The organism is Curtobacterium sp. VKM Ac-2884 (assembly GCF_015350945.1).
GTDB lineage: Bacteria > Actinomycetota > Actinomycetes > Actinomycetales > Microbacteriaceae > Curtobacterium.
In genome coordinates, this window is record NZ_JADKSA010000005.1 from 1 (window position 1) to 114219 (window position 114219).

General features: G+C 71.5%; 108 protein-coding genes, 1 tRNA gene and 1 pseudogene (1 of these 110 only partly in view). 65 read left to right on the top strand and 45 right to left on the bottom strand.

Going from position 1 to position 114219, the window contains the following annotated elements:
* Window positions 1–72 precede the first annotated feature (72 nt).
* Both ITJ60_RS13845 and ITJ60_RS13850 read right to left on the bottom strand, forming a co-directional pair.
* On the bottom strand, window positions 73–675 hold the full coding sequence (locus tag ITJ60_RS13845; protein ID WP_194648339.1) for a DUF1992 domain-containing protein: 603 nt from the start codon (window positions 673–675) through the stop codon (window positions 73–75).
* Between the two features lie 13 nt (window positions 676–688).
* Window positions 689–2518 (bottom strand): glycoside hydrolase family 15 protein, encoded by a 1830-nt coding sequence (locus ITJ60_RS13850; RefSeq protein ID WP_194648340.1) that lies wholly within the window; start codon window positions 2516–2518, stop codon window positions 689–691.
* A 550-nt stretch (window positions 2519–3068) separates the two neighbouring features.
* On the opposite strand from ITJ60_RS13850, the gene ITJ60_RS13855 reads away from it, so the two are divergent.
* The 5 genes and pseudogenes from ITJ60_RS13855 to ITJ60_RS13875 all read left to right on the top strand — a co-directional run bounded on the left by ITJ60_RS13855 (window position 3069) and on the right by ITJ60_RS13875 (window position 7897).
* On the top strand, window positions 3069–4235 hold the full coding sequence (locus tag ITJ60_RS13855; RefSeq protein ID WP_194648341.1) for an RtcB family protein: 1167 nt from the start codon (window positions 3069–3071) through the stop codon (window positions 4233–4235).
* Between the two features lie 52 nt (window positions 4236–4287).
* Window positions 4288–4855, top strand: a pseudogene (locus ITJ60_RS18955) (DUF6226 family protein).
* A gap of 120 nt (window positions 4856–4975) precedes the next feature.
* Complete coding sequence (locus ITJ60_RS13865) at window positions 4976–5809, top strand: DUF1206 domain-containing protein (RefSeq protein WP_123672176.1); 834 nt, start codon at window positions 4976–4978, stop codon at window positions 5807–5809.
* Between the two features lie 61 nt (window positions 5810–5870).
* Window positions 5871–6746 (top strand): SMP-30/gluconolactonase/LRE family protein, encoded by an 876-nt coding sequence (locus ITJ60_RS13870; RefSeq protein WP_194648343.1) that lies wholly within the window; start codon window positions 5871–5873, stop codon window positions 6744–6746.
* Between the two features lie 71 nt (window positions 6747–6817).
* Window positions 6818–7897, top strand: coding sequence for an alpha/beta fold hydrolase (locus tag ITJ60_RS13875; protein ID WP_173169969.1), 1080 nt, complete (start codon window positions 6818–6820; stop codon window positions 7895–7897).
* A gap of 99 nt (window positions 7898–7996) precedes the next feature.
* Here the strand turns inward: ITJ60_RS13875 and ITJ60_RS13880 are convergent, their stop codons facing one another.
* The 5 genes from ITJ60_RS13880 to ITJ60_RS13900 all read right to left on the bottom strand — a co-directional run bounded on the left by ITJ60_RS13880 (window position 7997) and on the right by ITJ60_RS13900 (window position 11862).
* Window positions 7997–9190, bottom strand: a complete 1194-nt coding sequence (locus tag ITJ60_RS13880) for an NAD(P)/FAD-dependent oxidoreductase (protein WP_194648344.1) — start codon at window positions 9188–9190, stop codon at window positions 7997–7999.
* A 14-nt stretch (window positions 9191–9204) separates the two neighbouring features.
* Entirely contained in the window at window positions 9205–10005 is an 801-nt protein-coding gene (locus ITJ60_RS13885; RefSeq protein WP_123672171.1) for an SDR family NAD(P)-dependent oxidoreductase, read from the bottom strand.
* Window positions 10006–10013: 8 nt separating this feature from the next.
* Window positions 10014–10520, bottom strand: coding sequence for a Dps family protein (locus ITJ60_RS13890; RefSeq protein ID WP_123293434.1), 507 nt, complete (start codon window positions 10518–10520; stop codon window positions 10014–10016).
* 119 nt (window positions 10521–10639) lie between these two features.
* Window positions 10640–11152, bottom strand: a complete 513-nt coding sequence (locus tag ITJ60_RS13895) for a MarR family winged helix-turn-helix transcriptional regulator (RefSeq protein ID WP_123339939.1) — start codon at window positions 11150–11152, stop codon at window positions 10640–10642.
* 152 nt (window positions 11153–11304) lie between these two features.
* Window positions 11305–11862 (bottom strand): NADPH-dependent FMN reductase, encoded by a 558-nt coding sequence (locus ITJ60_RS13900; RefSeq protein ID WP_111086916.1) that lies wholly within the window; start codon window positions 11860–11862, stop codon window positions 11305–11307.
* 106 nt (window positions 11863–11968) lie between these two features.
* On the opposite strand from ITJ60_RS13900, the gene ITJ60_RS13905 reads away from it, so the two are divergent.
* The 6 genes from ITJ60_RS13905 (at window position 11969) to ITJ60_RS13930 (ending at window position 18151) form a co-directional block, all read left to right on the top strand.
* Window positions 11969–13612, top strand: a complete 1644-nt coding sequence (locus ITJ60_RS13905; RefSeq protein ID WP_323749180.1) for a glycoside hydrolase family 13 protein — start codon at window positions 11969–11971, stop codon at window positions 13610–13612.
* Between the two features lie 124 nt (window positions 13613–13736).
* A complete protein-coding gene (locus tag ITJ60_RS13910; RefSeq protein ID WP_194648346.1) occupies window positions 13737–15695 on the top strand; it encodes a lectin-like domain-containing protein in 1959 nt (652 codons plus the stop codon).
* Between the two features lie 144 nt (window positions 15696–15839).
* A complete protein-coding gene (locus ITJ60_RS13915; RefSeq protein WP_123293438.1) occupies window positions 15840–16499 on the top strand; it encodes a DUF308 domain-containing protein in 660 nt (219 codons plus the stop codon).
* Window positions 16496–16759, top strand: a complete 264-nt coding sequence (locus tag ITJ60_RS13920) for a hypothetical protein (RefSeq protein WP_111086912.1) — start codon at window positions 16496–16498, stop codon at window positions 16757–16759. The genes ITJ60_RS13915 and ITJ60_RS13920 overlap by 4 nt, the downstream gene beginning before the upstream one ends.
* Before the next feature lie 122 nt (window positions 16760–16881).
* Complete coding sequence (locus ITJ60_RS13925; protein ID WP_323749181.1) at window positions 16882–17415, top strand: sigma-70 family RNA polymerase sigma factor; 534 nt, start codon at window positions 16882–16884, stop codon at window positions 17413–17415.
* Entirely contained in the window at window positions 17405–18151 is a 747-nt protein-coding gene (locus ITJ60_RS13930) for a hypothetical protein (RefSeq protein WP_194648348.1), read from the top strand. Before ITJ60_RS13925 ends, ITJ60_RS13930 begins: the two co-directional genes overlap by 11 nt.
* A gap of 72 nt (window positions 18152–18223) precedes the next feature.
* Here ITJ60_RS13930 and ITJ60_RS13935 read toward each other — a convergent pair whose 3' ends face one another.
* Complete coding sequence (locus tag ITJ60_RS13935) at window positions 18224–19135, bottom strand: LysR family transcriptional regulator (protein WP_194648349.1); 912 nt, start codon at window positions 19133–19135, stop codon at window positions 18224–18226.
* A gap of 48 nt (window positions 19136–19183) precedes the next feature.
* Between ITJ60_RS13935 and ITJ60_RS13940 the strand changes: the two genes are divergently transcribed.
* Both ITJ60_RS13940 and ITJ60_RS13945 read left to right on the top strand, forming a co-directional pair.
* Window positions 19184–20467, top strand: a complete 1284-nt coding sequence (locus ITJ60_RS13940; protein ID WP_194648350.1) for an MFS transporter — start codon at window positions 19184–19186, stop codon at window positions 20465–20467.
* Window positions 20468–20598: 131 nt separating this feature from the next.
* The gene (locus tag ITJ60_RS13945; RefSeq protein WP_194648351.1) at window positions 20599–21204 is read left to right on the top strand and encodes a hypothetical protein; all 606 of its coding nucleotides are present in this window, start codon (window positions 20599–20601) and stop codon (window positions 21202–21204) included.
* A 206-nt stretch (window positions 21205–21410) separates the two neighbouring features.
* Here ITJ60_RS13945 and ITJ60_RS13950 read toward each other — a convergent pair whose 3' ends face one another.
* Window positions 21411–22331 (bottom strand): cation diffusion facilitator family transporter, encoded by a 921-nt coding sequence (locus tag ITJ60_RS13950; protein ID WP_123339948.1) that lies wholly within the window; start codon window positions 22329–22331, stop codon window positions 21411–21413.
* Window positions 22332–22378: 47 nt separating this feature from the next.
* Between ITJ60_RS13950 and ITJ60_RS13955 the strand changes: the two genes are divergently transcribed.
* Window positions 22379–23044 carry a DUF4166 domain-containing protein gene (locus tag ITJ60_RS13955; RefSeq protein ID WP_194648352.1) on the top strand — a complete coding sequence of 222 codons (666 nt, stop codon included), beginning with the start codon at window positions 22379–22381 and terminating at the stop codon, window positions 23042–23044.
* Between the two features lies 1 nt (window position 23045).
* Window positions 23046–24023 (top strand): epimerase, encoded by a 978-nt coding sequence (locus tag ITJ60_RS13960; RefSeq protein WP_194648353.1) that lies wholly within the window; start codon window positions 23046–23048, stop codon window positions 24021–24023.
* Here ITJ60_RS13960 and ITJ60_RS13965 read toward each other — a convergent pair.
* Complete coding sequence (locus ITJ60_RS13965; protein ID WP_194648354.1) at window positions 23992–24963, bottom strand: EamA family transporter; 972 nt, start codon at window positions 24961–24963, stop codon at window positions 23992–23994. The two genes, ITJ60_RS13960 and ITJ60_RS13965, sit on opposite strands and share 32 nt — an antisense overlap.
* 71 nt (window positions 24964–25034) lie before the next feature.
* Here ITJ60_RS13965 and ITJ60_RS13970 point away from each other — a divergent pair, with 71 nt between their 5' ends.
* Window positions 25035–25949, top strand: coding sequence for a LysR family transcriptional regulator (locus ITJ60_RS13970; RefSeq protein WP_194648355.1), 915 nt, complete (start codon window positions 25035–25037; stop codon window positions 25947–25949).
* A gap of 140 nt (window positions 25950–26089) precedes the next feature.
* On the opposite strand, the gene ITJ60_RS13975 is transcribed toward ITJ60_RS13970, so the two are convergent.
* The 5 genes from ITJ60_RS13975 to ITJ60_RS13995 all read right to left on the bottom strand — a co-directional run bounded on the left by ITJ60_RS13975 (window position 26090) and on the right by ITJ60_RS13995 (window position 30625).
* Entirely contained in the window at window positions 26090–26917 is an 828-nt protein-coding gene (locus ITJ60_RS13975; RefSeq protein WP_323749182.1) for a L,D-transpeptidase, read from the bottom strand.
* A 101-nt stretch (window positions 26918–27018) separates the two neighbouring features.
* A complete protein-coding gene (locus ITJ60_RS13980) occupies window positions 27019–28137 on the bottom strand; it encodes a hypothetical protein (protein ID WP_194648356.1) in 1119 nt (372 codons plus the stop codon).
* 147 nt (window positions 28138–28284) lie between these two features.
* The gene (gene purB / locus ITJ60_RS13985) at window positions 28285–29670 is read right to left on the bottom strand and encodes an adenylosuccinate lyase (RefSeq protein ID WP_194648357.1); all 1386 of its coding nucleotides are present in this window, start codon (window positions 29668–29670) and stop codon (window positions 28285–28287) included.
* The gene (locus ITJ60_RS13990; RefSeq protein ID WP_194648358.1) at window positions 29667–30179 is read right to left on the bottom strand and encodes a low molecular weight protein-tyrosine-phosphatase; all 513 of its coding nucleotides are present in this window, start codon (window positions 30177–30179) and stop codon (window positions 29667–29669) included. The genes purB and ITJ60_RS13990 overlap by 4 nt, the downstream gene beginning before the upstream one ends.
* A gap of 47 nt (window positions 30180–30226) precedes the next feature.
* Window positions 30227–30625 carry a phage holin family protein gene (locus ITJ60_RS13995; protein WP_111087052.1) on the bottom strand — a complete coding sequence of 133 codons (399 nt, stop codon included), beginning with the start codon at window positions 30623–30625 and terminating at the stop codon, window positions 30227–30229.
* A 50-nt stretch (window positions 30626–30675) separates the two neighbouring features.
* Here ITJ60_RS13995 and ITJ60_RS14000 point away from each other — a divergent pair, with 50 nt between their 5' ends.
* The 6 genes from ITJ60_RS14000 to ITJ60_RS14025 all read left to right on the top strand — a co-directional run bounded on the left by ITJ60_RS14000 (window position 30676) and on the right by ITJ60_RS14025 (window position 37222).
* The gene (locus ITJ60_RS14000; RefSeq protein ID WP_194648359.1) at window positions 30676–31755 is read left to right on the top strand and encodes a histidinol-phosphate transaminase; all 1080 of its coding nucleotides are present in this window, start codon (window positions 30676–30678) and stop codon (window positions 31753–31755) included.
* Window positions 31756–31778: 23 nt separating this feature from the next.
* Entirely contained in the window at window positions 31779–32915 is a 1137-nt protein-coding gene (locus tag ITJ60_RS14005) for a thiamine pyrophosphate-dependent dehydrogenase E1 component subunit alpha (RefSeq protein WP_111087051.1), read from the top strand.
* A gap of 86 nt (window positions 32916–33001) precedes the next feature.
* Window positions 33002–33961 carry an alpha-ketoacid dehydrogenase subunit beta gene (locus ITJ60_RS14010; RefSeq protein WP_228510446.1) on the top strand — a complete coding sequence of 320 codons (960 nt, stop codon included), beginning with the start codon at window positions 33002–33004 and terminating at the stop codon, window positions 33959–33961.
* 46 nt (window positions 33962–34007) lie between these two features.
* On the top strand, window positions 34008–35618 hold the full coding sequence (locus tag ITJ60_RS14015) for a dihydrolipoamide acetyltransferase family protein (RefSeq protein WP_194648360.1): 1611 nt from the start codon (window positions 34008–34010) through the stop codon (window positions 35616–35618).
* A 158-nt stretch (window positions 35619–35776) separates the two neighbouring features.
* A complete protein-coding gene (locus ITJ60_RS14020; RefSeq protein ID WP_194648361.1) occupies window positions 35777–36358 on the top strand; it encodes a GNAT family N-acetyltransferase in 582 nt (193 codons plus the stop codon).
* A 129-nt stretch (window positions 36359–36487) separates the two neighbouring features.
* On the top strand, window positions 36488–37222 hold the full coding sequence (locus ITJ60_RS14025) for a GntR family transcriptional regulator (RefSeq protein WP_123293453.1): 735 nt from the start codon (window positions 36488–36490) through the stop codon (window positions 37220–37222).
* A 97-nt stretch (window positions 37223–37319) separates the two neighbouring features.
* Here ITJ60_RS14025 and ITJ60_RS14030 read toward each other — a convergent pair whose 3' ends face one another.
* On the bottom strand, window positions 37320–37772 hold the full coding sequence (locus tag ITJ60_RS14030) for a PTS sugar transporter subunit IIA (RefSeq protein WP_194648362.1): 453 nt from the start codon (window positions 37770–37772) through the stop codon (window positions 37320–37322).
* Entirely contained in the window at window positions 37769–38005 is a 237-nt protein-coding gene (locus ITJ60_RS14035) for a PTS transporter subunit EIIB (RefSeq protein WP_071253138.1), read from the bottom strand. Before ITJ60_RS14035 ends, ITJ60_RS14030 begins: the two co-directional genes overlap by 4 nt.
* 178 nt (window positions 38006–38183) lie before the next feature.
* Between ITJ60_RS14035 and ITJ60_RS14040 the strand changes: the two genes are divergently transcribed.
* The 12 genes from ITJ60_RS14040 to ITJ60_RS14095 all read left to right on the top strand — a co-directional run bounded on the left by ITJ60_RS14040 (window position 38184) and on the right by ITJ60_RS14095 (window position 48478).
* Window positions 38184–39452 (top strand): PTS transporter subunit EIIC, encoded by a 1269-nt coding sequence (locus ITJ60_RS14040; RefSeq protein WP_133937539.1) that lies wholly within the window; start codon window positions 38184–38186, stop codon window positions 39450–39452.
* Window positions 39453–39597: 145 nt separating this feature from the next.
* The gene (locus ITJ60_RS14045; RefSeq protein ID WP_194648363.1) at window positions 39598–40509 is read left to right on the top strand and encodes a metal ABC transporter solute-binding protein, Zn/Mn family; all 912 of its coding nucleotides are present in this window, start codon (window positions 39598–39600) and stop codon (window positions 40507–40509) included.
* 47 nt (window positions 40510–40556) lie between these two features.
* Complete coding sequence (locus tag ITJ60_RS14050) at window positions 40557–41402, top strand: metal ABC transporter ATP-binding protein (protein WP_194648598.1); 846 nt, start codon at window positions 40557–40559, stop codon at window positions 41400–41402.
* Window positions 41402–42388: a metal ABC transporter permease gene (locus tag ITJ60_RS14055; RefSeq protein WP_194648364.1), complete on the top strand. Its 987-nt coding sequence runs from the start codon at window positions 41402–41404 to the stop codon at window positions 42386–42388. Before ITJ60_RS14050 ends, ITJ60_RS14055 begins: the two co-directional genes overlap by 1 nt.
* Window positions 42385–42828, top strand: a complete 444-nt coding sequence (locus tag ITJ60_RS14060; protein WP_194648365.1) for a Fur family transcriptional regulator — start codon at window positions 42385–42387, stop codon at window positions 42826–42828. The genes ITJ60_RS14055 and ITJ60_RS14060 overlap by 4 nt, the downstream gene beginning before the upstream one ends.
* Before the next feature lie 10 nt (window positions 42829–42838).
* Window positions 42839–43531: an alpha/beta fold hydrolase gene (locus ITJ60_RS14065; RefSeq protein WP_194648366.1), complete on the top strand. Its 693-nt coding sequence runs from the start codon at window positions 42839–42841 to the stop codon at window positions 43529–43531.
* 230 nt (window positions 43532–43761) lie between these two features.
* On the top strand, window positions 43762–43998 hold the full coding sequence (gene rpmB, locus ITJ60_RS14070; RefSeq protein ID WP_111085377.1) for a 50S ribosomal protein L28: 237 nt from the start codon (window positions 43762–43764) through the stop codon (window positions 43996–43998).
* Window positions 43998–44168, top strand: coding sequence for a 50S ribosomal protein L33 (rpmG, locus tag ITJ60_RS14075; RefSeq protein WP_017886456.1), 171 nt, complete (start codon window positions 43998–44000; stop codon window positions 44166–44168). The genes rpmB and rpmG overlap by 1 nt, the downstream gene beginning before the upstream one ends.
* Window positions 44169–44170: 2 nt before the next feature.
* On the top strand, window positions 44171–44476 hold the full coding sequence (rpsN, locus tag ITJ60_RS14080) for a 30S ribosomal protein S14 (RefSeq protein ID WP_111085378.1): 306 nt from the start codon (window positions 44171–44173) through the stop codon (window positions 44474–44476).
* 279 nt (window positions 44477–44755) lie between these two features.
* Entirely contained in the window at window positions 44756–45043 is a 288-nt protein-coding gene (locus ITJ60_RS14085) for an HU family DNA-binding protein (RefSeq protein ID WP_111085379.1), read from the top strand.
* 175 nt (window positions 45044–45218) lie between these two features.
* Complete coding sequence (locus tag ITJ60_RS14090) at window positions 45219–47156, top strand: cytochrome c oxidase assembly protein (protein WP_194648367.1); 1938 nt, start codon at window positions 45219–45221, stop codon at window positions 47154–47156.
* Complete coding sequence (locus ITJ60_RS14095) at window positions 47153–48478, top strand: ATP-dependent DNA helicase (protein ID WP_194648368.1); 1326 nt, start codon at window positions 47153–47155, stop codon at window positions 48476–48478. Before ITJ60_RS14090 ends, ITJ60_RS14095 begins: the two co-directional genes overlap by 4 nt.
* Before the next feature lie 76 nt (window positions 48479–48554).
* Here the strand turns inward: ITJ60_RS14095 and ITJ60_RS14100 are convergent, their stop codons facing one another.
* Window positions 48555–49004 carry a DUF4383 domain-containing protein gene (locus tag ITJ60_RS14100; RefSeq protein ID WP_165901145.1) on the bottom strand — a complete coding sequence of 150 codons (450 nt, stop codon included), beginning with the start codon at window positions 49002–49004 and terminating at the stop codon, window positions 48555–48557.
* Window positions 49005–49242: 238 nt separating this feature from the next.
* On the opposite strand from ITJ60_RS14100, the gene ITJ60_RS14105 reads away from it, so the two are divergent.
* Both ITJ60_RS14105 and ITJ60_RS14110 read left to right on the top strand, forming a co-directional pair.
* On the top strand, window positions 49243–50142 hold the full coding sequence (locus ITJ60_RS14105) for a phosphatase PAP2 family protein (RefSeq protein ID WP_194648369.1): 900 nt from the start codon (window positions 49243–49245) through the stop codon (window positions 50140–50142).
* 85 nt (window positions 50143–50227) lie between these two features.
* Entirely contained in the window at window positions 50228–51367 is a 1140-nt protein-coding gene (locus ITJ60_RS14110; protein ID WP_194648370.1) for a CE1758 family FMN-dependent luciferase-like monooxygenase, read from the top strand.
* Window positions 51368–51509: 142 nt separating this feature from the next.
* Here ITJ60_RS14110 and ITJ60_RS14115 read toward each other — a convergent pair whose 3' ends face one another.
* Window positions 51510–51878, bottom strand: a complete 369-nt coding sequence (locus ITJ60_RS14115) for a DMT family transporter (protein ID WP_194648371.1) — start codon at window positions 51876–51878, stop codon at window positions 51510–51512.
* Between the two features lies 1 nt (window position 51879).
* Window positions 51880–52194, bottom strand: coding sequence for a DMT family transporter (locus ITJ60_RS14120; RefSeq protein WP_123293830.1), 315 nt, complete (start codon window positions 52192–52194; stop codon window positions 51880–51882).
* A gap of 96 nt (window positions 52195–52290) precedes the next feature.
* Here ITJ60_RS14120 and ITJ60_RS14125 point away from each other — a divergent pair, with 96 nt between their 5' ends.
* From ITJ60_RS14125 to ITJ60_RS14140, 4 genes are all read left to right on the top strand, one after another.
* The gene (locus ITJ60_RS14125) at window positions 52291–52869 is read left to right on the top strand and encodes a TetR/AcrR family transcriptional regulator (protein ID WP_165901146.1); all 579 of its coding nucleotides are present in this window, start codon (window positions 52291–52293) and stop codon (window positions 52867–52869) included.
* A gap of 79 nt (window positions 52870–52948) precedes the next feature.
* On the top strand, window positions 52949–53968 hold the full coding sequence (locus tag ITJ60_RS14130) for a permease (RefSeq protein WP_194648372.1): 1020 nt from the start codon (window positions 52949–52951) through the stop codon (window positions 53966–53968).
* Complete coding sequence (locus ITJ60_RS14135; protein WP_194648373.1) at window positions 53955–54779, top strand: TIGR03943 family putative permease subunit; 825 nt, start codon at window positions 53955–53957, stop codon at window positions 54777–54779. The genes ITJ60_RS14130 and ITJ60_RS14135 overlap by 14 nt, the downstream gene beginning before the upstream one ends.
* Window positions 54769–56175 carry a hypothetical protein gene (locus ITJ60_RS14140; RefSeq protein WP_194648374.1) on the top strand — a complete coding sequence of 469 codons (1407 nt, stop codon included), beginning with the start codon at window positions 54769–54771 and terminating at the stop codon, window positions 56173–56175. Before ITJ60_RS14135 ends, ITJ60_RS14140 begins: the two co-directional genes overlap by 11 nt.
* A 77-nt stretch (window positions 56176–56252) precedes the next feature.
* On the opposite strand, the gene ITJ60_RS14145 is transcribed toward ITJ60_RS14140, so the two are convergent.
* Window positions 56253–57299 (bottom strand): NAD(P)-dependent alcohol dehydrogenase, encoded by a 1047-nt coding sequence (locus ITJ60_RS14145; RefSeq protein ID WP_111085390.1) that lies wholly within the window; start codon window positions 57297–57299, stop codon window positions 56253–56255.
* Between the two features lie 114 nt (window positions 57300–57413).
* Window positions 57414–58451: a glycerate kinase gene (locus ITJ60_RS14150; RefSeq protein WP_194648375.1), complete on the bottom strand. Its 1038-nt coding sequence runs from the start codon at window positions 58449–58451 to the stop codon at window positions 57414–57416.
* A gap of 118 nt (window positions 58452–58569) precedes the next feature.
* Between ITJ60_RS14150 and ITJ60_RS18960 the strand changes: the two genes are divergently transcribed.
* The 6 genes from ITJ60_RS18960 to ITJ60_RS14175 all read left to right on the top strand — a co-directional run bounded on the left by ITJ60_RS18960 (window position 58570) and on the right by ITJ60_RS14175 (window position 66867).
* On the top strand, window positions 58570–59697 hold the full coding sequence (locus tag ITJ60_RS18960; RefSeq protein WP_228510393.1) for a heme/hemin ABC transporter substrate-binding protein: 1128 nt from the start codon (window positions 58570–58572) through the stop codon (window positions 59695–59697).
* Window positions 59694–60797 (top strand): FecCD family ABC transporter permease, encoded by a 1104-nt coding sequence (locus tag ITJ60_RS14155; RefSeq protein ID WP_416371914.1) that lies wholly within the window; start codon window positions 59694–59696, stop codon window positions 60795–60797. The genes ITJ60_RS18960 and ITJ60_RS14155 overlap by 4 nt, the downstream gene beginning before the upstream one ends.
* On the top strand, window positions 60794–61597 hold the full coding sequence (locus ITJ60_RS14160) for a heme ABC transporter ATP-binding protein (RefSeq protein WP_194648376.1): 804 nt from the start codon (window positions 60794–60796) through the stop codon (window positions 61595–61597). The genes ITJ60_RS14155 and ITJ60_RS14160 overlap by 4 nt, the downstream gene beginning before the upstream one ends.
* Window positions 61594–62646, top strand: a complete 1053-nt coding sequence (locus ITJ60_RS14165) for a hypothetical protein (RefSeq protein ID WP_194648377.1) — start codon at window positions 61594–61596, stop codon at window positions 62644–62646. Before ITJ60_RS14160 ends, ITJ60_RS14165 begins: the two co-directional genes overlap by 4 nt.
* Window positions 62643–63218, top strand: coding sequence for a hypothetical protein (locus tag ITJ60_RS14170; RefSeq protein ID WP_148067701.1), 576 nt, complete (start codon window positions 62643–62645; stop codon window positions 63216–63218). The genes ITJ60_RS14165 and ITJ60_RS14170 overlap by 4 nt, the downstream gene beginning before the upstream one ends.
* Window positions 63219–63288: 70 nt before the next feature.
* Complete coding sequence (locus ITJ60_RS14175) at window positions 63289–66867, top strand: HtaA domain-containing protein (RefSeq protein WP_194648378.1); 3579 nt, start codon at window positions 63289–63291, stop codon at window positions 66865–66867.
* 18 nt (window positions 66868–66885) lie between these two features.
* On the opposite strand, the gene ITJ60_RS14180 is transcribed toward ITJ60_RS14175, so the two are convergent.
* The 10 genes from ITJ60_RS14180 to ITJ60_RS14225 all read right to left on the bottom strand — a co-directional run bounded on the left by ITJ60_RS14180 (window position 66886) and on the right by ITJ60_RS14225 (window position 77656).
* The gene (locus tag ITJ60_RS14180) at window positions 66886–68280 is read right to left on the bottom strand and encodes a M20/M25/M40 family metallo-hydrolase (protein ID WP_323749183.1); all 1395 of its coding nucleotides are present in this window, start codon (window positions 68278–68280) and stop codon (window positions 66886–66888) included.
* Complete coding sequence (locus ITJ60_RS14185; RefSeq protein ID WP_194648379.1) at window positions 68277–69836, bottom strand: ABC transporter substrate-binding protein; 1560 nt, start codon at window positions 69834–69836, stop codon at window positions 68277–68279. The genes ITJ60_RS14180 and ITJ60_RS14185 overlap by 4 nt, the downstream gene beginning before the upstream one ends.
* The gene (locus tag ITJ60_RS14190) at window positions 69833–70969 is read right to left on the bottom strand and encodes an FAD-dependent oxidoreductase (protein WP_228510394.1); all 1137 of its coding nucleotides are present in this window, start codon (window positions 70967–70969) and stop codon (window positions 69833–69835) included. The genes ITJ60_RS14185 and ITJ60_RS14190 overlap by 4 nt, the downstream gene beginning before the upstream one ends.
* Window positions 70966–72234, bottom strand: a complete 1269-nt coding sequence (locus tag ITJ60_RS14195) for an NAD(P)/FAD-dependent oxidoreductase (RefSeq protein ID WP_194648380.1) — start codon at window positions 72232–72234, stop codon at window positions 70966–70968. The genes ITJ60_RS14190 and ITJ60_RS14195 overlap by 4 nt, the downstream gene beginning before the upstream one ends.
* 101 nt (window positions 72235–72335) lie before the next feature.
* Window positions 72336–73304: a class A beta-lactamase gene (gene bla / locus ITJ60_RS14200; RefSeq protein WP_194648381.1), complete on the bottom strand. Its 969-nt coding sequence runs from the start codon at window positions 73302–73304 to the stop codon at window positions 72336–72338.
* A 26-nt stretch (window positions 73305–73330) separates the two neighbouring features.
* Window positions 73331–74341, bottom strand: coding sequence for an ornithine cyclodeaminase family protein (locus ITJ60_RS14205; protein WP_194648382.1), 1011 nt, complete (start codon window positions 74339–74341; stop codon window positions 73331–73333).
* Window positions 74338–75240, bottom strand: coding sequence for an ABC transporter substrate-binding protein (locus tag ITJ60_RS14210; RefSeq protein ID WP_123672130.1), 903 nt, complete (start codon window positions 75238–75240; stop codon window positions 74338–74340). The genes ITJ60_RS14205 and ITJ60_RS14210 overlap by 4 nt, the downstream gene beginning before the upstream one ends.
* 80 nt (window positions 75241–75320) lie before the next feature.
* Window positions 75321–76769 (bottom strand): MFS transporter, encoded by a 1449-nt coding sequence (locus ITJ60_RS14215; protein WP_228510396.1) that lies wholly within the window; start codon window positions 76767–76769, stop codon window positions 75321–75323.
* A gap of 181 nt (window positions 76770–76950) precedes the next feature.
* Window positions 76951–77568 carry a GntR family transcriptional regulator gene (locus ITJ60_RS19360; RefSeq protein WP_194648383.1) on the bottom strand — a complete coding sequence of 206 codons (618 nt, stop codon included), beginning with the start codon at window positions 77566–77568 and terminating at the stop codon, window positions 76951–76953.
* Between the two features lie 14 nt (window positions 77569–77582).
* Window positions 77583–77656: transfer RNA gene (locus ITJ60_RS14225), tRNA-Gly, on the bottom strand.
* Window positions 77657–77855: 199 nt separating this feature from the next.
* Between ITJ60_RS14225 and ITJ60_RS14230 the strand changes: the two genes are divergently transcribed.
* From ITJ60_RS14230 to ITJ60_RS19365, 3 genes are all read left to right on the top strand, one after another.
* On the top strand, window positions 77856–78953 hold the full coding sequence (locus tag ITJ60_RS14230) for a DUF6177 family protein (RefSeq protein ID WP_194648384.1): 1098 nt from the start codon (window positions 77856–77858) through the stop codon (window positions 78951–78953).
* On the top strand, window positions 78943–79290 hold the full coding sequence (locus ITJ60_RS14235) for a hypothetical protein (protein WP_111085404.1): 348 nt from the start codon (window positions 78943–78945) through the stop codon (window positions 79288–79290). Before ITJ60_RS14230 ends, ITJ60_RS14235 begins: the two co-directional genes overlap by 11 nt.
* A 221-nt stretch (window positions 79291–79511) precedes the next feature.
* A complete protein-coding gene (locus ITJ60_RS19365) occupies window positions 79512–82427 on the top strand; it encodes an Ig-like domain repeat protein (protein ID WP_194648385.1) in 2916 nt (971 codons plus the stop codon).
* Between the two features lie 73 nt (window positions 82428–82500).
* Here ITJ60_RS19365 and ITJ60_RS14245 read toward each other — a convergent pair whose 3' ends face one another.
* The 3 genes from ITJ60_RS14245 to ITJ60_RS14255 form a co-directional block, all read right to left on the bottom strand.
* Entirely contained in the window at window positions 82501–84561 is a 2061-nt protein-coding gene (locus ITJ60_RS14245) for a cytochrome c oxidase assembly protein (RefSeq protein WP_194648386.1), read from the bottom strand.
* A 107-nt stretch (window positions 84562–84668) separates the two neighbouring features.
* The gene (locus ITJ60_RS14250) at window positions 84669–85367 is read right to left on the bottom strand and encodes a DUF6882 domain-containing protein (RefSeq protein ID WP_194648387.1); all 699 of its coding nucleotides are present in this window, start codon (window positions 85365–85367) and stop codon (window positions 84669–84671) included.
* Between the two features lie 9 nt (window positions 85368–85376).
* Entirely contained in the window at window positions 85377–86471 is a 1095-nt protein-coding gene (locus ITJ60_RS14255; protein ID WP_194648388.1) for a GNAT family N-acetyltransferase, read from the bottom strand.
* 89 nt (window positions 86472–86560) lie between these two features.
* On the opposite strand from ITJ60_RS14255, the gene dcd reads away from it, so the two are divergent.
* The 3 genes from dcd (at window position 86561) to ITJ60_RS14270 (ending at window position 88130) form a co-directional block, all read left to right on the top strand.
* Window positions 86561–87148, top strand: a complete 588-nt coding sequence (gene dcd / locus ITJ60_RS14260) for a dCTP deaminase (RefSeq protein WP_194648389.1) — start codon at window positions 86561–86563, stop codon at window positions 87146–87148.
* A 122-nt stretch (window positions 87149–87270) separates the two neighbouring features.
* Window positions 87271–87786 (top strand): helix-turn-helix domain-containing protein, encoded by a 516-nt coding sequence (locus tag ITJ60_RS14265; protein WP_159570953.1) that lies wholly within the window; start codon window positions 87271–87273, stop codon window positions 87784–87786.
* Window positions 87787–87797: 11 nt separating this feature from the next.
* Window positions 87798–88130, top strand: a complete 333-nt coding sequence (locus tag ITJ60_RS14270; protein WP_194648390.1) for a DUF86 domain-containing protein — start codon at window positions 87798–87800, stop codon at window positions 88128–88130.
* A 163-nt stretch (window positions 88131–88293) separates the two neighbouring features.
* Here the strand turns inward: ITJ60_RS14270 and ITJ60_RS14275 are convergent, their stop codons facing one another.
* From ITJ60_RS14275 to idi, 6 genes are all read right to left on the bottom strand, one after another.
* Window positions 88294–89397, bottom strand: a complete 1104-nt coding sequence (locus ITJ60_RS14275; RefSeq protein WP_194648391.1) for a substrate-binding domain-containing protein — start codon at window positions 89395–89397, stop codon at window positions 88294–88296.
* A gap of 52 nt (window positions 89398–89449) precedes the next feature.
* Window positions 89450–90742 carry a multiple monosaccharide ABC transporter permease gene (mmsB, locus tag ITJ60_RS14280; RefSeq protein ID WP_131922147.1) on the bottom strand — a complete coding sequence of 431 codons (1293 nt, stop codon included), beginning with the start codon at window positions 90740–90742 and terminating at the stop codon, window positions 89450–89452.
* Complete coding sequence (mmsA, locus tag ITJ60_RS14285; protein WP_132099750.1) at window positions 90739–92262, bottom strand: multiple monosaccharide ABC transporter ATP-binding protein; 1524 nt, start codon at window positions 92260–92262, stop codon at window positions 90739–90741. Before mmsA ends, mmsB begins: the two co-directional genes overlap by 4 nt.
* Before the next feature lie 367 nt (window positions 92263–92629).
* Entirely contained in the window at window positions 92630–93649 is a 1020-nt protein-coding gene (locus tag ITJ60_RS14290; protein ID WP_194648392.1) for a LacI family DNA-binding transcriptional regulator, read from the bottom strand.
* 161 nt (window positions 93650–93810) lie between these two features.
* Window positions 93811–94875, bottom strand: a complete 1065-nt coding sequence (locus ITJ60_RS14295; RefSeq protein WP_194648393.1) for a magnesium and cobalt transport protein CorA — start codon at window positions 94873–94875, stop codon at window positions 93811–93813.
* A gap of 357 nt (window positions 94876–95232) precedes the next feature.
* Window positions 95233–95775, bottom strand: a complete 543-nt coding sequence (gene idi, locus ITJ60_RS14300) for an isopentenyl-diphosphate Delta-isomerase (RefSeq protein WP_194648394.1) — start codon at window positions 95773–95775, stop codon at window positions 95233–95235.
* A gap of 21 nt (window positions 95776–95796) precedes the next feature.
* Here idi and ITJ60_RS14305 point away from each other — a divergent pair, with 21 nt between their 5' ends.
* From ITJ60_RS14305 to ITJ60_RS14360, 12 genes are all read left to right on the top strand, one after another.
* A complete protein-coding gene (locus tag ITJ60_RS14305; RefSeq protein ID WP_131844739.1) occupies window positions 95797–96855 on the top strand; it encodes a polyprenyl synthetase family protein in 1059 nt (352 codons plus the stop codon).
* Window positions 96852–97790 carry a phytoene/squalene synthase family protein gene (locus ITJ60_RS14310; protein ID WP_323749184.1) on the top strand — a complete coding sequence of 313 codons (939 nt, stop codon included), beginning with the start codon at window positions 96852–96854 and terminating at the stop codon, window positions 97788–97790. Before ITJ60_RS14305 ends, ITJ60_RS14310 begins: the two co-directional genes overlap by 4 nt.
* On the top strand, window positions 97787–99427 hold the full coding sequence (gene crtI, locus ITJ60_RS14315; RefSeq protein ID WP_228510398.1) for a phytoene desaturase family protein: 1641 nt from the start codon (window positions 97787–97789) through the stop codon (window positions 99425–99427). Before ITJ60_RS14310 ends, crtI begins: the two co-directional genes overlap by 4 nt.
* Entirely contained in the window at window positions 99427–99759 is a 333-nt protein-coding gene (locus tag ITJ60_RS14320; RefSeq protein WP_194648395.1) for a lycopene cyclase domain-containing protein, read from the top strand. Before crtI ends, ITJ60_RS14320 begins: the two co-directional genes overlap by 1 nt.
* Window positions 99756–100172 (top strand): lycopene cyclase domain-containing protein, encoded by a 417-nt coding sequence (locus tag ITJ60_RS14325; protein WP_194648396.1) that lies wholly within the window; start codon window positions 99756–99758, stop codon window positions 100170–100172. Before ITJ60_RS14320 ends, ITJ60_RS14325 begins: the two co-directional genes overlap by 4 nt.
* Window positions 100169–101095 carry a prenyltransferase gene (locus tag ITJ60_RS14330; RefSeq protein ID WP_194648397.1) on the top strand — a complete coding sequence of 309 codons (927 nt, stop codon included), beginning with the start codon at window positions 100169–100171 and terminating at the stop codon, window positions 101093–101095. The genes ITJ60_RS14325 and ITJ60_RS14330 overlap by 4 nt, the downstream gene beginning before the upstream one ends.
* A gap of 282 nt (window positions 101096–101377) precedes the next feature.
* Window positions 101378–102421, top strand: a complete 1044-nt coding sequence (locus tag ITJ60_RS14335; protein WP_194648398.1) for a Gfo/Idh/MocA family protein — start codon at window positions 101378–101380, stop codon at window positions 102419–102421.
* A gap of 144 nt (window positions 102422–102565) precedes the next feature.
* On the top strand, window positions 102566–103081 hold the full coding sequence (locus ITJ60_RS14340) for a hypothetical protein (protein WP_123672087.1): 516 nt from the start codon (window positions 102566–102568) through the stop codon (window positions 103079–103081).
* A 4-nt stretch (window positions 103082–103085) separates the two neighbouring features.
* Complete coding sequence (locus ITJ60_RS14345) at window positions 103086–104117, top strand: YihY/virulence factor BrkB family protein (protein WP_194648399.1); 1032 nt, start codon at window positions 103086–103088, stop codon at window positions 104115–104117.
* Window positions 104118–104159: 42 nt separating this feature from the next.
* Window positions 104160–104651, top strand: a complete 492-nt coding sequence (locus tag ITJ60_RS14350) for a DedA family protein (RefSeq protein ID WP_123340009.1) — start codon at window positions 104160–104162, stop codon at window positions 104649–104651.
* A gap of 10 nt (window positions 104652–104661) precedes the next feature.
* Window positions 104662–105357 carry an SDR family oxidoreductase gene (locus tag ITJ60_RS14355; RefSeq protein WP_194648400.1) on the top strand — a complete coding sequence of 232 codons (696 nt, stop codon included), beginning with the start codon at window positions 104662–104664 and terminating at the stop codon, window positions 105355–105357.
* 121 nt (window positions 105358–105478) lie between these two features.
* On the top strand, window positions 105479–108871 hold the full coding sequence (locus ITJ60_RS14360; protein ID WP_194648401.1) for an SdrD B-like domain-containing protein: 3393 nt from the start codon (window positions 105479–105481) through the stop codon (window positions 108869–108871).
* 3 nt (window positions 108872–108874) lie between these two features.
* Here the strand turns inward: ITJ60_RS14360 and ITJ60_RS14365 are convergent, their stop codons facing one another.
* On the bottom strand, window positions 108875–110446 hold the full coding sequence (locus ITJ60_RS14365; RefSeq protein ID WP_194648402.1) for an ABC-F family ATP-binding cassette domain-containing protein: 1572 nt from the start codon (window positions 110444–110446) through the stop codon (window positions 108875–108877).
* A 271-nt stretch (window positions 110447–110717) separates the two neighbouring features.
* On the opposite strand from ITJ60_RS14365, the gene ITJ60_RS14370 reads away from it, so the two are divergent.
* Window positions 110718–111137: a DUF3151 domain-containing protein gene (locus ITJ60_RS14370; protein WP_194648403.1), complete on the top strand. Its 420-nt coding sequence runs from the start codon at window positions 110718–110720 to the stop codon at window positions 111135–111137.
* Window positions 111138–112416: 1279 nt separating this feature from the next.
* On the opposite strand, the gene ITJ60_RS14375 is transcribed toward ITJ60_RS14370, so the two are convergent.
* The 3 genes in view from ITJ60_RS14375 to ITJ60_RS14385 are tightly spaced (each overlapping or abutting the next) and all read right to left on the bottom strand, a layout consistent with a single transcriptional unit that may run on beyond the window.
* Window positions 112417–113658 (bottom strand): hypothetical protein, encoded by a 1242-nt coding sequence (locus ITJ60_RS14375; protein ID WP_194648404.1) that lies wholly within the window; start codon window positions 113656–113658, stop codon window positions 112417–112419.
* Window positions 113655–114176 (bottom strand): glycosyltransferase, encoded by a 522-nt coding sequence (locus ITJ60_RS14380; protein WP_194648405.1) that lies wholly within the window; start codon window positions 114174–114176, stop codon window positions 113655–113657. Before ITJ60_RS14380 ends, ITJ60_RS14375 begins: the two co-directional genes overlap by 4 nt.
* Window positions 114173–114219 carry the final stretch of a polysaccharide biosynthesis protein gene (locus tag ITJ60_RS14385; RefSeq protein WP_194648406.1) on the bottom strand. The gene runs 406 nt beyond the window's last position, so 47 of the gene's 453 nt are visible here — the last part of the coding sequence; the start codon falls outside the window, past its right edge — the gene reads right to left on this strand; the stop codon is at window positions 114173–114175. Before ITJ60_RS14385 ends, ITJ60_RS14380 begins: the two co-directional genes overlap by 4 nt.

Below are 114219 nucleotides of genomic sequence, written 5' to 3' on the forward strand. Positions count from 1 at the left end.
CCCGCACCACACGCACCACCGCACCACACGTGAAGGGCCGCCCCGGGCAACCGGGACGGCCCTTCACCACGTTCAGCGACGCCGGTGCCACCACCGACGAGGTCGCTCGTCAGACCCGGCCGCCAGTGCGGCCGCAGCCGCTGCGGCCTCGGCGAGACGGGCATCTCGGCGCGCTCGCCACGCGGCCACCTCGTCGTCGACGTCCCGCAGCGGCGTCACGACCGGCGGCCCACCGAGCAGCTGGCGTCGGGCCTCCTTCACCCGTGCGTTGAAGTCCACCAGGACATCGCGCACGTCGGCCGCTGTCGACAGTGCGTCGAGGGCGTCGTCGAGTTCCGCGTCCTCGGTGCGGAGTGCGAGGGCGGGCGGGGCGATGCCGCGGATGTCCTCACGTTCGATCTTGGAGCGGATCCACCAGTCCGGGTCGTGCTGCCCGTCGTTCCCGGGCAGGGGCTTGCCGTGGTACGGATTGCCCTCGAAGACGCCGCGGCGCTCGGCCTCCTCGATCTGCGCCCGAGCATGTGCGGCGACGTCGGCCGCCTTGAGCAGCCGGCGTTCCTCACGCACCTCGTCCGGATCGAGCGACCCCCGCTCGATCTCGCTGTCGACCAGCTGCTGGTAGCGGTAGCGCGCGGCCCTGCGGAGCCGGTCCATCCGTGCATCGACGTCGTTCATGACCCCTCCATGATCACTCCGAGCGGTCGTCCTCGCCAGTCAGTTCCTCGATGGTCAGCGCTGCCTGGATGAGCGCCAGGTGCGACAGCCCCTGCGGGAGGTTGCCCATGAAGGAGCCGTCCTCGCTGATCATCTCGCTGAACAGCCCGACGTCGTTCGCCTGGCCGACCATCTCGTCCATCAGGGTCCGAGCGTCGTCGATCCGGCCCGTGCAGGCCATCGCGGCAGCGAGCCAGAACGAGCACGCGACGAAGGGCGACTCCTCGTCCTCGATGCCCGAGTAGCGGTACACCAGCGGTCCGCGCTGCAGCTGCTCCTCGATCGCCCGGATGGTCGACGCCATGCGTGGGCCGCGGTCGAAGGAGCTCATCGCGTGCAGCAGGATCGACGTGTCGAGCGCATCCGAACCCGGGTACATCACGTAGTGCCCGCGTTCCTCGTCCCAGCCGTGCTCGGCGACCCACTGCTCGATGAGCTCGCGGTTCTCGACCCACTTCTCGCGCGGCCCGTCGATCATCCCGGCGTCGTGGAGGTCCACCGCGGCGTCGAGGGCCTGCCAGCAGCCGATCTTGCTCGTGACGTAGTGCTGGGTGTCCTCGAGCTCCCACATGCCCGAGTCCGCCTCCTCCCACCGGTGGCAGGCGTCGTCGGCGAGTTGCTGCAGGACGGCCGCGGTCTTCCGGTCCAGGACGTTGCCGGCGTTCACGTACTGACGCAGGATCTCGAAGACGTCACCCCAGACCCCGAGCTGCAGCTGGTCGCCGGCGCGGTTGCCCACCGTCACCGGGCCGATGCCGTTCCACCCGGGGACGTCGCGCTCCTCGACGTCGTCGCTCTTCGTGCCGTCGAGCTCGTAGAAGATCGGCATGTCCTCGTCGTGCTCGGCGATGGTGCGCATCACCCACGACACCGCCGCGTGCGTCTCCTCGCGCAGGCCGAACCGGGTCAGGGCGTGCACGGTGTACGACAGGTCGCGCACCCAGGCGAACCGGTAGTCCCAGTTCTTGCCGCCGGTCCGGTCCTCGGGCAGGCTCGTGGTCGGCGCCGCCGCGATCGCTCCGGTCGGCGAGAAGATGAGCAGCTTCAGGGCGAGGGCGCTGCGCTGCACCGCCTCGGCCCAGGGGCCGTCGTAGGAGAACTCCTCCGACCAGGTCGCCCAGTTGTCGATCGTCCGGTCCATCGCGGCGAGTGCACTCTCCGGCCGCGGCATGAAGATCGGCTCGTCGTGCGTGCCCACGATGGTCAGGATGTGCTTCGATCCGTCGCCGGTGGTGAACCGGCCGGAGAAGCGCGGGCGGTCGTCGTCCACCGGGTCGAACCCCTGCTCGACGATCGCGATCGTGATGCCGTCGATGCCGATGACGGCACCGTTCGCGGTGTCGAGGCGCTTCGGTTCAGCAGTGCCCAGCAGGGTTCCGGGCACGACGGCCCACTCGAACTCCACGGAGCCGCTGACCCCCTGGACGCAGCGCGCGACCTCGGCCCACGGCAGGCGGCCGGCGACGCCGGTGACCATCGCGTCCGTCACGGTCGCACTGCCGGACGGTGTCGTCCACGTCGTGACGAGCACGTTGGTGCCGGGCAGGTACTCGCGGGTCACCTCGGCCGACCGGTCCACCGGGCGGAGCACCACGTGGCCGCCGTGTTCGGCGTCGAGGATCTCCGCGAACACGGGCGGTGAGTCCATCGAGGGGATCGGCAGCCAGTCGATCTGCCCGTCGCGGGCGATGAGCGCGACGGTCCGGCCGTCGCCGATCGCTCCGTAGGTGCGGAGCGGGGCGTACCCGTCGGTGCGTGCGTGGGTGTCGACCGCGTCGAGGGTGTCTTCGGTGCGCTCCGTCATGCACCCAGACTGCCCGGGCCCGGGGCACGACCATCAGGCGGACGTACCCCGCTGTGCAGGGCGCGGAACGGGCCCACGGCTGTGCACGACCCGCGACACGCCCGGGTGAGTTGCGCACCCCGGGCGTGTCGCACTACTGTCGCTCTCCTGCCCATCGGCAGGACGCCAGCGGCATCAACGCCGTCGGCAGGAACGCCAGCGGCATCAACGCCGCCGGCAGGAACGCCCGCCCCGGGCACACCGGAAGGACCGCGCATGCGCGCCGTGCAGCACAACGAGGAACGCGTCGAGCTCCAGCTCGACGCGACCGCCGTGCTGCCCGAACCGCAGCAGCAGTGGTCCCTCCGCTATCCCGCGTAGGCACGGCACGTCCCACGACGCCCCGTGCCCACCCGGCCCGGGGCGTTCGTCGTCCTGCTCATCCTCGCCACGTCGTGCTCGACGTCGCCTGGAGCGCAGGCCGGACACCGTCCCGGACCGTCATCGAAGACCGTCCAGACAACCGTCCAGACGACCGTCCAGACGACCGTCCTGAAAGCGAGACGAAGCAATGAAGAAGATCAACGACCGGCTGCTGAGTTGGGCCTCGATGCTCGAGGACAACACCGAGCAGCAGGCCCGCACGACCGCACGCATGCCGTTCGTGTTCCCGCACCTGGCCCTGATGCCCGACGCCCACCTCGGCCTCGGCGCCACCGTCGGTTCCGTCATCCCGACGCTCGGCGCGGTCATGCCGGCTGCCGTCGGCGTCGACATCGGCTGCGGCATGATCGCGGTCCGGACCCAGTTCACCGAGGCCGACCTGCCCGCGGACCTGCAGGAGCTGCGCGAGCAGATCGAGCGCGCGATCCCGCTGTCGGCCGGCGCGTCGAACCGGAGGATCGTCGCGACCGCCGAGCCGCGGATCGCCGAGCTCGAGGCGATGGCCGACGCCGCCGGGTTCGACCCCGCGCAGGCGCACGGCGGCTGGCGCAACCAGCTCGGCACGCTCGGCTCCGGGAACCACTTCATCGAGGTCTCCCTCGACGAGCAGGACCGCGTCTGGCTGTTCCTGCACTCTGGATCGCGGGGTGTCGGCAACAAGATCGCGCAGCGGCACATCACGGTCGCCAAGCGGCTGATGGAGCGCTGGTGGATCCAGCTGGCGGACCCCGACCTGGCCTACCTGGTCGAGGGAACGCCCGAGTTCGACCGGTACATCGCCGAGCTGCGGTGGGCACAGCACTTCGCCCTGCTCAACCGCGAGGAGATGATGGACCGCGTCGTGCGGCAGCTGTCCGAGGTCGTCGGTACCCCCGTCGACGAGCAGGAGCGGATCAACTGCCACCACAACTTCACGCAGCGCGAGACGCACTGGGGGAAGTCCGTGTGGGTGTCCCGCAAGGGAGCGATCCAGGCGACGGCCGGACAGGCCGGGCTGATCCCCGGGTCGATGGGCACGGCGTCGTACGTCGTCGAGGGCCTCGGCAACAAGCCGTCGCTCGAGTCGTCGCCGCACGGTGCCGGTCGGCTGTTCTCGCGGAGCGCCGCACGCCGGACCTTCACCCACGACCAGCTGCGCGAGGCGATGGTCGGCATCGAGTACCGCGACACCGACGCGTTCCTCGACGAGATCCCGGGCGCGTACAAGCCGATCGACCAGGTCATGGCGGATGCGTCGGACCTCGTGTCGATCCGGCACACGCTGCGGCAGGTCGTCAACGTGAAGGGGGACTGACGTGACGGTCGCGACCCTGCCCGACGTCCTGCGCGCCGTCGAGTCCGCGTGGGTGGCGCGGCCCGAGCGTGACGTCTCGTGGCCGGCCCCGCATCCGGACCGCGATCCGCTGGACGAGGAGTACTCCCGCGTCACCGACCCCGAGCGGTACCTCGTGATCGGTGCGCGCGTGGCCGTCTGGGTCGAGGTGCTCGTCGACCTCGGCCTGGCCGAGCCGGACCACGCGGCCCGACGGCGTCCTCCGGCTCGTCCCTGCCGTCGACGGCGCGCTGCCCCTCGACGTCGACGTCAGGTCGATGGACGGTCTCCCGGGCACCGCCGTCGACCTCTCCGTCGGCGACCCGGCTGCCGTGGTCGGATCACAGCCGAACTGCGGGTGCGATGCGTGCGACGACGGCTCCGAGATCCTGCTCGAGGCGGTCGACGAGATGTTCGTCGGGATCCTCGGTGGCGGCTTCGTCCTCATCGACTCGAAGCACTCGTGGATCGTCGCGACGGCGGACGGCTGGAGTGCCACGGGCAACACCGGGGACGTCGCTGCGGCGGTCGCCGCAGCGCGGCGCGGCGAGCGCCGTCGGGGGCGGCGCACCCTGGTCGGCGCGGCCTGGTGGGTGCGCTGACGACGGTGCAGACGGGAGGCGCGGATCGGACCCGCCCCGCGCCTCCCGTCTGGTGCCGGGCAGCGTCCACAGCCCGGCGCGGCCCGGACAGACCGGCCCGCGTCGGGCACGCTTGACCGGATGAGCGACACAGCAGAGCACGCAGCACGGGAGACCGGACGACAGGTCCGACGAGCGGCGGACAGCCGCTGGTTCGAGCTGACCGCTCGCGCCGGCTTCGTCGGCAGCGGCATCGTCCACCTGCTGATCGGGTACCTCGCGATCCTGCTCGGCATCGGCAACGCGTCCTCCGGCGGTGAGACCGACCAGTCCGGAGCACTGCAGCAGATCGCCGCCGTTCCGGGCGGGGTCTTCCTGCTCTGGCTGATCGCGATCGGCACGGCCGCACTCACCGTGCGGCTGATCGTCGAGGCCGTCGTCGGCGGCCGGTCGGACAGCACGCGCGGGTGGCTCGCCCGGGCGAAGGACGTCGCGAAGGCCGTGGTCTACGGCATCATCGCGTACTCGTCGGCGTCGTACGCCCTCGGTGCCGGGTCGAGTTCCAGCAGCTCGTCGCAGAGTGCCGCGGCGAAGACCCTCGCGACGCCCGGCGGGGTGTTCGTGCTGCTCCTCGCCGGCGCGATCGCGGTCGCCGTCGGCATCGGGCTCGTGGTGATCGGGTGTCGGCGGACGTTCCGGAAGCAGATCACCCGGCCGTCGGGGACGCTCGACCGGGTGGTCACGGTGCTCGGGGTCGTCGGGTACGTCGGCAAGGGCATCGCCGTGGTCATCGTCGGTGTCCTCATCGGTGTGGCCGGACTGCGGAGCGACCCGGACCAGGCGACGGGCCTCGACGCGGCGTTCGACGCGGTGCGCTCGATGCCCGGCGGCGTGTTCGTCCTGGTCGCGATCGGCATCGGGTTCCTCGCCTTCGGCGTCTACAGCTTCTTCCGCGCGCGGTACGCCCGCCTCTGACGTGCCGGGCGAGCTCGGTCCGGCTGAGGGAGCACGGAGCCGGCGCCGGTAGACCGGTCCGATGAGCACCAGCGCGACGACCGGACCCGTGACCGTCTTCTCCGACGCCCGGGCGGTCCTCGCCGAGAGCATCGTGTGGGATCCGTCGGAGCAGCTCCTCCGCTGGACCGACATCACCCTCGGCACCCTCGTCACCGCGCAGTCCGACGGCACCGTCGTGTCGACCGTCCCGCTCCCGCCGCCGCTGGCGAGCTTCCAGCCGCGGGCCGCCGGCGGGTTCGTCGCGGCGCTCGGGGACACGGTCGTCGTGACGGACGAGCACGGGGTGGTCGAGCGCGAACTCACCCGCGTCGAGCACGCCACGGCCGGGCTCCGGTTCAACGAGGGCAAGTGCGACCCGTTCGGCCGGTTCCTGGTCGGCAGCATGAACCTGACGACGGGCGAGCCGGACGGCGCGCTGTACTCGGTCGAGGCGGACGGTGCGACGCGCGTGCTCCGCGGCGGCTTCGGCGTGACGAACGGCTTCGAGTGGTCGGACGACGGCACCGTGATGTACGTCACCGACACGAGCGCATCGACGATCTACCGTGGGTCGTACGGTCCGGACGGCGAACTCGGCGAACTCGAACCGTTCGTCGTCGGCCACGCCCACGACGGTCTGGTCCGCGACGACGAGGGCTGCTCGTGGAGTGCGGTCTACGGCGGCGGCCGGGTGGAGCGGTACGGCCCCGACGGGTCGCACCTCGAGACCGTGGAGCTGCCCACCCCGAACGTGACGTCGGTGGCCTTCGGCGGCCCCGACATGTCGACGCTGTTCGTCGCCTCGGCACGGGAGAACCTCACCGAGGAGCAGCTGGAGGAGCACCCGTCGTCGGGGGCGATCCTGGCGGTGCCGACGCGGGTGCACGGGTTCCCCGCGAACACCTTCAGCGGCTGACCGGGCGGGAGCGCACGCTGCGGCGGTGTCCGCGGGTATCGTGGGCGCTCGCCCGACCCGAGGAGACCCACGTGAACGACGAGCGCACGGCAGCCACCCCGGACCCGGCCAGCGAACTCGCGGAGGCCGAGAACGCCGACGTCACCGTCGAGGTGGACCGGGTCGCGGTCGACGGCACGTACGTCCGCGTGAGTTCGATCGGCGAGCCGGGGGAGCGCGCGTTCCTGCTCGTCGCCGGCCTCGGCATCGCGGCCACCTACTACGAGCGGCTCGCCCCGCACCTCAACGAGAACGGCCCGGTCCACGCCCTCGACCTGCCCGGCTTCGCGGGCGTTCCCCGGTTCCGCGGGAAGGTCTCGATCGAGCGGTACGCCGACGCCGTCGAGAAGGTCATCGACGACCTCGGCCTGGTCGACCCGGTCCTGGTCGGCCACTCGATGGGCACCCAGGTCGTGACCGAGGTCGCGGCGCGGCACCCGGAGATCTCGGACCTCGTGCTCATCAGCCCGGTCGTCGACTCGCACGCGCGCACGGTCCGCCAGTCCGCGTTCCGGTTCCTGCGGTCGACCCTGCACGAGCCCTCGGCGGTCCGGTGGCACGGCATCACGGCGTACGCGCTGTGCGGATGGCACTGGTTCTCGAAGGTGCTGCCCCGGATGATCGCGTTCCCGATCGAGGAGCGCGCGGCCCACGTGCAGGCGCGCACCCTCATCGTCCGCGGCGAGCACGACGCGATGGTCCCGCGGGACTGGATCCGGCGGCTCGCACGAGTGTTCCCCTACGCGGTGCTGCGCGAGGTCGTCGACGGCGCCCACTCCGTCATGCACGCCCAGGCCGACGCGGTCGCGCAGCTGGCGGTCGCGCACGTCGACCACCGGCTGCCGGACCGCGGGGTCGGTTCGCTGCAGCGGGTGCGCGACGACTCGACGGCGTCCGACCTGTCGCGCCTGAGCCCGAGCGAGGCGTGGATGCTCGTGAAGTCGCGCTTCGTCGAACTGGTCGGCATGGCCAAGAACGACGACGAGACGCTCGAGGCGGCGAAGTCCGCCCATGCGGTCGCGATGGCAGACGGGGACGACCTGCCGGTCGACCCCGCCGACCGCAAGGCGGTCGTCGACGCCGTCGCACCCGAGGCCGACCCGAACCGCTGACACCGGGCACTGCACGCAGCTGACGGGAGGCCCGGGGCCGGTTCAGAGAACCGGCACCGGGCCTCCCGTCGGTCGCGTCCAGGGCGACCCGTGCGCCGGTCAGGCCGTGATGCGGCCCGGCAGCATGTCGGGCGTCAGCGCATGCGCCTCGGCGAGGACCTTGCGGGCCTCGTCGGTCTTGTCCCACACGTTCCAGAGCAGCACGCCGCGAACCAGGTCGTCGTCGTCCAGGTAGTAGACGACACCGGTGACGGTGGGGTCCTGCCAGTCCTCGACCGTGCGGAGCTTCGTGGAGACCTGCCCCACCGCTTCGTACCCCATGTCGAAGACGTCGGAGTAGAACATCGGCGTGTGGTCGTAGGTCTCGTCGGCGTCGGCGAGGTTCCGGCCCGCCTGCCGACCCTGCTGCTGCGCGTTGTCGACGTGCTCGACCCGGCGGGTCCCGAGGATCCGGTCCGGGTACTCGGCGACGTCGCCGGCCGCGAAGACCGAGTCGTCGTCGGTGAGCAGCGTCGACGAGACCACGATGCCGTCGCGCACGGTCAGACCGGCGTCGGCGGCGAGCTGGGTGGCGGGCTCGATGCCGAGTCCGGCGACCACGGCGTCTGCTTCGAGCACGGAGCCGTCGTCGAGCGTGAGCGTGACCCCGTCGGCCGTCTGCGTGCCGGACTCGACCCGGCGTCCGAGTCGGAGGTCCACGCCGGCGTCGACGAAGCGCTGCTGGAACGCCCGCGCGAGGTCGTCCGGGAACATCCGGCCGCCCACGATGTCGTCGGGGTCGACCAAGGTGACGCGGGCGCCGTTCTGCACGACCCCCGCGGTGATCTCCTGGCCGATGTAGCCGCCACCGACGACGACCACGTGCGCCCCGGCGTCGGCGAGCTCGCGGAGCTTCCGGTAGTCGTCGGCGCTGCGGTAGTCGAGCACGCGGTCCGAGGGCTCCAGGCCCGGCAACCCGCGGGGCTTGCCGCCGGTCGCGATGAGCAGCCGCTCGTAGCCGTGGGTCTGGCCGTCGGCGGTGGTCACGGTCTTCGCGGCCCGGTCGATCCCCGTCACCGCGGTGCCGAGGACGAACGACGCCCCGGTCTCCTCGGTGTGCAGGTCGACCTTCTCGTCCCAGCTGAAGTCCGGGTCGGTCCACAGCTTCTTCGACAGGGCGGGGCGGGCGTAGGGCCGGTCGACGTCCTCGCTGAGGATGCCGATCGTGCCGTCGGCGTCGAGCTCGCGGACACCGCGGGCTGCGGCGTCGGCGACCATCCCGCCGCCGATGATGAGGTATCGGTAGTCGGTCACGGTGCCTCCCGGCGTCAGATCGTGGCGACCGAGCCGGAGTCGACCCGGTAGTTGGAGCCGTTGACGAAGCTCGCGAGATCGGAGCAGAGGAACGCGATGACGTTCGCGACCTCTTCCGGCTCACCGCGGCGCTTCAGCTCCATGTAGGGACGTTCCTCGTCGAGGAAGCTCGTGATCGCGTCCTCGAAGCTCTGGTTCGTCTCCTTCGCGCGCTTGTTCATCATCGCGTCCGTCATGGGCGTGTGGATGAACGCGGGGCTGACGGTGTTCACGAGCACGCCCTCCTGCGCGTAGGTGCGCGACAGGCCCTTCGCGAACGACAGGACCCCCGCCTTCGCGGCGCAGTAGGGCAGTTCGTCGTCGTAGGGCTGCGAGGCGTCCTCGGACACGAGGTACACGATCCGGCCCCAACCGCCCTGCCGCAGGTCGCCGATGAACTCGCGTGTGATGCGGACAGGACCCATCAGGTCGACGTCGATGGTGTCGGCCCAGCCCTGCTCGTCGATCTCGTGGAACAGTCCCTGGGCGCCGGTGACGCCCGAGGACTGCACCAGGATGTCGATCGCGCCGACGGCGTCCCGCACCTTGCCGTGCAGGTCCGCCAGGCTCGCCGCGCTCGTGACGTCGGCCGCGAACGCGTGCAGCTTGCCGAGCGGCGCCTCGAGTTGGTCGGCGCTGTTGTCGAGCTGCGCCTGGTCGAGGTCGCTCACGACCACGGTCGCACCCTCCGCCAGGAGGATGCGAGCCGTGTTCCAGCCGATGCCGGAGTCGGCACCGAAGACGAGAGCGGTCTTGCCCTGGATGCCGAGGTCCACGGGGCCCGCTAGGCGTGCGCCGAGGCGTCGGCGACGGCGGGCGTCGTGGCGGAGGCCAGCGGCGTGCTCGGTGCGCGGTTCTCGGCCGAGACCATCCACGCGAGCTGCTCGAGGCGCTCGATGAAGCCGTGGAGCAGGTCCGCGGTCGTCGGGTCCTCGTCGTCGACCTCGTCGTGCACGTCGCGCATGGTGCCGGTCGCCTGGTAGAGGCGGAGCGTCACCTGGTCGATGGCGTCGTGCGTCGTGATCTCGCCCTCGGGGAACTGGTCGAGGTGGCTCGACGCGGCGACCGTGCTCGAGCGTCCGTCCGGCACGGCGTACAGGGCGCGCATGCGCTCCGCCGTGTCGTCGGCGAACTCGCGTGCGGCATCGACGATCTCGTCGAGCTGCAGGTGCAGGTCGCGGAAGTTCGTGCCGAGGATGTTCCAGTGGGCCTGCTTGCCCTGGAGGTGCAGGTCGATGAGGTCCACGAGGACCGCCTGGAGGTTCTTGGCCATCTTGTCCGAAGCGTGCATGGTGGTGGCTCCTTTCGCGTCGGTGACCCTTCCGGTCTACGCGGTGCGGCCGAGACCACTCTCAGTGCGCACGGAACCGCGCTGTCCCCCGGGCGTTCGACCGCGTGTGTTCGCGCCGGTCAGTGGGCCGGTGCCGGGTCGACCTGGTCGACGGCGCCGCGCATCTGCTCGAGGAACGACGCCACGATGCGCGCCTCGTCCGCTGGCAGTCCCTCGGCGATCGACATCATCCGGCGGTGCATGATGCCGAGGGTCGCGCGGACCTCGTCGTCGGTCTCGGTCGTCGGGGTGATCACGAGCGCTCGACGGTCGGTGGGGTGCGGGTCGCGACGCACGTGGTTCGACTTCACCAGGCGGTCGATCAGGATCGTGGTCGAGGCCGACGAGATCTTGAGGTAGGCGGCGAGGTCCTTCGGGCTGATGCTGCGGCCCGAGCGCTGCGACTGCAGCAGGAAGCGCACGGCGAGCAGGTCGGTCTCGCCCATGCCCATCGAGTCGCGGGTGCGACGGCGCATCGCGGTCTCGGCGGCCCGGTAGCGTCGCAGGGCGTTGAGCACGGCCACCCCGCGCTGGGTCGCGTCGTCGTCGGGGAACCAGTACCCGGACGCCTCGGTGATCTCCTGCGTTGCCATTGGCACAGGCTAGTCCGTCTCGTATGGAGGCCGTCTAGCGACTTCCTGTGGGTGTGCCTGCTTCGTTCCCGCATGCAGGACGGGAGGCCCGTGGCGGGGTCGCCACGGGCCTCCCGTCCGTCCTGTGGTGCGGTCGACCGCACCCGGTCGCTCTACGCGGCGGCCTGCTCCGTCGAGGCGTCGGCGAGTGCGTTCAGCGCGCCCTGGACGAGCGAGGTGACCTCGGCGTCCTCGCGCGGGTGGGTCTCCGCGAAGCGGACGACCGACTGCGGGATCGCGACCTTGACGTCCTCCAGGACCTTCGCACCGGCGATGCCGGCGACCTTGCGGGCGTCGTCGTGAGCCCACACGCCGCCGTACTGCCCGAACGCGGAACCGATGGCGGCGAGCGGCTTGCCGGACAGCGGCGAGGCGCCGAACGGACGCGATGCCCAGTCGAGGGCGTTCTTCAGCACCGCCGGGATCGTGCCGTTGTACTCGGGGGTGACGAGCAGGACGGCGTCCGCGGCGGCGATCGCGTCGCGGAAGGCGACGGCGGCGGCCGGCGGGGTGTCGCCGTCGATGTCCTCGTTGTAGAACGGCAGGTCGACGATGCCGTCGAACGTGGTGACCTCGATGCCCTCCGGTGCGTGGTGCGCCGCGGCCTCGGCGAGCTTGCGGTTGATGGAGTCGGCGCGGAGGCTGCCGACGAGTGCGAGGACGTTCGTCATGGTGATCCTTCTGGTTCGAGACGTTGTTCTGGGACGGAAAGGTGTCTGCGACAACCAATCCGAGCGTACGGCGTGCTATTCCCAGACCGCTGGGTACGGTGGCGACGTGAGCACGCTTCGGACGCCGGCCAGCACACCCCGCACGACGAACCCGGACTGGTGGCGCGATGCCGTCGTCTACCAGGTCTACCCACGCAGCTTCGCGGACTCGAACGCCGACGGCCTGGGCGACGTCGCGGGCATCACCAGCCGCGTGCCGTACCTGGCGGCGCTCGGCGTCGACGCGTTGTGGCTCTCGCCGTTCTTCCCGTCGCCCCTCGCTGACGGCGGGTACGACGTGGCCGACTACCGGGCGGTCGATCCGCGACTCGGTTCGCTCGAGGACCTGGACGCCCTGCTCCGGGCCGCGCACGAGCACGACCTGCGGGTGATCGTGGACATCGTGCCGAACCACACCTCGGACGAGCACGAGTGGTTCCGCGCGGCGCTCGCATCCGCACCGGGCTCGCCGGAACGGGCGCGGTACGTGTTCCGCGACGGAAGCGGTCCCGCCGGGGAACTGCCGCCGAGCGACTGGGTGTCGAACTTCGGCGGGAGCGCCTGGACGAGGGTCGCGGACGGTCAGTGGTACCTGCACCTCTTCGCACCCGAGCAGCCCGACCTGGACTGGTCGAACCCGTCCGTCCGTGCGGATTTCGAGGACACGCTGCGCTTCTGGTCGGACCGCGGGGTCGACGGCTTCCGGGTCGACGTCGCACACGGCCTGGCGAAGGACCTGTCGACGCCGTACCGGGCATCGAACGAGCACGCGCTGCCGCTCGACGGCTCCGACCCGCTGTACGACCGCGACGAGGTGCACGAGGTCTTCGCGTCCTGGCGCACCGTGCTCGACGAGTACGACCCGCCCCGGGCCGCCGTCGCCGAGGCCTGGGCACCGGCACCGCGACGCGTCCTGTACGCCCGGCCCACCGAACTCGGGCAGGCGTTCAACTTCGACCTGCTCGAGGCGCCGTTCGAGGCTGCCGAGTTCCGGAGCATCATCGAGCGGAACCTGGCGGCGTCCGAGCAGTCCGGTGCGTCGAGCACCTGGGTGCTGTCGAACCACGACGTCGTGCGGCACGCCAGCCGCTACGGCCTGCCGGACGACACCGACACCGACGCGTGGTTGCTGACCGACGGCACCACCCCCGAGCTCGACCGCGAGCGGGGCCTCCGCCGTGCCCGCGCCGCGACCCTGCTGATGCTCGCGTTGCCCGGGTCGTCGTACGTCTACCAGGGCGAGGAACTCGGCCTGCACGAAGCCGCCGCGATCCCGCGTGACCAGCTGCAGGACCCGAAGTGGCTGCGCTCAGGACACACCGTCAAGGGCCGGGACGGGTGCCGTGTGCCGATCCCGTGGACGACCTCCGGACCGTCGTTCGGCTTCGGGGACGTCGCGCCGCTGCTGCCGCAGCCCGCGGACTTCGGGGCGTCGTCGGTGCAGGCGGAGGACGGGGATCCGGCATCGACGCTGTCCCTGTACCGGGCAGCGCTCGACGCTCGTCGCCGGTTGCAGCAGGGGGAGGAGCTCACCTGGCTGGACGCCCCCGACGACGTGGTCGCCTTCGCCCGGCACGACGGGTGGCGGTCGGTCACGAACCTCGGCACGACGCCCGTGCCGCTGCCGTCGGGTGACGTCGTGGTCGCGTCCGGGCCGCTCGGTGACGCGGCCGGCGTGCTGCCGGGCGAGACGACGGTCTGGTTGGCCTGAGCGGACCACCTCTGGCCGGTCTTCCTCCCCAGCTCTTCCTCCACAGCCAGGAGGCCCGTGGCTGCGATCCACAGATCGGCTTCGGCTCGACCTGCGGTGACCGCTCGATCGCGACGATCGGGACATGACAGAACCCACTGCTCCGACATCCGTCCCGGACCCGCTCCGGTCGCGGGCTGCCCGTCGCTTCGCGACGGTGTGCACCGCGCTGACCGCCCTCGCCGTCCTGGCGGCTCCTGCGATCCTGCCCACCGGCTCGAGTGCGGCGACACTCGACTTCCCCTACGACAACTCGTTCACCAGCGCGGCCGGTGGCACCCTGAGCGGCGACGCCGCGATCGTCGACGGCCGTCTCCGCCTGACCGACGACGTCCGGAACCAGGCCGGGGCGTGGTCGACGAACGACACGTTCCCGTCGGGCACCGGGCTCGAGATCGCGTTCGACTACGCGATGCACACCGACAAGGACGACCCCGGCGCTGACGGCCTGCTGCTCTTCCTCGCCGACGGCGCCGCCGTGCAGGGGGTCGGGGCGTTCGGCGCCGGCCTCGGGTACGCCTGCCGGAGCACGCAGACCGAGGGCGGCGGACAGGCGTGTGACCTGCCCGGGGTCCCTGGTGGGTTCGCCGCGATCGCGATCGACCACTACGGCAACTTCTCGTCGCGGATCAACGGCTCGGGGCCGAGGGCGCAGGCCGACCACGTCGTCGTCCGCGGGTCCGGCAACGGGAACGACGGCTACCGCTACGTCGCGGGGGCTCCGGCACCCGGGGGCACCGTGACGACCGGCTCGACGCCGCGCACGGTCCGCGTCACGCTGCTGCCGGGCGAGGACGGCGAGCTCACGCTGACGGTGCGGCTGCAGGTCGGTCAGGTGATGCGCACCGTGCTCGACGGGGTCCCGCTGCACGGCGACGGACAGGTGCCGATGCCGAGCACGCTGCGGATCGGATTCGCCGGCGCCACCGGCAGCCACGTGAACACCCACGAGATCGACGCCCTCCGGGTCCGGAAGCCGGCGGACCTGTCCGTGGAGCACGACCTGCCCGCGACCTCGGTCGCCGGCAGCACCGTCCGGTACACCGTGACCGCACGGAACCCCGGTCCGAACGACTCCGAGCCGAGCCCCCTGCGGGTGGACGTGCCCGAGGGCATCGAGGACGCCACCTGGACCTGCGCGCCGGCAGCGGGTTCGGGCTGCGCCGTCGCGTCAGGAGCGGGCGACGTCGAGACGGACCTCGCCCTGCCCCGCGGCGGATCGGCCGTCGTCACCGTCGAGGGGCGCATCGCCGACGGTGCCGAGGGGCCGCTCGAGAGCGTCGCGACCATCGCTCCGCCGTCGTCGATGTCCGACACGAACGAAGCCGACAACGCCTCGCGGGCGAGCACCACGGTCGTCACGGCCGTGGCCGCGGCGCACGTCGAGACGGACAAGTCCGTCTCACCCACGACCGTCGAGCCCGGCGACGAGGTCGTGTACACCGTGACCGCACGGAACCGTGGGCCATCGGTCGCCCAGCAGGTCGGCGCGACGGACGACCTGCCCGACGCGATGCGGTTCGTCGGGTCCGACGACGGCTGCACGGCCGAGGGGCAGCGGGTGACCTGCCGTTCCGACGTCGCGCTCGCCGTGGGGGAGACCCACGACTTCCGGCTCCGGGCCGTGCTCGATCCGGAGTACCAGGGGGACGGCTCCGACGTGGTGAACGTGGCCACGGCGACCTCCCCGACGGACCCGGACGGCGGCGACCCGTCGACCGAGGTCGCGATCGTCGTCGACCAGGACGACGAGGGTCCCGCGCCGACCCCGTCCCCGACCCCGGCGCCCGACCCCGACGACGCGGCATCGGTGCCGGATGCTCCCCGCGGTGACGACGGCGACGGCGACCGGGGTCCCCGTGGCCCCATCACCGACGCGGAGCCGCAGGCCGCACGGGGCGCCCTCGCCTACACCGGCGTCGAGGACCTCGGGCTGGTCGCCGTACTCGCCGCGGTGGTCGTCGCGGCCGGTTCGACCTGCTGGTGGCTCGCGCGTCGGCGTGGACGGCGGTCGGTGGTGACGGACGACCAGCCACGGTCCTGATCCAGCGGTGGGGTGGCGTCGTCCGGGCGACGCCACCCCGGCCGGCATTCGAGCATCCTCAGTGCTGCGGACCCCCGGCGGTCGGTCGGCTGCCACCGCGGCGGTAGGATCGATCTCACGATCCGCATGCCTGAAAGAGGTCCCGTGTCCGACACCGTGGACGACGCCACCACCGTGAACGAGGCGACCCAACGCGCGCGGTACTGGCCGATCCCGATCCTCCGGGCTGTGCCCGCCGCGGTCGTCGCGCTCGTCATCACCTTCTCGACGAACCACGCCGCCGGCTACGGCCTGCTGTTGTTCGCGGGCTTCGCGCTGGTCGAGGGGCTCGTGCTCCTGTGGGCCGGCGTCGCGCGGCTCCCGCTCGACGGTCGGTCCCGCCGCACCACGCTGCTGCAGGCCGTCATCACCCTGCTCGCCGCCGTCGCCGGGTTCGCCGGCAACGGCCTCGGGCTGCCGGCGTTCATCTCGGTCATCGTCGCCTTCGCGGTGCTCACCGGTGCGCTCGAGCTGGCACAGGGTCTGCGGGCTCGTCGTCGTTCCCCCTTCGCGCGGGACTGGACCACGATCGGCGCGCTCACCCTGCTGCTCGCGATCGCGTTCCTCATCACCCCGCCGGACTACTCGCAGCAGCTCGGTGGTGTGGAGCAGGTCACCGGCACGCTCGACGCCTCGATCGTCCTGGTCGGCCTGCTCGGCGCCTACCTCGCCATCACGGCGGTCTTCCACGTGATCGCCGGCCTCTCGCACAAGTGGGGCACGGCCACGCCGGCCGTCGCCCCGGACGGAGCACCACACGCATGACCACCCCCAGCCGTCGTGACCGTCTGCGCCCGGTCGAGCTCCTCGGGATCTCCGCGATCATCGCGGTGTTCACCGGACTCGTCGTGCTGTTCTCGACGCGGGAACTGCAGCTGGCCGTGATCTTCCTCGGCGTCGCGTTCATCGTCGTCGTCGTGGTGTTGGCGATGCTCCAGCTCGCGTCGACGAGCGACCAGGACGACAACGACATGCTCGGCGGGCACAAGACGCCCGGCGACGGCGAGGGCGACGACTTCCACTGATCCACGGCGGTCGCCGCTGATCGCACCGCGGTCGGACACGCCCGAGATCACGTTTCCGCCACGGTCCTGTCAGGATCGCGGGTCCTGCCGACACCTCTGGGTGAAGGAGGTGGGATGTGGACGTGACGACCGACACGGACGAGGCGCTCGTCCGCGCGATCGCGCAGGGGGACACCGGTGCGCTCGCACGGGTGTTCGACCGCTACGCCGCCACGCTCACCCGGTACGCCTGGGCACTCGTCGACGACCGGTCGGACGTCGAGGAGATCGTGCAGGACACGTTCCTGACCCTGTGGCAGCGAGCGGTGGCGCTGGAGCTCCCGGCGGCCACCGTGCTGCCGTGGCTGCTCGTCGTCTGCCGGAACCACGCCTTCAACACCGGGCGCAAGCAGGCCCGCCGCCGCGCGGACGAGCTCCCCGAGCACCTCTCGTCGCCGGCCGAGCACGACGAGGCCCGCGAGACCCTGCGCTGGGTCCGGGCCGAGATCGCCGCGCTCCCCGACGTCGACCGCCGCATCTGCGAGCTCTGCCTGCTCGAGGGGCACTCCTACGCCGAGGCCGCCGAGCTGCTGGGCCTCAGCGTCGGGGCGGTCACCCAGCGCGTCTCGCGCAATCGACGCCGACTCAAGAAGGTGGTGATGCACGATGAACACTGAGCCTCCCGAGGGAGACGACCTGCAGCGCATGCTCGTCTCGATGAAGCAGCACGTCCTCGAACGTGCCACCCCGCGCCCGAAGCGCCGTCGTGGTCGGTCCGGTGTGGTCATCGGCGTCGTCGCGCTGCTCGCCGTCGGTACCGCTACCGGAGCCGTCGCGCTGACGCTCTCGCAGCAGGACACCCCGGTCGCCGCGCCCACCCAGACGCAGGCGCCCGAGCCCTCGCCGACGGCCACCACCCCGAGTTCCGCACCGATCACCGGCACGCCACGCCCCACCGCGACGTCGACGCCCCTGAACACCACCGCCACGATCCCGACGGACTGCCGCGCGGTCGTGCCGGCGTCGGAGTACTCCCGGTTCTTCGGGGACATCACCGCGACCGAGCAGGACATCGACGGCGCGAGTGACGGTGGAGACGGCACCGCCGCCACCGGACTCAGCTGTGAATGGCTGGCGCCGGGTGCGGACGGTGGGGCGCTGTACGTCACGGTCTCCACCACGACCGCAGAGCAGACCCGGAACCAGGTCGACACGTTCGGTGACGAGGCCGGCGGCACCTGCACCGAGCGTCCGGACGGCACACTGTGTCAGCTCCGAGCGACCCTCGACGGCGGCGTCGCCAAGGCGTACACCCTGTACGTCCGCGGCGACAGCTCCGTCGTCGTCGACCAGATCGGCTTCCCGACCGACAACCTGCTGGGTGCGGTCGTCGGGGAGGTGTGGGGGGACTGACGGCCAGGAGGCTCGTGGCGGACCCGCCCCGTGCCTCCTGTCCGTCGGTGGGGTCCACCCACCGGCGCCGCGTCAGACGACGCGCGCGGCCACGATGTCGCGCGCCAGCGTCCGGACCGCACGGTTCGGCTCCGGACTCGTGCGGATCGCCAGGCCGATGCGGAGTGGTTCGACCGCGTCCTCGAGCTCGAGGACCGCGCCGTCGTGCCGCACTCCGGAGTCCGGCACGACCCCGACCCCCAGCCCCGCCGAGGCGAACCGGATGACCGCGGGCATGTCGTTCATCTCGGCGACGATCCGCCGTCGGATCCCGAGCCGCTCGAGTGCGCCGTCCAGGATGATCCGGTTGCCGAACCCGTGCGCGGTGTCGACGAAGGGTTCGTCCGCGAGGTCGGCGAGCGACACCGATCGGCGCCCGGCCAACGGGTGGTCCGACGCCGTGAAGACGCGGAACGGCATCTCGCGCAGCGGTTCGACCACGACTCCGGCCGGCACCGTCGGCAGCCCCGTGTACGCGAGGTCGAGCCGCCCGGCGACGAGGTCCTGCACGAGCCCGGTCGTGCCCGACGGTGAGGTCATGAGCTCCACGGTGACGAGTGGGTGCCGCCGCCGGAACCGCTGCAGCACGCCGGTCAGGTCGACGATGTCCATGCTCGTGAAGATGCCGAGCCGCACCCGTCCGCGCAGGTCGGCGTCGTCCACGGTCGCCAGGTCGCGCATCCGGTCGAGCGACTCCAGCACCGCGCGGGCGTGCGGGAGCAGGTCCTCCCCGGCGGTCGTGAGCACGAGGTGCCGTCCGGTGCGGTCGAACAGCCGCACGCCGAAGGTCCGCTCGAGCGAGGCGATCCCGGCCGACACTGTCGACTGCGCCGCCCAGAGCCGTTCGGCCGCGCGGGTCACGCTGCCCTCAGCGGCGACGGTCACGAACTGTTCGAGCAGGCGGGTCTCCATCGCCCCATCATCGATCCGATCGATGGACGGCATCAAGAGCATCCGTTGGACTCGATGCTCGGGGCGCGCGATCATCAGAGCATGTCAACCGTGACCGACACCCCGACGGGCGCTCTCCCCGCCACAGCATCCGCTCCCGCGAGCGAGCATGTCCCGGCCCCCCGTGGCCGTCGTGCGCACACCCGTCGGCGTCACGGCTTCGGCTTCTGGGCCGTCGCCTTCGCGTTCCTGTCGGTGATGGCGTTCGCGACGGTCCCCGCACCGCTGTACGTCATCTACCAGGCACGGGACGGCTTCCCCACGTTCACCACCACGATCATCTTCGCCGCGTACGGCGTCGGGGTCGTCGGGTCCCTGTACCTGGCCGGACACCTCAGCGACGTGCACGGGCGGAAGCCGCTCATCCTCGTGTCGATCGCGCTCGAGCTCGTCGCCGCCGTGCTGTTCCTGGTCTGGAACGACGTCACCGGCCTCATCGTCGCGCGACTCGTGACCGGCCTCGGCGTCGGGACGCTCACCGCCACGGCGACCGCCCACCTCGGTGAGCTGCGGGTCCGTGCGACCGGTTCGTCCGACTCGGCGAAGGGTGCGAGCGTCGCCGCCGGTGCCGTGAACCTCGGCGGGCTGTCGCTCGGCGCCCTCGTCGGGGGTGCGCTCGCCGAGTTCGTCGGAGCGCCGCTCATGGTGCCGTACGTCGTGTTCGTCGTCGCACTGGCCGTGGCCTTCGTGCTCGTCCTCGTCGTGCCGGAGACCGTCGCACGGCCCGAGACCCGCGTGGTCTACCGCCCGCAGCGCATGCAGGCACCGGAGGGCAAGGCCGCCGCGTTCTGGGCAGCCGGTGCCGCGGCGTTCGCGGCCCTCGCGGTCCAGGGGCTCTTCACCTCGGTCGCCTCGACGTTCCTCGGCACCACGTTCCACGTCACCGACCGGCTGGCGGCCGGTGCGACGACCTTCGGGGTGTTCGCCGCGAGCGCCGTCTCGCAGATCGTGTTCGCCCGACTCACGCAGCGCACGCAGATCCGGCTCGGCATGGTGCTCCTGGTCGGCGGCCTGGCGGTGCTCGCCGTCGCCGCGGTCCTGCTGCAGGTCGCCGGCTTCATCGGCGGTGGCGTCGTGGCGGGCGCCGGGGTCGGGCTGCTCTTCCGGGCCAGCATCGCGAGCGCCGGAGGCCTGGTCGGTCCCGAGCGTCGGGGCGGGGTGCTCGCGGCCACGTTCCTCATCGCCTACGCCGGGCTGACGGTGCCGGTCGTGGCCGTCGGGGCGGCGCTCCTGGTGATCCCGACCCTGCCCGTCCTGATCGGGTACGTGGTGCTCGTCGCCGTCCTGGCCGTCATCGCCGGCACCCGACTGGCCGCGCGCGCCTGACGCGGGGCGGGCCTCCCGTCCGCCCGTCGCATCCCGGAACCAGGTTCCGGACACCGCACCACGCGATCGCGCGGTGTCGTGTCCGGAACCTGGTTCCGTCGTCCGGGGCGCACGCCCGGCATACTGGGCGCGTGCCCCAGAACCGCAACCGTCCCGTGATCACGGGGATCGCGGCCGTGGTGGCCGCCGGTCTCCTCGCCGGCGGGTTGTTCCTGACGGCGCGGCAGGGCGCGGACGACCCGACCATCGGTGCCGGATCGACTTCCGGGACGCCGAGCGACGCGCCGACCGCCGCTGGTGACGGCACCGTCACGATCACCCGCACCGGGCCGGACCTGCCCGGCGACGCCGCCCTGGCGCGGTGCGACTCCACGACCCAGGCGGCCGTCGCCCAGTACGACACGGAAGCACTCGGCCGGGTCACCCTGCAGTGCGGCACATCGGCGCAGGGCTACGAGCACATCCGGCAGCGGCACACCGCCGACTGGCAGGAGGTCGTCGCGGGCCGCGGCTCCCGCGACTGGGACGACGCGATGCTCACGGCGGTGCAGACGGCGCTGGTGTCACCGCGAGCGGGGTTCCCGGTCGACGCCGGCGACGGCAAGGTCTGCTACGCGGCGCCGGTGCGGTTCGACGACGGGTCGCGCCCCGAAGCCGACCCGTTCGTGAAGGTCATCGTCTCCGCCACCACCGACCGCGTCATCACGGCGTACCCGACGCGCACCGACGACTGCTGACGCGGGCGGGCGGGCGCGGGTGAGTGCGTGCGTCGACCCCGAACGACACTCTCGATGTCGTACGACGTCGAGGATGTCGTCTCGGGGCACCGGCAACAGTGAGCGCGTGCAACGAACGACGAAGCCGATGTCGTACGACGTCGACGAAGTCGTTCCGCGTCGACAGGTGCGGCGGGTGCGACGAGCCAGCCACCCACACGGCATCCCTACGCGTGCACCTCGTGCTCGTGCCGCCGGTGCGACGCGGGCTCCAGCTGGAAGGTCGAGTGCTCCACGGGCACGTCGAAGTGCTCCGCCACGCACTGCTGCAGCTCGTCGAGGATCCGCGGAGCGTGCGCCGTCGAGAAGCACTCGTCGTCCACCACCACGTGCGCGGTCAGGTTCGGGACCCCCGTCGCCACCAGGGTCGCGTGCAGATCGTGCACGGCGATGACGTGCTCGAGCTCGAGGATGTGTCCCCGCACGTCGTCGAGGTCGAGCCCCGGAGGCGTCGACTCGAGCAGGACGTTCGCGGTCTCGCGCAGCAGCCGGATCGCCCGCGGCAGGATGAGCAGCCCGATGAGGATCGCCGCGACCGAGTCCGCACGCTCCCACCCGGTCAGCATGAGCACGATCGCGGCGGCGATGACGGCGACCGAACCGAGGGTGTCGTTGAGGACCTCGAGCCGTGCGGCGCGCGAGGTGAAGCCCTCGCCCGAGGCCCGCAGCAGCACGCCGTAGGCCACCAGGTTGCCGACGAGGCCGATGATCCCGAACACGAGCAGCGGCCCGGAGTGGATCTCGGCGGGCACGAACAGCCGTTGGATCGCCGAGATGATCACGAAGACGCCGACCGCGAGCAGGATCGCCGCCTGCGCCGTGGCACCGAGCACCTCGGCACGTTGGAAGCCCCACGTGCGCTGCGTCGTCGGGCTGCGGCGGGCGAGCCGGGTCGCGACGAGTCCGATGCCGAGCCCACCGGTGTCGACGACCATGTGCCCCGCGTCGACCAGCAGTGCGAGGGAGCCGGTGACGACCGCGCCGACGACCTCGGCCAACAGGATCGTCGCCGAGATGCAGAACGCGATGAGCAGCGCACGCTCGGATGCGTGCCCGTGCGAGTGCCCTGCGCCGTGGTCGTGACCCATGTGCCACATCGTAGGGATCCGCACCGACGACATGCCAGGATCGGGACGTGACCCGGTCGCCCTACGAGCTGTCCACACCATCCGACGTGCTGGCCCGGTTGCACCCGCGACTGTCGACGTACTTCGGCGCGATCCCGCCCGGCCACGTCGGGCGCGGTGAGGGTGTCTTCGACGTCGTCGGCACGCCCCGCCGGTGGTTCCGGCCGCTGCTCGCGGTGTTCGCCCGCGATTCCGTCATGTTCCCGGTCTGGGAGCGGGACGTCCCCTTCACGGTCGAGAACCGCCCGGCTCGCGTCGGTCGCGGGCAGGCGGTTCGGGAGGCCCGGGTCGCGGTCCGCGCGCACCGCACCTTCCGGTTCCGCTCCGGCAGCCGCACGATGGTGGACGCCATCACCGCCGAACCGGACGGCCTGGTCGACCACCTCGGTCGCCACGGGCGCGTCAGCGCCCGGCTCCGGGCGGAGGTCGACGCGCACGGGCCGGACGCGGGCGCCCTGCGCCTGGTCTCCACCCGCGTGACGTTCCGTGCGCTGGGACGCGAGGTGCGCCTTCCGGCCCGCATCGCACCGCGGGTCCTGCTCACAGAACGATTCGATGACGAAGCGGACCTGCAGCGCGTGTCCCTGGTGCTCTCGGCGCCGGTGCTCGGCACGCTGTACCGGTACGAGGGGGCGTTCCGGTACGAGATCGCGCCGGACACAGGACGGGGATGAGATGAGCGACCAGAAGGGCCGCGTCGTGATCGCGGGCGCGAGCGGGTTCGTGGGGCAGTACCTGCGGGACGCCTTCACCGAAGAGGGTTACCAGGTCGTCACGGTCGGCCGGACGGGCGACGCGGTGTGGGGGAACACCCTGCGCATCCGCGAGCTCGTCGACGGTGCAGCCCTCGTCGTGAACATGGCGGGCAAGAGCGTCAACTGCCGGTACGGCCGACGCAACCGCGCCGAGATCATGCGCTCCCGGGTGGACACCACGCTCGAGCTCGCCGAGGCGATCCGCACCGCCGAGCAGCCCCCACCGCTGTGGCTCAACGCCTCGACCGCGACGATCTACCGCCACGCCGACGACCGCCCCCAGGACGAACTGACCGGCGAACTCGGCGAGGGCTTCTCGGTCTCGGTGGCGCGTGCGTGGGAGGACGCCTTCTTCGGCGCCGACCTGCCGTCGACCCGTCGGGTGGCGCTCCGGATGGCGATCGTGTTCGGCGACGGCAGCGCCCTCGTGCCGCTGCTCCGGCTGGCGCAGGCGGGCCTCGGCGGGCCGCAGTACGACGGCGCCTGGGTGCCGACGCGTTCCCGGCTGCGGGCGGGGACGTACCACCACCACCGGCCGACCCGGGGTCGCCAGCGGTTCAGCTGGGTGCACATCGCCGACGTGCTCGGCACGATCCGGTTCGTCCGCGACCACCCGGAGCTCGAGGGGCCGGTGAACGTGTCGAGCCCGAACCCGTCCGACAACCGGACCGTGATGGCGACGATCCGTGACGCCGTGGGTCGCCGGTTCGGACTGCCGACGCCGCGGTGGATGCTCGAGGTCGGGTCCTTCGCGATCCGCACCGAGACCGAACTGGTGCTCAAGAGCCGGTGGGTGGTGCCGACGCGGTTGACCCAGGCGGGGTACGAGTTCCGGTACCCGCACCTGCGCGGTGCGCTCGCCGGGATCATCGCGGAGCGTCGCCAGCACCGGGGCTGAGCACCGGTACCGGGATCCCGTCGACCGGCGTCGGCACCGGGACCCCGGAAGGCGACGAGTGCGACGGACCCGACGCGCGTGCCGGTCGCGACGACCACAGCACCGCCCCGACCACGACGGCGCCGGCGAGCACCTCGACCAGGTCGGGAACCTCGCCGAAGGCCGCCCACGACGCGAGCACACCGACGACCGGCACGAGCATCGAGAACGGGGCGACCGTGCTCGACGGGTAGGTCGCCATCAGTCGCGACCAGATCCCGTAGCCGACCAAGGTCGCGACCAGCACGATGTAGAGCAGGCCGAGGTCCGCCGGCAGCGCCTCGGCGGTGAAGGCCGTGCCGAGTGCGGTACCGATGCGGTCCGGCCCCTCGACCACGACCGACAGCACGGCCATCGGGATCGGCGGCACGACCGACCACCAGAGCGTCAGGTGCAGCGGGTTCGCGGCTCCCGCGCGTCGGGTCGCGACGTTGCCGATCGCCCACCCGAGGGCACCGCACAGCGCCAGCACCACCGGCAGCAGGGCCGCCGTCTGCGACCGGTGCAGGGCGATCAGGCCGAGGGCGGCGACCGCGATCGTCACGCCGATGACCTGTCGTCCGGTGAGCCGTTCGCGCAGGAACACGCCGGCGAGCACCACGGTGAACGGCGCCGAGGCCTGCAGCACGAGCGAGGCGAGCCCGGACGGCATCCCCGATGCCATGCTCAGGTACAGGAACGAAAACTGCAGCACCCCGAGCCCGAACCCGACGAGCAGCAGTCGCCCGAACGGGATCTTCGGCCGCGGCACGAACAGCAGCGTCGGGACCGCCAGGATCGTGAACCGCAGGGCCGCGAGCAGGAACGGCGGGAAGTGCTCGAGGGCGAGCGCGGTCGCGGGGAAGTTCAGGCCCCAGACGACGGCGACGACCAGGGCGAGGAGGCGGTCACGGGTGGTCATGCTCCGATCGTGGTGGCTCGGAACGTGTAGGACCAGCGAATTGTTCGCAACCGACGTTGTAGCCTCCCTGCATGGTCGACTTCGACGTGCACCTGCTCGCCGTCCTGCGCGAACTCGCCGAGCGCGGCAGCGTCACCGCCGTCGCCGAGGCCACGCACCGCACGCCCAGCGCGGTGTCGCAGCAACTGCAGACGCTGCAGCGGCAGGTGGGCGTCCCGCTCGTCGAGCGCATCGGACGCGGCGTCCGGCTCACCGCCCACGGCGAGGTGCTGGCCGGCCTGTCCGCCGGCGTCGCCACGGCGATCGCCCGGGTCGACGCCGCCTGGCAGGAGCACCTGGGCGGCGCGACGGGCCGCGTCGACCTCGCGATCTTCCCGTCGGCGGCCGAACTGCTGCTGCCCGGGGTCCTCACCCGGATGTGCGCGCACCCCGGCATCGAGCTGACGCTCGTCGACGTGGACGTCGGCGAAGGGGAGTTCGCACCCCTCGCCGCCGACCACGACATCGTCGTCGGACACCGGTCGGACGGGGTGCGTCCGGCGGACCAGGGATCGGTGGAGACGGTCCCGCTCCTGCGTGAACCGCTCGACGTGGCCCTGCCGCCGGGGCACCGGCTCGCCGGTCGCGAGCGCGTCGGGATCGACGAGGTCGTCGGCGAGACCTGGATCGGCGTGCCGGAGGGGTACCCGATCGACCGGGTCCTGCAGGCGATGGCGGCGGCGTCGGACGCTCCGCCGAGCGTCGCCTTCCGGACGATCCACCTGCCCGTCATCGAGAACCTGGTCGCCGCGGGCCACGGCGTCGCGCTCGTGCCCCGCTACACCTCGGGCACACGGGCGTCCGGCCGGTTCCACCTGGCCGAGCTGGCCGACGTGCGCGCGGGGCGCCGGATCGAGGCGCTGGTCCGCCCCGACCGTGCGGTCCGGCCCGTGGTGCGCACCGTCCTGGAGGCGCTGGTCGCCGAGGCCCTGGACGTCACCACCTGAGACGGTCGCGCCCACTGCCGGGCGCACGCCGTGCCTCCCGGCCGCGTGGGCGCTGCGGCAGACCCGCTTCGTGAGCAGAAGCGGTCGGGTGCCGCGCCGCGACTCGACCTCTTCTGCTCACTCGGTGGGCGCCAGGGGCGTCAGCGCACCTGGATCGGGGTGCCGAGCGGCAGGAGCTCCGCGAGCGCGGTGATGTCGGCGTTGTGCATGCGGACGCAGCCGTGCGATGCGGCGGTGCCGATGCTCGAGGTGTCGTCGGTGCCGTGCAGCCCGATCTGCCCCGGGCCGCCACCGAACGAGTTCAGCACGTCCGAGAACGCCGTCGTGCCGTATGCGTACGGGCCGTACCCGGCGTTCGTCGGCGCCAGCAGCTCGGTCAGCGCGAAGCGGCCCGTCGGCGTCGGCGTCCCACCGGTACCCGTCGCGACGGGGTAGCTCTCGACGACCTTGCCGGCCTTGTAGAGCTCGAGGGTGTTGGTCGACGTCGTCACCACGATCGCGTACGGGTCGGCGGACAGGTCGACGGACGTCTTCTCCACCCAGCCGGTGCTGCCGTTCGGACGCTGCGCGAGCTGCACCTGCACCCACCCGTCCTGCTGCGCCACCACGAGGAACACGAGCGGGGCGCCGGAGGCCTGGGGGTTCGGCAGGGTGGTCGTGACCGCGCCGCCCGGGGCGGTGTGCACCGCGATCGACGCGCCGCGGACCGCAGCGACCGTCGACGTGGCCGGGGCGTGCACCGCGTCCACCGGGCCGCGGCTCGCGGTCGGCGTCGGCGTCTGCGTCGGTCCCCGGGTCGCGCTCGCTGTCGGCGTGCTCGATGCGACCGGCGAGGGCGCCGAGGTGGGCGCGGCGGCCGGAGCGGACCACGGGCGCATCGCCAGGACGACGATCACCACTGCGACGGCGATCGCCACGGCGGCGGCGAGCACCCCGGGGCGGAAGCGGGACGACGACGATCGGGGCACGGTGCGGCTCCTCGGTTCGGACGTGGCGACGGCGCCCGGCGTGGAACTCGCCGGACGCCGTCGGACGCCGCGGAGGACGTCGGTTCGGTCGGTGCTGCGGATCAGCCGGTGAAGGCCGCGTTGCCCGGGACCGGGACCGCGACGGGAGCCGGGTCGTCGACCGGGGTGGGGTCGGTGCCCGGCGTCGTCGGGTCGGCCACGATCGTCACGGCGAAGCTGACCAGGATGCCGCTGTCGTCCCCGCTCAGGATGAGGGCGACGTCGCCGGCCGGGATGTCGGCGCTGAACGTGGCGGTCCCGGAGACGTTGCCGTCCGCGTCGGCGGTGAAGACCTGGTCCGCACCGACGTACTCGAGGTCCGGCAGCAGGATCGCGGGCAGCACCTTCTCACCCGGCAGGAAGCCGGTCGCGGTGACCTGCACACCCGGGTCGCGGAGCGACGACTGCGTGGTCGGCGTCTGCACCCGGATCGTGCCGGTCGGCTCGGGGGTGAAGTAGGTGTTGTCCTGGTTCCGGGAGATCCCCGTGACCGTGCCGGTCCCGGTGAGCGTCACCGCGCCGTACGCGTTGATGGTGGCGTCCGGGGTGGTCGCCGCGAACTGGGCCTGGAAGTCAGCGAGGGTCGCCGCGGTGCCTGCGGCGATGGTGCCGACCGGCAGCGTGGCCGTCCAGGTGCCGTCGACGGCGGTGGGTCCGGTGGCCGAGGTGGTCAGGACGACGCCGTCGCCCGGGGCGTTGTCGGTCGAACCAGCGGTGTCGACCACCAGTGCGTAGCGGGCGTCACCCGACGCGATGAGGTCGGCGGTGCCGAGGCCGAGGCCCTCCCGCGATGCCTTCACCGTGCTGCGGACGTCGGTGAGGTCGGTCGCGGCGCTGCCGGTCGTGGCGTGCGCGAGGAGCGTGCCGGTCGGCAGCGTCGCGCCGCTCGCGCCGAACGTCGGCGTGCCGCCCGTGGTGAACCAGTTCGCCGGGAAGGCGCCGCTCGTCCAGGTCGTGAGGTCGTCCGCGGCGACCCACTCGGTGCCGGCCGGCGTCGCGGCACGGCTCTCGGGCGAGGCCTTCGCAGCGGTGCCCTCGCCCGCAGTGCCCGTGATGGACTGCTGGGACGCTGTGGGGGTCGGGCTCGGCGCGTTCTCGGCCGTGGCGACGCCCGGGAGGGCGACGAGCGCGGCTGCGAGCGCGGTCACCGCGGCGGCGGTGGCGATGGTGGTACGGCGCATGGATGGGTTCTTCCGGTTCGAACACCCGAGCGGGGTGCAGCGCGGACCCGGTTCCGTGCTCCGCGACGTCGCGGTCCCCCCAGTGTCCGTCGCGAGCTTACGTGAGGAACCGTCGCGCGTCACGCGGATGTCCGGGAACGTCGGACGTCAGACGTCGAGGTGGTCGACCAGCTCGTCCGCCAGGCCCGTGTACGTCGCCGGCGTCAGGTTCGTCAGCCGTGCCTTCGCGCCGTCCGAGATGTCCAGGCCGTTCACGAACACGATGAGGTCCTGCTGGGTCACGCGCTTGCCGCGGGTGAGGTCCTTGAGCATCGCGTAGGGGTCCTCGATGTTCGACTGCCCGGCGGTGACCTCGGCGCGGATGACCGTCTGGATCGCCTCGGCGAGGACCTCCCAGTTGTGGTCGAGGTCGTCGGCGAGCTTGGCCTCGTTCACCGAGATCTCGCCCAGGCCGCGTCGCAGGTTGTCGAGCGCGAGCAGCGAGTGCCCGAACGCGACGCCGATGTTCCGCTGCGTGGTCGAGTCGGTCAGGTCGCGCTGCAGCCGGCTCGTCACCAGGGTCTCGGACAGGGTGGAGAACAGCGCCGACGAGATCTCGAGGTTCGCCTCGGCGTTCTCGAACTTGATCGGGTTGATCTTGTGCGGCATCGTCGACGACCCGGTGGCACCGGCGACCGGGATCTGCGTGAAGTACCCCATCGAGATGTAGGTCCACACGTCGGTCGCCAGGTTGTGCAGGATGCGGTTGGCGTGCCGGATCCGGTCGTACAGCTCGGCCTGCCAGTCGTGCGACTCGATCTGCGTGGTGAGCGGGTTCCAGGTGAGTCCGAGGCCCTCGACGAACTCGCGCGACAGCGTCGGCCAGTCGGCCTCGGGGTCGGCGGCGAGGTGGGCCGAGAAGGTGCCGGTGGCGCCGGAGAACTTGCCGAGGTACTCGCCGCCCTCGATCTGGGCCAGGACTCGCTCGAGCCGGTAGACGACGACCGCGAGCTCCTTGCCGAGCGTCGAGGGGGTGGCGGGCTGCCCGTGCGTGTGGGAGAGCATCGGGACGGCGCGCAGCTCGACGGCGAGCGTCCGCAGCTTCTCGAGCACGGCACGGAAGGCCGGCAGCCAGACCTGGTCGACGGTGTCCCGCACGGTCAGGGCGTAGGACAGGTTGTTGACGTCCTCGCTCGTGGCGGCGAAGTGGGTGAGCTCAGCGATCGAGTCGAGTCCGAGTTCCGAGAGGCGGCGGCGCACGAAGTACTCGACGGCCTTGACGTCGTGGCGGGTCGTCGCCTCGATCTCGGCGAGCTCCGCGATCTGGTCGTGGCCGAAGGTCTCGACGATGCGCCGGAGCGCGGCCTTGTCGTCGACGCTGAGCGGCGAGGTGGTGAACATCGCGTGGTCGGTCAGGAAGACCAGCCACTCGACCTCGACCACGATGCGCGCGCGGTTGAGCCCGGCCTCGGAGAGGTGCTCGCCCACCGTGTGCACGATCGGGTAGTAGCGCCCGTCGAGCGGGCTGATCGGCTGCGGGGGAAGGGGGGTCATGGGGCTCCCTGACGGACGGCCGGCTCGAGCTGGTGGAAGAGCGCCCGGCAGGCCCGTTCGACGGTCGAGAGCACTCGGTCGAACTCGTGCCGGTCCGCGTAGTACGGGTCCGGCACGTCGGGCTGCTGGGGCCAGGCGTCGTCGTACCGCAGCAGGAGCGTCACCTTGGCGGAGTCGTCCATGGTCGGTGCCCACGATCGCAGGACGCGTTCGTGGGAGCGGTCGAGTGCGACCACCAGATCGAGGTCCGGGAACCGGTCCGGGTCGAACTGACGGGCGCGATGCCTGCTGCCATCGTATCCGCGTGCCGCGAGGGCTGCGATCGTGCGCTCGTCGGCCGGTTCGCCGACGTGCCAGTCGCCGGTGCCGGCGGACTCGACGTGGAACCGGTCTGCGAGCCCGGCGTCCGCCGCGATCTGCGCGAAGACGACGCCGGCCATGGGGGACCGGCAGATGTTGCCACTGCAGACGAACGAGACGCGGAACGGGGCGTCGACGTCCGGGGCCATGGTCACATCATGACGCAGGGAGGGGTCCTCCGCGAGGTCCGTCCGCGTCACGCCCGCTGGCGGTTCAGCACCGGACGGACGAACAGCCCGATCAGCCAGGCGAAGACGGCGAGCACGAAGGCACCCACGATGCCCCAGCCGAACGACTCGACCTCGAGCCCGAAGCCGAACGCGTCCGAGATGCCCGCGACGATGAGCAGCAGGATCGCGTTCACGATGAAGGAGATGAGCCCGAGGGTCAGGATGTAGATCGGGAACGCCACGATCCGGATCAGCGTGCCGATCACGGCGTTGACGAGCCCGAACACGAAGGCCACGAGCAGGTAGGTGAGCACGGTCGCCGTGGTCCCGCCGTCGCCGAACGCGGTGACGGAGACGCCGCTGACGATGAGCGTGGTGAGCCAGAGGGCGACGGCGTTGACGACGAGGCGGACGAGGAATCGCATGCACCCATGATGCCCTCCGGTCCCCGCGCACGTGCCGGTAACCTGAACCGGTGACTGACGAGCGTGTGCACATCCGGCCCGAGATCGCCGTCCTCCCCGCCTACAAGCAGGGACGCCAGGCCGCCGACGACGCCTTCAAGCTGTCGAGCAACGAGAACCCGTTCCCCCCGCTCCCCGGGGTGGTCCAGGCCGTGCAGGCGCAGACCGCGTTCAACCGCTACCCCGACGCCACCGCCCTGGCCGTCCGTGCCGCGCTCGCGAACCGGTTCGGTCTGACCGCCGACGAGGTGCACGTCGCCCCGGGCAGCGTCGCGATCCTGCACGAGCTCGCCCGCGCGACCTCCGGCCCGGGCGACGAGATCGTCTACGCCTGGCGGTCGTTCGAGGCCTACCCCGGTGTCGTCACCGTCGCGGGTGCCACGAGCGTGCAGGTGCCGAACCGGCCGGACGGCGGTCACGACCTCGACGCGATGGCCGCTGCCGTCACCGGCCGCACCCGCATGGTGATCGTGTGCACGCCGAACAACCCGACCGGTCCGATCGTGACCGAGTCCGAGTTCGCGTCCTTCATGGCAGCGGTGCCGCAGTCCGTGCTGGTCGTGCTCGACGAGGCATACGCCGAGTTCGCGACCGACGAGGCCGCCGTGCACGGGCACCCGCTGCTGGCCCGGTACCCGAACCTGGTCGTCCTCCGGACCTTCTCGAAGGCGTACGGACTCGCCGGGCTGCGCGTCGGCTACGCCCTCGGCCCGGTGTACGTGCTCGAGGCGGTCCGCGCGTGCGCGATCCCCCTCTCCGTGACGGCGCAGGGGCAGGCGGCCGCACTGGCCAGCCTGGAACGCGAGGGCGAACTGCTCGAGCGGGTCTCCGAGATCGCCGCGCTGCGCGACCGCATCGTCACCGAGCTCCGCGATCAGGGCTGGGCCGTGCCGGACGCCCAGGGCAACTTCGTCTGGCTGCCGACGGGGGACCGCACGGTCGCCGCGGCCGCGGCCTTCGAGGAGGCCGGCATCATCGTGCGGGCCTTCCCGCCGGAGGGCATCCGCATCTCGATCGGCGAGCACGAGGCTGTGGAAACGCTCCTCGAAACGGCCCGCTCGCTTGTGGGGGACCTCCAGGTGGCCGACTGATGCCTGCCGCTACGCTGGCCCGCATGTCATTCCGCGCCGCGGCTCCCGCGACGACCACCGTCCGGCTCCTCGACCCCGAGGGTCGGTTCGTGGAGTCCGACGAGAACGCCGAGTTCGCCGCCGCCGCGCGGGCGATCCCCGACGAGACCCTGCTGGCGATGCACCGCCGCATGGTCCTCACCCGACGGTTCGACCACGCCGGCCACAACCTGCAGCGCACCGGCCAGCTCGGCCTCTGGGTGCCGAGTCACGGGCAGGAGGCCGCGCAGACCGGTTCCGCCTTCGCCCTGCGCGCCCAGGACCACGTCTTCCCCTCGTACCGCGAGCACGCCGTCACGATGCAGCGCGGTGTCGAGCCGATGGAGATCATCGCGATGTACCGCGGGCAGACCCACGGCGGCTGGGACCCGGACCAGCGCGGCAACACGCACATCTCCACCCTGGTGATCGGCTCGCAGACCCTGCACGCCACCGGCTACGCGCTCGGCCAGAAGCTCGACGGCGACGTCGGCACGGGTGACCCCGACCGTGACGCGTGCTCCATCGTGTACTTCGGCGACGGCGCGACGAGCCAGGGCGACGTGAACGAGGCGTACGTGTTCTCGGCGTCGACCAAGGCGCCCGTCGTCTTCTTCCTGCAGAACAACCACTGGGCGATCTCGGTGCCCGTGTCGGTGCAGTCGCCCACGCCGCTCGTCGACCGTCCCCGCGGCTTCGGGATCCCGAGCGTGCTGATCGACGGCAACGACATCCTGGCGTCGTACACGGCGTCGGTCGTCGCCACCGACCACGCCCGCAGCGGTCAGGGTCCCGCGTTCATCGAGGCGGACACGTACCGCATCGGCGCGCACACGAGCTCGGACGACCCGAGCCGGTACCGCGCCGACGGCGAGCTCGAGGACTGGGTCCGCCGCGACCCGATCGTCCGCTCCGAGGCGTACCTGCGCTCGAAGGGCGCGACGGACGAGCAGTTCGCCGCGTTCGACGAAGAGGGCGAGGACATCGCCGCCGACGTCCGCCGCCGCACCGTGGCGCTGACCCCGCCGTCCGTCGACGTCATGTTCGACAACGTCTACCGCGAGCCGCACCCGCTGGTCGCCGAGCAGAAGGCCTGGCTCGAACAGTACGAGGCCGGCTTCGAAGGGGGCGCCCACGCATGAGCACCACCGAGCAGCTCTTCGACTACACGCTGCGGTCCCACCCGGGCGCCGGCGAGGTCCCGAGCGACCCCACCCCGACCCTGCCGATGGCGAAGGCCCTCAACGCCGGGCTCGCTGCGGCGATGCAGGCCGACGACAAGGTCCTGCTGATGGGCGAGGACATCGGCCAGCTGGGCGGCGTCTTCCGCATCACCGAGGGCCTGCAGGACCGCTTCGGCCCCGAGCGCGTGCGGGACACCCCGCTCGCCGAGGCCGGCATCATCGGCACCGCGATCGGCCTCGCCCTGCGCGGCTACCGCCCCGTGGTGGAGGTCCAGTTCGACGGCTTCGTGTGGCCCGGCTTCGACCAGATCACCTCGCAGCTCGCGAAGATGGCGAACCGGCTGCCGGCGCACATGTCGCTGCCCGTCGTCATCCGCATCCCCTACGGCGGCCACATCGGTGCCGTGGAGCACCACCAGGAGTCGCCCGAGGCGTACTTCGCGCACACCCCCGGTCTGCGCGTGGTCAGCCCGAGCACCCCGAACGACGCCTACTGGATGATCCAAGAGGCGATCGCCTCGAAGGACCCGGTCGTCTTCCTCGAACCGAAGTCGCGCTACTGGCCCAAGGGCCAGGTCGACCTCGTCGACGGGCACGTCCCGATGCACACCACGCGTGTGGCACGCACCGGCACCGAGGTCACCCTCGTCGGCCACGGTGCGATGGTCGCGACCCTCATGCAGGCCGCCGAGCTCGCCGAGTCCGAGGGCACGAGCTGCGAGGTCATCGACCTCCGCTCGATCTCGCCCATCGACTGGGACCCGATCCTCACCTCGGTCCGCAAGACCGGTCGCCTGGTCATCGCGCAAGAGGCGTCCGGCTTCGTCAGTGTCGGCAGCGAGATCGCCGCAACGGTCGCCGAGAAGGCGTTCTACACGATGCAGGCGCCGCCGCTGCGGGTGTCCGGGTTCGACATCCCGTTCCCGGTCTCGAAGCTGGAGCACCTGCACCTGCCGGACGCCGACCGCGTCCTCGAGGCCGTCGACCGCGCCCTCGCGTACTGATCCAGCTCGACCGACCCAACTCGTCCGAACGCCGAAGGAGCCGTCAGTGGCCGTCGCCGAATTCCCCCTGCCCGACGTGGGCGAAGGCCTCACCGAGGCCGAGATCGTGCAGTGGCGCGTCGCGATCGGGGACGAGATCACCGTCGACCAGGTCCTGGTCGAGATCGAGACCGCGAAGTCGCTCGTCGAGCTGCCGTCGCCGTTCGCCGGTACCGTCACCGGGCTGCTCGTGTCCGAGGGCGACACGGTCGAGGTCGGCAAGCCGATCATCCGTGTCGAGTCCGACGCGTCGGTCGCGTCCGGTGCGCCGGTCGCGGCTCCGGCAGCCCCGGCCGTCCAGTCGGGAGGCCCGGCACCGGTCGCCGACAGCGTCCCGACCTCGCCCGTGGTCGCCCCCACCCCGCCGGCAGCGCCCGCCCCGGTAGCTCCGGTCGCGCAGACCCAGCCCGCCCCCACGGTGGCCCCGGCACCCGCTGCTGCCTCTGCTCCCGTCGTCGCAGCCGCGCCCACGGCTGCCCCTGCGGCAACCGCGCAGCCCGTCGCCGACGGCGCCTCCGTCGTCGGGACGGACGAGTCCTCCGGCGCCGTCCTCGTCGGCTACGGCTCGGCGACGTCGTCGCCGTCCCGTCGCAAGCCGGGCGCCCGCCGGGCCGCAGCCCTGGCTGCCGAGGCGAGCCGTGCCTCCAGTGTGGATGCGCAAGCAGCGGCCGAAGCCGCCAGCGATCCCGGTGAGGACACCACCGCCGAGGCGATCGCCGGTCTGGCCTCCGCGCCCGCGCGCAAGCAGACCGTCGCGACCAACGTGCTCGCGAAGCCGCCGATCCGGAAGCTCGCGAAGGACCTCGGTGTCGAACTGACCGAGATCGTCGCGACCGGGTTCGCCGGCGAGGTCACCCGCGACGACGTCATCCGGCACGCGAAGCAGGCCAGCGTCTTCCGCAACATCGAGACGCCCGAGTGGGGCGAGGTGCGCAGCGAGACGATCCCGGTCAAGGGCGTCCGCAAGGCCATCGCGACCGCGATGACCACCTCGGCGTTCACCGCACCGCACGTGTCGCTGTTCGTCGACGTCGACGCGACCCACACGATGGAGTTCGTCAAGCGCCTCAAGGCGTCGCCGACGTTCGCCGGCGTCAAGGTCTCGCCGCTGCTCATCGTGGCGAAGGCCGTCATCTGGGCCGTCCGCCGCAACCGTTCGGTGAACTCGACCTGGACCGATCGCGAGATCATCGTCCACCACTTCGTGAATCTCGGCATCGCCGCGGCGACCCCGCGCGGGCTCATCGTGCCGAACATCAAGGACGCGCAGGACATGTCGCTGCTCGAACTGGCGCAGGCGCTCGAGGAACTCACCCTCACCGCCCGTGACGGCAAGACGACGCCGAAGCAGATGGCGAACGGCACCGTCTCGATCACGAACATCGGCGTGTTCGGCATGGACACCGGGACCCCGATCCTGAACCCGGGCGAGGTCGCCATCGTCGCCATGGGCACGATCAAGCCCAAGCCGTGGGTCGTCGACGGCGAGGTCCGGTCGCGCATGGTGACGACCATCGGCGCCTCGTTCGACCACCGCGTGGTGGACGGCGACGTGGCGTCGCGGTTCGTGCACGACGTGGCCTCGGTGCTCGAGGAGCCCGCGCTCCTGCTCGACTGAGTGCGTTCAGCGGCCGGCGCGTCGGTCGTTCCGCTTCGTGAGCAGAAATGGTCGGGTGGCTTCGAGCCACTCGACCATTTCTGCTCACCATCTGCGGCCTTCCGCAAACGTCGCGTGGTGTTCACACGGATGTCGGTGGTGCGGGGGATGATCGGGGCATGGTCCACCAGCTCCTGACCCCCTCGCAGGAGATCCGAACGGATCGCCTCCTGCTCACCCCGCTCACGCCGACCGACATCGACGACGTGCACGCGGTGTTCGCCGACGCCCGCACCTGGCAGCACCTGCCGAGCGGACGGCACGTCGCCCGGAGCTCGAGCGTGGACCTGGTGCAGCGGAAGATCGGTGGGCGGGCCCGACACGGGCTCGGTTCGTGGGCCGTCCGGACCGCTGCTGACCACGCGTTCGTCGGGGTCGGCGGTGTCGACATGACCGCCGGTGGGGTGTGGAACCTCGGCTACCGGTTGGCTCCCGCCGCCTGGGGGCAGGGCTTCGCGTCCGAGATCGCCCTCGCTGCCGTGCGCGCTGCTGCCGAGACCGCGCCGGACGTCCCCGTGACGGGTCGCGTGCTCACGAACAACCCCGCGTCCGCCGCGGTGCTCCGTCGTGCCGGGCTGTCACTCGTGTGGCAAGGGGCTCCCGGGGTGCAGACGTCCTCCGCCGCGGGGGTCGAGGGGCAGGTCTGGACCGACCGGCTGCTCTCCGACGAACAGTTCGCCTGGCTCGTCCGCAACGCCTGAACCCTCCCGCCGGTCCACGCGGAACGTCACGCACATTGGCGTTCCGGGGTCGACTCGCTACTGTGTTGGGAACTGGTCATGTCCGCGCATGACCACCACCCAGGACCAGCAACGGAGCACGAGGGACGCATGACGAGCCGCATCACCGAGGGTGCCGAACCGAAGCACCAGCAGTTGCGGCGCATCCTGCTCGACCTCGCTACCGCTCGCCTGGCGCCCGGGGCCGCGATCCCGTCCGAACGCCAGCTCATCGCCGAGTACGGCGTCTCACGGATCACCGTGCGCGAAGCCCTCGGGCAGCTCGTCAACGAGGGCTACCTCGAGCGCGTCCGCGGCAAGGGCACCTTCGTGGCGCACCGCCCCGTGCAGTCGACGCTGCACCTCGCGTCGTTCACCGAGGAGATGCGGGCGATGGGCCACGTCCCGACCACGGTTGTGCTGGTGCGCGAGGAACGCGTGCCGCCGAGCGACACCGTGGCGGCCCTGCGGCTCGACGCCGAGGTGTCGGCCTTCCACGTGAAGCGACTCCGGATGGCGGACGGCGCTCCGGTGTCGATCGACGACGCCTGGCTCGTGGCCGATGCGTTCCCGGGGCTGCTCGACCACGACCTGTCCGGGTCGGTGTACTCGATCATCGCGAACGAGTACGGCACCCCGATCGACCGGGCACAGCAGACGGTGGCCGCGAACCCGGCCGCCGACGACGTCGCGACGCTGCTCGGCACGAAGACCGGTGCCCCGGTGCTCGAGTTCGACCGGGTGTCGTACGCGGGGGAGCGCCCCGTGGAGCACACCCGCAGCTGGTACCGCTCGGACCGCTACCGCGTGCAGATGGAGGTCACCGCGACCCCGGCGGTCGCGTAGTCCGGCACGAACGCGAAAGCGACTGTGTGCCGCGAACAGTTCGCGGTACACAGTCGCTTCGGCGGGAAGAACCGAGACAGAGCCGGGGTGGCCCGCGTCAGACCTCGAACAGGGTGTCGCCGTCGAGCACCGAGGTGCCCACCGTGCCCTGGTCGACGGTGTCCGGCGCGGAGCCGAGCACCACGACGGGGCAGATCGGCGAGTAGCCGGCGGCCGAGATCACCGAGGGGGTGAACCGGACGACGGGGTCGCCGGCCGTGACCGTCGACCCCTCGGTGGCGAGGAGCTCGAAGCCCTCGCCCGCGAGCTTCACGGTGTCGATGCCGACGTGCACGAGGACGTCCGTGCCCGCCGAGCCCTGCAGCGCGAACGCGTGTGGGTGCAGCTTCACGATGGTGCCGTCGACCGGGGCCACCGCGGTGACCGCGCCCTCGACACCCGTCGGGTCGACGGCCACACCGGCGCCGACGAGCTGGCCGGCGAACACCGGGTCCGGTACGTCAGCGAGGGCGACGACCGGGCCGGCGAAGGGCGTGCGGACCGCCGTCACAGTTCGTCCTGGATGTCCTGCGCGAGGTTGTCGGCGACGGTGCCGACGATGACCTGCCAGCCGGTGCCACCGCCGACGACGGCCTGGGCGCCCGCAGCCTGCAGCGCGGCCTTGTCGACGAGGTCGCCGTCCTCGACCTCGACGCGGAGGCGCGTGATGCAGCCCTCGACCTCTTCGATGTTGTCGGCACCGCCGAGCGCGGCGATGATGTCGGCTGCCTTGATGTCGGCCATCGTTTCCTCCTCGTTAAGGGTTCTCGTACCAGGTTGACACGGGACCGGTCTCGGTTCAGACTACGGAACTGGTCATGACCGGACAGGACCGGACCTGGCGACACCGCCGAGGTTACCTGCGCTGGCTGCACGACTCAACTCACCCCGACAGCTCCACCCAATGACGAGAGGACCTCCGATGAGCGCCACCACTGCCACGGACGTGCCGGAGAAGAAGAAGCCGAAGAAGCAGTCCCGGCTGTTCGCCAACGCCCAGCGCCTCGGACGGAGCCTGCTCCTGCCGATCGCGGTCATGCCGGCCGCGGGCATCCTGAACCGCATCGGGCAGCCCGATCTGCTCGGCGCGATCCCGGGCTTCGAGACGGGCGCGGGGGTCATCTCGGCTGCCGGCCAGGCCATCTTCACCTGGCTGCCGCTCCTCTTCGCGGTCGGCATCGCGATCGGGTGGGCGAAGAAGTCGGACGGCACGACCGCTCTGGCCGCCGTCGTCGGCTACATGGTCATGTACCAGGTGTTCGCAGTCATGTCTCCGGTTGTGCTCGCGGGGGTCAAGGACGCGAACGGCGACCAGGCGACCATCAACTTCGGCGTCCTCGGCGGCATCGTGATGGGGCTTGTCTCGGCGGTCATGTGGGAGAAGTTCCACCGCACGAAGATGCCCGACTTCCTGGGCTTCTTCTCCGGTCGTCGCCTCGTCCCGATCCTGACCGCTGCGGCTGGTCTCGTCATCGCCGTGCTCATGGCATTCGTCTACCGCTACTTCGACATCGCGCTCACGGCAGCCGGTACCGCCGTTGCGGACAACGCCGTGATCGGTGGCGGCATCTTCGGGTTCGCGAACCGCATGCTCATCCCGATCGGCCTGCACCAGCTGCTCAACTTCTTCCCGTGGTTCCAGCTCGGCAGCTTCACGAACGCGGCCGGCGACATCGTGCACGGCGACATCCCGCGCTTCCTCGCCGGCGACCCGACCGCGGGTATCTTCCAGACCGGCTTCTTCCCGATCATGATGTTCGCGCTGCCGGCCGGTGCACTCGCGATCTGGCGCAACGCCAAGCCGCAGAACCGCAAGCTCGTCGGCGGCATCATGATCTCGGCCGCCCTCACCTCGTTCGTGACCGGCATCACCGAGCCGCTCGAGTACTCGTTCATGTTCGTGGCGTTCCCGCTGTACGTCATCCACGCGGTGCTCACCGGGACCTCGCTGGCGCTGGTCAACGCCCTCGGCATCCACGACGGGTTCTCGTTCTCGGCCGGTGCGATCGACTACGTGCTGAACTTCGGCAAGGCGGACGGGGCGATCTGGCTCATCCCGATCGGCCTCGGCTACGCGGTCGTGTACTACTTCCTGTTCAGTTTCGTGATCAAGAAGTGGAACCTCCGCACCCCCGGGCGTGAAGAGGACACGATCGCCGAGAACACGATCGACGCGGCCACCAAGCCGTAACCCCCGCCCGACCAGGGAGACAGATCGCGCGTAGGAGGCCCGAAGTTGGGGCCTCCTACGCGCGAAACGTCTTCCTACGGGCGGAACGACCCACTGGCTGATACCGGTTTTGACAATCGTTATCAGCAAGCGCTACCGTCGGAGCATGCACAACCGCCTCCTCGCCCTCCCGCTCGTCGCCGGCGCCGCCGCGCTCGCCCTGACGGGCTGCGCGACCTCCTCGGCCTCGGGCGACGCCAGCAGCGACGGGAAGATCGCCGTCGTCGCCTCGACCAACGTCTACGGCTCGATCGTCCAGTCGATCGGTGGCGACCAGGTGTCGGTCACGAGCATCCTGAACGACCCCTCGCAGGACCCGCACTCGTTCGAGTCGAGCGCCCGCACCCAGCTCGCGGTGTCGAAGGCCGACCTGCTCATCGAGAACGGCGGCGGGTACGACGACTTCATGACCACGCTCGCCGACGCCTCGGACACGAAGGCCGACACCATCAACGTGGTGAAGCTCTCCGGCTTGGACAAGGGCGGCGACGCCGAGTTCAACGAGCACGTGTTCTACAGCTACCCGACGATGGTGAAGCTCGTCGACGACGTCACGAAGCGCCTGTCCGCGCTCGATGCGGGCGACGAGGCCACGTTCGAGAAGAACGCCGACGCGCTCACGACGAAGCTCGACGACCTCGAGTCCCAGACCGCCGACCTGAAGAAGACGTACGACGGCGAGAAGGTGGCGTACACCGAGCCGGTTCCGGGCTACCTCTTCGACGCGATCGGTCTCGACAACGTCACCCCCGAAGCGTTCTCCGAGGCGATCGAGGAGGGCGACGACGTCCCGCCGGCAGCCCTCAAGGACACCCTCGCGCTGTTCAGTGGCAAGAGCGTGGAGCTGCTCGCCTACAACGACCAGACCTCGAGCGCCGAGACCGAACAGGTCAAGAAGGCCGCCGACCAGAACGACGTCCCGGTGGTCGGTGTCACGGAGACGCTCCCCAAGGGGCAGGATTACGTCTCGTGGCAGCAGGCGAACATCGACGCGGTGCAGGCGGCGCTCCAGAAGTGACGACCTCGACCGCAGCAGCGACGACCGACAGCCCGGCGACCACCTCGGTGGACGACCGGGCTGCGGCCCGTCCGGTCCTGGCCCTGCGCGACGCCGGGCTGTCCTTCGGTGAACGGAAGCTCTGGGGACACCTGGACCTGGACATCGCGCCGGGGGAGTTCGTCGCGGTCCTCGGCCCGAACGGCGCCGGCAAGACCTCGCTCCTGCGCACGGTGCTCGGGCAGCAGCGCCTGACGAGCGGCACGATGTCGTTCCTCGGCCAGCCCGTCCGTCGTGGACACCGGAAGATCGGCTACATCCCGCAGCAGCGGCTCATGGAAGCCGGCACCCCCCTGCGCGCGCGGGACATGATCGCGCAGGGCGTGACGGGGCACCGGTGGGGCGTCCTGCCGACGTCGAAGGCCGACCGCGCCCGCATCGACCGCATCCTCGACGAGGTCGGCGCCACCGCGTTCGCAGACGCCCCGGTGGCCGAGCTGTCCGGCGGCGAGCAGCAGCGCACCCGCGTCGGTCAGGCCATCGCCGCCGACCCGGCACTACTGCTGTGCGACGAACCCCTCATCTCGCTCGACCTGCGGCACCAGCGCGGCGTCACCGAGCTCATCGACCGGCAGCGTCGGCAGCACGATGCCGCCGTGCTCTTCGTGACGCACGACGTGAACCCGATCCTCGACGTCGTCGACCGGGTCCTGTACATCGCCGGCGGCCGGTTCCGGATCGGATCCCCGGACGACGTCCTGCGCGCCGACGTCCTGAGCGACCTGTACGGCACCCCCGTCGACGTCGTCCGCACGATGGGCCGCATCGTCATCGTCGGCGCGAACGACGCGCACGACCACCACCACGGCGAGGTCGACCCGCACGTCCCGGCGTCGGACGAAGGGCGGATCTGATGGACGTCCTGTCGACGGTCTTCTCGTTCCAGGACTACGGCGAGCTCGTGACCCTGGTGCAGAACTCGATCTGGGCCGGCGCGGTGCTCGGCATCGTCGGCGGGCTCATCGGCCCGTTCGTCGTGGCCCGGAACATGCCCTTCGCGGTGCACGGCATCTCGGAGCTGTCCTTCGCCGGCGCGAGCGCGTCCCTGCTGCTCGGCGTCAACGTCGTCACGGGCTCGCTCGTCGGGTCGGTGATCGCGGCGCTGCTCATCGGGGTGCTCGGCTCGAGAGCGCGCGACCGCAACTCGATCATCGCCGTGCTCATGCCGTTCGGCCTCGGGCTCGGCATCCTGTGCCTGGCGCTCTACAAGGGGCGTGCGGCCAACAAGTTCGGGCTGCTCACCGGTCAGATCGTGTCGGTGGACAACCCCCAGCTGACGTTCCTCATCGTCATCGCCGCCATCGTGGTCGCGACCCTGCTCGTCATCTGGCGGCCGCTGATGTTCGCGTCGGTCGACCCCGACGTGGCCGCGGCCGCCGGCATCCCGGTGCGGACGCTCGCGATCGTGTTCATGCTCGTCCTCGGCCTGGCCACCGCGGTGTCGGTGCAGATCGTCGGCGCCCTGCTCGTGCTGTCGCTGCTCGTCACCCCGGCCGCTGCGGCACTGCGGCTCAGCTCGCACCCGGTCGTGGTGCCGGTGCTGTCCACGGTGTTCGCCGTGGTGTCGGTCGTCGGTGGCATCCTGCTGGCCCTCGGCGGCGGACTGCCGATCAGCCCCTACGTGACGACCATCTCGTTCGCGATCTGGGTGGTCTGCCGGATCGTCGGGGCCAGGCGCGACCGCCGTGGACGCGACCGGGTCGTCCGCCGCGACCAGCGTGGCGGGGGCGCACCGGGCCTCCCGTCCGGAACGAACGGAACCGGAACCGGAACGAACGGAACCGGAACCGGAACCGGAACCGGAACGTCAGCCGAAACGAAGGTGGGTGCACCAGCATGAACGCCGTGCAGAAGGTCAAGCGGAACACGTGGCAGCGCGAAGCGGTGCGCGGCGCCCTCGACTCCACCGAGGGGTTCGTCAGCGCGCAGGCGCTGCACCAGCACCTGCGTGACGAGGGCTCGACGATCGGCCTCGCCACCGTCTACCGGGCGCTCGCCGACCTGGCGACCGAGGGCGACGCCGACTCGTTGCAGCAGGACGGCGAATCGCTGTACCGGGCCTGCACGACGGACGCGCACCACCACCACCTGATCTGCCGGAACTGCGGCCGGACCGTCGAGATCGAGGCGGACCCCGTCGAGCAGTGGGCGCAGGACGTCGCCGCCGCGAACGGGTTCACGAACGCCAGCCACGTCGTCGACATCTTCGGCGAGTGCGCGGTGTGCACGGCATCTGCCGCCGCAGCCGGACCGCGGACCGGCGACGCCGCCGGCGAGTAGCGTCCGGGCCATGCACGTCATCCTGGTCCCCGGGTTCTGGCTCGATGCGAGCGCGTGGGACGACGTCGCCCCGGTGCTGCTGCAGGCGGGCCACACGGTCGAGGCGATCACCCGCGACGGCGACACGCTCGACGAGCAGGTCGCGGCGCTCGTGGAGCGCCTGGACGACGTCGCCAGCCCGGACGAGCCCGTCGTGCTGGCCGGACACTCCGGTGCCGGACCGATCGCGTACATGGCCGCCGACCAGCGGCCCTCGCTCGTCGCGCACCTGCTCTACGTCGACACGTTCCCCGGTCCCGCCGGCGGCTGCGTGAACGACGAACTGCCCGTCGTCGACGGTGTGGTGCCGCTGCCGTCGTGGGACGTCTGGGAGCCGGCCACGGTGCGCGGGATGACGCCCGCGTTGCGGGAGTCCTTCGAGCACCGCGCGATCCCGGAGCCGGCCGCCGTGCCGTCCGACCGGTTCCACTACGCCGACGCCGCCCGGCACACGATCCCGGCGACGGTGATCACCTGCGAGATCCCGGCGACCGAGCTCGCGACGATGGTGGCCGACCACCAGACCTGGGCCGCGGAACTCGTCGCGACCGAGGAGCTCAGCATCGTCGGACTCGAGACCGGACACTGGCCGATGTTCACGGCGCCGCGCGAACTCGGCGAGCTCATGGCGCGTGCGCTTGCGACACGCCCGGAGCTCGCGTAGGCTCTTCCCTTGGTCCTCCACGTCCGCGTGGTGGACCCGTTGTTCCAAGCCCTCCGACCGTCGCGAACGCCGCGGTCGCGTGGTGTCCGTTCCCCCTTCGACAGGGGCTGCGGGCCTGGGCGGTGTGCACAACCCCCTCGCCTGCACCACTCCGGTGGTCCTGCGCGTGCGCACCAGGCAAGTGAACTTGGGTGCGGCCGTCCGGTCGCACGGTACCTCAGGAGGAAACCATGGCAGCAGTGTGCCAGGTGACCGGCGCCGTTCCCGGCTTCGGTCACAACATCTCGCACTCGCACCGCCGGACGAAGCGCCGCTTCGACCCGAACGTGCAGAAGAAGACGTACTACGTGCCGTCGCTGCGTCGCAACGTGACGCTCAACGTCAGCGCTAAGGGCATCAAGGTCATCGACGCACGGGGCATCGAGTCCGTCGTCAAGGACGTCCTCGCCCGTGGGGAGAAGATCTGATGGCGAAAAAGGGTCAGGACATCCGTCCGATCATCAAGCTCCGCTCGACGGCGGGCACCGGGTTCACGTACGTGACCAAGAAGAACCGTCGGAACAACCCCGACCGTCTCGTGCTGAAGAAGTACGACCCGGTGATCCGCAAGCACGTCGACTTCCGTGAGGAGCGCTAAGCATGGCGAAGAAGAGCAAGATCGCGAAGAACAACCAGCGTGCCGTCATCATCGCGCGCTACGCCGAGCGTCGTCTCGAGCTGAAGAAGGCCCTCGTGGACCCGAACGGCTCCGACGAGTCGCGTGAGGCCGCTCGCGTGGGCCTGCAGAAGCTGCCCCGCGACGCATCCCCGATCCGCTACCGCAACCGCGACGCGATCGACGGCCGCCCCCGTGGCCACCTGGGTGAGTTCGGCATCAGCCGTGTCCGCTTCCGCGACATGGCCCACCGTGGAGAGCTCCCCGGCATCACGAAGAGCTCCTGGTAAGCACTCGCAGCACCGCACGCCCCGTCACCTCCTGGTGGCGGGGCGTTCGCTGTGTCCGGGGTACAAGGGCGCCTCAGTGGTCACATCTGCCCCGCTGGACCCGCGACAAGCCCGGAAATCCGGGCGAGTCGGCTGAATTCGTCCGATGTGGCTGGTAGGTTCAACTCCGGTTCCGCCGGGCCCTCGGCCCACTGGCACCGTGGCACGGGGCAACCGCTCCGGGCGCCGGACGGCACGTCCGTCCGACCGATACTGCAAGAAGTCCGAGGAGGACATCCAATGGCTGACAAGTCACTGAACCGCACCGAGCTCGTCGCTGCCGTCGCCGCCGAGTCCGGCCAGAGCCAGGCCACCGTCAACGGCGTCGTCGACGCGCTCTTCAGCGTCGTCTCGTCGTCCGTCGCGGACGGCACGAAGGTCACGATCCCCGGTTGGATCGCCTTCGAGAAGACGCACCGCGCCGCCCGCACCGGCCGCAACCCGCAGACGGGTGAGGCCATCGAGATCGCCGCGAGCGACTCGGTCAAGGTCAGCGCCGGCTCGAAGCTCAAGGCTGCGGTCAAGTAAGACTGTTCCGCGCATCGGGAGGGACGGCTTCGGCCGTCCCTTTCGTCGTTCCCGGGGTGCGTTCGGTGCGTCGGGTCGCGTTAGTCCTGTCGCGTCGACCGGGAGGCCCGTGCCGGTTCCCACAGGTCGGCCCGGCCGGTTCGGTGGCCGGGTGGGCACCGCCTAGGCTTGACGGGTGAATCGGATCGCGCGCACCGCCGGTCCCGCCGTGCTCCTGCTCGTCGGGTTCGTGGCGCTGCTCACGGCACTCGTCATCGGCGGTGGTGCGAACGCAGCGCTGATCGCGGACCCCGGTGCCCTGGTCCGGTTCGGTCTGCCGATCTCCCGGTTGGTCGTGGACCTGTCCGCCGCCGCGACGATCGGCGGCCTCGCGCTGGCCACCGTCGGACTCTCGCGCTCCGGTCCGGAGTGGAACCGCGCCATCGACGTCGCGGCCGCCGCCAGCGGGCTCTGGACGGTGTCGTCCGCGGTCACCACCTTCTTCACGTTCCTGAGCGTCGCCGGCTCGAAGATCAGCATCGACGAGCAGTTCGGTCAGTCGATGGGCGTGTTCCTCACCGGCACGGACCTCGGGCTCGCCTGGCTCGTGACGGTGCTCGTCGCCGCCGCCGTCACGGTGCTCTGCTTCGCCGTCCGCTCCCGGGGCATGGTCGCCCTGACCGCCGGTGTCTCGATGATCGGCCTCATCCCGCTCGCACAGCAGGGCCACGCCGCCGGCACCGCGAGCCACGACGCCGCCGTGACCGCCCTCGGCCTGCACCTGGTCGGCGCCGCGCTCTGGGTCGGTGGCCTGACTTTGCTCGTGCTCCTGCGCGGCGTGCTGCCCGGTGACCGCCTGGCCGTGGTCGTGGCGCGGTACTCGAGCATCGCGCTCGGGTGCTTCGTGCTCGTGGCGGTGTCGGGTGTCGCCTCGGCGCAGATCCGCGTGGGTGCCCTGTCGAACCTGTTCACGCCGTACGGCACCCTCGTGCTGGTCAAGATCGGCGCGATCGTCGCCATCGGGGTCCTCGGTGCCGTGCAGCGTCGGCGTGCGATCCGCTCCCTGACCGAGGCGCCGGCACGGCACCGCCCGTTCTGGACCCTGATCGTGGTCGAGCTCGCCGTGATGGGCGTCGCATCGGGCTTCGCCGCGGCGCTCGGACGCACGGCCACGCCGGTCGACCAGATCGCGCTGAGCAAGACGACCGACCCGAGCCCCGCCGAGCTGCTCACCGACGACCTGCTGCCCCATGCGCCCGGGGCCTGGGGGTGGCTGACGCAGTGGAACATCGACCTGTTCTGGCTGATGGCCGCCGTGCTGCTCGCCGCGACGTACGCGGCCGGTGTCGTGCGCCTGCGCCGCGCGGGGGTCCACTGGCCGGTGCGCCGTTCGGTGGCGGCGGCCCTCGCGATCATCTCGCTCGTGGTCGCGACGTCCGGTTCGCTGCACCAGTACGACCGGTTCCTGGTGTCGGCGAACGTCGGCGCGCACGTGCTGCTCGGCCTGGTGGTGCCGGCGCTGGTGTGGGCGGCGGCTCCGGTCGTGCTCATCCGGGCCGCGGTGCACCCGCGCGACGATGACAGCACCGGCGTGCGCGAGTGGACCGGTGTGTTGGTCGACAACGCCGCGGTCCGCTACCTGGTGCAGCCCTTCCCGGCGTTCCTGTTCGCCGCAGCAGTGTGGTGGGCGTACTTCGCCACCGACGCCGTCCGCTGGTCGGTGAGCGACTCCACGGGGCGCACGGTCATCGACGTGGGCTTCCTGCTCGTCGGGCTCCTGGCGATGCCGACGCTGTTCACCCCGATCGCGGTCGGCCAGCAGCACCCGACCCGCGGTGCGGCGGCCGTGCGGATCGTCGGGGCCGCGGTCGTCGCCGTCGGAGCGGTGTCGCTCGGCGTCGCGATGCGCGGGCCGCTCGGGCTCCTGCAGGCGTCGTGGTTCGGGGCGATGGGGCGGACGTGGGGCCCCGATCCGCTCGTCGACCAGGCCCGTGGTGGGCTCGTGCTCGTGGCCGCCGGGGTGCTGCTCCTGGTGGCGGTCGTCGTGGTGGTGCTCGTGCAGCTGCGGCGCGCTGCCTCCCCGGCTCGCACGCTCGGAGCAGACGCGCGCACCCTCGAGCAGGACGCACGATGAGCGTCGAGCTCAGCGACGAGCAGCGGGCCGTCTTCGAGTACATCGAGCACACCCGCGACCACGTCTTCATCACCGGTCGTGCCGGCACGGGCAAGTCGACCCTGCTCAACCACCTCTCGTGGAACACCGAGAAGCAGGTCGTGATCTGCGCACCGACCGGGGTCGCAGCCCTGAACGTCGGTGGCCAGACGATCCACTCGTTGTTCCGCCTGCCGATCGGCCTCATAGCCGATGCCGAGCTGCGCCAGGGACCGGACACCCGCAAGCTCCTGAACACCATCGACACCCTGGTCATCGACGAGGTCTCGATGGTGAACGCCGACCTGCTCGACGGGATGGACCGCTCGCTCCGCAAGGCCCGCGGGCGGCAGTTCGAGGCGTTCGGCGGAGTGCAGGTGGTCATGTTCGGCGACCCGTACCAGTTGCCGCCGGTCCCGGGCGGTGCCGACGAACGCGCCTACTTCACCGACCACTACCGGTCGATGTGGTTCTTCGACGCCAAGGTCTGGCTCGAGGCGAAGCTGAACATCATCGAGCTCGCCACCGTGCACCGCCAGCGCGACGACGCCTTCGCCGCCATGCTCACGGCGGTGCGGCACGGCCGGGTGACCGCCGAGATCGCCGACCAGCTGAACACCGCGGGCGCACGGCCCTCGCCCGACGACGCCATCACCCTCGCCACCCGGAACGACACCGTCGCGCGCATCAACAAGGCGGCGCTCGAACGGTTGCCCGGCAAGGTGAAGACCGCGAAGGCCGACGTCAACGGTGACTTCGGCGGGCGGAACTTCCCGGCCGACGAAGCCCTCGAGCTCAAGCCCGGCGCGCACGTGATGTTCCTGCGCAACGACGCCGACCAGCGGTGGGTGAACGGGACGCTCGGCATCGTCACGGCCATCCGCGACACGGTCTGGGTCGACGTCGACGGAGAGTCCTTCGAGGTCCAGCCGTCGGTGTGGGAGAAGTTCAAGTACTCCTACGACGCCGACAAGAAGGAACTCAAGAAGGACACCGTCGGTGAGTTCCAGCAGTTCCCGTTGCGGCTCGCCTGGGCGGTGACGATCCACAAGTCGCAGGGCAGCACCTACGACCGCGCGGTGGTCGACCTGGGCAACCGGGTGTTCAGCGCCGGACAGACCTACGTCGCGCTGTCACGCCTGACCTCGCTCGAGGGGCTGTACCTGACCCGGCCCCTGCGGCCGCAGGACATCATCGTCGACACGGACGTCCGACGCTTCATGTCCGAGGCGCCACGCATCGTCGCGACGGCACTCGAAGCCCGGAAGCCGAAACCGGACGACGACTCCGACGACGACGCCTGACGCACCCGCGCCCCGCACCCACGACGACGCCCGCCTGCCGGAGCGGCAGACGGGCGTCGGGGATCGTGTCAGAGCGTCAGGCGCGAGCCGCCGCACGCAGCGCGCGGAGGTTCTCCTTGTCGGCACCGAGCGCCGTCAGCAGCAGGATGACACCGACGATGGCGTGGAACACGTTGTCAGTGGTGTTCAGCGCGAAGATGTTCGCCGAGGTGTTGACGAAGACGAAGCCGTAGACGGCCAACACGACGAGCACGGCACCGACGACCAGGTTGCCGTTCCGCGAACCGATGGTGGTGCCGAGCCCGGTGATGAGCAGCACCGCGGCGAGCAGCACCCAGATGAGGGCGAGCGGCGGGTTGACCCCGAAGGCGTTCCAGAGCATCCCGCCCTGGCGGCTGAAGAAGCCGGGGTCGCCGTCGGCGGCGAAGAAGAAGCCCAGGATGCCCCAGAGTGCGAGGACGCCACCGACCGTCAGGGCGAGCCCGCGGTTCGGTGAGGCGGTGATGCCCGGTTCCTTGATGGCCACTTCGGTCTCCTCCTCGTACACTGCCGACGCGACGTGCGTCAGTCCGGCGGTGCCCGCCGGACTGCGCGGCGCGGCACTGAGCGGCACAGCGCGGGATCCGCGGGTGACGGCCGCGCGGTTCCCAGCCTCCGGCCGGTGAGCCAACGGTATCGTGTCCGACCCCGACCGTCCGAATCGCAGCGCCGTCACCAGGCGGGCGACGAGACCGACGACGACCACTCCGAGGAGGACCAGTCCGGTGACCTTGACACCCGAGCGCAGTGCACCGGAGTCGCGTGGACCGAGCGTCTCGCGGCGGTTGCGGTGGGGTGTGCTGGCGGCTCTGGGGTTCGTGATCGTGCCTTCCGTCTACGCGGCCGCGGTGCTGACGCCGGTGGGGCAGCGCATGGAGGACGCCGCGCTCGGCGGGGTCCGTGAGTCCGACCTGTTCAGCTCGGACACTGCGCTCAACGTCATCTCGGTGCCGGTGATCCTGTTGCTCGTTGTCGTGATCGTCGCGGTGGCGTTCGCCAGGCGACGGCTCTCGGTGGGGCTCGGCGCGGGTGCAGTGGTGCTCGCGTCGGCGGCCACCTCGACGCTCGTCAAGCGTATCGCCGAGCGCCCGGAGATCGCCCAGTCGACGACGCCGAACTCGTTCCCCTCGGGGCACGCGACCATCGCGCTGGCCGCACTGTTCGCCGTGCTGATGGTCACGCCCCGTCGCTTCCGGCCGATCGTCACCCTGCTCGGCGCCGCCTACGCGGTGTTCGTCGCCAACCAGACGGTCGTCTACGGCTGGCACCGGGTGAGTGACATCATCGGGGCGTGCGCGATCGCGATGTTCTGGCTCGGCGTCGTCCGGGCGTTCGGTCCGAGGGTCGACCGGGGGCTCCGAGGTGACCGGGACGGCCGACGGGGACCGCGCCGGGTGGTCAGCGTCGTCCTGCTCGTCGCGACCGGGGTCACGCTGGCCGTCGGCGTCGCCGCGCTCGTCGTCGGCCTGACGGGGGACGGCGCTCACGACCACGCCGCGATCCTGATGGCCGGACGACTGGCCTCGAGCGCGAGCGTCCTGGCGGTGGTGACCGGGGTGTGGTTCCTCGACGGCATGCACCACGCGGCCCGGACGGACCCCGCAGCACTGCCCGCAGCGCGCTGACGCCTGGTGGGAATGCACCGGCGTACGCTACGTTGTACCCAGCAAGTCGATGCAAACGCATCGATATCGCGGAAGGCAGCGCATCATGCAGTTCGGCATCTTCACGGTCAGTGACGTCACGACCGACCCCACGACCGGCACCACGCCGGACGACACCCAGCGCGTCCGCGACATCCTCACGATCGCGCAGCACGCCGACCAGGCTGGACTCGACGTCTTCGCCACCGGCGAGCACCACAACCCGCCGTTCGTCGCCTCGTCGCCGACCACGTTGCTGGCCTACCTCGCGGCGAAGACGAAGGACATCACGCTCTCGACGAGCACCACGCTCATCACCACGAACGACCCGGTGCGCATCGCCGAGGAGTACGCGATGCTCCAGGTGATCTCCGACGGCCGCATGGACCTCATGATGGGGCGTGGCAACACCGGCCCGGTCTACCCGTGGTTCGGGCAGGACATCCGCCAGGGCGTCAACCTGGCGATCGAGAACTACGCGCTCGTCCGCCAGCTCTGGGAGAACGACGTCGTGAACTGGCAGGGCAAGTTCCGCACGCCACTGCAGGGCTTCACCTCGACGCCGCGCCCCCTCGACGGCGTGCCGCCGTTCGTCTGGCACGGCTCGATCCGCACGCCCGAGATCGCGGAGCAGGCCGCGTACTACGGCGACGGCTTCTTCCACAACAACATCTTCTGGCCGATCCAGCACACCGAGCAGATGGTCGGGCTGTACCGCCAGCGCTTCGAGCACTACGGCCACGGCCGTGCGGACCAGGCGATCGTCGGTCTGGGTGGGCAGTTCTTCGCCCGCAAGAACTCGCAGGACGCGGTCAACGAGTTCCGGCCCTACTTCGACAACGCCCCGGTCTACGGGCACGGCCCCTCGATGGAGGACTTCGCCGCCCAGACCCCGCTCACGGTCGGTTCGCCGCAGCAGGTCATCGACCGGTACGCGGCGATGAAGGAACACGTCGGCCACTACCAGCGCCAGCTGTTCCTGGTCGACCACGCCGGGCTGCCGCTCAAGACCGTGCTCGAGCAGATCGACATCCTGGCGACGGACATCGTCCCCGAGCTGCGCAAGCTGAACGACGAGGGCCGTCCGTCCGACGTGCCGTCCAACCCGCCGAGCCACACGGAACGCGCCGCCGCGGCGCTCGCCGCCGGCACGGTCGGCAGCGACCACGTCGCCGCCGAGGACGAGTGGACGGGCGCTTCCGTCTGATCGTCACGTGACCACCTGACGGACGGGAGGCCCGGTGCCAGCTGGCACCGGGCCTCCCGTCCGTCACCGCCTGTGTCGCCAGCGCGACCCGAGTCTCGGGGTCAGCGCCGGTTCTCGGGGCACGCGGCGCGAGATCGGTCGCTCAGACCGAGTCTCGGGCTCGCCCCGCCGAGACCCGGGGCGCGACCACCGGGCGGGCCGGCACCAGCTTCAGGCCGACGACGCAGCCGACGATCCCGGCGATGAACAGCACGCGCAGCACGGTGACGGGCTCGGCGCCGGTCGCCATGCCCCAGAGCACCGTGAGCGCCGCTCCGGTTCCGGTCCACACGGCGTACGCGGTGCTGATCGGGATATGCTTGAGGACGTAGCCGAACGCGCCCAGGCTGACCACGATCGTGATCGCGAACACGATCGTCGGGCCGGGCCGGGTGAAGCCGTCGCTCTCGCCGAGGGCGGTCGCCCACACGGTCTCGAGCGTGGCGCTGAGGAACAGGACGATCCAGGCCACCTCAGCTCACCACCTTGAGGCCGACGACGCAGGCGACCAGGCCGAACACGAGGCCGAGGCGCGCGAGCGACGCGGCCTCTTGCCGGCGCAGGATCGACACGACGACCGTCAGCGAGGCGCCGATACCCACCCAGACGGCGTAGGCGGTGCCCACCGGGATCGACTTCATCGCGAACGCGAGCCCGACCATGCTCAGCGCCATGCCGGCGATGAACACGATCGTCGGCACGACCTTCTTGAAGCCGTTCGAGGCGCTCAGCGCGGTGGCCCAGACGGCCTCGAGCACGCCGCTCAGCACGAGGATGACCCATGCCATGACGATGTTCCCTTCGTTCGGTCGCATAGTCGCACGACTGTACGACAACGACCTCGACGGTAGCACGAGTTCGTACGACTGTGCGAGTATGGCGTGGTGGCCAGGAGCATGGACGTCGAGCAGCGGCGCCGCACCGTGTCCGAAGCCGCATGCCGGGTGCTCGCCCGCGACGGACTGGGGGCGCTCAGCGTCCGGAACGTCGCGGCAGAGGCCGGACTGCCGCCGAGCACCGTCCGCTACACCTTCCCGACCCAGGCGAGCGTCCGGTCGCACGCGCTCGAGCTCGTGTTCGACGCGACCGCGGCCCGGATCGACGCCGTGCCCGCGGACCTGCGGGGCACGGCGTACGCGCACGCGGTCCTGCTCGAGCTCCTGCCCCTCGACGAGGAGCGACGCATCGAGCTCGACGTCTACCTGGGCCTCGGCACCGCGGCGCTGACCGACGCCGAGCTCCGGCCGTTCCACGACCGGGTCGTCGACGAGATGCGGGAGTGGTGCGGGCGGATCCTGCGGGCGCTCGGGGTGCCGGACGCCGACGTGCCCTACGAGACCCGGCGGCTGCACGCCCTGGTGGACGGGCTCGCGATGCACATCGTGCGGGTCGATCCCGGGGGTGACGCCTCGTGGGCGATCGACACGCTCGACCGGCACGTGGCGGGCATCGCCCGGGTCTGACTGCGCCCGGTGCGCCCGCGCGGTGCGCAGGCGGCCGCGCGCGGACCGCCACGCAGCACGCGTCGCCTATCCTTTCCGGGTGACGACGACCACGCCGCCGCAGCAGCGCTCCCGCTCCCGTTCCCTGACGGGCCCTGGTCTCGTGCTGCTCACCGTCGTCGTGCTCCTGGGGATCCGGCTGCTGTCCCCGAGCATCGGGACCGCCGGCCTGCCGGACGTCGTGCAGGACTTCCTGACGCTGGCGATCAGCGTCGTGGTCGAGTCGCTGCCGTTCGTGGTGCTCGGCATCGTGCTGTCGATCGTCGTCGAGGTGTGGGTGCCCGTCGGTGCGCTCGAGAAGGTCCTGCCGCAGAACGCCTTCGGCCGCCGCGCGGTGATCTCGCTGATCGGCATGCTGTTCCCGGTGTGCGAGTGCGGGAACGTGCCGCTCGCCCGCGGCCTGATGATGCGCGGGTTCACCCCTGCCGAGGCCGTCACGTTCCTGGTCGCCGCCCCCATCCTCAACCCGCTCGTGATCATCAGCACGGCGCAGGCGTTCGGCTGGTCCGGCTGGATCCTGCCGGTCCGGATCGTCGGCGGCTTCGTGATCGCGAACCTGGTCGGCTGGATCGTCGCCGCGCACCGCCGCCCGGCCGACCTGCTGCTGCCCGCGTTCGAGGCCCGGTGCCGCGCTGCGATCGGCGCACCACGGAGCCGGAACCGGTGGCAGGAGAGCGCCGCGCAGTTCGGCGGCGAGACCGCGACGATGATGCCGGCCCTGTTCGTCGGCGCCGGCCTCGCTGCGGCGATCCAGGTCGCCGTGCCCCGTTCCACGCTCGTCGCGATCGGCTCGAACCCGGTGCTGTCCGTCGCGGCGATGATGCTGCTCGCGATGACGGTGTCGCTCTGCTCGAACGTCGACGCGTTCTTCGCGCTGTCGTTCGCCTCGACGTTCCTGCCCGGGTCGATCACGGCCTTCCTGATCATCGGGCCGATCATCGACGTGAAGATGATCGCCCTGCTCCGCACGACGTTCCGGGTCCGGTTCCTGGTGCTGCTCGCCGTCGTGTGCGTCCTGTTCGCCGGCGCCGTGGGATTGGTGATGAATGTCCTCGTCTGACGCACGCAGCAGCAACGCCCCGGCCTACCTCGGGCTCGGGTCCGTGCTCGCGGTCGCCCTGTGCACGCTCTGGCTCGCGCTGGTCGGGCACCTCGACCTGTACATCAACCCGCGGTACTCGGTGTTCACGATCGTGCTCGCCGCCGTCGCGGTGCCCGCCTCGATCGCTGGCCTGGTCGTCATCGCGCGCGGCCACGGCCACACGCACGGTGACGAAGCGGATGAGCACGAGCCGGGCCGCGACCACGGGCGGCGCGGGCCCGGCCGTGGTCGCGCTGTCCGCCTCGCCCTCGGCGGGGCTGCCGCGATCGTCACGGCCGGGGTCACCGTGTCGATGCTGGTCCTGCCCCCGACGACGCTGTCCGCCCGCACCGCGCAGCAGCGGAGCGTGGACTCGGCGACCCTGTCGAACGCGACCGGCTCCGAGGCGGCGGTCTCCCTGCTCGGCAGCGAGGGTGTCGACACCTCGGAGTACGGCGTCAAGGACTGGTCGGCGCTGATCCGGCAGACCACCGACACCACGGCACTGGTCGGCAAGCAGGTGCGGCTGTCCGGTTTCGTGGTGCCGGGCGAGGGCGGCTCGTTCACCCTCACCCGCTTCGTGATCAGCTGCTGCGCCGTCGACGCCCAGCCCGTCGGCCTCGACGTGGTGACGGACGACGCCGATGGCTCCGCACCCGACGAGGGGCAGTGGGTCACGGTGACCGGCGCACTCGCGGCGAACCCGGACCAGTCCGCCGACGCCCGCATCGTCATCAAGGCCGCGAAGGTGCAGGAGATCGCGCAGCCGAAGGACCCGTATGAGTACTGAGCGCACCGACCGCCGCCCGGTCACGCGCCGGTTCCACCGCCGGTACCTCGCCGTCGTGCTCGTCCTGGCGGTCGTCGCCGCGCTCGCCGCCGTCGTCGGGTCGCAGCAGGGGCCGCGCCTGCGCGACGTGTCGTACGACGCCACCGGTCTGGTGTCCCGTCCGGCGCAGCGGGTGATCCTGACGGCGAACCAGGCACTGCAGCAGGTGTCCGCCGCCGACGTCCGCGTCACCCCGGCGGCCGCGCACACCGTGACCTCGAGCGGCAACACGATCGCGGTCGAGTTCGCCGGACCCCTCGCGTACGACCGCGACTACACGGTGACCGTCGCGAACGTCCGGGCTCCGGGGCAGCGTGCCACCGCGGATCTCACCGCGGCGATCCGGACCGGTAGTACCGACGTCCTCGCCCTCGTGCCGGGAGCCGACGGTGCGAAGGACCGCATCGTGCGCCGCTCCCTCGACGCCGGCGGTGCGACGACCGTGTACCAGGGCGCCGACATCTCGGAGTACGCCCGGCTCGGACGGTCCCTGGTGGTGGTCAGCGGCAGCGACGCGAGCTCCTCGGTCGACGTGGTCGCGTTGTCCGGCGGGGTGCAGGACCGGGACGCTCCTGTCGAGCACCTCACCCTGCCGTCCTCGCAGGGCCGGGTCACCGCGCTGCACGTCGCCGACGACGCGGCCTCGTTCGGGTTCGAGTACGCCGACACGTCCACCGGGCAGTCGCGGAACACCGGTCTGTACGTGGTCGACATGACGGGCACGCACCTGCCCACCGCGATCGCCGAGGACGGGAAGCCGCAGACGGGCGCCGTGCCGATGACGGTCGGGCAGTGGGCCTACGTGCCCCGGACCGAGAGCGCCCTGGTGCGGACGGGCAGCGACGACCTGGTGCTCGTCGACATGAGCGGCCGTGCCGACCCCGTCCGGCTCGGCAGCGCCACGTACCTGCACGGGTTCGTCGGCTCGGGCACCACGGCGGTGGTCGAGACCGGCACGGGCATCGAGCGCCTCGACCTGACCGACGGCGCGAAGACGGCGCTGCGGGCGCCGGCCGCGAGCACCGACGCGGCGGTGCTCGGCCGCATCGCCCCGTTGACGGACGACACGTACCTGCGCGTGCTGGGGGACGTGCGGTCGGACGGGACCGTCTCGGCACGGATCGTGCGCGTGGACGGTGGGCGGGCCTCCCGGCTGCCGGTGACCATCCCCGACGACGCGAGCGTCACGGCGGTCTGCCCGTCCCCGAACGGACAGTTCGTCGCGGTCGCGACGAAGTCGGCGACCGACGAGCTGGTGAGCATCGTCGACGCGACCTCCGGTGCGCTCGAGGCGAGCATCGACGCGGGTTCCGTCGACTGGTGCGGCGCGCTGCCGTCCGGCGACGAGGTCGGCTGATCGTCCGACGGACAGGGAGACAGACGGGAGGCCCGTTGCCGGCTGGCAACGGGCCTCCCGTCTGAGCATGGTGCCGACTACGCCAGCGTGGCCGCGTCGATCACGAAGCGGTAGCGGACGTCCGAGGACAGCACGCGCTCGTAGGCCTCGTTGATCTGGTCGGCGCTGATGAGCTCGGTCTCCGGCAGGATGTCGTGCTCGGCGCAGAAGTCCAGCATCTCCTGGGTCTCGCGGATGCCGCCGATGGCGGACCCGGCCCAGCTGAGCCGGCGCGGGATCAGGGCGAACGCCGGGACCTCGAGCGGCTCGGACGGAGCACCGACGTTGACGAGCGTGCCGTCGACCTTGAGCAGGCCGAGGTACGAGCCCATCGGGATCTTCGCCGACACGGTGTTGATGATGAGCTCGAAGGAGTTCGCGAGCTTCTCGAACGTCTCCGGGTCCTTCGTCGCGTAGTGGGCCTTCGCGCCGTAGCGGAGCGAGTCGGCTTCCTTCGAGGTGGTCTGCGACAGGACGGTGACCTCGGCGCCCAGGGCGACGGCGATCTTGACGGCCATGTGGCCGAGGCCGCCCATGCCGATGACGGCGACCTTCGTGCCGGGGCCGGCCTTCCAGTGGTGCAGCGGCGAGTAGGTGGTGATGCCGGCGCAGAGCAGCGGCGCGACCTTCTCGATGTCGAGCGACTCGGGGACGCGGAGGACGAAGTCCTCGTTCACGACGATCGCCTGCGAGTAGCCGCCCTGGGTGATCGAGCCGTCGGCCGGGTCGACGCTCGTGTACGTGCCGATGTTGCCCTTGAGGCAGTACTGCTCCTCGCCGGCGACGCAGTTCTCGCACTCGCCGCAGGAGTTCACCATGCAGCCGACGCCGACGCGGTCGCCGACCTGGTGCTTGGTGACGTTCTCGCCGACGGCGGAGACGTGGCCGACGATCTCGTGGCCGACGACCTGCGGGTACTGGATCTGGCCCCACTCGCCGCGGACGGTGTGGATGTCCGAGTGGCAGATGCCGGCGTAGGCGATGTCGATCTCGACGTCGTTCGCTCCGACGTCACGACGGGTGATGGTGGTCTTGACGAGCGGCTCGGTCGCTGACGGTGCCGCGTACGCGTTGACGGTGCGCAATGATCTCCTCGTGGGGGTGCGTTGCGGGCCGGTTCCGGCCCGGAACCAGTCTGATGGAGCGCGCCACAGCGTGGGAGGTTCCAATGGGGCTCCCCAGCGCGGGAATCGGAGTGGTCAGGCCAGCCGTGCGAGGCGCTGGCCCGCGATCGCGGCGAAGCGCAGCGGGTCGGCCAAGGCGTCGTGCGGTTCACCGGTGGTCTGCGTGGCGAGGACGGTGAGCGAGGCGGCTGCGGCGTAGTCGTCGAGCGAGGCCTCGATCGCGCCGGCGACGAGCATCGACCGGGCCCCGGGGGCGTGCGCCGCCGTGAGCGACCGCACCACCGACGGGACCTTGCCGGCGGCGGACTGCCCGTCGTACCGGCCCTCGCCGCTGATCACGACGTCGGCGCCGGTGAGTCGGTCGGCCAGCCCGAGCACGTCGGCGACGCCGTCCGCGCCGCGGGCCAGGGTCGCACCCCAGACGAGCAGGCCGAAGCCGACGCCACCCGCTGCACCGGCGCCCGGGCTCGCGGGGTCCACCGAAGGGAAGCGGGCGGCCCAGGCGGCCAGTCGCTCGTCGAAGAATGCGACGCGCGAGGGCTCGATCCCCTTCTGCGGCCCGAACACGGCAGCCGCGCCGGTCGGGCCGAGCAGCGGTGAGGTCACGTCGGTCAGGACGGTGACGCCGAGCGGCGGCAGGGCACGCAGCGCGTCGTGGTCGGCGTCGTACCCGAGCGCCTCGAGCACGGGCCGGCCGCCGTCGGTCGAGGCGCTGCCGCCGATGCCGAGCACGAGCCCCGTGGCGCCGGCGTCGAGCGCGGCGGCGATCGCCTCGCCGAACCCGCGGCTCGTCGCGGTGTCCGGCAGGAGTTCGTCGAGCAGCGGCAGACCACTCGTCGCCGCGAGCTCCACCACCGCACGGCCGTCGGGCAGCATGAGCCACCACGTCTCGACGGGGGTGCCGGCGGGACCGGTCACGGTGACGGGGACCCGGACCGCACCGGGGACCGCGGTCGCGAACGCCTCGAGGGTGCCCTCGCCGCCGTCGGCCATCGGCACGAGCACCACGTCGTCGTCTGGGCGTTCGGTCAGCCAGCCGTCGCGGACCGCCTGGGCGACGGACGCCGCGGTCGCGGTGCCCTTGAACGAGTCCGGAGCCACCACGATGCGCACGGGACCACCGTAGCGGGGAGACGGCGACACGTGCTGGACAAGGTAGGCAAGGCTCACCTAAGTTAACAGTTAGGTGAGGCTCACCTAACTTCACGAACCAGCACTCGGGATCATCTCCATGTCGTCACTCCGTCGCGCCCTCACGGCCGCAGCGTCCGCCCTCGTCGTCCTCGCCGTGGCGACCGGCTGCTCGGGCGGCGGCACCGGCACCGCGGGGGCGACCCAGGCGGCGGGTCGCGGGACGAGCGCGACGGACCCGGCCGCGAGCCTCCAGGCCATCGCCCCGGTGACCGACGCGAAGGACGTGACCGGCGAGCGCACCGCCACCCTGGCGACGGACCTGCCGCCGACGGCGAGCACGGTCGACGAGCCCGAGCTGCCCGTCACCGTCACCGACAACCAGGACACCGAGGTGACCGTCACGAGCGCGGACCGGATCCTCGCGCTCGACATCTCCGGCACGCTGTCGTCCACCGTGTACGGCCTCGGCCTGGGGGACCACCTGGTCGGACGGGACGTCTCGACCGGCTTCTCCGGCACCGAGGACCTGCCGCTCGTCACCCAGAACGGCCACGAGCTCTCCGCCGAGGCGATCCTCGCGCTCCGCCCGACGGTGCTGCTGACCGACACCTCGCTCGGACCGTGGGACGTCGTCCTGCAGATCCGGAAGGCCGGCGTCCCCGTCGTCGTCCTGGACCCGCACCGGGACACCACGAACACCGACGCGATCATCGAGCAGGTCGCGACCGCGCTCGGCGTCCCGGCGACCGGCGACCGCCTGGCCGCCGAGGTGCACGCGCAGGAGCAGGCCGTCGCCGCGCAGGTGGCCCGGATCGCGCCGTCGGCTCGGGCCGACAAGCTGAAGATGGTGTTCCTGTACGTGCGGGGGAACGCCGGGATCTACTACCTGTTCGGCAGCGAGTCCGGCGCCGACTCGCTCATCGACGCCGTCGGCGGGCGGGACGTCGCGACGGAACAGGACTGGACGGGCATGCGCCCCGTCAACGCCGAGGCGCTCGTCGCGATGCAGCCGGATCTCGTCATCATGATGACCAAGGGCCTCGAGTCCGTCGACGGCGTCGACGGACTGCTCCAGCGGGTCCCCGCGATCGCGAAGACGCCCGCGGGCGAGCACCGCCGCATCGTGGACATGGCCGACACGACGGTGATGAGCTTCGGGCCGCGCACCCCCGAGATCGTGGCCGCGTTGGCAGCGGCGATCTACGGTCCGGCGGACCCCTCGTGACCGTCCGGGAGGAACGGATCGCGCCCGCCACGCACGTCCCCGCCGCACCGGCGGTCACGTCCAGGTCGCGGGTCGGCCGCATCGCACTGCTCACCACCGGGCTCGTGGTGGCGCTCGTCGTCGCGACGCTGGTGTCGGCGAGCGTCGGGCAGCTCGGGATCTCGCCCGCCGAGGTGCTCCGGACCGTGGGCCGGTCGCTCGGGCTGCCCGTGCACGGCCCCGCCGACGACCTCGTCACCCAGGCGCTGTGGACGATCCGGTTCCCGCGGGTCGTGATGGCGCTGCTGATCGGTGCCGCGCTCGCCGCAGCCGGTGTGCTCATGCAGGCCGTGTTCGCGAACCCCCTGGCCGACCCCGGCGTCGTCGGGGTGTCCGGCGGCGCGGCGTTCGGGGCCTGCGCCTCGATCGTGTTCGGGCTGCAGTTCGCCGGGTACTGGACGACGCCGCTGATGGCCTTCGCCGCTGGCCTGGTCGCGACGCTGCTCGTCTACGGGCTGTCCCGTGCCGGTGGCCGGACCGAGGTCGTCACGCTCCTGCTCACCGGCATCGCCGTGAACGCGTTCACCGGGGCGGGGCTCGCCTTCCTGACGTTCCTCGGCGACCAGCAGGCACGCGAGCAGATCGTGTTCTGGCAGCTCGGGTCCCTGAACGGCTCCATGTGGGACCAGGCTGCAGCGATCGCCCCCGTCATCGGTGCGGGCCTCGTCGGCGCCGTCGTGCTGACGCGCTCGCTCGACCTGCTCGCCCTCGGCGACCGGGCCGCGCGGCACATCGGGGTGCGGGTCGAGGCCGTGCGGGTCGTCGCGATCGTCGTGGTCGCGCTGCTCGTCGGCGCAGCGGTCGCGTTCGCCGGCATCATCGCGTTCGTCGGGCTCGTCGTCCCGCACCTGATGCGGATGGTCATCGGTCCGGCGCACGGTCCGTTGCTGCTCGTCTCGACGCTCGGCGGCGCCCTGCTCCTGACGATCGCCGACCTGCTCGCGCGCACCCTGGTGCCGTACGCGGACCTGCCGATCGGCATGCTGACCTCGCTCGTCGGCGGTCCCTTCTTCTTCTGGCTCCTGCGCCGCGCGCGCCGACGGTCGGGAGGCTGGGCATGACCGAGACGAGCGCTGTCGGCGCTGTGGTCGCCTCCGGGATCGGCGTCGTCATCGACGGGCGACCGCTGCTCACCGACGTCGACCTGACGGTGTGCGCGGGCGAGGTCCTGGCGCTCGTCGGTCCGAACGGTGCCGGCAAGTCGACCCTGCTCCGGGCGATCGCCGGTGACCTCGCGCACAGCGGCACGGTCGCGATCGACGGGGCGCGCACCGGCGGCGAAGCACCGCTCGCCACCGCTCGTCGGCGCGCCGTGCTCGAGCAGGACACCGCCGTGGCCTTCGGGTTCCGCGTCGGCGAGGTCGTCCGGATGGGCCGTGCTCCGTGGCGAGGGACCCCGCGAGCGGTCGACGACGACACCGTGGTCGCGCGGGTGCTCGACCAGGTCGAACTCGCCGACCGGATCGACCAGGCGTTCCCCTCGTTGTCGGGTGGGGAGCGCGCCCGGGCCTCGTTCGCCCGGGTCCTGGCGCAGTCGACCCCGGTGCTGCTGCTCGACGAACCGACCGCCGCCCTCGACCTGCGACACCAGGAGGCCGTGCTGGCCGTAGCCCGTGCGCACGCCCGGGCCGGTGGTGCCGTCGTCGTGGTGCTCCACGACCTGAGCCTCGCCGGGGCGTACGCCGACCGCGTCGCCATGCTCGCCGGCGGCCGGATCGTCGCCGACGGCACCCCGATCGACGTCCTGACCGCCGACCGCATCGGCACCGTCTACCGGCACCCGGTCACCGTCGTGCCCGACCCGAACACCGGTACGCCCGTCGTCGTGCCGTCCCGAACCCTCCAGGAGGCCTCCTCGTGACCACCCGCACCCGCCCGCTGCGGCTCGCGCTCGCCGGACTGCTCGTCGCGCTCGGTGCCGGGGGCGCCGCCGTGGTGGGCGTCGCCCCCGCAGCGGCAGCCGGCCGTGTCAGCGTCGCGATCGAGGGGCACCCCGCGGTCACGAACCAGGTCGACGCGACCTACCTGACGACGCTGCGACTGCGCGGCTCCGGGTTCCAGGGCATCAAGAACGGGTTCGGCGGCATCTACGTGGCGTTCGGCACCGTGAACGGCACCTGGCAGCCGAGCAAGGGCGGGGCGACGGGCGCGGACTACAGCTACGTGCCCGACGACGAGTCGAACCCCGCCGGGTACCTCGACTTCGTGGCCTTCGAGGGCAGCACCACCGCATCGGCGGCGAACGGCGGCACGGTCGACTCCGCCACGGGCACCTGGTCCGCGACCCTCAAGGTCCCCGGTTCGACGTTCCAGGCGCTCGACCGGAACGGCGCCGCGAAGACCGTCGACTGCACGGTCGTGCAGTGCGGGATCATCACGATCGGCGCGCACGGCGTCGCGAACGCGAACAACGAGTCGTTCACACCCGTCTCCGTGCAGAACCTGTACGGCAGCGGCGGCACGCTGGCCGGCGGCGGTACCAGGGCGACCACCGGGCAGACGCCGGCCGACACGACGGACGCGGGCAGTGCCTCCCGTCCGTCCGCCGAGCCGTCGTCCGAGGCGAGCGCCGACACCCGCGCGACCACGAAGCCGTCCGCGCGGTCGGCGAAGCCGAGTGCCACCGCGGAGCCGACCGCGTCGGCGACGCCCACCGCGCCGGCCGGGGCGACCCCCTCGGCGGTGGCGGCGGCTGCCGACGGCTCCTCGGGCGGGATCGACCCGGGCGTGCTGCGGATCGTGCTCGGCGGCCTGTCCGCGCTCGTCGTGGCCGTCGCGGCGCTCGTCGTCTTCGCGATCGTGCACTCCCGTCGCACCGCACGACGCACCGCGACCGACGTCGCGCCGGAGGACCACCGGACCCGGGTGCTCACAGGGGGCGCCCACATCGAGAGGGAAACACGAACATGACACGAATCGCACGCTCGTTCGGGATGACGCTGGCGGCAGGGGTCGCCGCGGTCGGCATCGCCGTCCTGCCCGCGGTCAGCGCGTCCGCGGCCACCGCGGTCACGAACGACTACGGCGCCAGCCTGTCCGTCAGCGGCCCGGCTTCGGTCGTGACCGACGGCTCGGGGGCGCTCCACGGCGTCTCGGACGGCACCGTCACGGTCACCGGCAGCGGCTTCGACGGGGACGCGCAGGGGCGCGGCTTCGGCGTCTACGTCGTCTACGGGCCCAAGCAGGCGGACTACGCCACCAACTCCGGCTGGTTCGGCTCCGCCCAGTGGGTGTCGAAGAGCGCCTTCACGGCCGGCGGCGGCTTCACCACGACGATCGACGTCGCGAAGTCCTACACCGCGGACCCGCACCACACCGGCGACGCGGCCGCCACCGTCAGCTGCGACTACGACGCCACGAAGACCGCGACCGCCAACGCGGCGCTCGGGCAGTACGAGTGCTTCGTCCAGACGTTCTCGGCGCACGGCGTCGCGAACGACCCGGTCGACCTCGACGAGGTCCAGGTCCCCGTCACCTGGTGACCCACGCGGTGCCCCGGGTCCGCCCGGGGCACCGTCTCCCACACGCGCACCACCCCGACCCGAGGAACCGATGCACACCCAGACCAGACCGGCCCGTCGCCTCCGCGCGCTCAGCGCCACCGTCGCCGCGATCATCGGCCTGACCGCGGCCGTCGCCGGCACCGTGCCCACCGCGGCGACCGCCGCCTCGGGTCCGAGCACGTCCGTCACGGGCGGCACGCTCGACTGGGGGTTCAAGCAGTCGTTCCGGAACTACGTGCCGGCCGCAGGGCAGTCGGTGTCCGGCGGTGCGTCGAGGAACGCCGACGGCACGTTCCGGTTCGCGGCATCGGGCGGCAGCTACGACCCCGCCACGCGGAAGCTCACCGTCACGGGTTCCGGTGCCGCGGTGTTCGACTACCGGGCACACACGTTCGTCATCTCGCTGCGCGACCCGGCGATCGAGCTCACGCCGACCACCGGCACCCTGACCGCCGGGGTCGACGTGCGGCTGGTGGACCCGACGACCGGTGCCACGACGTCCGACCCGGGGACGAAGCGCATCGCGTTCGCGACGATCGACGTCACCAAGGGCACCCGATCGGTCACCGACGGGGCGTACTCGTGGACCGGTCTGCCCACCACGATCACCGCGGCGGGTGCAGCGGCCTTCGCAGCCGACGTCACCGGCGGCGGCAACCCGACGCAGTTCTACGCCGCGGGCACCGCGCTGGACCCGCTCTCGGTCGCCGTGACGGGCGACTGGGCCGCCGAGGGGACGGACGGTGACAGCGGCGCCGACGGCGACCAGGGGTTCAGCGACCCCGGCGTCCAGGGACTCGTGAGCACCGGCGTGCAGACCACGGTCGGTGACAGCACGATCGGCCGGGTCACCACGGTGGTGCGGGACGCCGCGCGCGCCCTGACCGTCGTGCAGGTACCGGCTGCCGGAACCGCCAAGGCGAGTTACTTCATCGTGGACGACGACGGCAAGCGCGTCGCCGGGCCGATCGACCCCGGTGTTGCCACCTCGAAGCCGAACGTCGACCCGTCGACCGGGAACATCGTCGCGACCGCGTCGTTGCCCGCCGCGGAGTTCGGCGGCACCGGCGCGAACGTCCAGGGCTACGTCGTCGTCGCGCGCGGCACGGACGCCGCGTACCGGGACGTCGTGCACGTGAAGCCCTCCGTCGCGGTGCCCGCCGCGAAGGCGTTCGCGATCGACCCCGCCGACGGCTCGATCGTCGCGCAGGTCGCCCCGGCCGCGAACGGCGGGTCCGCGGGGCTGCTGCGGGTGGCCGCCGTCGGGGCGGGTGCCGGATCCGGTTCTGGTTCCGGTGCTGACTCTGGCGCTGGTTCCGGTTCCGGTTCTGGTTCTGGTTCGGATGCGGTGTCCGAGGTCGGCACCAGCCCCGCTGGCGGGACCGTCCGCGCCGTCACCCGCACTGCCACCCTGATCGGCTCGGTCACCGGGACGATCTCCTCGGTCGGCGTCGACTGGACCGGCAAGCGCGCCGTCGTCTTCGACCAGGCCGCCGCGCTCGCCCGCGTCGTCGCCCTCGACACCGGAGCCTCGGTCGCCGACGTGTCGATCGGCGCCACCGCGACGTCCGGGGCCGCCGGCGGGACCGTCGTCGACTCCCGGGGCCGGGCGTGGTGGAGCAACGACGGCGACGCCACCCTCCGAGCTGTGTCGCTGCGCGGGACCCCGGCCGTGACGACCTCGATCGACCGGGTCGGCGGTGCCGCGTACCTGGCCGTCGACGAGTCCGCGAAGCGCCTCTGGGTGTCGGCCGCCGGCAGCACCGACACCGGCAACGTCGTCCGCGCGTACGCGATCGACGGCAGCACCGCGCCCACGCTCGGTGCCGAGTACACGCCCGGCACCAGCTACACCGGCGACCCGATCGTGGTCGCCGCCGACGGCCGCGCGGTGGTCGGCGTCGTGAACGCCGCGACCGACGCCGCCGACCAGGGGCTCCGCACGTTCACGGTCGTGACCACCCCGACCGTCACGGCGCAGCCAGCCGACGTCGCCGTGACGCTGACCGGCGCGACCACCGGAACCGACGGCAGCACGACCCCCGCCACGCCGCAGCAGGTGTCCTTCGCGGTCACCACGACCGGGACCCCGACGCCCACCGTGCAGTGGCAGCAGCGCACCCCGTCCGGCTGGGCCGACCTGCAGGACGGTCCCTCGGTTGCCGGAGCGACGACCAGCACACTCCGCATCACCGCCACCGAGGGGCTGAACGGCGACCGGTACCGCGCGGTCGCCACGAACGTCCTCGGTGCGACCGTCGTCGGTCGGGTCGCTTCGGACACCGCGACCCTGCGCGTCACCGTGCAGGCGCCGACGAACCCGGGTGGCGGGAACGGCGGCGGGTCGACCGTCGTCGGTGCGGACGGGTCGATCACCGGGGCGGAGAACGCTCGGGGCGCCTCGACGAACGTGCGGCCGGCCACCGGACTCTCGACCGCCGCGGCGGGCTCGAAGCTCACCGTGACGGGCTCCGGCTTCACGAAGAACACGAACGGCTCCGGGCTGTACGTGCTGTTCGGGTACGTCACGAAGCACCCGAGCGCCGGCGGAGCGGCCGGCGCGGGCTACGACTACGTCCCCGGGTCCGGCGGCACCGGGCAGGACGGCCAGGGCTTCGTCGCCTGGCCCGACAACACCGGCACCGGCGCCGCGGCGACCGTGAAGCTCAGCGGCACGAAGAACGCCGGCTTCACGCAGGGCGGCGTCATCGCGCGCTCCACGTTCACCGGCCAGTCGACCAAGCGCGTCGACTGCCTGTCCGGGGCCGTGCAGTGCGGTGTCCTGACCATCGGTGCGCACGGCGCCGCCGACGCCGCGCTCGAGACCTTCACGCCGGTGTACTTCGCCGGACAGACGGTCCCCGGCACCCTGCCGACCGGTCCGAGCACGGGTGGTGGCAACGGCGGCACGGTCATCCAGCCGCCCGTCGTGCAGCTGCCGCCGGCCGCCACCGCACCGACCATCACGAACGCCTCGGACACGGCGCCGACGGCCGCGCCGATCGCCGTGCCGCGGAACACCGCCGCCCAGCCCCGGAACAGCGCGAAGGCACCCTCGGCCGCCGAGCCACCCACGGCCCCCGCCGCGGACTCCGACGAGCTGGCACGCAAGATCGACGCCGGCGACATCCCCACCGTCGCGGCCGCCGACGCCGGGATCCCCGACGAGGTCACCGCCGGTGACCAGCTCGAGCTCCGCCTGCCGTGGACGGGCGACGACGAGGGCGGGAGCGTGTGGACCTACTCCGAACCGGTGCAGGGCGACGACTTCACCGTCGAGGACGCCACGGCCATCGCCTCGGTCGACACCACCGGACTGGAGGTCGGCGACCACCACGTCGTGCTCGTCGGTGACCAGGGAACGGTCGTCGCGGTGCCGTTCACCGTGGTCGACGGCGTCGGAGCGGTCGCCCAGTCGGCCGACTCCGGAGCCGGGACCGTCACGGCGGCGGCAGACGGCGGCGCAGGCGGCGGGATGACCACCGAGACCCTGCTGCTCGTGGTGATCGGGTTCCTCGGCGGGCTCGTGGTGCTCGCGATCGGCCTGGTCGTGCTGCTGCTGACCGGGGTGCTGCAGGTTCGGACGCGTCGGAAGCCGGTGGTGGCATCGGCTGCGGCGGGCGTCTGACGACGGCGTCGTGTGACGTCAGCTGCGGGCGCGCCCGAGCCCGGCGAGGAAGGACGCCTCGGCCAGGGCCATGTGCTCGATCTCGGACGGATCGACGCTCTCGTCCGGCGCGTGCACGTTCGCAGCAGGCTCCGACACTCCTGCGAGGATGACCTCGACCCCCGGGATCGCCCGCTCGAGTGTCGCGCAGAGTGGGATCGATCCGCCGCCGCCGAGGGAGCCCACGGAGGACACCCGGTACGACGACGCCAGTGCGCTCCGGAACGCCGATGAGTACTGCCCCGCCGTCGCCCGGAAGCCGTCGCCCGTGCCCGTGACCCGCGCGGTGACCTCGACCCCGGCGGGCGCTCGCCGCAGCAGGTGCGCCACGAGCAGTTCGCCAGCGGCAGCGGGGTCGACACCCGGCGGGACCCGGAGGTTCAGCGCGGCACCGGCGGTCGCCTGCACGGACGGCGACGACCCGGCGACGGCCGGCGCATCGATGCCGACGACGGTCAGCGCCGGCCGTGCCCAGACCTGGGATGCCGGGTCCCCGGACCCGATCGGCACCGCGCCGTCGAGCAGCCCGGCATCGGCGGCGAACCGGTCGGCGTCGTAGGGCAGGCCGTCCCAGGTCTGCGAGGCCTCGAGTCCGTCGACGGTGGTGTCCCCGGCGTCGTCGCGCAGCGTGGCGAGCAGGGCCACCAGGGTCGCGACGGCATCGGGTGCGGCACCGCCGAACATCCCCGAGTGCACGGTGCCGTGCAGCGCTCGGACGCGCAGCTCGACGAACGCCGTGCCGCGCAGGGTGGTCACGAGCGCGGGGACCCCGACGGCGGCGTTGCCGGCGTCCATCACGACGGCTGCGTCGACGTCGGCGAAGTCCGCTGCGTGGGTGGACACGTACTGCTCGAGGCCGTCGGTGCCCTGCTCCTCGGACCCCTCGACGACCACGACGAGTCCGACCGGGAACGATCCGTGCACGTCGAGCAGCGCCCGCAGCGCCACGAGGTGGGTGACGACCCCGCCCTTGCAGTCAGCAGCGCCGCGACCGTACAGCCGGCCCTGGCGCTCGGTCAGGGTCCACGGGTCGCTCGTCCACGCCGCGAGGTCGCCCGCGGGCTGGACGTCGTGGTGGGCGTAGAGCAGGACCGTCGGGGCGCCGGGCGGCGCGGGGTGGGTCGCGAGGACCGCCTGCGAGCCGTCGGACGTCGTGACGCGGCGCGAGGTCAGGCCGAGGCCGTCGAACGCACCCCGCACGCGCTCGGCGACGCGGCGGCAGTCGTCGAGCGACTGCACGGCCGGGTCGTGGACGGACGGGATGGCGACGAGCGCCGCGAGCTCGTCGAGCCCCGCGGGCATCCCGGCGCGGACCGCGTCGCGGAGCGGGTCAGCGGACACGGACGCCTGCAGCGCTGCGTCACCGGTGCTCACGAGCGCCCGATCTCCCAGATGCGGAACTCACCAGAGGCGTCGACCGACTTCGTCAGCCCGGTGAGCGACTTCTGCCCGATGACGTTCTCCTGCCCGGCGAGCAACGGGATGAGCGGCACGGACTCGGCGGTGTCCTGCTGGATCTCCTCGATCTGCTTGGTCCGCTCGGTCGCGTCGGCCTCGACCGCCTGCGCGGCGACCAGCTGCTGCACGGCCCGGTCGTCGAAGTGGTTCGCGAGCAGGTTGACGTCCTCGGAACCGTAGGCCGGCGTCAGGTACGACGAGGCGTCGGGGTAGTCCTGGAAGAACCCGAGCTGGAAGACCGGGTACTCGCCCTTGCCGACGTTCCCGACGTAGGTGTCCCAGCTCGCCGACTGCAGGTCGACCGTGAACAGGCCGGTGTCCTCGAGCTGCTGCTTGATGAGTGCGTACTCGTCGTCCGACCCGGAGCCGTAGTGGTCGGTCGTGTACTCGATCGGCAGCGCGACGGGCGTGCGCACGCCGGCCTTCTCGAGGATGGCCGCGGGGTCGGCGCCGTCGTACTCCGTCTGGAACGCATCGGTCGCGCCGGTGAAGTCGGACGGCACGATCGAGTAGGCCGGAGCGTAGGTGCCCTGGTAGACGTCCTTCGCGATCGCCGCGCGGTCGACCGTCGCGGCGACGGCCTGGCGGATCGCGGTCTTCTGCGCGGTGTCGTCACCGGGCATCGTGTCGAGGTTGAAGCCGAGGAACCGGACCTCGCCCGACGAGCCCTGGACCCGCTGCAGGCCGTCGTCCTCGGACAACGAGGTGACCTCGGTCGGCGTGAGCTGGCGGTACGCCACGTCGGCGTCACCCTCCTGCACCGCGAGCTTGAGGTCGGCGGACTTCGTGTACTGCTTGATCGTCACGCTCGACGACTCCGGCGCGGTGCCGTCGTACTCCTTGTTCGCCGTCAACGCGATGGTCGCCCCACCGTCGGCGGACTGCTGCAGCGCGTACGGACCGGACCCGACGACCCCGTCGTCCGCGTGGACCTTCGTCTTCGAGAACACACTGCTGTCGACGATCGCCCCGGCCATGCTCGCCAGGACGTACGGGAACGTCTGGTCGTTCGCCTGCTTCAGGGTGAACGTGACCTCGTCGCCGTCGGCCGCCACGGACGCCATGTTGGCGAGCAGCGACCCCGGACCGTTCTCGGAGCCGATGCCGACCTGGCGCTCGAACGAGAACACGACGTCCTTCGCCGTCAGGGCGTCACCGTTCGAGAACGTGAGCCCGTCGCGGATCCGGCACACGTAGTGGGTGCCGTCGGTGAAGTCGCACGACTCGGCGACCTCGGGACTCGTCGTGGTCTTGCCGGCCGGGTAGGTGAGCAGGTGCTGGTACAGCTGCGTCTGCACCGTGTAGCTGCCGCGGTCCCAGGCGCCCGCCGGGTCGAGGGACGTGACGGGATCGGTCGTCCCGATCGCCAGGCCGTCGGAGACGTCGGTGGACGCCCCGGTCGAGGCGCAGCCGGTGAGCACGGCGGCGACGGCAGCGGAGAGCGCGAGCGCGGAGAGGAGTCGGGTCGTCACGGGGTTCCTGAGGGGGATGGTTTCGAGAGGGAGAAACGGGGATGTGCGGCCCCGCCGGTCGCGAGGTCGGCGATCATGTCGCCGAGCAGCGGTGCGAACTTGAAGCCGTGGCCGGAGAACCCGGTCGCGACGGTGACGGGACCACGTCGGTCGATCACGAAGTCCTCGTCGGGGGAGTTGTCGTACAGGCAGCTGATGAAGGTCGGCTTCGTCGCGTCGACACCGGGCACGTACCGCGCGGCGTAGGCCTGCAGCCGCTCGGCCTCGGCCGGCACGGGCGTGAAGTCGCGGTGGTCCGGATCGACGACGGGGCCGGTGCCGTGGAACCCGACCTTGACGCCCTCGCCCGGGGTGAGCAGGCCGTACACGTCGTCGTCGGCCGCCCAGTGCACGAAGCTCGGCCACGCGTGGTCCGGCAGACGGCTGGGGAAGTGCGCGGGCTGCTCCTGGGTGACGCGGATGGCCGGGAGGCCCGCCCCGCGTCCGGCGAGCAGGTCGCCGACCAGCGCGGGGGCCCACGACCCCACGGCCGCCACCACGGACGCGGTGCGGTGGGTGGACCCGTCCGACAGCGTCACCGTCACGTCGTCGCCGTGGTCCTCGAGCCCGCTGACCCGCGTGTCGAAGCGCAGCTCGGCGAGCCCCGTCCGTTCCGCCAGGGTGAGGAACACCTCGATGGCGCGGTCGGACCGGATGCGACCGGCCGTGGCGTGCGCGAGCACGTGCCCCTCGAACGCGATCCCCGGCCAGCGTGCGGCTGCGGCGTCCGGGCTGAGGGTCTCGTGCGGGATGCCGGCGTCCGTCAGCGCGGCGGCGATGGCGTCGACGACCTCGGCGCGGCCGTGGTCGACGGCACCGGTGCGGGCGATGAGCTCCTCGTCCGCAGCGCCCTCGAGCGCTTCCCACAGCACCAGGGCGCGGGAGGTCAGGGCCACGTACTCGGGGTCGGCGTAGCCCTGCCGGAAGATCCGGGTCGCGCCGTGGGACGAGCCGTTGTGGTGCCCGCGCGCGTGCTGCTCGACGAGCAGGACGCGCTCGCCGCGGAGTGTGAGGGCGTACGCGGTGGCGGCGCCGACGACCCCGCCGCCGATCACGACGTGCGTCGGGGCTCGGTCGCTCAGCACGTCGCTCATGCCAGGGCTCCGGCTCGTCGGGCGTCGGCCTCGCGTCGCGCCGGCATCATCGCCACCACCTCGGCCTCGGTCGGGGCCGCCGCCGGGAACCGTGCCGGGGCGTAGCGGCTCGCGTCGCCGAGGGTGGTCGTGCCCGTGACGCTCAGTTCCGCCGCGATCCGCCCGAGCCCCGGTCCGTGCGTGACGCCGGACTCGTTGTCGCCACCGGCCACCACGAGTCCGTCCAGCTCGGGGACCGCTCCGACGATGAAGTTCCGGTCGGCGGTCATCGAGACGACGCCCTGTGTGGGGGTCTCGTCGACCCCGAGCACGCTCGCGGCGGCGGGGAGCAGCCGGGCGACGATCGGGTGCAGGGACGTCCGCATGGCGTCGAGCAGGTCCGAGCGCACCGGGCGGCGGTCGGGTTCGTCGCTCCGGTCCGCACCGCCGACGTGCAGCGGCTCGTACCCGGGGCCGGCACCGTACGTCAGACCGCCGCGGTGTTCACGGATCCACAGGCCGTGCAGCTCCGGCAGCATCAGGGTCGGCAGGGTGCCCGGCAGACCGAACGGCGTCGTCACGAGCCGGCTGGCGACGACCCGGACCGTCGGCAGCTCGCGCCCGAAGGGGGCGAGGAGCGTGTTCGTCCAGCTGCCGGCGGCGAGCACGACCTTCGCGGCGTCGATGACCTCGCCGTTCGCGGTCCGGACGCCCGTGACGGAGCACCCACGGGCCTCCAGACCGGCGACCGGCGTGTGCTCGCGGATCTCGACGCCCCGCGCACGGACCGCGTGCACCAGCGCTGCGGCCGTGTCCGGCGCACTGATCTGGATGCCGTCCGGATGGAGGAAGCCCGCGGTGACGGCGGCCGGGTCGAGTCCGGGCACGAGGTCGGCCGCCTCGGCCGGGGTGAGAGTCCGCGCTCCGGCCGGCCGGAGCGGGTGCTGCTCGAACGGCGGCAGGTGGTCGGCCCGGCCCTGCTCGGTGACGGTCAGCCAGACGTTGCCGTTCTGCCGGTACCCGGTCGGGCCGTGGCCGGCGCCGGCGAGGTCGCGGTAGAAGTCGATGCCGTACTGCTCGACGTCGCGCTCGGACTCGTTCCAGTACCAGGCGTACCCGGCTGCCCACTGGCCGACGAACCCGGCACCCGCGGTGGTGGTGCCCCCGGCGACCGTGCCGCTGTCGAGGAGCACGGCCCGCTGCCCGAGCGCGGCGAGGTGCCACGCGGCGCTCAGCCCGATGATGCCGGCGCCGACGACGACCACGGGGGATCCGGAGGAGGACATGGAGCGAGCGTAGTGTCCCGAGGTCCCCGACAGGTGTCGTTCATGACGCCGTGTGACGCGGTGCAGAACGGCGATCGCCGCCCCGGTCGATCAGCGGTCGATCAGCGGTCGAACGCGTCGAGCACCGCCGATGCCGACCGGGCCACCAGGGCGTCGTCGTAGGCGGCGTCGGGGTCGTTCCGCGTCGTCAGGACCGAGAGCACGATCGGGTCGCCGCCGGGCGGGGTCACCCGCGCCACGTCGTTCCGGATCGGTCCGGCGCCCCCGGACTTGTCGACCACGACCCAGCCGTCGGGTGCCCCGGCCCGAATGAGTGCGTCGCCGGTCGCGTTGCCGCCCATCCAGTCGACCAGCAGCGCGGTGTCGGCGCGGTCCAGGGTGCTGCCGTCGAGCACGGTCGCCAGGGCTGCGGTGAACGCCGCCGGGGTCGTGGTGTCCTCGGTGCTGCCCGGCTCGATGGTGTTGAGGTCCGGCTCACCGTGGACCACCTCGGTGGTGGTGTCGCCGAGCTCGGTCAACGCGGTGTCCAGGCCGCTCGGACCGCCGATGCGCGTGAGCACGAGGTTCAGGGCCGTGTTGTCGCTCATCCGGACGGCTGCCTCGGCCAACTGCCCGTACGACAGCCCGTCGGCCACGTGCTGTTCCGTCACGGGGGAGTACCCGGCAGCGGCGACGTCCGCGGCCGTCCAGTGCACGACCTCGTTCCGGGCGTCCGCGGGCACCGAGCGCAGGAACTGTGCCGCGGCGAACGCCTTGATGGTCGAGGCGTAGCCGAAGCGTCGGTCGCCGTTGTACGCGACCGTCTCACCCGTGACGGTGTCGGTCGCGACGACGCCGACCGTGGCGTCGTACTCGCGTTCGAGGCCCGCGAGTGCTCGGCGGACCGCGGCGGTGGTCGCGGCGTCCGTCCGCGGCGGCGGCGTCGTCGCAGGGGTGCTCGTCGGTGTGCTCGTGGACCGTGCGGACGACGTGGCCGATGCGGTCGGTGCACCGGAGCCGCCACCGGAGCACCCGGCGAGGACGAGCACGGCGACGGTGCCGCCGACGACCAGGGGGAGAGCACGGCGCATGGGAGCACCCTGCCGCTCGACCCTGGTCACACGCCGGGAACCGGCACCCCGACCCGGGCGACGGAGACCTGCGTCCCGACACCCCGTTCGCGTGCGAGGTCGATCAGCCGGGCCGCGACGGCGAGGTCCTGCGCGCCGAGCCCGACCGAGTCGAACACGGTGATCTCGTCGTCTCCGGTCCGGCCGGGTGCGCGTCCGGCGACGACCTCGCCGAGTTCCGCCGGGTGGAGGTCCTGCGGGACCGCCCCCTCGACCACGGCCTCGAGCAGGTCGCCCGACTTCGTCCAGGCGGTGGCCCGGCTGTCGACGAAGAGCGTGCCACGTGCCATCGCCGCGCCGTCGAGCTCCCGGTGCGTCGGGCGGGGACGTGCCCCGACCGCGTTCACGTGCTGGCCGGCGTGCAACCAGTCGCCGCGGACGATCGGGTCGACCGAGGGCGTCAGGGTGCAGAGCACGTCGGCTTCCTCGACCACGCGCCGGACCTCCGGCACGACCACGCACCGTCGGGCCACGTCCGGTCCGACGGCCTCGAGGAACCGGGTGACCGTTCCGGACGACCGTGACCACAGGACGATCCGCTCGAACGGTCGCGTCGCCTCGAAGGCGCGGACGTGCTCGACGGCGAGGTTGCCCGCGCCGAGGATCCCGAGGGTCCGGCTGGCCGATCGGGCGAGGTGCTTCGTCGCGACGACGGTCGCCGCCGCGGTCCGCGCCCGGGTGATCGTCATGCCGTCGAGCACGGCGACGCACTCGCCGGTGACCGACGACGACACCAGGATCGTGGACCGCTGCGACGGCAGCCCTCGCGCACCGTTGTCGGGGATGTCGGCCATCAGCTTGACGGCGACGAGCCCGAGTCGGTCGGAGCGCACGGCCATCGGCAGGAAGAGCGCGTCGTCGGCGCCGGTCAGGGCGACCGGAGCCGGCTGCTGCATCGCGCCGGTCCCGAGGTCGGCGTGGACGGCCTCCACGGCCCCGACGACGTCGACGGCGTCGATGAGACCGGCGACGTCGGCGGCGCCGAGGACGACGGTCACGACGCGGTGACGGCGGTCGAGGCGCCGAGCAGCTCCTCGAGCGACGGGGTGTGGGTCGTGAGGCCACCGTCGAACAGGATGCGCATCCAGCGGTCCGAGGCCTCGCGGTCGACGACCGCGGAGTCCCAGACGCCCCCCGCAGCCATCTCGTCGGCGGCACGTCGCAGCAGGGCGGCGTCCTTCTCCGGCCACCGGGCGGCGAGCACGGCCGCGATCTCGGCGTCGGCGTCGCCCGCGGTGATCTTGGCCATCGCGGCGGCGATGCCGTCCATGAACCGGTCGACCCGGTCGCCGAGCTCGTCGATGCGGTCCGTGCGCGTGTAGTAGACGCTGTTCGGCATCACCCCACCGGCGTCGAGGTGCCGGAAGACGATCGTGCCCCCGCCGGCGGCGACGAGTTCCTGGGCGGAGACGAGGTCGAGGATGATCGCGTCACCGAGCCCGCCCTGGTACAGCTCGATGAGCATCGCGGTCGACAGGTCGCGGACGAAGCGGGTCGCCGCGACGTCGAACCCGGCCTCGCGGACGAGTCCGGCCGTGAACTCGTACGGGGCGCTGCCGCCGGCGCCGGGCGCCAGGACGACCTTGCCGGCGAGCCAGTCCAGGGTGATCGGGGTCGTCTCGTCGCGGGCGACGATGGTCATCGGGAACCCGTGGTTGAGCTGGCCCACGACCGACAGCTTGCGCGGGGTCCCGGCGTACATCGCGGGGACCCAGAGACCGCCGAGGGCGAGGTCGGCCTCGTGCGAGTCGATGTCGTCGAGGACGCCGGTCCACGGGTCGCAGGCCTTCGCGGTGACGGACAGGCCGCGCTCGGCGAACAGTCCGCCCACGTCGGCGACGTACTCGGGCAGGTAGTTGAGGCCGTTCGCGGTCGCCGAGATCTTGAGGGTGTCCATGGTGTTCTCCGATCGTGGGGTGGTGGGCCGGGGTGTCCGGCCCACCGGGGTGGTGCGGTTCGTGCGGGTGGTCAGGTGGGTCAGGCGGTGGTGGTCGAGAGGGCGTTCTCGTTGACGTCCTCGAGCGACCGGCCGCGGGTCTCCGGGGCGAAGCGCGACGCGACCACGAGGACCGCGTACATGACGGCGGCGAGTCCGAAGACGCCGGCGAAGGCCCAGGAGCCGTACAGCGCGATCGCGGCGAACGGCATGACCGCTCCGGCGATGTTGCCGATGCCGTTGACGATCGAGGCGCCGGAGGCACGGATCGCGGTCGGGTAGACCTCGGCGGTCCACGCCGCGAGGGTCGTGTTCGTCAGCATCGTGAAGAACTGGAACAGGGCACCGAGCACCAGGATCGCGGCGGTGTCGTTGCCGAAGGCCGCGAACGCCAGGGCGGTGAGGCAGCCGAGGATGCCCGCGACGGCGATGAGGGGCCGACGTCCGACGCGGTTCGCCAGGAGCGCCGCTGCCGTGCACCCGAGGAGCGATCCGATGTTCATGATCATCGTGTAGAGCAGGCTCTGCGACACGGTGTACCCGCGCTCGACGAGCAGGGTCGGCATCAGGAAGTTCAGCGTGACCTGCACGCCGAAGGCCATCCACGAGGCGACGCCGATGGCGATCGTCCGACGGAGCACCAGCTTGTGGAACACCGCTGCGGGCGACGAGTGCAGGGCGACCGGGGGCAGGTCGGCCGGCGTCAGGCGCACCGGCGGAGCAGCGTCGGCGGGCGGGGTGAGCGTGTTCGAGGCGAGGACCGCGAGCGAGCGGTTCGCCTCGTCGACCCGTCCCTTCGACAGCAGCCAGCGAGGCGTCTCGGGCAGCTTGCGGCGGTACAGGACGACGAACAGCGCCGGGATCGCGAGGATCACGAACGTCCACCGCCAGACCTGGTCGTCGCCACCGAGCGGGACGGCCAGCGGGCCGAGCAGCAACAGGAAGAGTCCGTAGGAGATGAAGTTGCCGATGCCGCCGGCACCGACGTTGATGGTCGCGATGAGGCCGCCGCGGTACTTGGTGGCCACCATCTCGGACAGCATCGCGATGCCGATCATGAACTCGCCGCCGACGCCGATCCCGACGATGAACCGGCTGACGAGCAGCATGTCGAAGTTGAAGGAGACGGCGCTGAGCAGGCCGCCGAGCGTGTAGACGAGCAGGTTGAGCCCGAGTGAGAACCGCCGACCGTACTTGTCGGCGAGCCAGCCTGCCAGGAACCGGCCGACCAGCCCACCCAGGACGGTGGCGGTGTTGATCGTGGAGAGCTGCACGTCGCCGATGGCGAGCGAGGCCTTGATGTTGGTGGCCATCGCGCCGACGGAGTTCTGCTCGAGCGTGTCGAAGAACTCCCCGGCGAGGATGAGCATGAGGACCCAGAACTGAGCCCGGGTGAAGCCGATCGAGTCGAGGGCGGATCCGATGCCGCCTTCGGTTCGGGCAGCGGAAGCGGTTCGGGTTGGTGCGGTGGAGCGGGTTACAGCAGTCATTCGTAACTCCAGCGGGGGAAGAGTGAGGTGGGTGCACCGTGCGGTCACTCTTTTGTATACGAAAAGCTGTTTCGGGCTGGTTTCGAACACGAGACGGTTCGTTACGGCTGCCTGAATCACCTGGATATTCAAGCATCCAGACGCACTCCCGCCAAGCTCGCGGGGCGTTTTGTATACGTTCTTACGGGTTCAGGGCCCGGTAGATCGCTTCGTCGCGGCGCAGGTGCTCGTCCATCAGCAGCCCCGCCTGCACCGAGGCACCGCGCAGGATCGCGCCGGCAACGGCCGTGTGGTCGTCGCTGCTCGACGCCACCTCGTCCTGCGTGACCCGCTCGAACGCCCACGCCGTCTGGTGGATCAGGTGGTCGATCATCGTCTCGAGCCGGCTGTTCCCCGAGGCGCGTGCCACCAGCCCGTGGAACGCGAACCGCGGTGAGTGCGCAGCCTCGACCTCTTGGTCGGACCGGTGTTCACGACCGACGGCGCGGAGCAGGTCGGCGCACTCGCCACCCTGGCGACGCGCGGCGAGCTCGGCGGCGAGTACCTCGAGCCCCCGGCGGATCTGCATGAGCTCGATGACCACCTCGGTCGAGGAGTCGGCGACCCGGACGCCCTTGAACTTCTCGGACTCGACGAACCCCTCGGTCTCGAGCTGCCGGAGTGCTTCGCGCACGGGGACCCGCGAGACGCCGAAGCGTTCAGCGAGGGCGTCTTCCTTCAGCCGGGAGCCACGGGCGAGCGTGCCGGCGATGATCTCGGCCCTGATCGCCTTGAGGACAGATGCCGGCTTGGACTCCACAGCACGATGCTAGTTGGAGCGAGTGACGGGAATCGAACCCGCGCTACCAGCTTGGGAAGCTGGAGTTCTACCATTGAACTACACTCGCGCGCCCCGCAGGACGGGACTCGGCAAGCCTAGCGGATTCTCGCCTGGAAGCCAGCCGACCGCGCACCGTACGCCTCCTGTCGGGCGTGTGTCGTGCCTCCCGAGTCTCCGCTGTGAGCACGCCAGCCTGACGGACAGGTGTCGTCGTCGTGTGTACCGTCCAGGGAGTTCCAGCGCCGACGAACCCGAGGAGGACCCGGATGGTCAGGCATCCCCTCATCGACGACGTGGTCGGTCCCGCCATCGTGGTCGAGTCCGCCTCGCCGGTCGTGTGGCTGACGGACGCGCTCGCCTCACTGCTCCGCCGTTCGGCGGACGCCGGCCGCATGGTCGTGCTGCGGACCGGACGCGAATCCGCGATCACCCCCGCCCTGCGGCACGCGCTCGGTGCCTACGGTGCCGCGTGGGCCGTCGCCGACTTCGACGGGACGCTGCGCGACGGCCGGACGGGTGCAGCAGCCTCGGGCATCGAGGACTTCGTGCACCGCGGCCCCGAACTCGTCGGCACACCGTCGCCCGAGCACCCGGTCGCAGCCGACTCCGTCCGCCAGATCAGCATCGACCTGACGCTCCGCCACCACGCCGAGCGTGCCGTGGACATGGGGTCCGCGATCGAGGCCCTGTGCCACACCGTCGGCACCTGCCCCACCCGCTGGGGCACCGCCGAGCCGCTCACCGTGCCGTGGGACCGCTGGGTCGTCACGCAGTACGCCAAGCACGAGGCGCCCGGGGTGTCGACCTCGTACGCCGTCGGCGAGGGCTTCTCCGCCACCATGACCGCCCACCTGGTCGGTGGCGTCGTCGTCGAGACGATGTCCGCCGTCCTGACCGTGCCCGAGGAGAACACCGACCCAGAGCTCGCGAACCGCCTGTTCGACGCCGTGCAGCAGGTCGCGGACCAGGTCGTGCCCGTCTTCGGTGTGGTGATGCAACGTCGGGGCGACGCCGACCACCTGATCCGCGCGGTGTCACACGGCGAGCCGTCGCCGCTCGCCGTCGTCGTCGGACCGGAGGCCTCCGAGTTCCTGGACCGCGACGGGGTCTGGCCGCCACCGCGCACCACGACGGCGACGTTCGGAACCCGATCCGGGGCAGGCGACCCGCACGTCGCCGACGGCGGCATGATCGTCCGCTTCGAGGACGGCTGGGAAGCCCTCGAGTCCTTCCTCGACCGCATCGACGAGGACCGCTTCCTGCAGCTCGTCGGCGGAGCGCCCCTCGACCCGGCCCACGACGAGGGCGCGCTCGACGGGCACGTGCGGGACACCCGCGTGGCAGGCGGTCAGGGTGCCGCGTGACGTCACCATCCTCTGCCGCCAGCCGGTCGAGCCGCGGGAGGTCGCCGAGGCGCTGCTCCTGCACGACGAGTCCTGGGGTGTCCGCGCCCTCGACGACGGCCCGATGCTGCAGGTCTGCCGCGACGCCACGCACCCGGTGATCACCGTGCTCGGGGTGCGGCGGGTGGACTCGTTCGACGAGGTCGAACGGATCCTGCCGGACGCTCCCACGATCGCGACGCCGCTGTGGTGGGTCGACACCGTCACCCCTGCGGGGTCCGACGGCGAGTCCGGGATCTCGGCGGCGCTCGAGGCCGCGCTCGACCTCGACGCGGTCTGCATCGTCCACGGCGACTGACGGAGCCGGGCGCGCCGACTGACGGAACCGATGCGGCCCGACGCGACGACTGCCGGAGCGACTCGTCGCGCGGATCGGCCACGCGGTGCCCCCAGTTGTGGTGCGATCGCGGGTTTCGAGACCCGTGAGTACCCAGCACCGCTCTACGGTGTGAGGACCCGAGCCGACGAGCCGGGCGAGCACGCTCCTCGTCGGCACCCTTCTCACTGAACAGGGCTCCAGTGCGTACACACCACCAGGGGCGCGCCGTCGCGCGCGCTCGCAAGATCCTCACCGGCGTGGTCGTCGCCGGACTCGCGGGCGTCGCGCTCGTCGGGCTCGGCACGACCACCGCGTCCGCCGCGGCACCCGCGCAGACCACCTTCGTGAACGAGGGGTTCACCGGCGCGAGCGCCGGCACCGCCTACATCCTGCCGTCGACGCAGTCCGGTGCCGCGAACGTCGCGTGCCTCACGGCGAAGCCGGCAGCCGGCTCGTCGAACACCGGCTCGGTCCCGACGTGTGCCGGTGCCACGGACGTGGACGGCAGCGGCGCGCTCCGCCTGACCGGTGCGGAGAACAACCAGGCCGGTGGCCTCGGTGCGAAGCAGTCCGTCCCGATCACCAAGGGCGTCGACGCGGTCTTCGACAGCTACCAGTACAACGGCACCTCGGCCGACGGCATCGTCTTCTACCTCGCCGCGACCGACCCGTACAACCCGACCGTGCCGGCGAAGATCGGCTACCTGGGCGGTTCGCTCGGCTACAGCGCGAGCACCGCGAACAACGCGCAGGGCCTCTCCCACGCGTACCTCGGCATCGGCCTCGACCGCTTCGGCAACTTCGGCAACCGCGAGTTCGGCGGCACCGGCTGCACGACCGACCAGGGGACGAACCGGACCCTCACGGCGAACGCCGTGACCGTCCGAGGCCCCGGCGACGGCGGCACCGGCTACTGCGTGCAGTCCCGCACCGTGGTCAACGGGTCGCTCAACAAGACCGGCGTGACGGACCGTGCGCAGGCCAAGGTCCCCGTCGAGATCGTGATCAACCCGACGTCGTCGGCGCTCGCCGCGCAGGAGAACACCGCGGTGTCCGTTCCCGCCGGCCAGTACGCGGTCGTCTTCACCTCCATCGGCGGCACGCAGCAGGTCGTCCGTGGCGCCCTGCCGAAGCTCACCACCGGCAACGCCGCGAACGTCGACCCGTCGTGGGTCGACCCCGCCACCGGCTACCCCTACAAGCTCACCTACGGGTGGGTCGCGGGCACCGGCGGACAGAACGACATCCACGAGGTCAACTACCTCCGCACCACGACGGCCGCCGGTCCGGTGCCGGTGCTGACCGCCAGCACGGGAGGCACGGCCACCGTCGCGCACGCCGGTTCCGGCGCGTACACGGTCACCCCCACCGTGTCCGCCGACGGTGGCTCCGAGTCGCAGCTCGTGCGCACGACCACCACGTTCCCGACGGGCGTCACGCCCGACGTCTCCGGCGTGACCGGCGCGGGCTGGACCTGCCAGCCGCCCGTCGGGCAGGTCGTCACGTGCGACCAGGCCGTCGACGCCGGATCGCCCGTCGCACCCGGCACGGTCCTGCCGACGCTCTCCATCCCGTACACGGTGACCGGCGCAACCCGTTCCGCGACGATCTCCACCGTCCTGGCGTCCACGGACGCCGAGGCGGTCACCGTCACCCGTGGCCTGACCGTCGAGCCGCAGGGCACGACGGTCACGGTCGACGACGCCACCGCGACCGTGGGCGACACGGTCACGCTGACCGCCCAGGTCGCGTCGTCCGCGAAGACCGGCGCCACCGCGCCGACCGGCACCGTCACGTTCACCGACACCGAGACCGGCGCGGAGCTCTGCACGGCGACGATCGTCGACGGTGCGGCCTCGTGCGACACGACGACGTCGACGGTCGGCTCCCGCGGGGTCACCGCGACCTACGAGGGTGACGCGGACCACACCGCTGCGACCGGCACGGGCACGCTCACCGCGACCAAGGTGCCGACGGCCGTCGTGGTCGAGTCGAGCCCGACGTCCGCTGCGTACGGCGAGCAGATCACGCTCGACGTCACCGGCCTGGGCTCCGGCTCGGAGACGGTCGCCGCGCCGACCGGCACGATCGAGTACCGCGAGGGCACCACCGTCCTGTGCACCGCGACGCTCCCCGACACCAGCTGCGTGGCCGAGGGCCTCGGCGCCGGCACGCACACGGTGACCGCTGTCTACTCCGGCGACGCGCTGCACGCCGGCTCGACCTCGGTCGCAGTGGACCTGACCGTCCGCAAGGCCTCGGCGACCATCGGCACCCAGCCCGGCACCGGTGGCGGCGACCCGAGCGACGGCGGCGAGCCGACCGTACCCGACACCACGGTGACGGTCACGCACGGCGACACCACCACGCTCGACACCCCGAACGTGCCGGAGGACGCCACCGGCACCATCGAGTACGTCACCGACGACGGCACCGTCCTGTGCACCGCGACGCTGCCCGACACCACGTGCGCGATCCCGTCCGACCTGCCGGGTGGCAAGTACACCGTGCACGCCCACTACAGCGGCGACGACAACTACGAGGCCGCCGATGGTGCGCCGTTCGAGCTGGTCGTGACCGCGCAGTCGACGGCGCTCGTGGCGAGCACCGACGCGACGGCTCCGGTCGTCGGCTCGAAGGTCCGCCTGACTGCATCCGGCCTGCCCGCCGGCGCGACCGGCACCGTGACCTTCACGGCCGCGGACGGCTCCGTCCTGTGCATCGTCACGCTGCCCGAGACGACCTGCGAGACCGACGCCCTGCCGGTCGGCACGAACACGGTCACGGCTGCCTACAGCGGTGACGCGTCGTTCGCCGCGTCGAGCAGCGCGCTCGAGATCGTCGTCGCGGCACTCCCCGCCGTCGAGCCGACGCCGGGGCCGACCGACGAGCCGACCACGCCGGAGACCTCGGCGCCCGCATCGGCACCGTCGGCAACCGCGTCCGCCACGCCGGCGCCGACCACCACCGGTGCGCTCGCGTTCACGGGTTCGCCCGTGGCCGTGGGCACCGCCACGGCACTCGCCGCAGCGCTGCTCATCGCGGGCCTGGTGCTCCTGATGGTCCGTCGCACCCGGGCCGCTCGCGGCACGGTCGCCGACACCACCGCGGAGTAACCGACCGCACGGACGAGGACGGCGCCCCGGGCAGTTGCCCGGGGCGCCGTCCTGTTCGTGCGCCTGGTGTCCGTCAGTCGCGGCGCGCGGTGTCGGACGCGTTGATCGCCGCCAGACGTTCGTTGTACGCCTTCAGGTCGGCGTCGCCGTCGCGTTCGGCCTTGCGGTCGAGCCGCTTCGCGTCACGCTTGTCCGTGCGGATCCAGTTCCGCACCACGAGCAGTGCGACGAAGACCATCGGCAGCTCGGAGGCACCCCAGGCGATGCCGCCGCCGGTGTGCTGGTCGTCGAGCAGCGCGGCGTCGTTCGTCTGGCCGAGTGCGTGGAACCAGTCGATCGCGAACACCGACTGCGAGGTCATCACGGCGACGCCGAAGAACGCGTGGAAGGCCAGCGTCGCGAGCAGCGCGATGATCAGGATCGGGTACGGCGGCCGCTTCGGCCCCGGGTCGACGCCGACGAACACCCAGAAGAACAGGTAGCCGCTCAGTACGAAGTGGACGACCATCGCGACGTGCCACTCGTGCGACTGCATCGCCGCCTGGTACGCCGGCGTGAAGTAGAACACCACGAGCGACCCGGCGAAGATCACACCGGCGACGGCGGGCTTCCCCATGAACTGCATGTACCGCGAGTGCACGAAGAGCATGAGCCACTCGCGGGCCCCGCGGGAACCGTCGTTGCGGACCGGCAGGGTGCGCATGGCGAGCAGCACCGGGCCGCCGAGCACGAGCGGCAGCGGCACGAACATCATGAGCAGCATGTGCTGGACCATGTGCGACGAGAAGTGGATCATGCCGTACACGGCCGGTCCGGCCGACGTGGTCCAGACGAACAGGGCGCAGCCGATGACCCAGGCGATGGTGCGCCCGACGGGCCACTTGTCGCCGCGCTTCCGGAGCTTCCGCACGGCGAGCAGGTACCAGACGGCACCGACGACGGCGAGCCCGAGCCACACCCAGTCGATGTGCCACTGCGTCAGGTACGTGTGCATCGTCTGGGCCGGCGGGAACGGGAACCCGATCAGGCCGGAGCGGGTGTCCTCACCGGTCTCGGGCGTCTGCGGGATCGGCGGCTGCGAGCGGGACACGGCCACCGAGACGCCGATCGCCACGGCCATGAACACGATCTCGGCGAGCGCGAACCGGGTGAACCGACGGCGGTCGAGCGGCGCGCGGAGCAGCCCGGGCACCAGCTTGCGGCGCTGCACGACACCGGCGACGCCGAGCAGCACCAGGATGACGGCCTTGACGGTGATGAGTGCGCCGTACGGGGTCGTGACGAGGTCGAGCGGACCGGTCAGTCGCAGCGAGGCGTTGACGATGCCGGAGAACGCGACGGCGCCGAACGACCACCCGGCCAGCGTGGAGTACCGGGAGACCACCCGACCGGTCGCGCCCTTCGTGCGGGTGCGCAGCAGCACGACGGCGACGAGCCCGCCGGCCCAGACGCACACCCCGATCAGGTGGATCGCGAGGGAGTTCACGGCGTTTGCGTGCTCGAGCGAGCCGGCGGCGTGACCGGACAGTGCCAGGGGGAGCAGCGCGAAGAGGCCGAACACGGTGGCGACGGCGAGCGTCGTGACCCGGGTGGCGAACGCGGCGACCACGGTCGCGATGAGGATGGCCGCCGCGGAGACCACGAGCGCCTGCCCGATCTCGACCTGGAACGCGAACAGCATGAAGTTCCGGGCGAACACCGGACTGGTGATCGGGACGCCGAGGGTGTTGGCGCCGGTCAGCACGACGGTGACGGCCGCGGCGAGGAACCAGATCGATCCGGTCGCCGCCGCCCAGCGTGTGGCACGGTGCTGCACGCTCGACAGTGCCCGGTGGTCCTTCTTCTGTGCCGGCAGCGCGAACGCGGCGACGATGAGCAGGCCGACGGTCAGCGCCGCCATGGTGTCGTGCACCACGCGGGCGATCGGCAGGCCGTACTCGACCACGTCGCCGGCGGACACCAGCTGCTGGTTCGCGGTGAACGCCCCGGTGATCGTCAGGCCGAGGAGCGAGCACGCGACCGCGAGCGGGATGGCGACGACCAGCACGGTCGCGACGGTGGACGTGCGCGCGGTGACGGGCGCGGATTCCGGCGCCGGGCCTCCAGGCTGGGTTGCGGGGGACGTGACGGTCATCAACCTTGTTCCAGGGACGCGTGCGTCCGCGAGACCGCGGACCCTCCATGGTAGGCGGGTCGGTCTGGAGGAGCGGTGTCAGTCCGCAGCGCGCGCTGCGGCCCGCCTCAGGGTCGCGCCGACGACCCCTGCAGGTCGCGGATCCGGCCCAGTTCGTCGAAGTCGACCGTGATGGTCCCGTCCGCCAACGTCAGCGTGCGCCCGTCCCAGGGGACACCGCGGAGCGACGCCCAGCTCCCCACAGCGCGGCGGTGGTCGTGCACCTCGGTCGTCTGCAGGCCCTCACCGAACACCCGGACCATCCGGGGGACCGTCGGCGGCGCGAAGAGCAGGCCCTCGAACAGCACCCAGAGGCGAGAGCCTCCGCCGACGTGCCCGCCGAAGCCGAACCACGAACCGGTCGCCAGCCGTGCCGCGATCGACATGTCCCACGCGAACTCGTACCCGGCGTCTGCGGCGTCGGCCTGCCGGTGCTCGCCGAACGGGACCTCGCCCTGCACGAGTTCCGGGATGCCGAGCCGTTCGCCCAGCGCGCGGGTGGCGTTCGCGGCCGCGAGCACCGACGCGGGGTACTGCGACGGGTTCGCCCAGCCCCAGAGCCAGCTGCGCGGCCCCGGTGCGGCCGATCCCAGCAGCTGGATCCGGAACTCGCCCGGGTGCGGCCCGACGAACTGCAGGGTGCCGGCGGCGAGGTCGACGTTCCAGCGCTCGTGGTCGTCGTACCGGTCGGCGAGCTGCAGCTGCGCCTCCCAGGCCAGGAAGACCCCGTCGCTGACCAGATCGTCCATCCCCCGTGAGCGCGCCATGGGGGAACCCTACGCCGGGCGGTGTTCCCAGATCCCCTCGCTGCCGACGCCCACGAACCCGACGGCCTCGTTCACGTCGAGCATCGGGCGGTTCTCCTCGGCGTTGAAGGTGATGATCGACGGTCGGCCCGGGAAGCGCTGCTCCAGCTCCTCGATCCCGACCACCTTGAGCAGCCACCCGAGCCGGTGGCCGCGGTGCTCCCGCAGCACCAGGGTGTCCCACTGCATCGCGGCGCGCGCGGAGTCGTCCGGCACCGCCACCTGCGTGAAGCCGGCCAGGATCCCGCTCGGGACGTGCTCGACCGCGACGGTCAGCATGGTGCGCGGTGCCCGGGCGAGCTCGTCCTCGTGGGCGCGCAGTCGTTCGGGGGTCCAGACGTCCTCGGGTTCGTCCATGTCGCCGGACGGCGCATCGGTGCTCATCCGGGTCTCGAGCAGCGCGATGCCCTCGAGCCACTCGTCGGGGGTCCGGCCCGTCCAGGCGTGCACCGCGTAGTCCGGTCCGGCAGCGGCCGACGCCCGGTCGTGCAGCTCGCGCACGACGGAGTGGTCGGCGGGCAGTGGCAGCCGGCTGATCCGGTTCACCTGCCCGAACCGCCAGCCGCGGCCGGTCAGGAACCGGACCCCCGCTTCGTCCTCGGGCACGGCACCGAATCCCGTCGGCGCCTGCACGTACCCGGGTCCGGACGCCGAACCCACCTGGCGGGACACGGCGTACGTCTTGCACTGCGTGCGTCCCTCGGCTCGGGCGATGCCCTCGAGGTGGTCCGCGAGCAGTGTCCCGACCCCGCGACGCACGTGCTCGGGCGCGACACCGACGGCCAGCCAGCAGTTGCTCGTGCCCGGTTCCTGCTTGGTGTCGTACGACCCGGCCGCGACCGTCGCGCCGGTCTCGTCGCGCACCGCGAACAGGCGGCTCGGAGCTCCTGGCTCGTGGCACATCGGCAGGTACTCGTCCGGTACCCACACGAGTTCACGGAGCCCGTGCACCGCGACCTCGGCGGCGTCGGACACGGCGAGCCACTCGCGGAACGCCTGCACGGTCCCCGGGTCGTCGTCCATCGTGGCGGGGACCACGAGTTCGTGGACGGTGTACGCGGTCATGTCGGTTCCTCCCGGCGGTGCGACGCCGCCCGGCCCCGGACAGCCTCGCAGCATATCGGCGGGGGTCCGCTGCCGCTAGGCTGCACGGCGTGCTGCTCTCCGATCGCGACATCACCGCCCAGCTCGCCGAGGGCCGGATCGGTCTCGACCCCCACGACGCCTCGCTCGTCCAGCCGTCGAGCATCGACGTCCGGCTCGACAAGTTCTTCCGGCTGTTCGACAACCACAAGTACCCGCACATCGACCCGGCGGTCGACCAGCCCGACCTGACCCGGCTGGTCGAGACCGACCCGGACGAGGCGTTCGTGCTGCACCCCGGCGAGTTCGTGCTCGGCTCGACGTACGAGGTCGTCACGTTGCCCGACGACATCGCCGCGCGGCTGGAGGGCAAGAGCTCGCTCGGACGCCTCGGCCTGCTGACCCACTCGACCGCGGGGTTCATCGACCCCGGGTTCTCCGGCCACGTGACGCTCGAGCTGTCGAACGTCGCGACGCTGCCGATCAAGCTCTGGCCGGGCATGAAGATCGGGCAGCTGTGCTTCTTCCAGCTGTCCAGTCCCGCCGACAGGCCCTACGGGTCGGCCGAGTACCAGTCGCGGTACCAGGGCCAGCGCGGCCCGACCCCGTCCCGCTCGGCGCAGAACTTCCACCGCGCGGACGTGTCGGCGCGCCCCTGACCGCGGTCCATCCGACCCGGAACGACGTCATCGACGTCGTGCGACATCGACGACGTCGTTCCGAGTCGACACCGCCATGTCATCCGGCGGACGAAATGTCGCATTCTGTGTATCGTTGCAGCATGTCCGCAGTCCCTCCACGTCCGATGCCGACGGTGTCGGCGGCCGCGCTCATCCGTGACGCCCGTGACCGCGCCGAACTGACGCAGGTGCAGCTCGCACGGCGGGCCGGTGTCACGCAGAGCGTCATCAGCACGTACGAGAACGGTCGCCGCGAACCCTCGCTCGCCGCACTCCAGCGCATGCTCCGGGCCGCGGGCTTCACCACGTCGATCGACCTGCTCCCGGTCGAGGACCCACCGCCCCTGCGCGAACGCGTCGCCGCAGCACGGCACGACCTCGTCGCCGTCGTGGAGCGGTTCGGCGGCCGCAACCCACGGTTGTTCGGCAGCGTCGCCCGCGGGGAGGACGGCCCGGGCAGCGACGTCGACCTGATGATCGACGTCGACGCCGGGCTCGGCATCTTCGCGCTCATGCGCATCCAGGACGGCGCCGAGCGCCTGCTCGGCGTGCGCGTGGACGTCGTGGACGCGGCCGGCATGAGTCCCGAGGTCGTCCGACGCGCGGTGCCGCTGTGAGCCCGCAACCGGTGACCCCCCGGCTGGTCGGCGATCGACTCGACGACGTCATCGGCGCGTGCGAGGCCATCGGCCGGTACGTCGGCGACGAGCGGCTGCCCGAGGACCTGGTGCACGACGCCGTCCGGATGCGGCTGGTCGAGATCGGCGAGGCGGTCCGTGTCCTGCCGAGCACCGTCACCGCGAGCGAACCGGACATCCCGTGGTCGCGGGTGTCCGACCTCGGCGACCGGCTGACCCGGCGCTACTTCGACACCACCCGCGCGGTGGTGTTCGGCACGGCCCGCACCGACGTACCGCACCTGGCCGACGCGGCGCGGCGGTTGCGCGCGACCCGGCCCTGACCCGGCGGGTCGCGCGGGCACCGGACGTGCGTGCACGGCGGACGGGAGGCACGGATCACGACCTGCCCCGGGCCTCCCGTCCGACCGTGGCCGGCCCCACGACGACGCAGGACGGCCCCGTCTCGCCGAAGCGAGACGGGGCCGTCCGTGTGAGCGGGGGAGATCAGCCCTTCTTGGCGAGCTCCTCGAGGGTGTCGTTGCCCTTGTAGGCCTCGACCGCGTTGTCCTTCGTGACCAGGATCGGCGTCAGCTCGACGGCCGGGACGACCTTCGAACCGTTGTCGTTGTTCTTGTCCTTGGTCGTCTTCGGGGTCTTGCCGTCGGCGAGGTCGGACACCAGGTCGATGGCCGCCTGGGCCTCTTCTGTGGTGTTCTTGTAGATCGTCGAGTACTGCGTGCCCTTCATGATGAGCGGGATCGAAGCGGTCTCCGAGTCCTGCCCGGTCACGACGGGGTTGTCCTTGCCGGCGGCCTTGGTCGCGGTGAGGATCGCACGGGCGAGGGTGTCGTTCGGCGACAGGACGCCGTCGAGCTTGGTGTCACCCGTGTAGTACTGGGCCAGCAGGTCGGTCATGCGCGACTGGGCCTTCTGCGCGAGCCAGCCCTGCGTGTTCACCTTGGCGAACGTGGTCTGACCCGAGACGACCTTGAGCGTGCCGTCGTCGATCTTCGGCTGGAGGACGTCCATCGCACCGTTGAAGAACACGGTGGCGTTGGCGTCGTCCGGCGAACCGGCGAAGAGCTCGACGTTGTACGGTCCGTCGCCCTTCTTCTCCTCGAGGCCCTTGAGCAGTGCCTGGGCCTGCAGCTGGCCGACCTTGAAGTTGTTGAACGCGACGTAGTAGTCGACGTTCTTCGTGTTCAGGATGTTGCGGTCCCAGGCGATGACGGTCGTGCCCTGGGCCTTGGCGGCCTTGACCTGCGAGCCGAGCTGCGAACCGTCGGCGGCACCGATGATGATCGCCTTCGCGCCCTTGGTGACCATGCCCGAGATCTGCGACTGCTGGTCGGGGACCGGGTTGCCGGCGTTCGCGTACTGGATGTCGGCCTTGAAGCCGGCGTCCTCGATGGACTTCTTGAACGCGGCGCCCGCGAGCACCCAGTTCTGCGAGGTCTTCGCGGGGAGCGCGACGCCGATGAGGTCGCCCTTCTTGATGGACGAGCCCGAGGAGTCGCCCGAGTCGGAGGTGCCACGAGCCGAGCAGCCGCTGAGGGCCAGGCCCGCGACGAGTGCCAGACCGATGCCGGCGATGAGCTTCTTGCGCATGAGAGTGCTTTCTCTTCGTTGAGGTGGTGGTGCTGTGAGGGGAAGGGTTGGACTAGGGGAGGGTGATCTTGTCGGGCTGGTCCTCGATCGAGCGCGGCTGCTGCTGGGCCGCGGGGACCTCGGCTGCGTCCTTGCGCTGGAACTGCCGCATCATGCCGCCGATGAGCGACGGGCGGCCCTGCGACTTCGAGTAGACGTCGAAGGCGACGGCGATGAGGAGCACGAGACCACGGATGATCTGGACCTTGTTGGACTCGATGCCCATCAGCTGCAGACCGTTCGACAGCAGCGCCATCACGAGGCCACCGATGATGGAGCCGGAGATGGTGCCGATGCCACCGGCGACCGCTGCGCCACCGACGAACACGGCGGCGATCGCGTCGAGCTCCCAGCCGGTGCCGTCCGCGGGGCCCGAGGCGTTCGAGTAGCCGACGAACACCATGCCGGCGATCGCGGCGAGGACCGACATGTTCGCCATGACGAAGAAGTTCACCTTGCGGGCGCTGACGCCGGACAGGACGGCGGCGCTGGAGTTGCCACCGACCGCGTAGACCTGGCGACCGAAGATCGTGTTCTTCGTGATGAAGCCGTAGACGATGGTCAGGACACCGAGGATGATCGCGACGATCGGGATCGACGTGCCGACCGGGCCGGCGCCGAACAGGTACGTGGCGACGAGGGTGACGGCGACCAGGATGCCGGTGCGGACGACGGAGACCCACAGCGGCGGGACCTCGGCCTGCATCTTGCGGCGACGCGAGCGACCGCGGACCTCGACGATGATCAGGACGGCGATGGTCACGGCGCCGATCAGCAGCGTGCCGTTCGAGAACCCGAAGTCGGGGCCGAAGTCACCGAGGAAGCCGGAGCCGATGGTGTTGTAGCCGTCCGGCGTCGGGACCGAGGTGGACGCACCGATGATCTGGTTCGCACCGCGGAAGATGAGCTGGCCGGCCAGGGTCACGATGAAGGCCGGGACCTTCACGAACGCCACCCAGAAGCCCTGCCAGGCACCGACGAGCGCGCCGACGACCAGGCCGAGCACGATCGCCAGCCAGACCGGGAAGTGCCAGACCGACATCGACTGGGCGACGATGATGCCGACGAACGCCGCCACCGATCCGACGGACAGGTCGATGTGGCCCGCGATGATCACCATGACCATCCCCAGCGCGAGGATGAGGATGTAGGAGTACTGCAGGAACAGGTTGATCACGTTGGTGGGCTCGAGGATGAGCCCGTCCGTGGTGAACCAGAAGAAGATGACGATCGCGACGAGGGCGATGATCATGCCGTACTGGCCGATCGAGTTGCCCTTGCCGAAGAGCAGTTTCAGGTTGTTCATGAGACGGGAGCGCCCTTCCGCGCGGAGGTCATGCTGCGCATGAGCGTTTCTGGATCGGCCTGGTCCGCGGGGACGTCGGCCGTGATCTGGCCCTCGAAGATCGTGTAGATGCGATCGGAGAGGCCGAGGAGTTCGGGGAGCTCGGAGGAGATCAGGATGATGCCCTTCCCCTGTGCTGCGAGCTGCTGGATGATGCCGTAGATCTCGAACTTCGCGCCCACGTCGATGCCGCGGGTCGGTTCGTCGAGGATCAGGATGTCCGGGTCGGTGAACATCCACTTGGACAGGACGACCTTCTGCTGGTTCCCGCCGGAGAGCTTCCCGACGTTCTCCTCGACGCTCGGCACCTTGGTGCGGAGCATCTTCCGGTACTTCTCGGCGACGTCGTACTCCTCGATGGAGTCGACGACGCCGGCCTTCGAGATCTTCTGCAGGTCGGCGGAGACGGTGGACCGCTTCACGGTGTCGAGCAGGTTCAGGCCGAGGGCCTTGCGGTCCTCGGAGACGTAGCCCATGCCGTTCTGGATCGCCTGCTGGACGTTCGTGACCTTGATCTCGTGGCCGTCCTTGATGATCTCGCCGCCGAGCCAGGTGCCGTACGAGCGCCCGAACAGGCTCATCGCGAGTTCGGTGCGGCCGGCGCCCATCAGGCCCGCGAAGCCGACGATCTCACCACGCTTGACGTGGAAGTTCGAGCCCTTGCAGACCAGGCGGCTGGCGTCGAGCGGGTGCTGCACGGTCCAGTCGCGGACCTCGAAGAAGGTCTCACCGATCTTCGGGGTGCGGTCCGGGAACCGGCTCTCGAGGGAACGACCGACCATGCCGCGGATGATGCGGTCCTCGTTGACGCCGTCGCCCTTGACGTTCAGCGTCTCGATCGTCTTGCCGTCACGGATGATCGTGATCTCGTCGGCGATCTGCTCGATCTCGTTGAGCTTGTGGCTGATGATGATGCTCGAGATGCCCTTGGCCTTCAGCCCGACGATCAGGTCGAGCAGGTGCTGTGAGTCGTTCTCGTTCAGGGCCGCGGTCGGTTCGTCGAGGATGAGGAGCTTGACGTCCTTGTGCAGGGCCTTCGCGATCTCGACCAGCTGCTGCTTGCCGACACCGATGTTCTTGATCTGGGTGTCCGGGTCGTCGGCCAGGCCGACGCGGGCGAGCAGGTCCTGTGCGCGGAGCTGGGCGCTCGTCCAGTCGATCACGCCGAACTTGCCGGGCTCGTTGCCGAGGAACAGGTTCTCGGTGATCGAGAGCTCTGGGATCAGCGCGAGTTCCTGGTGGATGATCACGATGCCGGCCTGCTCGGACTGCTTGATGTCCTTGAAGCGGACTTCTTCGCCCTCGTAGACGATCTCGCCGTCGTAGGTGCCGTAGGGGTAGACGCCCGACAGGACCTTCATCAGGGTCGACTTGCCGGCACCGTTCTCGCCGCAGATCGCGTGGATCTCGCCGGCGCGGACGTTGAGGGAGACCTCGGAGAGCGCCTTGACACCAGGGAACTCCTTGGTGATCGAGCGCATCTCGAGGATGGTCTCGGGTGCGGTGATCGACCGGGTCTCGAGGCCGGTGTCGATCGGGGTTGACGCCACAGTGCATCTCCTTCTGCCGCTGCGATGCGGCAGTTGTTCGGGTGGTTCTGCTGCGGCAGCGAATGGGCGCAGGTGGCCTGCGTGGACTTCGTTGTCGCGTCCGGTGCCCCGCTGGTGTGACGCTCATGTGAACGGTCACATCGGCTGGACGGAGGTAATTTACGCACAGCCCCGGTGCGGCTGTCAATTCGGATTGGTCGCGTTTTCGTAACGGCCTGCGTGATCCCGCACGAACGTCGCCCGGACGGGAGGCACGGTGCCGGTCCGACCCGCGTCCTGCGGATCGACGGTGGTCGCGTCAACGACCGCGCGGGGCCCCCGTGGACGCGCGCACGACGAGCTGCGGGACGATGTCGATCGGGCGGAGCAGCTCGTCCTCGCCGGGGAGGAGCAGGTCGACGCAGCGGCGGCCGAGCTCGGCGAAGTCGACCTGCACCGTGGTGAGCGGAGGCCAGTAGTGCTTCGCCTCGGGGATGTCGTCGTAGCCGACCACCGACAGGTCGCCCGGCACGTCGAGCCCGTAGGAGCGCGCCGCGTGCATGACGCCCAGGGCCATCTGGTCGTTCGAGCAGAACACCGCCGTGCAGTCCCGCCACCGCAGGAGTTCTCGGCCGGCGTGGTAGCCGAAGTCCGCCGTCCAGTCGCCCAGGATCGGTGGGACGACGGACATGTCGCGGTCCGACATGGCGCGCAGGAAGCCCTGCATGCGGGCGTCCGCCTCGATCCAGTCCTGCGGGCCGGCGATGTGCCGGATGTACTCGTGGCCCAGGTCGAGCAGGTGCTCGGTCGCGAGTCGCGCGCCCTCCATCTGGTCGACCCAGAGGGCGGTCGGGTCCTCGCCGACGCTGGCTCGCATCGTGACGTAGGGCGTGCGGATGCCGAGTTCCTCGATCAGGTCGAACACCCGCTGCTGGGGGGCGATGACGACGATGCCCTCGACGTCCAGGTCGAGCAGGTGCCCGAGCCCCTCACGCACGGCGGTGTCGGTCGCCTCGGCGATGTTCGCCGTCGTCACCGAGTACCCACGCAGCATCGCCGCGTCCTCGATCGCCTGCAGTGCGACCGCCGGGCCGTAGTGGGCGCGCCGGGCGGTCAGGACGCCGATCGTGTGGGTCCGGCTCGTCACGAGGGCGCGCGCCGCACGGTTCGGCCGGTACTGCAGCTGCTCCATCGCCGCCAGCACCTTGTCGCGCGTGGCGTCGCGGATGGCGTCGGAGTTGTTCAGCACCCGCGACACGGTCTGGTGGGAGACGCCCGCGATCCGTGCGACGTCACGGATGCTGGGCGAACGCGGTTGCTGTGCCCGCGATGACGCCATTGCTGCTCGTTTCCGCCCGGGGCCGTGGCACGTCGATGTGCACGTTCACATTCCGGGCCAGATCATTATGCACGTCCGGTGGATCGACGCCACCTGAACGTCCTCGAGGCTGCGGCCCGGCGGCGTGCCGGGCCGCAGCCTCGCTGCGCCCTCGCGGCGCGTCAGAGCCAGTTGCGCTTGCGGAAGATCGCCCACAACACACCCATCAGGGCGAGCATGCCGAGGATCGCGACCGGGTAGCCGTACCGCCAGTGCAGCTCGGGCATGTGGTCGAAGTTCATCCCGTAGACACCGGCGATCAGCCCGGGGGCGAACAGGATCGCTGCCCACGACGAGATCTTCTTGACCTCCTCGCCCTGCCGGTGCGCGGCGCGGGCGAGCTGCCGGCTCTCCTCGCCCTGCGCCAGGCTCGCACTGGTCATCCGCCGCATCGCCTCGTTCTGCTCTTGTGACACCAGGGTCGCGTGCAGTGTCAGGGCGTTCTCGAGCAGGGACCGGAACGAGTCGACCCGCTCCGTCACGCGCAGGGCGTGGTCGAGCACGTTGCGCAGGCGGTGCTGCACCTCGTCGTCGACGCCGTACTTGTCGGCCCCGCGGAGCAGACCCTTCACCATCGCGGGCACCGGCTTCGTGGCGCGCTGGAAGGACAGCACCTCGCTGAGCAGCTGGTAGATGCGCTTCGAGACACTGGGGTCGACCTGGCCGGCGAAGAGCTGGTCCTCGATGGCGTCGATGCCGTCCTGCAGCACTTCGACCACCGGGGCGTAGCCGTCCACGACCTCGTCGAGCACCGCGGCGGTCACGGCCTCGGAGCCCAGCGCCAGGAACTCGGGGTCGGCCTCGACCTGGGCGCGGAGCGCAGCGAGGTCGGGGCGCTCGGCGTGCCGGACGCTCACCACGAACCGGTCGCCGACGAACAGGTGCACCTCGCCGAACTCGACCGTTCCCGCGGCACGGTCGAACCAGGCCGGGCGGAGCACCAGGAAGAGCGTGTCGCCGTACCGTTCGAGCTTCGCGCGCTGGTGCCCCTTGCGAGCGTCCTCCACCGCGTTCTCGTGCAGGTCGAACTCGGTAGCGACGGCGTCGAGCTCGTGCGGGTCCGGACGGAGCAGCCCGATCCACGCCAGGTCGCACCGTGCGACCTCGTGGCGTGCGCCGAGCGACAGGGTCGACGGAGACTCGATGCGACGTCCTTCGACGTAGATCGCGTTGTCGATCATTGCCATGCGCGTGCTCCTCGTGGTCGGGAGCAGGCAGGCGCGATGCCGCGGGCGGACCGCGGCGGGCGGAGGAGATCTAGGACACGGGCGCGGCGGCGAGGGGGAGGGGCTGCCGGCCCGCGCGAGGATGGTCACCCGACATCGCGCCTCACCTGCCCTTCTCGTGGTCGTGCGGCCGCGGTGCGCAGCCTCGTGGCCACAACCGTGGCCGACGTCCGACCCTACTCCGGACGCACGAGGGAGCCAAGCGCTCGGCCGCGCTCGGCCGCGCTCGTCCGAGACTCGGCCTGGGCGACGGTTCTCGTGCTCGCCGGCACGAGGAGTGTCGCGGAGCGCGAGTCTCGGCCCAGGCGGCCGCCCGGGTCAGCGGGTGATGTGCAGGCCCGCGGTCTCGAGCTCGGTCAGCTGCCAGCCCAGCCAGGGGCTCCAGCCGAACGGCGCACCGGCGACGGCGGCCCGCAGCGAGTCCTCGGAGACCCAGGCGTACTCGGCGACCTCGTCGTCCGCGGGGGCGGGCAGGTCGTCGGTCACGGCGCGGAACACCGGGCAGACCTCGTTCTCGACGATGCCCGAGGCGTCGACCGCGCGGTACCGGAAGTCCGGCAGCACGAGCTCGACGTCGCGCACGGTGATGCCGAGCTCGCGTGATGCCCGGCGGGCGATGGCGTCCTCGAACGACTCATCCGGGCCGGGGTGCCCGCAGAACGTGTTCGTCCAGACACCGGGCCACGTCTTCTTCGACAGGGCGCGACGGGTCACCAGGACGTCCCCGTCGGTGTTGCGGACGTGGCACGAGAAGGCCAGGTGGAGGGGCGTGTGGTCTGTGTGCACCGTGAACTTGTCCGCTGTGCCGATCGGGGTACGGTCGTCGGCCAGCAGGACCACGGTTTCCGGGAAAGCGCTCATCTGCACCGATAGGTTAGGCCAATGAGCGAGGAAGCGGCCACCGTGGCGCACATCGACCTCGCGCTCGTCGACGACTGTCTCGAGCGCTTCTTCGTCGTGTCCTCGGCTCGTGCCGCGCGTTACGGCCGTCCGTCCGAGGAACTCTGGCGGGTGCTCCGCAAGGCGAGCATGGGCGGCAAGCGCTTCCGACCGCGCATGGTGCTGACCGCGTACCTCGGCCTCGGCGGGGACGACGTGCACGCTGCTGCGCACGTCGCCGCGGCCTACGAACTCCTGCACACCGCGCTGGTGGTGCACGACGACGTCATCGACCGCGACTGGGCCCGCCGCGGCCAGCCGAACGTCGCGGGCTCCTACCGCGACGCCGGCACCACCGGTGGGCTGCCGCTGCCGACCGCCGAGCACCGCGGGATGAGCGCCGCCGTGATCGCGGGAGACCTCGCGCTCTCCGGCGCACCGCGGTTCATCGAGTCCTCTGGTGTGACGGGCGAGCGTCGTGGGCGTCTGCTCGAACTGCTCGACGAAGCCGTGTTCGCCAGCGCCGCCGGTGAGATGACCGACGTCGACCTGGCCCTCGGCGTGATGCCGACGGTGGACGAGGTCCTGGCGATGGAACGGGCGAAGACGAGCGTGTACTCGTTCGAGGCGCCGCTGCAGTCCGGTGCCGTGCTCGCCGGCGCGCCCGAGACCGTCGTCACCGCGCTCGGCGCCTTCGGCCGCGAGATCGGCATCGCCTACCAGATCGTCGACGACCTGCTCGGGGTGTTCGGCGACGAGACGACCACCGGCAAGAGCGTGCTGGGGGACCTGCGCGAGGGCAAGCGGACCATGCTCATCGCGTACGCGGCCACGACCGACTGCTGGCCGGACATCGCTCCCTACCTGGGTGACCCGGACCTGACCGAGGAACGTGCGGCCGAACTCCGTGCGACCCTGGTCACCTGCGGCGCCCGTGCCGCAGCCGAGTCCCGGATCGCCGACCACGTCGCACTCGCCCGTGCCGAGCTCTCCGGACTGCCGTACGACCTCGCCGACCGCCTGGAGGGCCTCGTGACCGAACTCGTGGAGCGCGCCCGGTGACGACCGACACCACCCGGACCGGCAGCGCGCCGTCCGGTCGGCTCCCCCTGTACGACGCCACGGCCGAGGCGGCGTCGAGCGTCGTCATCGACCGGTACTCGACGTCCTTCGGCCTGGCGAGTCGGTTGCTCGCCAAGGACACCCGCGAGCACATCCGCAACGTCTACGCGCTGGTGCGCGTCGCCGACGAGGTCGTCGACGGTCCCGCGACCGAGGCAGGGCTCGACCCCGACCTGGCACGGACGGTCCTCGACGAGCTCGAGGCCGACACCGAGCGCGCGATCGCCCTCGGCTTCTCGGTGAACCCCGTCGTGCACGCGTTCGCCCGGAGTGCACGGGTCACGGGCTTCGGCGCGGAGCTCACGAAGCCGTTCTTCGCGTCGATGCGGATGGACCTGGAGCGCACCGAGCACGACGACGCCTCGTTCGCTGCGTACGTGTACGGCTCGGCCGAGGTCGTGGGGCTGATGTGCCTGCGTGCGTTCGTGTACCGCGCCGGCCGCCCGACCTTCGACCAGGCGGAGCTCATCGCGGGAGCCCGTGCGCTCGGTGCCGCGTTCCAGAAGGTGAACTTCCTGCGCGACCTGCACGCCGACTTCGAGGTGCTCGGTCGCTCGTACTTCCCGGGGGTCGACATCCGCTCGTTCGACGAGGCCACGAAGGACCGTCTGGTCGCCGACGTGCAGGCCGACCTCGACCACGCGGCCCGGACGATCCGGCTGCTGCCGCCCGACGCCCGGAACGCCGTCGGGCTCGCGCACGCCCTGTTCCAGGAACTCAACGACCGCATCGCCCGCACGTCGGCGACGCGCCTGGTGACGACGCGCGTGCGCGTCCCGAACCCGGTGAAGGCACGCCTGGCCGCACAGGTGCTCGCCGGACGCGCCCCCGTGCGGTCGAAGGTGGCCACCCGTCGGCCAGGAGGCACGTCATGACCCCGCCCCGCGCCTCCCGTCCGACGGCCGTCGTCGCCACCACCCGGCGCAAGGTGCCCGCCCGACGCGCCGTCGTGATCGGCGGCGGCATCAGCGGACTGGCGTCCGCAGCGCTGCTCGCGCGGGACGGCTTCGCCGTGACCGTGCTCGAGCAGCGGTCGCAGCTCGGCGGCCGTGCCGGTTCGTGGGAGCGCGACGGCTTCCGGTTCGACACCGGGCCGTCGTGGTACCTCATGCCCGAGGTGTTCGACCACTTCTTCCAGCTGCTCGGGACCTCGGCCGACGCCGAACTCGACCTCGTGAAGCTCGACCCCGGGTACCGCGTCTACAGCGAGGGCAACGACGAGCCGATCGACCTGCGCGCCGACGCCGAGGCGAACATCGCGCTGTTCGAGTCCGTCGAGCCCGGAGCCGGCAAGCGGATCCGGAAGTACCTCGCCTCGGCCGAGGACACCTACGCGATGGCGATCCGCCGGTTCCTGTACACGACGTTCCAGGACCTCACGAAGCTCGCCGCCCCCGACGTGCTCCGTCGCCTGCCGAAGCTCGCCCGGCTCCTGCTGCAGCCGCTGTCGTCCCGCGCTGCCTCGGCGGTCAAGGACCGGCGACTCTGGCAGATCCTGGGCTACCCGGCCGTGTTCCTGGGCACGAGCCCGTACGCCGCGCCGAGCATGTACCACCTGATGAGCCACCTCGACCTCGCCGACGGGGTGCTCTACCCGAAGGGCGGCATCACCGAGGTGATCGCCGCGGTCGAACGCGTGGCCCGTGCAGAGGGCGCGAGGATCATCGCCGGCGCGAAGGTCGAACGGATCGTCGTCGAGGACGGCGTCGCCACCGGGGTCGTGCACCGCGACCGCGACGGCGTGCAGCACACGGCTCCGGCCGACCTGGTCGTGAGCGCCGCCGACCTGCAGCACACCGAGATGCAGCTGCTCGACCGCGAGCACCGCACCCACGGTGCTGAGCACTGGAAGACCCGCGACCCCGGACCGAGCGCCGTGCTCGTCTACCTCGGCATCGACGGACCGACACCCGGCCTGCTGCACCACACCCTGGTGTTCACCGAGGACTGGAAGGCGAACTTCGGCGCGATCTTCGGCAAGGACCGGCACGTCCCCGACCCCGCGTCGATCTACGTCTGCGCGCCGTCGGAGACCGACCCGTCCGTCGCGCCCCGCGGCTCGAGCAACCTCTTCATCCTGGTGCCCCTGCCCGCCGACCTGTCCATCGGCAAGGGCGGGATCGACGGTGCCGGCGACTACGAGGTCGAGCAGATCGCCGACCGCGCCATCGACGTCGTCGCCGAGCGTTCGGGCGTCCCCGACCTGCGGGACCGCATCCGGGTCCGCCGGACGATCGGACCGCGCGACTTCGCCGACGACCTCAACGCGTGGAACGGGTCGATGCTCGGCCCCGCGCACACGCTCAAGCAGAGTGCGTTCTTCCGCGAGAAGAACGCGTCGGCCAAGGTCGACGGCCTGTACTACGCCGGGGCGTCCACGATCCCGGGCATCGGTCTGCCGATGTGCCTGATCAGCGCCGAGGTCCTGCTCAAGCGGATCCACGGCGACACGAGCACCGAACCGCTGCCGACGCCGCTCGGCACCCCGCGGAACCAGGCCGGCACCGTCTGATGCCCGGGCTGTACCTCGCCGGCCTGGTCGTGTCGCTGATCGGCATGACCGTGCTCGACGCCCGCTTCCGGCTGTTCTTCTGGCGGGCGCCGTGGCGTGCGGCTGCGGTGATGGTCGTCGGCGTCGCGTTCTTCATGGTGTGGGACGTCGCCGGGGTCGCGTACGGCATCTTCTTCATCGGCCCGCAGAACCTGCTGACCGGCGTGCTGCTCGCCCCCGAGGTCCCGCTCGAGGAGCTCTTCTTCCTGCTGCTGCTCTGCTACTCGACGATGGACCTGGTCGGCTTCGTCCGACCCGTCGTGCAGCGGTCGCTCGGGCGGCGGCGCCCGTGACCGGCTCCGGCGCCTACGCCCTCCTGGCCCTGCCGTTCTTCACCGTCGTGGCGGTGGTGGCGGTCGTCGCCGGGATCGTGGCCGCGCGCCGTGCGCGAGCAGCGGGACGCGCACCGGGGCCCGGCCGCCGGGTCGCACTGGTCACGTCGCTCGTCGCCGGGATCGCGCTCCTCGTGATGACGATCGTGTTCGACAACGTCATCGTGACCCTGCGCATCGTCGCCTACGACCCCTCGCTCATCAGCGGGGCGAAGATCGGGGCGATCCCGGTCGAGGACCTCGCGTACGCGATGGCGGCGATCGTGCTGCTGCCGAGCCTGTGGGTCCTGTTCGACCGGACGGGCCCACGCGACCCGGCCGCCGCGCGCCCCGCGCCCGACCCGACCACCGCACCACCGGAGGACGCCCCGTGAACGCCAGCACTGCCTCCAGGCCGTCGACCCTGCGCGCCCTGTTCGTGTCGTCACGCCCGATCAGCTGGGTGAACACCGCCTACCCGTTCGGTGCCGCGTACCTGCTCGGCAGCGGGGTCGGCGTCGAGGGCGGCGGTGGGTTCTCGCTCGTCGCGTTCCTGGTCGGCGTCGTGTACTTCCTGGTGCCCTACAACCTGGCGATGTACGGCATCAACGACGTCTTCGACTACGAGTCCGACCTGCGCAACCCGCGCAAGGGCGGCGTCGAGGGGGCGCTGCTCGACAAGAGCGTCCACCGCACCACGATCTGGGCCGTCGTCGTCACCAACGTGCCCTTCCTGGTCGCGCTCGTCGTCCTCGGGGCGGTGAGCGGGAACGGGCCGTGGTCGTGGCTCGTCCTCGCGATCAGCGTCTTCGCCGTCATCGCGTACTCGGCGCCGGGGCTGCGGTTCAAGGAGAAGCCGTTCCTCGACTCCCTGACCTCGTCGACCCACTTCGTCTCGCCCGCGATCTACGGCCTGGCGCTCGCCGGACCGCACTGGACCGGCCAGCTCGTCGCCGTCTGCATCGCGTTCTTCCTGTGGGGGGTCGCCTCGCACGCCTTCGGCGCCGTGCAGGACGTCCTGGCCGACCGGGCCGGCGGCATCGGGTCCGTCGCGACCGTCATCGGGGCGCGGGCGACCGTGCGACTCGCGTTCGTCGCGTACCTGATCGCCGGCGTCGCACTGCTGTTCTCGGCGTTCCCGGGGCCGATCGCCGCCGTCGTCGTGATCCCGTACGCGCTCAACGTGCTGCCGTGGTGGAACATCACGGACCAGGGCGCCGAGGCCGCGAACGCCGGGTGGAAGCGGTTCCTCTGGATCAACTACCTGGCGGGGTTCATCGTGACGATGGCGCTCATCGCCTACGCCTTCACGCACTGAGCGCCCGGGTCCCGTCCCGCCGGTCCCGCCGACGTCCCGTCGAGGTTCCGAAATCTCGGCATCTCGACGTCGCCCGACGCGCTCCGTGGAACTTCGGCGCCGCGCACACGGCATGTCGTGGAACCTCGGCGCCGCCGCGCGCGGCACCTCGGCGCCCGCCGCGCGCGGCACCGACGGCGCCCGCCGCGCGCGGCACCGACGACGCCCGCCGCGCGCAGCACTGACAGACTGGACGGACGCGTCACGGGAGTCGTGACGCGGCAGCCACGAAGGAGTGCACGCATGACGGTCCGGATCATCCACGTCGGTCTCGGAGGGTGGGGCGGCAATTGGGCCCGCACCGCCATCCCAGAGGTCTCCGAAGTGGAGGTGGTCGGGATCGTCGACCCGGTGCCGGCAACGCTGACCGCCGTGCAGCAGGACCTCGGGCTGCCCGCGTCCGCCGCGTTCGCGTCCCTCACCGAGGCGCTCGCCGGGGTCGAGGCCGACGCCGTCGTCATCACCGCCCCCGCCGTCACCCACGTGCCGCTCGCGCTCGAGGGCCTGGACGCCGGCAAGCACGTCCTGGTCGAGAAGCCCTTCGCCAACACCACGGACGAGGCCGTCACCGCCGTGCGCCGTGCCGAGGAGCTCGGCCTCGTGCTGCAGGTCAGCCAGAACTACCGCTGGTACCCGGCACCGCGCGCCGTGCAGGACCTGCTCGCTGCGAACACCGTGGGCGAGCTCTCCGCGATCAACGTCGACTTCCGGCAGTGGGACAACGACCTGGCGTTCGAGGAGCACCCGCACTACAAGTTCCCGCACGCCATGATCAACGACATGGCGATCCACCACTTCGACCTGCTCCGGATGGTCACCGGACAAGAGGCCGTCCGGGTCTTCGCCAAGGCGACCTTCCCGTCGTACAGCAAGTACCAGGACGAAGCCATCGCCTCGATGCTCATCGAGCTCGACGGCGGGCTGGTCGTCAGCTACCGCGGCAGCTGGCTGAGCCGCGGCCCCCGCACGGCGTGGGCCGGCGAGTGGAGCATCCAGGGCGAGGACGGCGAACTCTGGTTCACCAGCCGCGACGGAGCACCGAACGCGGTCGACGGCGACGTGGTCACCCTCCGCCGCACCCAGGACGACGAGGCCGAGCCCGTCGAGCTGCCCGTGCTCGAGCACACCGACCGTCAGGGCGGGCTGCAGGCCTTCGCCCGTTCGGTCGAGGGCGGCCCGGCACCGGCGACGAGCGGGCGCGACAACCTGCGCAGCCTCGCACTCATGGAGGCAGCTGGTCGTTCGGCTGCCAGCGGCCAGCCCGAGGACGTCGTCGTCCCGTCCTGAACGCCGTGCCCGACGGACGGGAGGCCCGTGGCGGGCCCGCCACGGGCCTCCCGTCCGCCCGGTGGTCACGTCCACCGCCTCGCGCAGGTGCCGCGCCGCGGCCATCTGGGCGCGCCCCCGGCCCAGCCGTGTAGAAACTGGGGAATGGCCAAGGACAGTCTCCCCGAGCTCGAACTCGCGAACGTCCGCACGCGTGAGCGCATGACCGACACCGTCACCGAGCTCAAGCGCCGTGCGAACCTCCCGGCGCGGGCACGGCTCGCAGCCGCGAAGACCCGCCAGCGCTGGCACCGTGACCCCACGCCCCTCGTGGCCATGGGCATCACCGGTCTCACCGGGATCGCGGCGATCATCACCGGCATCGCGATCCGCAACCGCCCCGCCGGACACCTGGCAACGCCACCGGCGAGTTCGGCGTTCACCGCGCTGCTGCCCTTCGGCGCGCGCGGCGACGGCCCCTCGGCGAAGGAGCAGGCACAGTCCGGCCGCAAGGGTCGCAAGGCCCGGGCGAAGGCCGCCGAGCAGGCGCTGGACCGTGACCCGGCCCACAAGGCCCGCGTGAAGCAGCAGACCGGCATCGCCGCGGTACAGCGACGAGCGAACAAGAACCGCAAGGCCGCCGTGAAGCGGTCGAAGCAGGCCCTGAAGGCGCGGGGGTAGTCCGATGGCGCAGGAGCAGCAGAAGCCGGACCCGGACGACTCCCGGAAGCCGGACAGCCCCGCAGACCTCACCAAGCCGACGCTCGTCTACACGCTCAAGAAGACGCTGCGCGAGTTCACCGGCGACCAGTGCACCGACCTCGCGGCGAGCCTGACCTACTACACGGTGCTCGCGCTCTTCCCCGGACTGCTGGCGATCGTCTCGATCCTGGGCCTCGTGTCCGATCCGCAGAAGACCATCGACTCCCTGCTGACGATCATCGGCAACGTCGGGTCGCAGAGCGTCGTCGACCTGCTGAGGGACCCGATCGAGGGTCTCGTCCGGTCGCCCGCCGCCGGCATCACGTTCGTCGTCGGCATCGTCGGCGCGATCTGGTCGGCTTCCGGGTACGTCGGCGCCTTCGGCCGGGCGATGAACCGGATCTACAACGTCCGCGAGGGCCGACCGATCTGGAAGCTCCGTCCGACCATGCTCGGCGTGACGGTGTTCACCGTCGTCATGCTCGTCGTCGGCCTGCTCGTGCTCGTCTCGGGCCCGCTCGCCCGGAGCTTCGGCGACGTCATCGGACTCGGCGACGCCGCCGCGACGGTCCTGCTGATCGTGCAGTGGCCGATCCTGCTCGTCGTCGCGATCATCGTCGTCGCGGTGCTCTACTACTGGGCGCCGAACGTCAAGCAGCCGAAGTTCCGGTGGGTGAGCGGTGGGTCGATCCTGGCGATCCTCATCCTGATCATCGCGAGCGTCGGCTTCGGGTTCTACGTCGCCAACTTCTCGAACTACAACGCCACCTACGGCTCCCTCGGTGGGGTCATCGTGTTCCTGCTGTGGCTCTGGATCACGAACAACGCGCTGCTGTTCGGTGCCGAGTTCGACGCCGAGCTCGAGCGCGGCCGGCAGCTGCAGGCGGGCATCCGGGCGGAGGAGGACATCCAGCTCCCCGAGCGCGACACCCGCCAGATCGAGAAGCAGGACGAGAAGCGGGCGCAGGACGTCCTCGAGGGGATCAGGATCCGGCAGGGCGCCGACGGCGACTGACGGACGGGGCGTTCCTCCGGACGGAGGCGCTACGGTGCGACCGTGCCCGCCTTCCTCGACGGGCTGCCGTTCTGGCAGCTCGTCCTCGCGCTCTTCGTGATCGTGTTCTGTCGTGCGCAGGCCACGTACTGGGTCGCGCGTCTCGCGGTGACGGGTGCCTCGCGCTCCCGCTGGGGTCGCTGGCTGCACTCGCCGGCGGTCCGCCGCGGCTCGGTGCTCCTCGAACGCTGGGGCCTGCCGGTCGTGACGGTGAGCTTCGTGGTCGTCGGGCTGCAGACGGTGATGAACGCGGCCGCCGGGCTCGCCCGCGTGGCGTGGTGGCGTTACACGATCGCGATGGTGCCGGGGTGCGTCGCGTGGGCCTTCCTCTACGCCACCGTCGGGCTCGCGGTGTTCTGGGCGGTCGTCGCCGCGCTGGCCGGCTCGCCGTGGGGCATCGCAGCGGTGGCCGTCCTGGTGGTCGCGGTGGTCGTCGCGGTGACGGTTCTCCACAGATCCCGGAACCGGACAGGAGGCCCGGCCCGGCTTCCGTAGGCTGGCCCACGTGACGACAGAACAGCTCCAGAACCGTCCGGTCGCGCTGGTGACCGGCGCCACCCGCGGCATCGGCCGCGCGATCGCTGCCGACCTCGGGCGCACCCACCACGTGTTCGTGGGTGGGCGGAACGCCCAGGCCGTGGACGCCCTCGTCGCCGAGCTGCCGAGCGCCGCGCCGTTCGTCGGTGACCTCGGCGCGGGGGACCTGCCGGCGCTGCCCGACCGGCTCGACGTGCTCGTGCACTCCGCCGGCGTCGAGCAGGGCACGACCATCGCCGACACCCCGCGTGCCGTGTGGGAGCAGGTCTTCGCCACGAACCTGTTCGCGGTCGCCGAGCTCACCCGGGTGGCGCTGCCGGCACTCCGGGCGGCTCGGGGCATCGTCGTGCCGATCAACAGCGGCTCGGGCTTCCACTCCGGCCCCGGCGGTGGCGTGTACGCGGCGTCGAAGTTCGCGCTGCGGGCCTTCGCGGACGCCCTGCGCGAAGAAGAGCGGGCGAACGGCGTCCGGGTCTCGAGCGTGCACCCGGGCCGGACGGACTCGGACATGCAGCGGGCGCTGACCGAGAAGCTCGGCGAGGACTACGACACCGCGTACTACCTGGCGCCGGAGGACGTGGCCGCGGCCGTCCGGACGGTCGTCGACCTGCCGGAGCGCGGGACGATCGAGTCGCTCGCGATCCGCCCGACCAAGCGGCGCTGATCCCGAGGCCGTTCATCGTGCATGTGGTATATGCACGACCTGCGGCTTGCGTGTAACGCATCAGTATTCTACTGTCCAGGTGACCGACGGCGCTCGCGCGCCCCTCTCACCTGGAGACCCCATGCGATCGCGCACCCGGATCCTCGCCGTGCCCATGCCGTTGGTTGCGCTGAGCGTCGTGCTCGGCTTGGCCGGTCCGGCGGCGGCCGCACTCCCGACACCGGACGAGGAGCGCGGGTCGGGGGAACCGGTTCCCTCGCCCGCCGCGGCGCGGATCGACGTCGCGGTCGAGATCGCGAAGGACGGCTACGGTCCGTTCACCCCGAACGACGAACCGGGCGGCGACTCCGGCGACGCGAACGGCATCGTCCGGACGCTCGACGCGGTCACGTACCGCGTCACGATGAACTCCACCGGCGGCCCCTCGTCCAACGAGACGTTCACCGTGGCGGCTCCGGAGAAGACGTCCTGGGCCGGACTCCCGACCCCGTGCACCGGTGCGGGCTCCTCCGTCAGCGGGAACGTGCTCACGTGCAACCTCGGGACCGTCGCGGAAGGGCACGCGGTCGCCGTCCCGGCCGTGCTGAACGTCTCCGCCGACCGGAAGAACGGCGACCGCATCGCCGTCGACGTCACCGGCACCGCCGATGGTGCCGCACCGATCACCACGACGTCCACGGTGACGACCGTCTCCGCCGCCGCTCGGTACAACCTCAGCAAGAACGTCCATGCGTCGATCCTCCGGACGGACGTCATCGGTCCGGACGGCAGCGCCGGTCTGCAGCTGGTCTACCCGATCGCGGTCGACTGGCAACCCGTCGTGCCCGGTCAGGGCATGTTCGGGTTCGAGAAGAGTGCCGGTCGCATGCGGTTCACGGACGACGTCTCCCGGATCCTCGGCGACGTCCCGTCGAACGCGGTGCTCTGGAACGGCGGCCAGCCCGTCTGCGGTCCGAACGCCGACACCGCGTGGCGGATGGGCGGCCTCCCGGCGGGGAAGGGCGGCGGAGACGCCGCCGTCGTGGACTCGGGGAGCTTCGCCTGCGAACAGCGCGCCCCCGGTGATGACGTCGACGTGACCATCACCGGGACGGTGACGGACCCGTCCCGCGTGCCGTCGAAGAGCGTCACCAACGGACCGGTCGTCGGCGGGGTGAAGCCGTACTTCGTCAGCGGCTTCATCAGCTTCTGGATGCCGTACCCGCCGTCGGGCACGTCCGTCGAGTCGGTGAACACCTACACTGCGCTCCAGGCCACCTCGGTCAGCGGCGCCGACAACTTCCCGGGGAGCACCGAGCCGACCGAGGACAACAGCGCCAAGCGCAACGTCGTCGAGTACGCGCCGGGCGGTGTCCAGAAGCAGATCTACCGCGACGCCGGGCTGGGCACCGGCGCCGAGACGGGGTCCGCGAAGGAGGGCGACCCGTGGCTGACTGCGGGGACCGTCCTCCGCAGCGAGGTCCGCGCGTGGAACCACGGACTCCGGCCCTACGACCACGCGATCCTCTGTGACACCTTCGACCGCGACACCCAGCGGCTCCACCGTGTGGGTGGGAGGACGGCCGCGTACTCCACCGGGATCGACGGGGCGACGATCCAGTACGCGGCCTACGACATGCCGTCACCCGGCAGCGGACAGCAGCAGGCATGCGGCGAGGGCGACGGACCTTGGTACGACACCCCCGAGGACGTGCCCGGCGGTCCGGACGCCGTCGGAGCCGTCCGCGTGACCGGCGACGTCCCCGGTGGTGGCACCGCCACGCTCTCCACCTCCGTCACCACCCGGGACGCCCCGAACGGCACGCGCGCCCACGACTTCGGACACGCGTGGTTCGGGGACCGCGCCACCGCCTGGACCCACGACGTCTGGTCCGACCCCGAACTCGGAGCGGGCCCCCTGTCCGACAGCGTCATCATCACCGAGAACCTCGCACGCATCCAGAAGAAGATCGTCGACCCCGGGCACGACGCGGACGACACCCCCGACGAGACCAGCGTGACCGTGCCCGGGAACGCCGTCGACTACGCCCTGTACCCGACGCTGACCAACGGCGAGGCGACCGGTCAGCCGTCGGACGTCACCGTGCGCGACGTCCTGCCCGATCACGTCTCGTACGTCGCCGGGAGCGCCTCGGTCGACCCGGAGATCGACACGGTCGACGGGGACGACGGCACGCGACGCCAACGGCTGACGTGGACCCTGCACAGGGTCCAGCCGAACGCCCCGGTCGACCCGATCACCTACACCGCGGCCGTGTCCGAGCTCGCACCAGCTGGCGCGATCCGGAACGTCGTCGAGGTCGCGTCGCCGAGTGACGCATCCGACGCGGAGTACCGCACGGCCGTCCGCGCCGTCCAGGTCATCACCACCGGCGGTGTCGGCGTGCAGAAGCGGGCACTGGCGCCCGTCGTCGCGGTCGGTGACGATCCCGAGTGGTCACTCGCGTACACCAACACCGACGCCGCTCCGATCGCCGACCTGGACGTGATCGACGTCCTCCCGCACCGGGGTGACACCCGCAACTCGTCGTTCCACGGCTCGGTCGGACTCGCCAGGTCGGTCGAGGTCCACTCCGCGGCGGGTGAGACCGTCACCTACACGTCCGCCGCTCCCTCGGGTGTCGAGCTCGACGGGCACGCGCCGTCCAACGAGCCAGGCGGTGCCACGAAGTGGTGCGACGCCGAGGCATTCGGTGCCGACGGCTGCCCGGCGGCACTGCAGGACGTCACCGCGTTCCGCATCCAGCGCGCCGCGCCGGTGGCGGGCGGCGAGACCATCACGCACACCGTCGCAGTCTCGACGATCGGGGAGCGTGACGGCGACCGCTACACGAACCGGTTCGGCGTGCGTGCCTCGAACCTCGCGCTGCCGGTGCAGTCCAACCCCGCCACCGTCCGCGTGGCTGCCGGTGCGATCGGGGACCGCGTCTGGTCCGACGACGACGGTGACGGCCTCCAGGACCACGGCGAGCCCGGCATCGCCGACGTGCAGGTCCACCTCGACGGCACCGACGACCGTGGTGACGACGTCGAACGCGACACCACCTCGGACGCCGACGGCACGTACCACTTCGACGGGCTGCGTCCCGGCGACTACACGGTCACCGTCGCGGACCGTGACGACCGCGCCTTCACCACCGAGCACGTCGGGGACGATCCAGCGGCGGACTCGGACGTGGATGCCCGTGGTGTCTCCGGTACCGTACCGATCGTGTGGGAGCACGACGCCGAAGGCGGTCGGACCGCGGTCACCCGCGACAGCACCGTCGACGCCGGCGTCGTCCCCGTCGTCCCCGGCGAGGACGCCACGCCGGGCCGACCCGCACCGGACCAGCTCGACGGTCCGGCGGCCTCGTCCGCCGCTGCCGGACCGGGCGTGCGGCACGGCGGCGACGGGGCACTGGCCTTCACCGGCTCGACGGGGCTCTCGATCGGCATCGCTTGCGCGGTCCTGCTCGTCGTGGTCGGCGCGCTCCTCCTCGGCGCTGGCCGGAACCGTCCCGGCAGACGCTGACCGTCACCGGAGCTCGATCCTGGCGTCGAGCTCGAGCCGGTCGAGGAACGTCTCGTCGTGACTGACCACGACGAGCGCGCCGCGGTGGGCCCGCAACGCGTCGACGAGCTGGTCGACGCTCGTCAGGTCGAGGTCGTTCGTCGGCTCGTCGAGCACCAGCAGCTGCGGCGGCGGGTCGGCCAGCACCAGGCTCGCCAGCGCCACCCGGAAGCGCTCCCCGCCGGACAGCGCCCCGGCGAGTCGGTCGACGGTGTCGCCGCGCACCAGGAACTTCGCGAGCCGGTTCCGGACCTCGGCGACGGGGACGTGCGGAGCGTCCCGACGCACGTTGTCGAGCACCGTGGCGGAGTCGTCGAGGGTGTCCTTCCGCTGCGGCAGGTACGCGATCCGCTCGACGTGGGCAACGGCACCGGTGCCGGGCAGCGGGTGCTCCCGGGCTTCCGGCGCACCGACGAGCTGTTCGAGCAGGGTGGACTTCCCGACGCCGTTGTCCCCGGTGACCGCGATCCGCTCCGGTCCCCGCACGATCACGTCCCGCCCACGCACCGTCACGGTCGCGATCTGCCGTGACGCCGGCACGTCCGGGTCGGGCAGGGTCACGTGGATGGACTCATCGTCGCGCAGGCGGAGTTCGGCCTGACGCTTCGTGGCGAGTGCGACGGCCTCGTCGTCCGCGTACCCGACGCGGAGTCGGCCGGCGGTCTGCTCGCCCTTCTTCCGCAGCTCGTTCGCGTAGCCCTTCGGCATGTTCTCGACGGCCTTCACCCCGGCGCGAGCGCGTCGGGCGATCTTCGTCTCGGCCTCGATGCGCTGCCGCTTCTCGGTGCGGTGCCGCTGTTCGGCGACCCGGACCTCGCGCTCGACGGCCGCCTGCTGCACGGCCACGTGCTCCTCGAACGCACTGAACGTCCCGCCGAACACGGTCATCGCACCGGCGCGGAGCTCGCACGTCTCGTCGACGTGCTCGAGGAGCTCCCGGTCGTGACTGACCACCACGAGGGTGCCGCGCCAGTCGTCGACCAGGTCGAGCAGGAGCCCGCGTGCCCGACGGTCGAGGTTGTTCGTCGGTTCGTCGAGGAACGCGATCGGACGGCCGCGCAACCGTACCCCGGCGACGGCGACGAGCACGGACTGCCCGCCGGACAGCGTCGACACCGGGCGTTCCAGGTCGGCGCCGTCGAGTCCGACGCTCGCGATCGCTGCGGCGGCCCGCTCCTCGAGGTCCCAGTCGTCGCCGACCTCCTCGAAGTGCTCGGGCGACGCCTCGCCGGACAGCACGGCCCGGAGCGCGGTGAGTGTCGAGCGGATGCCGAGCAGGTCGGCGACGGCGTCGTCGGCCCCCGTCGCCAGGCGTTGCGGCAGGTGGTCGACGGGACCGGACGTCGAGATGGTGCCCGACGTGGGGTGGAGCCGGCCGGTGGCGAGCCGGACCAGCGTGGACTTGCCGGCCCCGTTCCTCCCGACCAGGCCGGTCCGGCCACGCCCGAAGGCGGTGGTGAGGTGGTCGAGCGCGACGGAGCCGTCGGGCCAGGTGAAGGTGACGTCGTGCAGGACGACGGATGGGCTGCTGGGCATGGGGATGCCTCCCGGTGTCGATGCTGGGCGCACGACACCGGACCCACCGCTGTGCGGTGGAGCGCCCGACGGGGCGCGCGATCACGGTGTCAGCGCGTGGGCTGCGCAGAACCGGTGATCGACAGCAATCCGTCTTCTTCCGTCGGGGACCCCCGTGTCCGCCACCCGTGCCGCCGGTCGGTCTCCCGCCCCGGGGCCTCGTGATGACGACGAGGTGCCTCCCACGGTAATCCCGGCCACGGGGACGCGCAAGGGATGACAGGCTGGGGGCATGCCGGAGAACCTGTTGCCGAACCCGTCGACGAACCCCGAGACCCTGCTCCCCGCCGAACCCGAGGTGACCGCGGCGCTCGCTGCCGACACCCCGATCGCCAGCGTGGTGGTGGCGCACCCGTCGTCGAGCCTGGCGTGGGCCCTCCTCGCCGACGAGGCCTGGGAGCGCGGCGCGAGCCTGGAGTCCTACGCCTACGCCCGCGTCGGGTACCACCGCGGGCTCGACGCCCTCCGTCGCGCCGGCTGGCGCGGTGCCGGCCCGGTGCCGTGGTCGCACGAACCGAACCGCGGCGTGCTCCGCGCGTTGTTCGCGCTGCGGCGGGCGGCCGAGGCGATCGGCGAGGCCGGCGAGCCGGAGCGCCTGACCGACTTCCTCGACGCGTCCGACCTGGAGGCGATCCGCGCGCTCGAGGGGTAGCGCGACGGGGCGGTCCTCGATGCCCTCCGCCCGGAACCGGGCGGCGCCGCGGCCGGCTGTTCCGCGCTGATCGCTGCGGCGACGAGTAGGCCCAGGAAGAGCATCCCGGGCCGGTCCGCCTCGATCCAGTTGAACCCCGCCGCCGACGTGGACAGGGCTGCGAGGGCCGCTGCTGCGCTCAGGGACCCGGAACGGAGCGCCAGGACCGCTGCGGTCACGACGAGCGCGGCCACCAGGAACGCCCCGGGGAGCCCGAGGCTCAGGAGGAGCTGGAACCAGGAGTTCTCCACGACGACGGGTGTGCCACGCTCCACCAGCAGGAGGTTCGACGTGCCCGGACCGGAACCCAGGTGCCCGAGGTGCTCAGACGTCGTCCAGACGAGCGGGGCGAGTTCATCCCGCGCGCGCGCAGACGCGATGCCGTTCGACGAACCGAGACGCTCTTGGAAGGCCGGCGAGAGCGCGACGCCGACGAGGCCCGCACCGGTGACGCCGAGGGCGACGAACGCTCGTGTGCTCGCCGTCGTGGCTCGCGCGTCGCTCGCCCGTCGGAACAACGGTCCGACGACGATGACCGCCACACCGACCGCCACGGCCACGAGGCCGCCGCGACTGATGGTCAGGAAGACGCCGACCAGACCGATCCCCGAGGCGACGAGCGAGCTGGTTCGTCCGCGCTCGACGAACCGGGCGACCGCGATGACCGTCCCGACCGAGAGGAAGAGCGCGTTGTTCAACGGGTGGCCGAGTGTGGTGGTGATCCGGTAGTCGCTCCAGTACTGGACGATCGGGTAGTCGCCCGATGCGAACACGCCGCCGTACAGCGGGTTCGATCCGAGCAACCGTTCGACGACTCCGAAGAGGGACAGCGCGGCTGCGGTCCACATCCACGTGTCGAGTACCCGGCGTACCTCCAGGGTCGGGATGCGGCGCTCGAACGTGAACACGAGCACGAGCAGGGTGAAGGCGGCCCCCCACCCGAGTCCGCGTTGCACGGAGATGCCCGACACGACTCCGATGACGAGCCACCCGGCGAGCACGAGGGCGATCGTCACCACGATCCTGGCCGGTCGCGCGAGTGCCGTCCGGTCGCGTCGGACGACCCACGCGAGCACGACCACCGCACCGGGGCTCAGCACGGTGACGACCTCGGGCAGCGGCAACCGACCGACCGGGACGAGTGCAGCGGTGAGCAGGCCCACCGGGAGGAGCCACGAGGTCGGGATCACCCAGAGCGCGACGATGAACGCGAGTGCCACCGTGCCGGAGACCAGGAGCGTCAGCACGGGGTACCAGCCGATCGGGTGCGGAGCGCGGTGGCGGGCACCGTGAGGGCGGACAACCAGGCTGCCGTGGTGGCGAGCGTCGCGGCCGCGACGCCTTCGGTGTGCCACACTGCGGCACACGCCCCGATCCCGCCCACGGCGACGACACAGGCGACCGCGGACGACACGACGATCCGGCGGTACCGGCGCGCGGCGAAGAGCAACTGGATCTTCACCGCGACGAGCGACGAGAGCGCGGCTGCGCCGATGAGCGCTGCGGCGGGCCCCGGGAGGAAACGGAGCTCCGGTCCGAACACCGCCGGGACGGCGACGGGGGCCACGCAGCACATCGCCACGGCGGCGACCGCGAAGGACCCGAGGACACCGAGCACGGCCCGAGGGGGCAGCGCTCCGTCGGGTGTCTGTTGCAGTGCACGGTTCGCGGCGGCCTTGTAGCCGATCCCGATCGCCGTCAGCGCGTCGCAGAGCCGGGCGGTGGGCACGAACGCGGCGAGCACGGCGGGTCCTGCTGCCGCGGAGAGGGCGATCGCGCCGCTCTGACCGATCGTCAACCAGACGACGCTGACCGTCGCCCCGGCGATTACGGCGAGCAGCGGACGGCGCGTCCGACCGCCCGTCGCCAGGACGGCGGGCGCGGCCGTTGCCGCCGGTCGGGTCAGGACCAGCGCGGTCAGCGTCAGGAGTCCGACGACCGTACCGACGGCGGCGAGCGCGGTCATGAGTCCGGTGAGGTCGGTTCCGACGTGCAGCGCGGCGACGGCGACCACGGCGCGCCCGACGGGGAGCACCGCGTAGGGGAGCGCGGCCCCGAGGACAGGCCGGTCGAGGCCGCGGAGCAGGTTCATCGCGAGCACCGGGCCGATCGCGCTGAGGCACACGACCGCGGACAGCACGACGAGCGGAGCCGGGACCGGCGCGACCAGGACCACCGCCACGAGGGCGGCCTCGACGAGCGTGAGGGTCGCGACCACCCGCGTCACCAGGCGCCACGTGCGCGCGGGGGCGGAGGACGCCGCGGTCGCCGTCAGGTCCGCCGGGGCGCCGCCGACCACGTTCGCGACGGCGATGGCCAGACCGAGCGCCAGGGAGAACACGCCGAAGTCACTCGTCGACAGGAGCCGTGCGGCCGGTACCAGCAGGAGGAGCGCGAGGACCCTGGAAGCGAGCGACATGCCGGTCACCACGGTGCCGGTGACGCCGCGGGCGAACATCCCGGAGGAGGCGACGGCGGTCACGCGAGTTCCTCGAGGACGCGCCAGACGTCTCGGCGGAACGCGCGCTCGTTGTCACGGGCGGTCCGTGCCGCCTCGCGCGTCCGATCGGCACGGTCGTCGGGTGAGTACGACGCTTCCGCACCGAGCAGGGCATCGAGACGCTCCGGTCGGACGACGTCCGTGGCGTAGCCGAGTTCTTCGAGCGCACGGGCGAACCGGATCTGGTGGTCGTCCACGTGCTCCCCGGCGGCGTGCGACCGGCCGAGGACGATCGGCCACGTACCGGCTGCGAGTGCGCCGAACACGTTCCCCGGGCTGGCCTGGGACACGAGCAGGTCGGACCACTCCAACGCCTGGCGCATGGCGACGGCGTCGAGGTAGTCGGCCGCGGTGACGTGATCCGCGTGCAGCCGCCACGAACCGACGCCGAACTGGACGATCCACTCGTCCTGGGGGCGCTGCTCGATCGTCGCGGCGACGGCGTCGAGGAGTCGCTGGAACGGCTGCTCGTGCGTCCCGACGGAGACCAGGATCCTCACTTGCTGCTCCGCACCTTGGTGCACCGCGGGAAACCGTCGAGCT

Excerpts from the sequence above, each read along its gene's own strand:
- rpsN (WP_111085378.1), top strand. The coding sequence starts at position 44,171 with ATGGCGAAGAAGAGCAAGATCGCGAAGAACAACCAGCGTGCCGTCATC.
- ITJ60_RS18960 (WP_228510393.1), top strand. The coding sequence starts at position 58,570 with ATGTCGTCACTCCGTCGCGCCCTCACGGCCGCAGCGTCCGCCCTCGTC.
- ITJ60_RS13850 (WP_194648340.1), bottom strand. The coding sequence starts at position 2,518 with ATGACGGAGCGCACCGAAGACACCCTCGACGCGGTCGACACCCACGCA.
- ITJ60_RS14250 (WP_194648387.1), bottom strand. The coding sequence starts at position 85,367 with ATGGCGCGCTCACGGGGGATGGACGATCTGGTCAGCGACGGGGTCTTC.
- ITJ60_RS13920 (WP_111086912.1), top strand. The coding sequence starts at position 16,496 with ATGACCACCCCCAGCCGTCGTGACCGTCTGCGCCCGGTCGAGCTCCTC.
- ITJ60_RS14215 (WP_228510396.1), bottom strand. The coding sequence starts at position 76,769 with ATGACTGCTGTAACCCGCTCCACCGCACCAACCCGAACCGCTTCCGCT.
- ITJ60_RS14095 (WP_194648368.1), top strand. The coding sequence starts at position 47,153 with ATGAGCGTCGAGCTCAGCGACGAGCAGCGGGCCGTCTTCGAGTACATC.
- ITJ60_RS14120 (WP_123293830.1), bottom strand. The coding sequence starts at position 52,194 with ATGGCATGGGTCATCCTCGTGCTGAGCGGCGTGCTCGAGGCCGTCTGG.
- ITJ60_RS13845 (WP_194648339.1), bottom strand. The coding sequence starts at position 675 with ATGAACGACGTCGATGCACGGATGGACCGGCTCCGCAGGGCCGCGCGC.
- ITJ60_RS14305 (WP_131844739.1), top strand. The coding sequence starts at position 95,797 with ATGAGCGAGGAAGCGGCCACCGTGGCGCACATCGACCTCGCGCTCGTC.
- ITJ60_RS14255 (WP_194648388.1), bottom strand. The coding sequence starts at position 86,471 with ATGACCGCGTACACCGTCCACGAACTCGTGGTCCCCGCCACGATGGAC.
- ITJ60_RS14275 (WP_194648391.1), bottom strand. The coding sequence starts at position 89,397 with ATGCGCAAGAAGCTCATCGCCGGCATCGGTCTGGCACTCGTCGCGGGC.
- ITJ60_RS13990 (WP_194648358.1), bottom strand. The coding sequence starts at position 30,179 with ATGGCCCCGGACGTCGACGCCCCGTTCCGCGTCTCGTTCGTCTGCAGT.
- ITJ60_RS13930 (WP_194648348.1), top strand. The coding sequence starts at position 17,405 with ATGAACACTGAGCCTCCCGAGGGAGACGACCTGCAGCGCATGCTCGTC.
- ITJ60_RS13995 (WP_111087052.1), bottom strand. The coding sequence starts at position 30,625 with ATGCGATTCCTCGTCCGCCTCGTCGTCAACGCCGTCGCCCTCTGGCTC.
- ITJ60_RS14360 (WP_194648401.1), top strand. The coding sequence starts at position 105,479 with ATGCGATCGCGCACCCGGATCCTCGCCGTGCCCATGCCGTTGGTTGCG.
- idi (WP_194648394.1), bottom strand. The coding sequence starts at position 95,775 with ATGAGCGCTTTCCCGGAAACCGTGGTCCTGCTGGCCGACGACCGTACC.
- ITJ60_RS14175 (WP_194648378.1), top strand. The coding sequence starts at position 63,289 with ATGCACACCCAGACCAGACCGGCCCGTCGCCTCCGCGCGCTCAGCGCC.
- ITJ60_RS14140 (WP_194648374.1), top strand. The coding sequence starts at position 54,769 with ATGAGTACTGAGCGCACCGACCGCCGCCCGGTCACGCGCCGGTTCCAC.
- ITJ60_RS14190 (WP_228510394.1), bottom strand. The coding sequence starts at position 70,969 with ATGAGCGACGTGCTGAGCGACCGAGCCCCGACGCACGTCGTGATCGGC.
- ITJ60_RS14230 (WP_194648384.1), top strand. The coding sequence starts at position 77,856 with ATGGTCAGGCATCCCCTCATCGACGACGTGGTCGGTCCCGCCATCGTG.
- ITJ60_RS14295 (WP_194648393.1), bottom strand. The coding sequence starts at position 94,875 with ATGGCAATGATCGACAACGCGATCTACGTCGAAGGACGTCGCATCGAG.
- ITJ60_RS14060 (WP_194648365.1), top strand. The coding sequence starts at position 42,385 with ATGAACGCCGTGCAGAAGGTCAAGCGGAACACGTGGCAGCGCGAAGCG.
- ITJ60_RS13980 (WP_194648356.1), bottom strand. The coding sequence starts at position 28,137 with ATGCGCCGTACCACCATCGCCACCGCCGCCGCGGTGACCGCGCTCGCA.
- ITJ60_RS14340 (WP_123672087.1), top strand. The coding sequence starts at position 102,566 with ATGGCCAAGGACAGTCTCCCCGAGCTCGAACTCGCGAACGTCCGCACG.
- ITJ60_RS14210 (WP_123672130.1), bottom strand. The coding sequence starts at position 75,240 with ATGGACACCCTCAAGATCTCGGCGACCGCGAACGGCCTCAACTACCTG.
- ITJ60_RS14265 (WP_159570953.1), top strand. The coding sequence starts at position 87,271 with ATGTCCGCAGTCCCTCCACGTCCGATGCCGACGGTGTCGGCGGCCGCG.
- ITJ60_RS13910 (WP_194648346.1), top strand. The coding sequence starts at position 13,737 with ATGACAGAACCCACTGCTCCGACATCCGTCCCGGACCCGCTCCGGTCG.
- ITJ60_RS13950 (WP_123339948.1), bottom strand. The coding sequence starts at position 22,331 with ATGGGTCACGACCACGGCGCAGGGCACTCGCACGGGCACGCATCCGAG.
- ITJ60_RS14345 (WP_194648399.1), top strand. The coding sequence starts at position 103,086 with ATGGCGCAGGAGCAGCAGAAGCCGGACCCGGACGACTCCCGGAAGCCG.
- ITJ60_RS14045 (WP_194648363.1), top strand. The coding sequence starts at position 39,598 with ATGCACAACCGCCTCCTCGCCCTCCCGCTCGTCGCCGGCGCCGCCGCG.
- ITJ60_RS13970 (WP_194648355.1), top strand. The coding sequence starts at position 25,035 with ATGGTCGACTTCGACGTGCACCTGCTCGCCGTCCTGCGCGAACTCGCC.
- ITJ60_RS14025 (WP_123293453.1), top strand. The coding sequence starts at position 36,488 with ATGACGAGCCGCATCACCGAGGGTGCCGAACCGAAGCACCAGCAGTTG.
- ITJ60_RS13890 (WP_123293434.1), bottom strand. The coding sequence starts at position 10,520 with ATGCACGCTTCGGACAAGATGGCCAAGAACCTCCAGGCGGTCCTCGTG.
- ITJ60_RS14110 (WP_194648370.1), top strand. The coding sequence starts at position 50,228 with ATGCAGTTCGGCATCTTCACGGTCAGTGACGTCACGACCGACCCCACG.
- ITJ60_RS13870 (WP_194648343.1), top strand. The coding sequence starts at position 5,871 with ATGAGCACCAGCGCGACGACCGGACCCGTGACCGTCTTCTCCGACGCC.
- ITJ60_RS13940 (WP_194648350.1), top strand. The coding sequence starts at position 19,184 with ATGTCAACCGTGACCGACACCCCGACGGGCGCTCTCCCCGCCACAGCA.
- ITJ60_RS13900 (WP_111086916.1), bottom strand. The coding sequence starts at position 11,862 with ATGACGAACGTCCTCGCACTCGTCGGCAGCCTCCGCGCCGACTCCATC.
- rpmG (WP_017886456.1), top strand. The coding sequence starts at position 43,998 with ATGGCGAAAAAGGGTCAGGACATCCGTCCGATCATCAAGCTCCGCTCG.
- ITJ60_RS14370 (WP_194648403.1), top strand. The coding sequence starts at position 110,718 with ATGCCGGAGAACCTGTTGCCGAACCCGTCGACGAACCCCGAGACCCTG.
- mmsB (WP_131922147.1), bottom strand. The coding sequence starts at position 90,742 with ATGAACAACCTGAAACTGCTCTTCGGCAAGGGCAACTCGATCGGCCAG.
- ITJ60_RS14055 (WP_194648364.1), top strand. The coding sequence starts at position 41,402 with ATGGACGTCCTGTCGACGGTCTTCTCGTTCCAGGACTACGGCGAGCTC.
- ITJ60_RS14160 (WP_194648376.1), top strand. The coding sequence starts at position 60,794 with ATGACCGAGACGAGCGCTGTCGGCGCTGTGGTCGCCTCCGGGATCGGC.
- ITJ60_RS14170 (WP_148067701.1), top strand. The coding sequence starts at position 62,643 with ATGACACGAATCGCACGCTCGTTCGGGATGACGCTGGCGGCAGGGGTC.
- ITJ60_RS13855 (WP_194648341.1), top strand. The coding sequence starts at position 3,069 with ATGAAGAAGATCAACGACCGGCTGCTGAGTTGGGCCTCGATGCTCGAG.
- ITJ60_RS14010 (WP_228510446.1), top strand. The coding sequence starts at position 33,002 with ATGGCGAAGGCCCTCAACGCCGGGCTCGCTGCGGCGATGCAGGCCGAC.
- ITJ60_RS13965 (WP_194648354.1), bottom strand. The coding sequence starts at position 24,963 with ATGACCACCCGTGACCGCCTCCTCGCCCTGGTCGTCGCCGTCGTCTGG.
- ITJ60_RS13895 (WP_123339939.1), bottom strand. The coding sequence starts at position 11,152 with ATGGCAACGCAGGAGATCACCGAGGCGTCCGGGTACTGGTTCCCCGAC.
- ITJ60_RS14085 (WP_111085379.1), top strand. The coding sequence starts at position 44,756 with ATGGCTGACAAGTCACTGAACCGCACCGAGCTCGTCGCTGCCGTCGCC.
- ITJ60_RS14065 (WP_194648366.1), top strand. The coding sequence starts at position 42,839 with ATGCACGTCATCCTGGTCCCCGGGTTCTGGCTCGATGCGAGCGCGTGG.
- ITJ60_RS14135 (WP_194648373.1), top strand. The coding sequence starts at position 53,955 with ATGTCCTCGTCTGACGCACGCAGCAGCAACGCCCCGGCCTACCTCGGG.
- ITJ60_RS13935 (WP_194648349.1), bottom strand. The coding sequence starts at position 19,135 with ATGCCGTCCATCGATCGGATCGATGATGGGGCGATGGAGACCCGCCTG.
- ITJ60_RS14195 (WP_194648380.1), bottom strand. The coding sequence starts at position 72,234 with ATGTCCTCCTCCGGATCCCCCGTGGTCGTCGTCGGCGCCGGCATCATC.
- ITJ60_RS14035 (WP_071253138.1), bottom strand. The coding sequence starts at position 38,005 with ATGGCCGACATCAAGGCAGCCGACATCATCGCCGCGCTCGGCGGTGCC.
- bla (WP_194648381.1), bottom strand. The coding sequence starts at position 73,304 with ATGCGCCGTGCTCTCCCCCTGGTCGTCGGCGGCACCGTCGCCGTGCTC.
- ITJ60_RS14365 (WP_194648402.1), bottom strand. The coding sequence starts at position 110,446 with ATGCCCAGCAGCCCATCCGTCGTCCTGCACGACGTCACCTTCACCTGG.
- rpmB (WP_111085377.1), top strand. The coding sequence starts at position 43,762 with ATGGCAGCAGTGTGCCAGGTGACCGGCGCCGTTCCCGGCTTCGGTCAC.
- ITJ60_RS13865 (WP_123672176.1), top strand. The coding sequence starts at position 4,976 with ATGAGCGACACAGCAGAGCACGCAGCACGGGAGACCGGACGACAGGTC.
- ITJ60_RS13960 (WP_194648353.1), top strand. The coding sequence starts at position 23,046 with ATGAGCGACCAGAAGGGCCGCGTCGTGATCGCGGGCGCGAGCGGGTTC.
- purB (WP_194648357.1), bottom strand. The coding sequence starts at position 29,670 with ATGACCCCCCTTCCCCCGCAGCCGATCAGCCCGCTCGACGGGCGCTAC.
- ITJ60_RS14245 (WP_194648386.1), bottom strand. The coding sequence starts at position 84,561 with ATGACCGTCACGTCCCCCGCAACCCAGCCTGGAGGCCCGGCGCCGGAA.
- mmsA (WP_132099750.1), bottom strand. The coding sequence starts at position 92,262 with ATGCGCTCGATCACCAAGGAGTTCCCTGGTGTCAAGGCGCTCTCCGAG.
- ITJ60_RS14320 (WP_194648395.1), top strand. The coding sequence starts at position 99,427 with ATGCCCGGGCTGTACCTCGCCGGCCTGGTCGTGTCGCTGATCGGCATG.
- ITJ60_RS14290 (WP_194648392.1), bottom strand. The coding sequence starts at position 93,649 with ATGGCGTCATCGCGGGCACAGCAACCGCGTTCGCCCAGCATCCGTGAC.
- ITJ60_RS14040 (WP_133937539.1), top strand. The coding sequence starts at position 38,184 with ATGAGCGCCACCACTGCCACGGACGTGCCGGAGAAGAAGAAGCCGAAG.
- crtI (WP_228510398.1), top strand. The coding sequence starts at position 97,787 with ATGACCCCGCCCCGCGCCTCCCGTCCGACGGCCGTCGTCGCCACCACC.
- ITJ60_RS14335 (WP_194648398.1), top strand. The coding sequence starts at position 101,378 with ATGACGGTCCGGATCATCCACGTCGGTCTCGGAGGGTGGGGCGGCAAT.
- ITJ60_RS14005 (WP_111087051.1), top strand. The coding sequence starts at position 31,779 with ATGTCATTCCGCGCCGCGGCTCCCGCGACGACCACCGTCCGGCTCCTC.
- ITJ60_RS14020 (WP_194648361.1), top strand. The coding sequence starts at position 35,777 with ATGGTCCACCAGCTCCTGACCCCCTCGCAGGAGATCCGAACGGATCGC.